Raw genomic sequence first — 113,659 nt, forward strand, 5'->3', positions numbered from 1 at the left:
TCCGGATGAACGCCAATAAATCCAAGCGAACACCATTAACTTCAGATGAACGCCAATAAACCGAAACGAAAGCCATTAACTCCGGATGAACACCAATAAATCCAAGCGCACGCCATTAACTTCAGATGAACGCCAATAAATCCAAGCGAACGCCATTAACTCCGGATGAACGCCAACAAACCGAAATGAACGCCATTAACTCCGGATGAACGCCAACAAACCGAAATGAACGCCATTAAACAAAACCTAAAAAAGCCGCATGCATGCTTCTCAGCATACATGCAGCCTGATATCTCAATAACCCGCAGGAACGACGACCGTCACTTTAAATAGATCACCGTCTAATTCAATTTTCATTGTTCCTTGATGCATGTCGACAATTGATTGGGCAATCGCCAGACCGAGGCCCGATCCATCCGTATGCCTTGCCGTATCCGCCCGCTTGAAACGCTCAAACAGCTCTTCAACATTTGCACCCAACTCATATTTTGTAATATTTTTCACCACGAACTCCGCAGTATCTCCCATTTTGCGAAGTGTGATGTACACTCGAGTGCCTGGCAATGAATACTTAATTGCATTGACGATTAAATTATCCAGCACTCGCCACCAACGCTGCCCATCCACATAGGAAATGAGCGGCTCCTCCGGCATATCTGTTCTGAAATCGAGTCCCGATTTCGCGATGTCCTCCGCATGTTCTGCAAGCGCCTGCTGCAATAGCTGGGTCAAATCGACACGTTGCTTGTGCAGCTCCAAATTGCCGCTCGCCATCTTGGACACTTCGAATAAATCCTCAATCAGCGTCTTCAGGCGCTGCGATTTTTTATCCAGAATATCGACGTACTGCGCCCTTTCTTCTGGAGTCAAACCTTCCTTCTTCAACAGATCGGTATACGTAATGATGGACGTCAATGGCGTACGAAGATCGTGACTTACGTTCGTAATCAATTCCGTCTTCAGCCGTTCACTTTTCGCCTGCTCGCTCATCGAATTGCGCACGCCTTCTCGTAGATTGTTGAGGTTACGCGCATGCTCGGCAAGTGGCGATTTTCCTTGTATTGCAATATCCTGTTGTAGCCGGCCAGCCGCCATTGCCTCGGTCGCCACGAAGATTTTATTCAGGTAAGCTACACGCCGTACGAAGAAGAATAGTACCGGGAAGCCTAAAAACAAAACACACATAAAATAGATAAGCATGAAATACGGATCCAAGAACATCCCCACAAATCCGATTCCAGCCAAGAAAAATCCGATCAAGAGGATAAAGGTTTGAACACCTATGGACGCCTTAGTGAACATCCCCTGGAGCGCCGCAAAAAAACGCACCGTATAGCTGTCCATTAAATCCTTTTCAAAGACCCCTTGCTGCTTCCAACGCTCGATTCCATTGAAAACTTGAAACACAAGAATTGCTACAGTCAGCACACCAAAGAGCATAAACGAGATGACTTCCATAACCCAACGCTCTAAGGACATAGATGAAAATACATTGATTACGTTATGCGCCATGTTTCTTGTATAAAACAGCAATATGATCGCTGCCAGAAAGAACACCGCAGCTTTCCCGTCTATTTTCAAGCGTTCATATACATCAACCAGCCTTGTCTCCATGACCCAGGCTTTTTTGAACTTCATTACAGTGAATAACAGGATAGCGGAGATAATGGCAATTGCCCAGAACATATAGGCTGCATACTTCGATGTATTGTATCTTGTATACTCGTAATTAAGCATTCCGCCTTCTGCAAAGACAGATTTGGGCACAATGACCGTTCCTTCGAATTGGCGAACGGGATTCTGCATGTTTACCAGGTCATAGTCGGATACTTCGACAGCACTATTTCCAGGACGTGAAAAAGTCAGCTCATTAACAGTAAACGGCAACGAACGCGCCTTCAAATATCCTAACGACGAGTCGAATGTTTTTTCATACCCGACGGGCACGTGGATGTCGCCTGAAGAGAATTCCTCTCCCGTTTCAACATCCTTCAGCTGATAGACGATAGGGAACGAAAAGCTGTAGTCATTTATCCTATCTTCCAGATAACTTTTCAAGTACTTGGCCTTTTCTTTACGGATCTTTTCTTCCACATGCGCATCACTCTCAAAGTTTTTCTGGATGTCTTCCATTTTGGCATTCCGTTCTTTCACCAGAGCCGTGAGCACTGTCTCATTTCCAGCTTCTTTCGCTTGAGTGATCCGATCTTCGTATTGTGCATGTATATTGGCGAGCTGCTCCGGAAGCGTTCCATAGCGGTTCCGATGCTCTTCAATCTCCTCGGACGAAACGGTAACATGCTTCACCGCCTCATCCGGATTGATTGGATTTAAAACAGCTGCCCCCAATGTGTCATATATTTCGTCCATTCGCCACTTAAAATCCTGTGAATCCGTAAAGTCCTTGCCAAACAACTGTGGGCTGTAGTTAAGAGCCGACGGGACGGCAATCAGGAGTACTGCTACAAGGAAAGACCAAACTATCCATAATCCCTTCTGCTTCATCAAACATTCCCCCCAGTAATGATTCTGGCAAAGAATGCCACGGTGCGTGTCGAGCGTTCCCAGCCATTGCCGATCATTTCAAGGATGGACGGAAAGCAGTAACCAATACTAATAAAAGCCAAAACGATGGAAAAAAGCGAGCCGATTAACCCCCACTTATTTTTCGATTTTGTAGCCAATGCCCCACACCACCTTCAAATACCTCGGATTTTTCGGATTTGCCTCGATTTTTTCGCGGATTTTCCGGATGTGGACAGCTACGATGTTTTCCGCATTGTACGCTTCTTCATTCCACACACGCTCATATATTTCATTAATGGAAAAGACCCGTCCCGCATTTTTCATAAGCAATTCCGTAATTTTGTACTCGATCGGCGTCAGTTTGACCGGGTTCCCATCCACCGTCAACTCCTTCGCCTCTTCATCCAATGACAAACCGTCCACTTCGATTTTCTTTTGCCCGTCATACGTTCCCAGCTGAACATAGCGCCGAAGTTGCGACTTCACCCGCGCCATCAGCTCCAGCGGATGGAATGGCTTCGTCACATAATCATCCGCCCCAACGGAAAGGCCATGGATCTTATCCGAGTCCTCCGCCTTTGCACTCAGCATAATAATCGGCACATTTTGTGCCTCCCGAATTTTAAACGTCGCCGCTATGCCGTCCATATTCGGCATCATAATATCGAGGATGAGCAGATGGACTTCATTGGATCGCAATAAATCAAGTGCCTCCTGCCCATCCGCCGCCTTTAAAACGTCATACCCTTCATTCTTCAAATAAATTTCAATCCCATCGCGGATCTCTTTATCGTCATCCGCCACGAGAACTTTAAATTTTGCCATCCGCCCCACCTGCCTTCTTCTTATGATACCAATTCTAATGCCTAAATCTTAACATTCCAGGAGGGGAATTATGAAGAAATTCTTAAGATGGTCTATAGATTGGGGTAAATAGATAGTAAGCCAGTATATACTCACTAAGATTTTCTGATGGTGAATCAATACTGCGAGTGCTAAACTAATGCCATTGGGTAAATTTTACATGTAATAATCTTAGGAAAGGAGTGATTTCAATAAAAAAGATATGCTTTTTCCCCATTCTGCTTTTTTGTTTTCTGTTAAGCGCTTGTACAGAAGATGATAGAGTTGAAACGCCAGATAAAGAGACACCCGGTATTTCTGAAACAATTCTCCTAAAACCGGAGATCTATCTGACGATTGGAGATGCAGCCTTAAACACGATTTATGATAAGCATTGTTGGGAGGACGCAGAAGCATCCTGTAATCTTACCCCAACACCTCCTCAGGAACTTTTGAAATATGAACCTGCAAACAAATTGGATGCCAATGACAGGTTCAGTTTTTCATTTATTCGTTCCCTCGAGCACAAGGACTTTCCACAGCCGAGTTCCTATGAAGTGGCTATCCATAAGGACGGAGAAATGATCCCGGTCGACATGAATTACGACACATTAAAAGAGACCCTGCCTACCGGAAGATATAATATGTCCGTTAAAGCAATATGGGAAGGTGAAGTCAACGGAGAAGCGATATATGCATTTCTTCTTTCCGTTAAATAGGCATGTGTGGAATTATGCTAGGTCTTCTTCCTGCATAATTCTTTTTTGTTTGATTTTTTGACACATTTTTTCGAATTCTCTTATAGGATTGAGATACCTGCCGGCGAATAGTATAGAAAGAGTAATGGTATGGGAGAGAATACAATGGAACGTAGTAAAAAAGAATGGACGGGCTGGCGGTTTCCCATACTTTTGTTAAGCGCCATGGGGTTATCAACGATAGGGGACTTCGTCTACCTCGTAGCTATCAATTTGCTTGTCTACAATATGACCGATTCTGCTGCGGCAGTGGCGGGTCTTTGGGTCGTAGGACCAGCAGCAGCTATTCTTACCCGTTTTTGGGCCGGCAGCGTGATCGACCGTGCGAATAAACGCCGCATGATGATTTGGACGGATATCATTCGAGGCATCCTGGTCGCGCTCGTCCCTTTCATGACTTCGGTATGGGGCGTATACATATTACTCTGGTTCATCAGTATGGCGAAATCTTTCTTCGCTCCGGCATCTCTTACCTATACAACGACACTCGTCCCAGAAGCAAAACGAAAACGATTCAATGCATTCTATTCATTGACGACATCAGGCGCGTTCATTATCGGACCTGCCATCGCTGGAGCACTCGTTATCATTGGGTCTGTGGACATCGCCATTTGGATCAACGCCGCCTCCTTCTTCGTCTCCGCCCTCATTTTAGGCTGGCTGCCGAATGTGGATGCAGAGAAAACGGCAGGGCTAAATCCGTTGTCTGTCAGAGCCATTGCAGAAGATTTCAAGATTGTCATGGATTTCGGCAAATCGAGAATATTGTTTATCGTCATCCTGGGAATCTACCTGGTGTTCACATTAATGACCTTTGCGATGGATGCCCAAGAGGTCGTCTTTACCCAGAGGGTTGTCGGATTGAGCGAAGTGGAATACAGCTTGCTCATTAGCATTACGGGCATCGGGGCGCTTCTCGGAGCCGGAGCTGTCGCGTTGCTTGCTGAGAAGCTCTCCATCCGCATGTTATTCGGCGGCGGGCTTTTGCTTGTATCGATCGGATATTTAATGTACGCGTTTAGTCAGTCGTTTGCCATGATATCTGCAGGCTTTATGATCCTCGGCTTCTTTAATGCGTTTGCCAATACTGGTTACACAACATGGTATCAATACCAGGTGCCACTCGAATTGATGGGCCGCGTGACAAGCTTATACGGAGTCGTTCTAAGTGTATTCCAAATCTTATTTGTCCTCGGCATGGGCTGGATGGCGGATATCGTGTCCTTGCGGCTCACCATCATTATCCTGGCCGCGCTCAGTCTGCTCAGCGTATTATGGTTGATCGCCTTCATGTGGATGCCTAAGCAACGAAATATTTTTCTGGAAGCGGACACTAAAAAAGTGTAATTCCCTTGCATAACCTTTCCGTACTGGAACACCCTTCCGAAGAGGAGGTGATTCCATTGGCGAAAGAAAAAAAGATAAAAAAGGGCAACACCTTGGACCGCGAAGAGTTCGGCTATGGATTTGACATTAGCCCCGACGATATGGACGTAATCGGGAAAAATGATCAGGCAAAGAAGCAGAAGAAGCAACAAAAAGAGAACACTGATCCACAACGTCCTCCAGTAAATGGTTGACGGGATTATATAGTGAAACCGTATACTCCGGATTGTCATTTTGGCAATTCCGGGGTTTTTTATTTCAAATATTATCCAAATAAGTTACAATGAATCTGCAAGGAGAGGAGGAGTTTTCCATCGCTAAATTTTTGATGGCCATTACGCTGCTCTGCGTCAGTATTGTATGTGTGTTCGATTTCATCCCCTGGCTATTAAGCCTCATCGGTTACCACGATTTCTATAATTCACAAGGAAGGGACATCTACAACCGCTCCAACTTGTATATCCTCGCCCCCATCGTTGGCACACTCACGTTACTTCCTTTCTTAATTCGCCAGCCAAAAAGGTGGTATCTTTGGCTGCTGCTTGGTTTGCTATGGTCCATGTTTTTAATGATTCTCCTGTCTTCCCTATTCATCATACTGCGGCTGACTCCCGGCGCTCCGTGACATCCATAGGATTGACGAAATCAAGCAAATGATTTACAATCATCAAAATTATATTTTTTATAGGCTGTGAGAGGGAAAAGTAAAAAGAGGATGTCGCCTAGAGAGCTTCTGATGGTGGGAATGAAGCGGACGAATCTTTTGAACATGATCCTGGAGCCGCGCACTGAACATCTTTGGATTAGTAGGATGCGACGAGGGTTGGCGCTCGTTATCCACGTCAGCGTATACGCTTTTTTCGGCATGTACGTCTTGAGGTGGTAGGCGCGAGCCGGCTGCAAACTAAGGTGGTACCACGGGCATTCAACCCCGTCCTTATCGTTTTTTAACGATAGGGGCGGGGTTTTTTATTTTGCAGGCAAATGAAGGGAGGTATTTTGGGCAGAGATATTCTATTATGGTCGGATCTGTTTCGTCGGGCGGCTATCACCGGGTAAATCCGTTCTATCACCGGCTAATTTGATTTGATCACCACTTGACTACAATTCAAGGTAAACAATCATGCAAACAAGGAGATTTTATCAAATCTATTATCCATAGGAGGAAGACAAATGAGTATTTTTATCGGAGGGGCTTGGCCGTATGCGAATGGGTCGTTGCATTTGGGACATATCGCGGCGCTTTTGCCGGGGGATATTTTGGCGAGGTATTACCGTTTGAAGGGAGAAAAGGTTTTGTATGTGTCGGGCAGCGATTGCAATGGCACGCCCATTTCCATACGTGCGAATGCAGAAGGGGTGCCGGTGCAGGACATTGCGGACCGGTATCACACCGAGTTTGTTGACTGCTTTTCAAAGCTTGGATTTACCTATGACCTCTACACTCGGACGGACGGGGCATTTCATCATCGAGTTGTGCAAGACGTATTTCTTTCGTTGCTGGAGAATGGCTATATTTTTAAACAAGAAGTCGAGCAAGCCTATTGCGAGACGGATGAGCGATTCCTCCCCGATCGTTTTGTGGAAGGCACTTGTCCGAATTGTGGCAGCCGGGCTCGCGGGGATCAGTGCGATGCTTGCGGAACGATTTTGGATCCGCTCGACTTGATCAATCCGACTTGCAAGCTTTGCGGCAATAAACCCGTTGTTCGCAAGACGGAGCATTTTTATTTTAAATTAAGTGCTTTTCAGGAGCTTCTTTCTTCCTATGTAGCGGAAGCAAAAGAATCCAAGAGTTGGCGAGAAAACGCCATTCACCAATCCGAGCGCTATTTGCAGGAAGGTCTGCACGACCGGGCGGCTTCTCGTGATTTGCCGAACGGGGTAAGCATCCCTGTAGCCGGCTATGAAGAAAAGAAAGTGTACGTCTGGATCGAGGCGGTAACGGGTTATTTGTCGGCGAGTCATGAGTGGGCGGAGCGATACGGCTTGTCCGACGGCGATTTTTGGAGCAGTGAGACGATTTCCTATTACGTGCACGGCAAAGACAATATCCCCTTTCATACGATCATCTGGCCTGCCATCTTAGCCGGGATCGGAAAAGAAGACGCCCTGCCGACGCATATCATCTCCAATGAGTATCTGACACTGGAGAAACAGAAATTGTCGACGAGCCGGAACTGGGCCGTTTGGGTGCCTGATGTACTGGAGCGATATCATCCTGATTCGCTTCGCTATTTCTTGACGGCCAATGCGCCTGAAAACAGAGACGCCGATTTTTCTTGGCGGGAATTTATTTACAGCCATAATTCAGAGTTGCTTGGTGCGTATGGGAATTTTGTAAATCGGACGTTAAAGTTTATTGAGAAGTCGTATGCAAGCATTGTTCCCACCGCTGAAATAAATCCAACAATCCAACAGGCTGTAACCGATCTCTACCCAATTGTCGGCTCACTCATTGAAAAAGGGAGCTGCAAGGAAGCGCTCGAGGCCATCTTCCGTTTAGTGCGCCAGGCGAATAAATACTTTGATGACGAACAGCCTTGGAAACAAATAAAGGAAACACCAGAAGCATGTGATCGCACTATGGCTACTTGTGTCTATATCATTGCGAACTTATCTCAGTTGCTCTCTCCATTCCTGCCGTTCTCAAGCGAATTAGTGAAACAAATGCTGAATCTGCCATCATTAACTTGGCATGTCATGAATCCGCAGATTGAAAAATTGCAACCCATCTCACCGCTTTTTGAACGGATTGCCATTGAGAGAATAGATGAAGAAGTGTCCCAGCTACGTCAAAATGCACTTTAATTCGAGCCAAAAGAACCCGTGCAATTCCTTCCATTCTTTGAGACAATTAGTTACAAGGAAATGTTTGGGAAAGGATAGTGCGAATGAAAGAGCGAGTCTTTTGGATCTTCCTCGGCATCATCGGGATAAGTTGGATTGCAAATTATTTATATGCTGATGCCAAGCGGCTGAAGGAGCCTGTTTTCCTCGATCATTTTGTTGAAATGACCATGAACGACGAAAATTATTTAACGTTCTATTATCTGACCAATAAAGATGATTTGGCCCAAGTGAATTATGTGCATATAAACAAGGTGATGGGATATGTGGAGAGAGATATGGGTTTTTCCCCGGGAGTCCCAACTGATATCCAGTCATTCCGCCATTACGTATTGCGTAAGATAACTGTGCTGGTGAATGAAGCAGCACTTGAATACCATGCAGGCGACGGGGATTTCAAATTCAACGAGATGGAAGTCTTTTTTTCGGATTACAGAGATGTGAAAGCGGATATCGGGGAAGTCATTCTACAGCAGCCGTCCTCTTCGGAAAGCGACGATCCATTACATCCTGTTTCTTGGGGTGGAAGCACTGAAGGAGATAGCTTTACCGGCTTTAATGTGTATGAACCGTTGCAAGTTGAAGCGATTGCGCTGGCGATTCCTCAGTTGAATGACCGGCTCACTTTCAAATTGTCCGGCGGGAATCCTGCCCGGCAGACAAAGGACGGTAAAGGGCTGCCGCTTAAGGAACTTCAATTTCCGATCCGGCTGCAACGAGGCCAGCAGTTCAACGTCACTACCTATTTCGGCGACTTTTCGGACTACTTGGAAAGCAGCTATACTGTGTCTGGAAGAACCGATAGCGGAGAAACCTTTCAAAGTACTGGAACTTTATCGAGTCAACCCTATTTGAAGCAGGAGGATGTACAGGAAATCATCAAGAGGAAAAGGAGAGATGGACAATGAGCCAGGCCGTCAAATGGATTTTCATCGGTTATTTCTTCGTCTGGTTCCGTATCGATATCGCCATCGATTGGCTGCCCGACCCTGTTGGCTATTTCCTGATCTACCTCGGGGCATCGAAGCTAAGTACCGAGTATTCCGTTTCTCCAAAAGCAAGCAGGTTCGCTGCAGCTGGTGTTATCCTATCGCTTCCCTCCGTCTTCATTAGCTATCTGCCGTCTGGCGTTTTGACGGGCAATTATTATATTTTGCTGCTTCTCGTCAAATTAGTGGTCGCCTTCTATTTGTTCAGCCTATTGAAAGTGATTACGGCCAAGTTCAACCAAAGCGAATGGACCCGCCGGACTGAGTTGCGGAGCCGATACTATGTTTTCATTCACCTCGCGGCCCTTTTCATCATGACGCTAACGCCTAACTTGCTCAGCAATGAAGTGGCTTGGCTAACGGGAACAACCAGTCTTGCGTTGTTAGTGATGGATCTCAGCTTCCTTCTCCTGCTGAATCAAATCCGGAATTTGAAGCCAATGCCGACGACGGATATCACCGTATAAAGGAGGATGTATTTTGTTTAAGAATGACAAGGGGCAAGTTCGCGCCGGGTGGCTTATTGTACCCGCATTTATTGCCATGGTAGTGGCACAACAAGTTTTCGCCCTGCCAGGACTGTTCTTGCTATTAACTAGTGAGATGCCCCAATTTGGAAGTTCATATGAAGTAAATGTAATGGAGATGCTCGACAGCCATCCATGGTTTTTCCTAGCGATGCAGGGTGGCGGTGTTCTAGGGAGTATCTTGATCACCTACATTTTTTGGCGTTTTATTAATAAAGGCACGTTACGAACACTAGGTTTCAAGTTTTCGATCGCCGATTTTCTCTATGGCCTTTTTCTCGGGGCGATTTCGATCAGTATTATTTTCATTCTCTTACTGTCAACTGGCAACGTCACCTTGTTGAATTCATTTGGAAGCCCGGAATTTTCAACCTATACGATAGCGTTTCTCCTACTTTTCATTCTCGTCGGCTTGTCCGAAGAAATGTTTTTCCGCGGTTATGTCATGTCTACGATGGCCACCCGAAATAACCCTAAGTGGGCCATTTACGTTGTTTCTGCTGTCATCTTCAGCATTGCACACGGCATGAACCCAAATGTCAGTCTGCTCGGACTGCTCAATATTCTGTTGGTCGGCTTGCTTTTCGCCTACATGTTCGACGTGACGAAAAGTTTGTGGCTGCCGATCGGCTATCATATGACATGGAACTATTTTCAAGGAAATGTCTTTGGGTTTGCGGTGAGCGGTACAACCCCGCACGGTCTCTATAATGTGTCCGTGGCTACCGGAAATGACTGGTTGACCGGCGGTGCATTTGGACTGGAGGGCGGATTGCTTGCGACATTGCTGATCATCCTCGGCTTTTTCGCCACACGCCTTTACGTCCAATGGAAAAATTAAAAACGGCGCAGCTTTTCACAGCTGCGCCTTTCTTATGTCATACTTTCTACAACCTTCTCTTTACTCCTGCCACTGACCGTCAAGACAAGAATGCCTCCGACCAACAAAACAATCCCGCCCCACGAAATGATATCCAGTCGTTCGCCCACGACTACCACACTCAAAATAGCAGCAGTCAGCGGTTCTCCTAAAGAAAGCGTAACGGCAGACGATGAAGGGATGTGGCGTAATCCGGCAGAAAATAAAATATACGCTATACTCGTTGTCGCCAGTCCTAAATAGAGAACCGTTGAAATGCCTGATGCCGTTAGCAGCCCTTCCGTTTCAAACAGAAATAAAAACGGCATAAGCATGACCGCGCTCACCGAGAAAATGACAGCCACCGAAGGAACCGCGTCCGCTCGCTCCAACACGCTTTTATTAAATAAGGTGTAGAAAGCAAAAAGCAATCCGGCGCATAGAGACAGCGAAACACCAATCGGATTGACGACCACTCCTTCTTTATTTGAAAATAAAAGGACGCAACCGACAATCGCCAGAGACGTGGCCGTCAGCCAGACCTTCGTCGGACGCCGCTTCAGAAAAAGCCATTCGACAATTCCCGAAAACATCGGCGCACTACCGATCGCAACCACCGTTCCGATGGCGATGCCCGTCAACCGGATGGACGTAAAAAAGCAATATTGGAAAATGGCCATGGCGAGTGCAGCGAGCAATGTCGCCTTCCAAGGCCATGTACGGAAATTGATTTTCCCCATAACAACCATGACAATAAGCAATGAAAAACCGCCGACCGCAAGCCGCGAAGCACCCACCGCCAATGGATGGACCGTCTGGGGCATGAAGGTCTGCGCTGTGCCGGTCGTGCCCCATAACATAGCACCCAGCAAAACGATGATAAATGCGATCCGTTGTGACATCCCGAACCCTCCCTCTCTATTGAATATATCACGAGGGAAGGAATTGGTATAGAACACAAAACAGAATCGCCAGAAAAATCACTCGCCCGCTTCTGCCACTTGCTTCAACTTCTGGACAAGGCCCGTCCAGCCCCCATCCATTCTCGGCTGCACGACGTCATGCGGCTCGCCAAACTCCGTCGCCATGCCTTCCTGCCAACCGCCGTGAATGAAAGTCAGGTGGGTTTGCCCTCCCCGCTCCTCCAATTCAAATGAAAGATGCCAATCCTTTCCCCAATCAAAAGCAAACGCAGAAGGCGCCTGCACACGAGTCACACGGCAAACCGAAGTACCCCACGGTCCAGCCTGCAGCTCAAACGGCTCACCCTCCACCGGTTTCATATCATTCGGCATGAACCAAGCAGCCAGCCCCTCCGCTGTTCCGACAAACTTCCATACCTTCTCAATCGGCGCCTCAATGACAACCTCTTTTCGAATATCATTCATTATTTTGCATCTCCTTCCTATTGCTATCATTACCCAACAGTGCGGGGTTTCTTCAAGTGATTTTCACCCCAACAACCCGCTAAAACTACTTGGTAAGTATACAACATTGTACAGTTAAAGAATTGAATATACTCATGGGCAGATCGCTAATTATTCCGGGTGAACGCCAATAAATCAAAACGAACGCCAATAACTCCGGGTGAACGCCAGAATGCCGATGCTGTCTGTCAGAAAAGTTGGAAGCCTATTACATATTTACGGACGAATTCTACTATGTTAGACTGGAAGATAGGCTTTTTGCCTCGTGGTTCGTAACCATCCCACGCAAAAAAACTAAGGAGAAATGAATATGAAAGTCAAAACTATGGCAACGAGCGGGATTATCGCTGCGTTGTATGTGGCTGTGACGTTTTTGATTGCCCCGTTCGGCTTCACAAATATCCAGTTCCGCTTGTCTGAGATGTTTAATCATCTTGTTATTTTCAACAAAAAGTACATGATCGGGGTTGTGCTTGGGGTTTTTGTCTCCAACTTACTCTTCTCCGAACTGGGTCCGATTGATTTAGTGTTCGGCGTCGGGCAATCGATTCTTGCCTTATCAATCACCATTTTCTCGGCTAAATTCATTCGAGGATTATACAAGCGGATGTTGTTCAATACCCTTGTATTTACCTTCACCATGTTCCTCATTGCATGGGAATTGAATATCGTCCTCGGCCTGCCTTTCCTCATCACGTGGGGGTTTGTCGCTGTTGGCGAGTTCGTTGTCATGCTGGTAGGTATACCTGTCATGGACGCTTTGAATAAGCGATTGAAATTGGACCGGCTTATTTAATATAAGATCCCTTTTAGGGAGCGCCTCATCTTCGAACGGGATGAGGCGCTCTTTTGTATTCTGAAAAATGTAAGTATTTTACTATTGTTACTGGAGGGGACTTGTTCGTAACCACTGTAAAGCTGATAAATAATCATCTCTTTTCTCCCGCTGTCTTGCCTACATAAAAGCATGTATTTTATTCCACCACACTTTTCGCTAATCATGTTCCATTCATTCAAAGCACGTTTTTGGTACAATAATAGTCTAGCTTCCTCCTCTAGCAGTGAGGATGATCTCCATAGCTACACTTCGAAGGAGCAGTCCTTATGTATATGACAATTGAACAAACTGCCGATTATATCGGCATGCCGGTGGAGCAAGTGCGGCAATATGTCCTAACCGGAAGAATTCGGGCCGTCCATGACGGAGAACAGTTTTTGGTGAATCAAGATCAATTCTCGCTCTATTTTTCTCAACTGGAAACAGCAAAACGGCTAATTGAGGACTATTGGAATGAACCCCTTCCGCCTGATCGAGATATTAAAGATGAAGACTAAAGGGTAATAGGTAGATGGACTCAATTTATTTATTTCGCACTACTTAATTTCAGCAAAACGAACTTAACGAAATACGTTCCTCAAGCCAGAAGGCGGTTGCCTTTTGCTCGTTTTATAAAAAAATAAAATTTAATTTCTTCTAATTTCATCCACCTGCTCCTCTTTTGCATTCCTCCTCTAGGGTTGGTATATTTGATAGTCGTTGTAAAAATACCAAACTTCATAGGGGGCAACATGAAAAAAATATCAAACGTCTTTTATATAACGATCGGATTGATCGTCTTAGCTGTCGGATACGGCGTTTTCGCTTCCGATAGCTTCGAAACCGTCACTACTAACATCAAGAGCTTTGTCTCTTCATCATTTGGCTGGTATTACATGATGCTGCTGTCTGTACTGCTCGTCCTCAGCATCTTCTTCATCTTCAGTCCATTTGGCAAAATTAGATTGGGTAAGGATGAAGATCGGCCGCAGTTTTCAACCATCACCTGGATTGCCATGCTGTTCTCCGCAGGAATGGGAATCGGATTGGTTTTCTATGGGGCTGCTGAGCCACTGTCACATTACGCTATTAGCCCGGCGACCGCTGAACCAAACACGGATGCCGCTTTTAAGGAATCGTTGCGTCAATCGTTCTTCCATTGGGGTCTCCATGTATGGGCGATGTACGGAGTTGTCGCGCTGTCGTTAGCCTTCTTCCAGTTCCGTAAAAACGAACCGGGATTAATTTCAGCAACATTGAAGCCGATTTTCGGCAAGAAGATGGAAGGCCCTTGGGGAATTCTCGTCGATGTCCTCGCCGTCTTCGCAACCGCATTTGGGGTAGCCACCTCGCTCGGCTTCGGCGCTGTTCAAATTAATGCAGGGCTAAACTATCTATTCGGCGTAACCATCGGCATTGAAGTGCAATTTATCATCATTGCCATTGTCACCGTCCTTTTCATCATGTCGGCTTGGACCGGACTCAGCAAAGGGATTAAATATCTTTCGAACACCAACCTGGTCTTGGCACTGGCACTTTTAGCATTCGTCGTCATACTGGGGCCGACACTGCTCATCTTAAATATGTTCACCGATTCAATCGGCGGCTATTTGGCGAATTTAGTGCAAATGAGCTTCCGGACCGCACCGCTTAACGCAGAAAATAGGGAGTGGCTGGATGGCTGGACAATCTTCTACTGGGCTTGGTGGATTTCCTGGGCACCATTCGTCAGCATGTTTATCGCGCGTGTTTCCAAAGGAAGAACCATCCGGGAATTTATGGTCGGCGTACTATTGGCGCCAACACTCTTAAGCGCCTTTTGGTTCTCGGCGTTCGGCACGACTGCAATCAATATCCAGCGGGAAGGTGTAGCCGATTTGGCAAAGGAATCAACGGAACTCGTCATCTTTGAAATGTTCCACAACATGCCTTGGTCCTTCGTCATCTCCATCATCGCCGTATTGCTGATCGCATCCTTCTTCATTACATCTGCCGATTCGGCTACGTTTGTTCTTGGGATGCAATCAACATACGGTTCCCTGACACCGCCAAATAACATTAAAATCATATGGGGCGTCATCCAATCGGCCATCGCGCTCATCTTGCTGTCCGTCAATGGCCTGACTGCCCTGCAAAACACGATAATTATCGCGGCATTGCCGTTCTCCTTTATCATGCTCCTGATGATCATCTCGTTGATTAAGGCGCTGAATAAAGAATTGAAGAGCATGCAGCGGAAGAAGAATAGTCGATAAATAATCAAAAAAGCAGTATTCCCTCTAATCATGGGATACTGCTTTTTATTATTAGGTGGAGACTACTGTTTCCGCCTCATAGATTGCGTCAATTAATTCCTCAATGGTTCCCGTACATTTTTCAACTCCCGGCAGATGATAAAAAGTACTGGTCGTTTCAAAGTGATCCACTTCGCCGTTGGGTGAATGAAGATAAATCGTTTTATTCTGACCTAATGCAATTCCAAACTCAATATGACTCCCTTTTCCGGCAGGCAATAAGACAACGATGAAATCAGCTTCCATGATGGCATCTTTCTCTTTTTGGCCGATCTCTCGTAACTGATCAATCGTTGCACCCCTTTCATTTTGCGTCCAATCATAGGTATGGTGGAATCCCAAATTTTTGAGCCTTCCGCTCACAATTCGAACCGTTTCGATATTCGAGAAGCTGGATGCAATATAGAAATTCATTTTTTCACGTCCTTTTAAAAAGCGCAACAGGTTAATCAGCAGATGTTTCAACAGTGAAATAGCCATATAAAAACAAGTAAAAGCTCAGAAATCTGAGCGCTTTTTAGTGTAATATTCTACAATCCTTATTGAACTAAAGCACCTGTTCGTTGAACCAAAATAATTATTAAAAATAAATACTTGTGAGAAATACACAAACAATAATTGAAATTGGAATAGATATTCCTAATACTAATGTTTTCTTACCATTGGATATTTCTTTAAATCTCAAGTAAGTATCAATAATAAGTAGTCCACTTACTAATTTAATTATGTTTATCAAAACCATTCTTGAAATATCCATACTATCTAAGGTATTGAACGGCTTTTGAAAATTTTCACTAGAATAAATACTAGTCATCAAGAATATGGCTACCATCATAAAGAAATACATAAAAATTTTCATATAGGTTTTCATACATTCTCCCACTCTTAATAAAAATTAGAAATAACACATCCGTCATCCCACTTTAATTGTTTTTACATCGAATACGCTATATGAAAATATCTCCATTTCCATATTAGCAAATACCCTGAATTTAAGTACCCTTGTTAATCCCTGCGCTAATTGCATTTCCAGTTCGTCTAAATAAATCATCTAAACGTTGATGTACCAACAAAAACGGGGACACAATTCATATACGAATTGTGTCCCCAAATGTTATGTTCTTTCTTTTTTCTCCTCATCAACCGAACCCGTGAGGAAATAAAGCAATTCTTTTTTATTACTATTTATTAAACTGTTTTTATTGATTCACTAACACTTTGCTCGGCTGACCTAGAATATGAAGCAAATCGCTGACCATAGCACTGCCGGTCGGATACATGCCTGCGCCCGGCCCGACAAGCGTAAGCTGGCCGAGGTATTCCGTGTCGACGATGACAGCGTTATCCACTCCGTCGATGCTGTGTAGAGGATGATCAGATCCGACTAGCACCGGGCCGACTGTTGCCTGCAAACCGCCTTTTTCATCGAGCCAAACATCGGCCACATGCCGATAGCGAAGATTGTTATTTGAGGCCTCTTGCACGTGGGAAAGCTCGATATGATCCACTCCAACAACAGGAACGTGATCCCAATCCGGCTGCCGGTCAAACGCCAAGGAGCTAAGAATCATTAATTTCCGGAAGGCATCACCGCCGCTTACGTCATCGGTTGGATCCGCTTCGGCGTAACCAAGAGCTTGCGCTTGCTGCAAGACCTGTTGGAATGGAAGATGGTCCTCCCTCATCTTCGTTAAGATGTAGTTCGAAGTCCCATTTAATATCCCTTGCACGCGCCGTACCCGATCGGCTTTAATTAGATTGCTCACCGTCCGGATGATGGGAACGCCCCCTGCCGTCGTCGCTTCAAAACCGACTTGGACGCCACGAAACTCGGCATGCTTTACCAAAGCCGGACCATGCTTAGCAAACATCTTCTTATTCGCTGTAATAATATGAGTTCCCTTTTCAATCGCCTCAGACAGATAAGTATAGGCTGGCTCCTCACCGACAATCGCTTCAAAGACAACATCAATTGCAGGACCTGACCAAATATCGCGAATGTCATCCGTTATCACAACACCTGGTGTCGCCAGACGCTTTTTCGTCGCGTCCTTTACCAAAATGGCGACAATGTCGATTGTATAACCCGTCTGCTCCTGAATCTGTTCCCTTTTCTCCTTCAATATACGATAGATGCCTTCCCCTACCGTTCCAAAGCCAAGAATGGCCGCTTTAATGGATGGCACAAGACCACTTCCTTTCACACGACTCTACAAAATGAAAAATTCGCACCAAATGAGGTGCCAATTTCTCCAAAAATATTGATGGCCGTCAAATGAGACAACCTTTACTCCCATTCATGCGACTGGGCGTCGAATGGGACGCTCCGTTACGCAACTTTTTTTATGGCGAGTGCCAAATGAGACACTCCTTACGCCAAATTCATTCCGGTTGGTGCCAAATAATCCAGGCTTTGCGCCAAATCCACGCCGGTTGGCCCAAATAACACACCCCACACGCCAAATTCAAACCGGCGGGCGCCAAATAACACACTCCTTACGCCAAATCTACACCGGCGAGTGCCAAATGAGACACTCCTTACGCCAAATCCTCACCGGCCAGTGCCAAATGAGACACTCCTTACGCCAAATCCTCACCGGCCAGTGCCAAATGAGACACTTCCTGTGTTAACTTCAAATCGGCAGCCACCAAATGAGGTCGCCTCTTTGCCAATTCCATTCAAAACTCTATCTTTCAATTACTTCATTTCATTTTTCAGCTGCAACAGGAACTGCTTTTTCAATCGCCTGCGCAAGGTCTGCGATAATATCTTCCGCGGATTCCAAGCCGACTGACAAACGGATCAATTCTTCGGTAACGCCAGAGTTCTTTAGATCTTCAGCTGACAATTGCTGATGTGTTGTCGATGCCGGATGGATGATCAATGATTTGGCATCCCCGACATTAGCGACGTGCGACCAGATCTTTACACCATCAATCACCTTCCGTCCTGCTTCGCGTCCGCCTTTGATACCGAATACTAGGATAGAGCCGAATCCATTTTTTAAGTACACTTTCGCGTTGGCATGCGATGGATGGTCTTCCGATCCTGCATAAGTTACCCACTCAACAGAAGGATGATTTTTCAAGAATTCCGCTACTTTGCGTGCATTTTCGTTATGGCGTGTCACGCGAAGATGAAGCGTTTCTAAACCTTGCAAGAAGTTGAAGGCACTGTCTGGATCCAGGCATGGTCCGAAGTCACGGAGCAATTGGACACGTAGTTTCGTAGCAAATGCCGCACCCGCTGTGTCAATGCCGTAGCGTAAGCCGTGGTATGTTTCATCCGGCTCAGTGAAACCTGGGAACTTCCCTTTCGTCCAGTCGAATTTACCGCCATCGACGACGACTCCGCCGATTGTTGTGCCGTGACCACCAATCCATTTTGTTGCGGAATGAATGACCACGTCTGCTCCATGTTCGATCGGGTTTGCGCCATATGGAGAAGCAAATGTGCTATCGATCAATAATGGAATATCATTCTCATGAGCTACCTTCGCCACTGCCGCGATATCTAGAACGTGCAAGCTTGGATTGCCGATCGTTTCAGCAAACAGCGCTTTCGTCTTGTCAGTGATTGCTGCACGGAAATTCTCTGGATCCGTCGCATCGACGAATTTCACTGTAATTCCGTAGCGTGGAAGTGTCGTTGCGAATAGATTGTACGTACCTCCGTATAAATTGCTCGCTGCCACGATTTCATCACCGGCGCCTGCAATGTTCAATATGGAGAAAGCAATTGCTGCCATACCGGAAGAAAGGGCTACTGCAGCAGTTCCGCCTTCCAACAATGCAATTCTTTCTTCAAAAACTGCAACAGTCGGGTTCGTAATGCGTGTATAAATATTCCCTGCCTCTTGAAGGGCAAATAGGTTTTGGGCATGTTCTGTATCACGGAAAACAAAAGAAGTGGTGCGATGGATCGGCACTGCGCGGGACCCTGTAACAGGATCAGGCTTTTGGCCACCATGCAAAAGTAGAGTTTCGGGTTGAAGTTGGTTGTTTGTCATTAGAATTACCTCCAGTGGTTGTAGTGTAAGATGAAAATGCAACAGAGTGATGCAGTGCGGAGGCGTTGGGGGTTTTTAGGAATAAAAAAATAACCCCTTTCGCTAAGAAGAGGGTTACGCTTTCGCTTATTCCTCCCCTTATCTTTCAGACCGTTCGCACGTTCTGTAGGAAGTAGCACCTTTGCAAGTTCGTCACTTGCCGGTTGCCGGGCATCGCAGGGCCTAGTCCCTCCGCCGCTCTTGATAAGAGTATGGGTGATTCAGTTTTTCATCTTGTTGAACAGTATAGAGACTCCTATTTTCAAAGTCAAGGGGTAAGTGAAAAATTGTTCTGAACGTTTTGTATCGTCGGGGTTTTTTCTTTATTGTCCATATAAATTATTTTTACATTACATTTTACAATAAGTTTGCTAAATCGACCCTATACCCTACCATTCGGCTATCTTTGAGAAATTCATTGAACGGTCCATTCAGACATCGTATGATAAAACCATAACTAATGTGGGGGAATTTTATGATCTTTTGGATCATCGGTATTGCCATAATTGGATATGCCATCGGTTGTTTGCACGGTTCTGTCGTGGCACAATGGATTTCCGGGGTGAACTTGAAAGAGACCGGGGTAAAAAATGCGGGGGCTTCAAACGCGCTCATCGTTCTCGGAAAACGATATGGTGCGCTCGTTGCCATTATTGATATCGGGAAAGGGATTCTGGCTGTCATAGCAGTCCGCCTGCTTTCCAACCAGTTTGATCTGGATCCAGAGTATAGTACATTGCTTCTTTTCACAGTGGGAGCAGCTGTCATTTTCGGGCATAACTTTCCGTTTTACATGAAATTTAACGGTGGAAAAGGGACAGCAACGGTCATCGGGGTTTTATTTGCCATCGATTGGCGATTCGGTTTGGCAGGTCTTGTCCTTTTCATTGCGGTCGCACTATTGACGGACATTCTCGTCATTGGTGTCTTCATGTTATATGTCACCCTAATGGCGATGGCCATTTGGCTAGATGGCTACTGGCCAATCCTGATTGCCGCCTTGCTTTTCATCATGGCTGTTTGGAAACATACTGAAAATATTAAACGAATTCGTGCGGGAACTGAAACCCGCATCCGGGCATCATTTAGTAAGAAAAAGGAAAAGTCCTCTTGAACGAACGAGCTCAGTTGCAGGGAAAGCAAATTAACAACGTAAATTACAGGATAATCAGCATATATTCCAACAGTGAAATAGCCGTATAAAACAAGTAATAGCGCTCAGAAATTTGAGCGCTTTTTTGAATAATATTCTACAATCCTAATTGAACTAAAGCACTCGTAGAAGAACAATCGCACCCCATTGCAGAAGAAAACCTAGTTAATTATTTCGAGACTGCATCTACCCTTTCTATTCCGCGTTGTGGAGGGTCCGAATCTAATTGGTTGCCGTTCCAATATACAATTACATAGGTTCCTACTTCTAATTCTTTGTACTTACCAGTTTCATAACCATAATATGCTCCATCATTTTCTTGAGCTATCTTTATTAACTCCTCCTCTTCCTTATTAGAAATATCTTCTTTACTGATATTTGGTACAACCAATATTTGACTCCGCCCATTTTGATTCTCTTTTATATCCACAATAATGCCTTCTTGTTGTTCCAAAGAACTGTTAGTTGCTTGTTCTTGTCCACAACCAGCTACTAGGAAACTCCATGCGATGGATAAAGCAAGTATTTTTTTCAGTAATCTCCCCTCCTATCGCATTGACTACAACATTTATTCAACATAACATATCTCAGACAGATTTTTCTGGTATGTACAGCCGCATATAAATATAACCATCTTCTATATCGTTTGATAATTCAAAGCCTAAGTTGCTCCAAAATTTTTGTGCGGGTATATTTCCTAGATTAACTGGCAAGGAAATCCTACTTGCATTGTGTTCTTTGCACAAATATTCAATACAAAGTTTAGCCGCCGCTGTTCCATAACCTCTTTTTTGAAAGCGGCTATCGATCATAAAATTTACGATTTGAGGGTTATTTTCGACAATAAGCATTGAAACATAACCCACCATCTCATTATCGGTATAGATTGCAAAGGGGCGTGCATCATCACCAAATACCCACGCTTCGGCTAATGACCACGCTACAGGGTCTATAAAGTCCACATTAGCATCAGTTATATTCAAGCTTAAACATTCTTGATAATTGTCCTCATTAATTGTTCTTAACTCCACCAAAAAATATCACCTTTCAAATATAGTAAAGGATGTTTAATGTAAATAATTCAACTTTTGAAGAGTGGAATTAACAAATAAATCTTAATACATCCTCGAAATCCTAAAACTTAATGCTCAAATTAATTTTGAATCAGTTCTCCTTGAATACTTTCACGTCATAACCCGTTTCTTCTTTAACTTCTCTAACACAGCACTCCTCAGGACTTTCGCCCTCCTCAATACCACCCGACGGTACTGCCCAACTTTCCGACTCGAAACTTTTGACCATTAAAATTTCCATTTGTTCATTTATACAAATACCGGCTGAACCTACCCATCTGTCCATATTGATATTCCCCCTACTCTTCAATAAAAATAATTTTTTAAATAAATCTTCTATCTATAAATTATTCATATTAAGTAAAGATAACTAGATCTCGTACGAGAGAGAAAGTGCTTTCGGAAAAATCAAACCCATCATAAATCAAGGGATTCGTTTTTATCTAAAAGTTTCTTTAGTTCATCATCCATAGAAAAAGTTGTACTATGTTTTATTACACGCATAAAAAGTTCTTTCAACTTACAAGCCGATTCCCTTATATTTTCAGCAGTAACTTCTGTTGGAACTGTCGCTAAGTAGTCTTGGAGAAAATGAGGATCTAACGTTTCATATGCTTTAAATTGATGAAGTTTTTTATCTTCAATCATTGCTTGGACTAGTAAGGTAAAGCCCCTCATATCCTCCAGCATTTTAAGTGCATAAATCATGTTATTTCGCTTCAATTCTTTCTCTAAAGCCAAAGAACAATAAACAAATTCAAATGGTACATCCATACCGACATTATATTTTACAGGACGATTTAAAAAGTGCTCATTTTCAGCATCCATCTTCTCTTTCACTAAACCTGTTTTATCAATAATTACCTTCCATAAAGGAGATTGCACGGATAGAAGAACTCTTGGAACAATAGAGACATTGAACTCCAGTCCATTCTCCAAAATCGCAATAATTAGGAAAATGTCTTTACTAAACTGCTTTTCTTTGAAATAGAGAGGATTGAAAACCTCTAATGTATCTCTAATAAAATCTTTCGTTCTTTCTGCATCCTCTATATTAGAAACAGCAATCATTAAGTCAATATCAGAGAATTCATCTTTATACCCAATGACCCCTGAACCCAATTGGACAACCCCTTCCACTAATTCGGAAGAGGCGAGTGCTCTACTAACATTATCAAAATATGTCTTTCTTTCTTCAAAAGTATACATTCGTCTCTCACCCCAATTTGCCAATGACTTCCCCATCTATTAAGCCCTTGAAACTTAAGTTCAGATCGTCATCTAATTTTCTCTCACCATGCAATCTTAATCACTTTCATCAAAAACTTCGCAGATAAATAAGACAGCGGAATTACACCAAAGATCAAAATAAAAATGCTAATTGAATCGTTATACCCGTTCCAAAAATATTGGTTAAAGACGTACGCAAGTATCCTGAAGTACACAACAAAAAATCCGATGGCTATGGCAACAAAGCCAATCTCGCCGAATATAGATTGCGGCGAATCAGCCTTTTTCTTTCTGTTCAAATAGTCCTGTTTGTTCAGATGGTCCTGGTCCTCCATGAACTGCCCCCCAGTCTGAGAAGATAGGAGTCAATTCATATTTGAATTGACTCCTCGTTTTAATCAAAAATAGTACTGTTCACTTAATCATTCGCCGGCTGACAGCACAAATTTCCTTCCCCTTTTTCAAGAGCCGCCTTTAAACTGGAAAGAACGCCGCTCCACGCCCTTTGATGCCACTCGGTCGCTTCCTTCCAATCACTCTCGTCCTGGAAACCGATATGCTCAACCGTCACTTTTGTTGTTTCTTCGTCCATTGATTCAAAACGTACAAAGACTGTTGTCAGTTCATCTTCTTTGTTCATGATCGCTTGGAATTGATCGGGACCTTTCCAAGTGAACGCCAATTCCTTCTGCGGCACAAGAGATACAATTTTGCACCCCATCGTATTCATGCCCTCTCGGTTGCCAGGAATGAAATATAATTCATATGCCCCGCCGACTTCCACTTCTACTACCGCCTCCGGTGCGAACCACTGCGATACGCGATCTGAAATAGTCCAAGCCAGCCATACCAACTCCAAAGGTGATTTGATGGCGACTTCATTGATAACCCCTTTGCTTGTCACTGCCATTTCTCTATCCCCTTACTGTCCAGTTATTGTTTTCTTTCTAGAAAATCGAACGAAATAAAAAATCGCGCTTGCCATAAAAACAATCGAAATCATGATGAATAAGGTCACGGACATCGGGTCGCCGGATGCATTATATCGATCAGCCAAAATTCCTTCTTGTAATAGCATTTGCGAGAAAATGAACAACAGAAATAAGGAGCTGAACAATAGATACAGCACCGTTTTCATTCTCTCTTTTAAAAAAAAGATGAAGACTGAATTGATTAAAATAAGTACAAACAATTAGTAATAGATGTTCCCGAATATACTACTCGCCTCCAAATCAGCAACCGCCTTTCAACTTTTTTACATAGATCTTGCAATCTCGACGATTTCTTCCTCCGTTAAGTTGCCCTCAATGCTGAAGTAATGGGTTTCTGTCATCCAGATTAATTGGCGGAGATTGTTTTTGTACGTGATTAAGCTCCCTTTATGTGTACCGATGATCCATTCTTCCACTTTGGAATCATCTCGGTCTGCCACGATGCCAAAGCTGAAGGATTCTGTGCTGCTAAGTTGTGCAATTGTGAACTCCCGATCCCCACCGATATAATTTAGATAGATTTCCTTGCTCTTCTCATTCTGTTTTCGTATCACGTCCACATGTGATAATTCGAAGTCAACAGGAACCTCCGGGAGGACGATTGGGAAGTCCGTTACCGACTGGGCTTCCTCTACACTCAGCTGATCGGTTTCATATTCGGAGGTCTCAATAACTTGATAAGCAGTTGCATCCGGCATGTCCGTAACCATAGTTTCTGCCTTCTCCGTGTTACCGCCCATCAGTTGAATGACCGAACCTTGAATCTGCTGAAACCATACAACTAAGTTTCCGTAAGCAAATCCGTTTCCAGGCGACCAAATGAAGAATAACAACATACAAGCGGCCGCTAAGGACAAAAGCATGCCCCAGCCTTTCATTTTCCGGCGGGGAGGGCTTGTATTTCTTCCAGCTTCAAGCCGCTTCCAAGCCTCCTCGATGGTCACCTCGGAAAGGGGCTGTCGATGGATTTGCTCTTGCAGTGCTTCCCGAACGAGGTCATCGAAATCCCGATCTTCATTTTCCGACATCCAGAATCGCCTCCATCAATTCTTCTTTCTTTTCAATCGCCGCTCTCAGTTTCAGTTTCGCACGGTGCACCCTTGTCTTAACAGTTGCAATGTTGACATCCAAAGCTTCCGAAATCTCTTCATATGTCAAGTCATCGAAGTAATAAAGAAAAAGGACAATTCGGTGATTCGCTTTCAATTTATCGATCTCTTCCTGCAAAAGGGAACGAATTAGTTTTCGCTCCGCCGCCGTCTCAACAGATGAAATCGGATTCTGCTCTACTTGCAGGAGCTCTTTGTTAATAAAGACGTCGTCTGCAGCAAAATCATTCCATCTTTTCATTTTCCGCAAATAATCGATCGCCGTCCGGGTTGTTATCGTCGTCAGCCAGGCACCGATTTTCTCAATTTCATGTATGAGATGGATATTGCGGAAAGCCTTCAAATAGCTCTCCTGTAGAATGTCCTGTGCCAATTCAGGATCTTTTACAATAAAATAAGCTGTATGATAAACACGGTCATAATACTTTTCGAAAATAATTTTCTCTACTTCAGGCGTCGTTTTTTCCTCTTCGGCGAACACCTTTTTCAACAAGTCGACCACCTCTCACCTCGTCAGAATGTAGTAAGAACTATTCCTTATATTTCCTTCACTATACCGCAAAATCTTGGTATAGAGTAGAGTATTTGGAATGATTTACAAGGTGAGGAGCCAGAAAAAACCCATCCTTTTTTAAAAAAAGAATGGGTTCAAGTGGCCGATCATTTAAAATTCTAACCAAACTTTAATCGCAGTTGCCAGTATCAATACCGCAAGAATGGCTTGGAGCGCTTTTGTATTCATTTTTTGCCCAGCTTTTGCTCCTATAGGCGCTGCGATAATACTTGCCACAATCATGATAGCGGCAGGTCCGTATAGTACTTGGTCCGTCATCACTTTTCCTATTGTGGATCCGATGGAAGAGATAAACGTGATGGCAAGCGATGTTGCAATCGTCATGCGTGTAGGAATTTTCAAGACCACGAGCATGATCGGCACGAGAATAAATGCTCCCGCCGCTCCTACTATGCCGGCTGCAACCCCAACAATGAAAGCCAAAACGGCAGCCAACCATTTATTGAAAGTGACTTGGTCTGCTGGTATATCATCCAAGCCTTTTTTCGGGACAAACATCATAACGGCAGCTATCGATGCCAAAACTCCGTATACAACATTAATGGCGCCTTCTGATATTAAATTCGACCCATAACCGCCGATAAAGCTACCGATCAGAATGGCGGTGCCCATATAGATAATTAGCGTTTTATTCAACAATCCACTCTTTCGGTATGCCCATACACCTGAAATGGTCGCAAAAAATACTTGAACTGCACTTATTCCCGACACCTCGTGAGCCGTTAAAGCGGCAAAGCCGAGAAGGGGTGGTATATATAGCAACATCGGGTATTTAATAATGGATCCTCCAATCCCAACCATGCCCGATAGGAATGACCCCACGAACCCGATTAGGAAAAGAGTGATGATAAATCCAATATCCACGATAATTCCTCCTTTTATCTAAAGAAAGGGCATCTTTTATAAAGATACCCTTTCGGTTTGATTAGCCTTTTTTAATCCAGAAAGTGAAGACGCCTGCCTCTTCTTTCTGATCAATCATTTCATGGCCGCCGGACTTTGCCCATGCGGACAAATCAGCCACTGATCCTTTATCAGTCGTTTGGATTTCCAGAATTTCACCTGTTTCCAATTCTTTAATCGTCTTTCTTGCACGTACAACTGGCATAGGGCATGCAAATCCTTTAGCATCCAATACTTTTGCAATGTTCATTTGTCTATCTCCTATCTATTTTTTATTTTGATTAACGTACCGCACAGCGGTTCGGTCCAATTTCCATTTCACGTTGCGCATCGATGTCCGGGGTGATTTTCCCCATGTTCGTTTGTCGGATCTCTTGGTAGGCATTCGGTTGTGGCGGAAGATTATCCGTCACCAGTTTTCTGAATTCCTTCTCATCTGCAATGTTCAATCCATGGTTTTTCGCAAACAATGTGCCTAGTTTTTCAGACACGCTGCCGTCCGCGTTTAATTCCTCAATAATCATGAAGTGAGCTGGCAGAACGATCAATTCTTCAGTAAGTGCCCGATATCTTTCATAAAGTGTTACCCGCAGGTCACCGACCCAGTCCTCCGCGAGACCCGCCAAATCCGGTCTTCCGATGGAATCAATGAAAAGAATATCTCCGGATAACAGATAAGCGCCGTCCACGATGAATGAAGTCGATCCGATCGTATGTCCAGGCGAGTAGATTGGCTGGATATCAATTTTCGATTTACCGACCGTAATGACGTGTCCTTCTTCAAGCGGCTCGTATGCAAACGTCACTTCCGCTGCATCCTTTGGCGGCAACCAATATGTGCCTCCTGTCTGCTGTGCAATTTGGCGGCCACCGGAAATATGATCCGCGTGCAGATGCGTATCCAAGACGTTGGTAATCTTCACGCCCAGTTCGTCTGCGAATGAAGTAAAGACATCGGTCATACGCGTTGCATCGACGATGGCAGCTTCTCCTTCCGAGACGATCATATAGGACAAGCATCCTTTGCCGATCCGGACGAATTGATAGATAGCGCCGCCTTCTTTCAAATCACCTACCTTTACAGGCTCAAGATGCTCACTCCAAGCCTTCATGCCGCCTTTCAAATAATGCACCTCACGGCCTTCTTCTGAAAGCATATCCGCGACCATGATTGAAGAACCTTCCTTTGCACAAACGACAACAACCGGACGGTCTGTCGGCAATTGCGCGAGAATATGTTCCACACCATCTAATAGATCAAAGTAAGGAATATTCAAATGTTGTACCGATTCCCCTTCAATCTTCCAATCTTTAAATGCATCTTCATTTCTGACATCCAGAATGAAGAGCGGTTCTTTTCTAATCACCTTTTTAGCGATATCGCCTGCTGTCAATGGAGTTACTGCCATTTCTTTTCTACCTCCTAATTTAGTTCATAGATTTTTGACTAGATCCATTCCATCCGCTCATACCTGGAACAACATTTTTTACATTGCGGAAACCCGCATCGGCCAGTTTTTGTGCGGCCATGTCACTGCGGTTCCCTGTGCGGCAAATGACATAGAGGCTCATTTCCTTATCTAAGCTGTTCATGATTGCTTCCAACTCACCGAACGGAGCGGATATAGCGCCGGGGATATGGCCAAATGCGTATTCTGCACTTTCACGGACGTCAATGATTTGAACATCTTCGTCGGCCGCCAAAGCTTCCTGCAGTTCCTCGTTTGATACAACATGCGGGAAACGCTTCTCCTCCGCTTCTTCACCAGTTGTTTTTCGCAAATAGTGCGTAATGACACCATCTTCTTCGTGAACGCCGATATATTGATGCCCTACACTCTCTGCCCAAGCCTTAATATCTGCTATCGACCCTTTATCCGTCGCTTCCACTTCCAGCACTTTCCCCGGAGCCAGCTCCTGCATGATCTTTTTTGTCTTCACGACAGGCATCGGGCAAGCGAGTCCTTTTGCATCCAATTTCATATCTGTTTGTATCATTTCATCTCTCCTTTATGCCTATGGGGGTATAATTATCTATAAAAATTTTTATTCAACCGGACCATCCCACGCAAGCATACCCCCGGCCATATTCACTACTTTGTATCCATGGCTCTCCAATAGCTGCGCCGCTCTTCCGCTGCGCCCGCCAGAACGGCAAACCATCGTGTATTCTTTGTTCTTATCTAACTCATGCATCCGGAATTCCAACAAGCCGAGCGGAATATGAATCGCTCCTGGAATTTTGCCTTCTGCCACTTCATCTACTTCCCGCACGTCAATAATATGTTTTGTCTGCAATGTTTCTTTTACTTCTGCCGCCGTGATTTCCTTCATTCCACTCTCTCCTTCTCTTAAATAAATAGATTGACGTTTCCTTCCTGTGCATCTGCCAAGTAGGCCGCAACGCCCGCATATTCGATGCCATCCAGCAGTTCTTGCTGGCTCAGTCCAAGCAAATCCATCGTCATCGTACAGGCGACAAGTTTAATATCCTGTTCTTGAGCCAATTCAATTAATTGGGGCAATGTCATCGCATTATGCTTCGACATTACTTGTTTAATCATCTTTGGGCCCATGCCGGCAAAGTTCATTTTGGAAAGGCCCATTTTATCCGCGCCGCGCGGCATCATTTTGGAGAACATGCCTTCAAGAAAACCTTTTTTGACAGGAACCTGCTCCTCTTTCCGAAGTGCGTTCAAGCCCCAAAACGTATGGAATATCGTCACTTCGTGGTCATAAGCGGCCGCTCCATTCGCGATAATATAGGCGGCCATCGCTTTATCGTAATCGCCACTGAATAACACAATGGTCGTCTTTTTTGTTTCTGACAAATTCATCTTCCTTTCTCTAATTGTTATTACCCCTACCCTATGGGGTATTATATATTGTAAAAAGAAAAGAGTCCATTTTACCGACTCTTCACTAGCAAATCGACTGCTTCTTTCACAATCTCTTCTTGTGTCCGGTGATCTTTTTCATCTTTATTTTGTATACACTCGATGAGATTGGAACTGACAATGACACCGATTGTCCGATCGATAGCCGTCCGGGAAGCCGACAATTGGGTAATGACATCTTTACAGTTCTTCTCTTCTTCCATCATCCGCAGAATGCCTTTGATCTGGCCTTCAATCCGACGTAATCTGTTTTTGATTTTATCATCATACTCCACGTCGCAACCTCCTTTCTGTTCAGCTATACGCTTATATTATACCCCGCACGGTATTTTGTCAACACATCAATTTTAATAAAATCTTCGCTTCTGCAAACTTCGACAAATTATGGTATACTAGTACTAGACAACTCGAAATAGATCGACTTCGACTAGTTGTTTTTCCATCTTCTACTGCCCAGTCTGCTAAAGACAAGCTGGCCTGCTAGAAAGATGAAAATCACAATGGGAGGGTTTCGATTGGCATTTCCACGCAAGGAAAAAGACATTTCAGATTTTGTCGCAGCTCGTCATATTGACGAAGAGATTTCATTTGTCCGTAATGATTACGAGGTGAACGGAACGATCCACAAGATTCTCGAGAACTCTGTCATCGTGAAGATTTCCGAAGAGGATGCAGAACGGATTGGCGCAGCCTCCGATCTTACGGTTGTTTCACATAAGAACTACTCTGTCTGCTAAGGCAGGCGATTGAAAAGGACTGTCCCGTCAGCCGAATTGGCAACGGAGGCAGTCCTTCTTTTTTCTTTAAATAATGAAATACGCCACAATGGATAGCGCAATAGACGCAATTGTCATAGCAAGGAGAGGTTTCATTGCACGTTCGCGGAGATCCCGCAAGCTGACATTGAGACCGAGACCAACCATAGCAGCCGTCAATAACCATGTGGTAATCGTGCTGATACCCGACATCACATTGTCCGATACCGGAATGGAATGGCCGAGCACATAACTTCCGAACAAGCTGAGCACGATGAAACCGACCAAGAACCATGGGAACTCGATTTTGCTTTGTTCTTCCTCGGGATTGCCTTTGCTTTTACGCTTCATGAAATAAATGAAAATGAAGCAGAGAGGAACGAGCAGGAATACCCTGCCGAGTTTCGCCAGCAATGCAATAGCCAGCGCATCTTCTCCTGCGGGTGCCGCTGCAATTGCTACATGGGCAAGCTCGTGCAGGCTCATGCCAGACCAAATTCCATAGTCTGTCGGAATGAGTGGCAATATCGGTCGTAAAATCGTATACCCGATGGCAAATACAGTTCCCATCATGGCGATGATTCCTACGCCAATAGCCGTATCCTCATCTTTGGTCTTCAAAATTGGCGCCACCGCGGCAATTGCAGCTGCCCCGCATACCCCGGTACCTACCCCTAATAGAAGAGAAATGTTTTTATCCGCTTTTAACCACTTGGCCAGAAGCACCGTCATTCCGATGGCAAATGCAATGATAAACGCATCACGCACGAGCAAGCCGAGCCCGTCGCGGAACACAACATCAATGTTTAATTTCAACCCGTACAAAATGATCGCGAGCCGCAACAGCTTTTTTGAAGAAAAAGTAATGCCCGGCCGCAAAATATCCGGGTAACCGAAAAACTGCCGGTAGGCAACAGCGATAATAATGGCGCTCGCCAATTGGCCAATATGGTCGAATCCAGGTACCTTTGCTAATAAAAATCCTAAAAATGCAATAAAGAAAGTAAAAGCGATTCCTGCAATCCAAAGACCCGCTTTGTTTTTTGATTGTCCGTCCATGGTACACCTCCTAGTCTTAGGATAATACCTGTATTTATATAAGTAAAATAAATTATAATAATGATTATGATAAGTAAAAGGTTATGATAGATTATCGGAGGGATTGGAATGGATACACAATTACAGATTTTCATTACGGTTGCCGAGAAACAGAGCTTCTCGCGCGCCGCGGAAATTCACCATATGACACAGCCTGCCGTGAGCCAATATATCCGCTCACTAGAAGAGGAAATCGGCGTCCGGCTGCTTGAACGGACAAATAAATATGTACGTCTTAATACAGCGGGAGACATCGTCTATCATCATGCAAAGGAAATCATGGCGCTTTACGGAAAAATGCAGCACCTCGTCGACGACCTCACGAATAAAGCGAGTGGTGCGTTGTCAATTGGTGCGAGCTACACATTCGGTGAGTATGTACTGCCCCATATTCTTGCGGATTTAAAGGCACGCTACCCTGCTATCATACCCACCGTCACAATCGGCAATACATCCACCATCGCCCAGCTTGTCGCAAGACATAAACTTGACGTCGGCATCGTGGAAGGTCAGTTTCAGGAATCCAAATTGATTGCAGAAGAGTTGGCAGAAGATACGATGGTCGTTGTCTGTTCCCCTTCAAGTCCGCTTGCCGAATTGCGTAAGGAGACGGAACCGATCGACTTAAAACGCTTGGAGAATGAAACGTGGATCATCCGGGAAGCCGGCTCCGGAACACGCGAAGCGATAGATACCTTATTTGCGAAGCACGGATTGAGCCCCGCTTCCGTCATGCACTTCAGCAGCACCCAGCCAATCAAAGAATCCGTTGAGGCCGGGCTCGGTATCAGCCTGCTTTCCTATTGGTCCATTCAGAAGGAATTAAAGCACGGGGAATTATGCGTCCTTCATGTAAAGGGGCTGCCGTACGTTAGAACTTTCTCTGCCGTAACGGGCACCCCCTTTCAAACAAAAGCGCTTGAAGTATTTATCGATTTGCTGCGGGAGAGTAAGCTGTTGGCTCCGTTTGGCGGGGAGCATTATGGTTGTATCAATTACGATAAAAACCAGATTTAAGTATCTAAAAGCACCCTATCTAAGATCCAGCCAGCTTAGATAAGGTGCTTTCTGATCATAAAACAGCATTACTTCCTGATATCAGGCTTTAATTCATAAAAAGAAACGATATCTTCCTGCGGAGACATGAAATAAATTCTTTGTTTGTCCACGCGGATAGGATGTTCTGCGAAGTAAATGGATTGTTCGTAAGGAACCTGGACACTGCCTATTTCCTTCCCCTTCGTATCTGTTACGTAGATGCGCGAAACTGTGGAGATTGGGCTTTCATCCTTTACTTCCAGCTTTTCATAGATGATTTGATTCGCCTTTAAATCGTGGATGGTAAGTGCCCCGTAAGTTTCTTCAAATGGAATGGGGATCACCGTCTCTGTTCCCTTCTCTGTTACAATTAGCTTCCCATTCTTTTCATCCACTCGCCTTGGGGCAACTGTCAAATCACCAAAGGACTTTACGTATGGTTCGATTTGGTTGTCTACTACAGAAAGAGTTCGACTTCCCCCTTGGTGAACGAAGATGTCTCCCTTCGAATTCACCGTAAGGCTTGTGGGGATGAAGTTGTCATGCTGCAATGGAAGCTTATTTACTAATACGCCTTCGTTGTCATAGGTTAAGACACCTTGTCTTTCATCCAATACATAGATTGTTCCTGCGTCATCGACAAAAATATCTTTTAACCAGGCATCGTGAAGCTTTAAATCTAGAATCGTTTCAGTTCCATCAGTAACAACCACTTTCTTAGCGGCATTATCCAAAATATAAAAGACATTTTCTTTCACGAAGAAACTCATAGGCGCTAGGTCAGTTCCTTCGAGTTTCCGCTGGGGCTTCCCGATTTGCCCATCTTCCGTGCCGTACTCAATCGAAAAAAGCTTCTCTATCTGCTCGGCCGCTCCGAAATTAGACTCACTCTCTTGCCTTGCTTCCGGGTGAATTTTTGATTTGCTAAAAACGATCGTAATCAGCACACCCGCCATGAGCACACCGAGCACAACCATCCACTGCCATTTTTTCATTACAAACCGCCTCCGCTTACTGTGAATTCGTCATTCCATTCCACAAGGTTTGCAGCTAGTTACATAGAAGTAATGAATAACAGAAGAAGCATAAATGCCGCCATAAACATACTGATTAAAATAAGTAGCATGGCTGCAAGCACATTGTTTCGAAACTCCCTGATTCCAGAAATAAAACCAAAGATCACAATGCTCCACCAGAGAATATCTAAGATGAGATCCGAACTATTGGCGAAACTTCCCATGACAAAGGCAATGAACATACCGACTTGAAGCAAAAAGGCGATCCATGCTGTTATTGAAGGCTTTCTTTGTGCCTCACGATGCCGGAAAAATAAACTTATGCCCAAGCCAACAGTAACCAGGAAGAGGGTTAGCATAACGAGCATGAATAAAATTGAGAATGACATCATATAATCTTGCTTCCTCCCTATCTGCCAGCAATCGTATCAAACAGCTCCACATCAACGTTTTCACGATCTGCCCAGCTATGAAACTTCTCCAAATGCCAAGCATCCAGACGTCTCGAATACTGGTTCTCTTCCATCCAAGCATGCAACTCGGAATAGGCTTCCCTGATTTTGTCGTTTGGACCGTTGTATCTTACGACGGCGTATCGTTGCGGAGGAACCGTCAGCTGGACCAGATCATCTGGCAAATCCCCGAATTCCCTCACTTCCATACAAATCCAGTAGCCGTCATTTTCCGGCACGCCATCCACAACAAATGCCCCGATCTGCTGTGACGGATTGACGACATGCGGGATATCTTCCTGCTTACCCTGCAAACGAAGGGATGCTTTCGGTATTTCGGTTATGTATTGATCCCCTTCGCATAAAATCCTATAGCCGACCAATTTCAGCTCTCCCCAATCCCTTACTTGCTTCTCGTTACCCATACACCCTGCCCCTTCCATGTTTGCGTTCTAATCAAGACGATACCATTATGCTAGAGTTCCCTATATTTCACAATATTCCGTAAGCCTCATGAAAAAATGTCCGTTGAATATAAAAAAGAGAAGGAATTCCCTCCCTTTCTATTGAAGGGTATGGGAATGGAAGGAGCTGGACATCAATGCGGAAATTTTTGCTTGCCTCTATCATATTAACCGGACTTATCTATCTCTTTTTTGGCCCTGACGAACTCGTGGACGTGAAGATTGCCATGAAACTTCTGCCCATGGCTCTCATCCTTCTTTATGGATTTGCCACACCTTCGCTCGTATCCACTTCATACAAGCGGATTATCTTGGCGGGTTTATTTGTCTGCATGGTCGCGGATGGAGTCATTTATTGGTTTATGGCTGGGCTTGTGACCTTTTTCTTCGGACATCTTTTTTACATCGCGGCATTCCGCCAAGCTAGCCGGAAGCCGGTGCCTCTTTGGGCAGCCATCCCCCTTGTCGCTTACGGACTGTTTATGGCTGCTTGGATTGCGGGTTCTCAATATTCAGCAGGTCAAACCATATTAGGCACGGCCATCATCGCTTATATCGCCGTCATATTAGTGATGGGCTGGATGGCCATACGGACACGGTTGCCCTTTGCCATCTTTGGCGCGCTTCTCTTCATCTGTTCGGATTCCTTTTTGGCAATTGACCGTTTTGTAACAGCGCTCCCGTATCGCGATGCATTGGTCATGGTCACCTATTATGCTGCACAGGTCCTTATTGTCTCGAGCATCGGGAACCGCTTCGTGAAGTATTCCGTAAATCCAAACAATCTGATAAGATGAAAGAATCGTACCACTATTTTGAGGAGGGCTTTGGAATGAAAGAAAAATTGATCGAACGGTTAACCCGTTATGCGAAAATAGATACACAATCGGATGCAGAAAGCGCTACGACGCCTTCCACGCCAGGGCAATGGGACCTGCTCCATGAGCTCGAAAAAGAGTTGGCTGCCATCGGGATGGAAGATATCACACTGGACGACAATGGCTATTTATTCGCCACACTTCCCGCTAATACCGACAAAGACATTCCGGTCATCGGATTTTTGGCGCACGTCGACACAGCGACTGATTACACGGGGAAAAACGTCAATCCACAGCTTGTCCATGATTATGATGGCAACGATATTCAACTGAACAGCAATACTGTAATGCGAGTTGAAACGTTCCCTGAATTGAAAAATTACGTAGGACACACGCTCATGACAACAGACGGAACGACGTTGCTCGGGGCTGACAATAAAGCCGGGATTGCGGAAATCATGACGGCTATGGAATATTTGATTGCCACTCCAGAGATTAAACACGGCAAGCTCCGCGTCGCGTTCACACCGGACGAAGAAATCGGACGCGGGCCACATAAATTTGACGTGGAAGCATTTGGAGCGAAATACGCCTATACGATGGACGGCGGCCCAATCGGTGAACTTCAATATGAAAGCTTCAACGCAGCAGGAGCAAAAGTGACGTTCCATGGAACGAACGTCCATCCGGGTTCCGCAAAGGATAAAATGGTCAATTCCATTTTGATTGCGAATGAATTCCAAGCAGCGATGCCGGCAGATGAAATCCCTCAAAAAACGGACGGCTATGAAGGGTTCATTCATTTGATGGATGTCGAAGGGGCAGTCGAAAAGACGACGTTAAGCTATATCATCCGGTATTTCGACCGTGAGCAATTCGAAGCGCGGAAGCAATTGATGGTCGATACAGTTGCGAAGTTGAAAGAGAAGCATGGCGAAGAAGCGGTCGTGTTGGAACTGGAAGATCAATACTACAACATGCGTGAAAAGATCGAACCGGTCATGGAAATCGTCGATATTATTGGCGATGCATTCAAAGCGCTTGATATTGAGCCAAACATAGTTCCGGTACGTGGCGGAACGGATGGCTCACAGTTATCTTACATGGGCATGCCAACTCCAAACATCTTCACAGGCGGCGAAAACTACCACGGCAAGTATGAGTATATCTCTGTCGACAACATGGTGAAAGCAACGGAAGTCATTGTCGAGGCTGTGAAACTTTACGAACAACGGGCATAAGGAGGCGGTTAGATGAAAGCGATTTGGCTTGGAATCCTCTCATCCCTCTTTTTTGCGGTGACGTTCGTATTAAATCGATCAATGGAAATGTCAGGGGGAAGTTGGCTATGGAGCGCTTCCCTCCGTTATTTTTTCATGGTGCCGTTTTTAATCGCAATCGTCGCTTGGCGCGGCGGGCTTCGTGATATGAAAGACGCCATGACAGCGCGTCCTGCGCCTTTTTTTATATGGAGCGTCGTGGCGTTCGTCCTATTTTATGCCCCGCTCACTTTCTCTGCAGCGTACAGTCCGGGCTGGCTGCTGGCCGGTACGTGGCAATTGACGATTGTGGCAGGTGTACTGCTCGCTCCATTCTTTGTAATTGTTGTGAAAACGTCGACTGGCGATAAAAAGGTGAGACAGCAAATTCCTTTGATTTCACTCGGCATCTCGTTAATCATCTTTGCGGGAGTCGTCTTGATTCAAATTCCGAATGCGAAAAGTGTAGGGCTGCAAACTCTGCTGCTCGGCATTTTACCGGTCATCGTCGCGGCATTCGCCTACCCGCTCGGCAATCGGAAGATGATGGATTTATTGCAAGGCCGGCTGGATACATTTCAACGGGTTCTCGCCATGACACTCATGACACTTCCCATCTGGGCATTGTTTGCCGTCTATGCGATCATGACCGTTGGACTACCATCGATGAGTCAAGTCGTTCAGTCATTGATTGTCGCCGTCAGCTCGGGTGTTATTGCCACTTCCCTGTTCTTCATGGCGACGGACTTGGTGCAAGGCGACCAGGGAAAACTGGCAGCCGTCGAAGCTACGCAATCGACGGAACTGATCTTTGCGATGATCGGAGAAATCATTATTTTACATATCGCCTTGCCTGGCGCCCTTTCGCTTGCCGGGATAGGGGTCATAATAATAGGAATGGCGCTTCATAGCTATCAGACGGCCGTTGCGGGGAAGAAGCGCTTGAAGGCGAGTAATGCATAATTTTTATACATCCAGACTTGCATATCAGCTAAAAAGTAGATGGTGAGGAGGATTTTTATGAGTTCTGATTTTTATTGTGATGATGTGTTGAGTGGCAAAACAGAAGTAACTAGGGTGTTAGAAACCGAAAACGCCCTGGCGTTTTATCATACAAAACCGTCTTATCCTGTCCACATTGTGGCGATTCCCAAAAAGCACATTCCTTCACTTCTGTCTTTGGAGGAAGGCGATAATGAACTCTTGCTTGAGCTGATGCATGTAGTGAAAACAGTGGCAGCAAAGGTGACAGAAGAACATGGAGCCTGCCGGGTGATTACTAACCTCGGCAAATATCAAGATTCCAAACATCTTCATTGGCATATCATCTCTGGAAAACTGCTGGATTCTTAAATTTTTTTTGAGATATGGGATCAAAAGGGAGAGAGAAACATGTTGCAAATACCGGGGAAATTAACAAACGGCGATGAAATACGGATTGTTGCGCCGAGCCGCAGTGCATGCATTTTATCCGAAGAAGGTATAAAAATGGCGAAGGAAAGGCTCGAGCAGCTAGGGTTTACCGTCTCTTTCGGCCGCCACATCTTTGAAAAGGACCTTCAGAATTCCACAAGCATTGAGCAAAGAGTGGAAGACTTGCATGATGCGTTTAGCGATGAGCAGGTAAAAGGGATTCTATCCGTCATCGGCGGCTTTAATTCCAATGAACTTCTGCCTTATATTGATTTTGAATTAATTAAAAAGAACCCGAAAATATTTTGTGGCTTCAGCGATATTACGGCCATCGCAAATGCCATTACGGCAAAAACGGGAATGGTTACGTACTCGGGACCTCATTTCTCCAGTTTTCAAATGGTGAAAGGACAGGAATACCAAACCCATTTCTTTACGCAATGCCTTATGCATGATGCTCCGTTTGAAATGAAACCGTCTAGCGAATGGAGCGACGATGCTTGGTATTTAGATCAAGAGAATCGGAACTTTGAAGAAACTGTTTGGAAAACATATCAGGCAGGGACGGCTGGCGGCACATTATGGGGCGGCAATCTATGTACACTTAACTTGCTGCAAGGTACTGACTACATGCCAACTCTTGAGAATGCCGTACTCTTTGTCGAGGATGATGAGATGACCATTCCCGAGACCTTTGCACGGGATTTAACGTCTTTATTGCAAACTGTAAAATCCCTCAAAGCCCTTGTAATCGGGAGATTTCAACGAGCTTCGAATATGTCGGAGGAGCAACTGCTGTTCATTCTTGATAAACATCCGATGTTAAAGGAAATTCCTGTTTTATATGATGTGGATTTCGGACATACCCAACCCATGTTCACCTTCCCGATTGGCGGAGAAGTGCTGGTGGATGCTTCCGCAGGGGTATTGAAGCTTGTGAGGTTTTAAGTTTACTCAAATATGTAATGCGCGCGGAAGCAGAGGCTTTCCGTGCGTTTTTTCTTTTGTTGTGTTCTTGTGTTGACTGTGGGAGTTGTTTTGTAAGGATTTTTTCTGCGTTTGTGCGAGTGTCAGACACCATCCCTATTCGGGATGGTGTAATGCGTTTTAATCTTAATAAGATTCTCTGACAAATCTATATTCAAAATCCTTGATTGAATATTTAAATGCTATGTCACCGGTATCAATTGATCAAATTCTTCCATCCGCTCATCGAACAGTATCCTATTTTTTGTTCGCTATGCGCAATTTGAAAAAACTTCCTGACAGCTTTGCGTAGCAATACTCTACCATTTACAACTAGCTTACAGAAATCCAATAGTTTGTGATGCATAATTAATACCGGTTCTTACGAATCATCTCCATCTGCGAAAATATGTAACGGTACTTCTTGAATCACTTCTTCAATTGAATAATCGTTGCTGCAGATAAATCCTGCATTCAGTAGATAGGCAGACGCTAAAGAAGCTATTTCACCTGTACCGGCACTACCTGCTTTAGTAATTATCAAAGCGTTTAATACCAAAGCAACACGTATTCCTTAACAACAGGGGAGTTTGCTTTTGATGAAGGGGTAGTGTAGGCGACCAATTTGCAATAACCTCTTTAACTATTATTTTAATTGCTATTATACTTATTTGGATGTATAATCAATACAAGTAGACAAATCTAAGTTTTTTTCTAACAAAATACATATAAAGAGGTGCATTTTCTATTGATCAATCTAGATGATGACATTTTGAAAGATTTTGTCAATACTCTCATACATGATGACCCTGAATTAAAGCCTTTATTAAGAGAAGCTATTAACAATGTTGACGGTGATGGAGTAGAAAACAGTTCTGCAACCGCCCAATGGGATCATCGCTATAACTCTTTAGTAAAAGTAGCAAAAAAGTATGATTTGAGATTCGGTATTATAAAACGAGGAAACCTATGGAAGGCCATTTTTATTGTTGGAAAAGATAATTCTATATACGTTTTCTTTAGCCATAAAAACTTAAAAAGCATAATAAAACAAGGGAAAAGTAATCACTATTTAAAATTACTTAATTTCTTTAATAGACATTTGGATGATCATAAACCAATTAATGAACAACTAAAATTGGATATAGAAGAAGTGGAGGAACCATTTTCAGATGATGCCTTAGAAAGCCAAGCCCGTGACATCATAAAAATGTTAGAACAAGACCCTTCAGGCGTTGTAGTGTTTGCGTTCGATAAATCTTTTACTAGTACAGTTAATGCATACATTTTTAACAGTAAACATGAAGCAATTTGGCATCAAGATTTCACGGCCCTAATCGAAAGAAATTATACATTCGCCTTAAAATCAGATGAGATTAAAACGGAAAAGAAAGAAAGCACTACTACTGTAAATAAAAAGAAACAGATCGTTCAATTAAAAAAGATTAAATAGTTTGGAGATTTTATTATGAATAAGATATTTAATGGACAACGGCTAAAGGAAGCGAGACTTTATAATAAGTTAACGATTACCGAATTAGGAGCCGAATTAAATGTCACGAAGCAAATGATTTCAAAGTACGAAAATCAAAATATAGAACCTAGTTTTGAAAAGTCACTACAAATAGCAACAATTTTGGGCTACCCTAGAGAATTTTTTTATACAAACGACAAATTTAATATCCAAAATGAAGGGACCTTTTTCCGTTCAAGACTTACAGCTACCCAAAAAGCAAAAAATCCTGCTTCAATCGCTTTAAAATACTCGGTAATTGTCCGGGATTTTTTAGAACAGTATATTGATTTTCCCCAATTAGAGGAAAGAGAAAGCTATGAACATCTTGAGGATTATAATGCAATTGCAAAAAGAATGCGCAATTTTGTCGGACTAGATAGCAGACCAATACCAGATATTATTGAGGTAGCCGAACTAATGGGTTTTACCGTAATTAGTATGGATTATAACGAAAGTAAAGTGGATGCTTTTAGTAGTATGAATACTATAGAAAATAGTCTCGGAGAGGTCACCCCTTATTTCGTAATTGTCACGGGGACAGGGGAATCAAGTTCGTTTTACAGGCAGCAATTCAGCATTGCGCATGAAATGGCACATTGGGTTTTGCATCAAAATATAAACCCGCAGGAATTGGATAAAGAGGAGTATAAAATCATGGAAGATGAAGCTAATCGGTTAGCATCTATTTTTCTATTACCAGAAGATACATTCGGTGCCGAATTAGCCACCAGGATTACAGATGAAATTGACACGTACTACAGCTTAAAGAGAAGATGGAATGTATCGATGGCTGCTATGATTAAACGGGCAAGAGATCTTTCCTTAATTAACGGTGAACAAGAAGTAAAACTTTATAAACAAATGCATTATCGCAAATGGAAAAATCCAGAGCCATTTGACTTAGAAACTAAAACGACTGTTCCAGTGGCTTTTAAACAATCTTTGGAGTTATTGATAGATGAGGATATATTAAAAGGCCATGAAATCCCTATTAAAATTGCAGAGCAGTACAACCTATACTTAACTCCCAAAATGCTTGCAATGATTTGTGGCGTTGATCCTGCTCTATTTATTAATAATAGCGAATCCAGAGTTGTATTGAAATTAAAGGATTTTAAACAAAAACATAGTGGATAAATAGCAGATTAAAATTTAAAGGAGATGAATTGAATGGGAAATCAACATGTAACACCAAAAAATGGTTTATGGCAAGTTAAAGGCTCAGGAAATTCAAGAGCTACTAGTATTCATCAAACACAACAGCAGGCAATAGATGTTGCAAAAGGAATCGCAAAAAATCAAAAGAGTGAGCTTTTCATTCACAATCGTAAAGGACAAATTCGAGATCGAAATAGTTATGGTAACGATCCATACCCTCCAAGAGGATAAAAAGTAATGAACATTACAGAACTTTCATTAACAGTAATATTTTTATTTTTACCTGGAATACTAGGAGTTTTATTAATCGGATCCTTGACAACGGTAAAAATATCTGAGTTTAAAGTTTTTGTTATTTACGTATATTTACTCTCCTTAGTTTCATATTTAGTTAGTGGATGTTTCAGTGGATACACTTTCTTAAACTTCCTCTTAAAAGGAGATTTAAATATTTCAGCTAATGAGATTTTATTCGCGACTTCTATAAGCCTTTTATTATCTATCGCTTGCATCTATACAATTAATTTCAAACTAATGTATAAATTAGCTGGAAAAATGCATCTCAGTGCAAAATACGGAAGCAATGATGTTTGGCTAACCTTATTCAATGATCGTTCTACAGTATGGGTTACCTTACGACCATCGAGTTGCGAAGAATACTTTATGGGTGAAGTTGAACATTTTTCTGATGAAAATAATTTACGGGAACTCACTCTACTGAATGTCGCTATTTATTAAAAAGAAACCAGTAAATATTTATATAGCCAGGATAAAATGTATTTCAGCTTTCCTTATGACCAGGAAATGTCAATAGAAATAGGTTCATACTTTATAGATGAATCCAGAAGAGGAGATAATTATGAACAAATCACAAAAAAAATCTTGAAGTTCGCCACGGAAGTCGGATTACCAACGGCTCTAGAAAAACTGAAACTGGTAAAATAACACCACCACCACCTCCTCCTCCTCGAAAAACCAAATAGTGCTTTATTTAATTACTAATTCGAAATTAATATTGTTCCAAAACTTCAATAAGCCTTTCTAAATTGAAAGGCTTAGACTGTAGACAAAAGGGGTTGGAAATCAAATGGATTTCCAACCCCTTTCCTGCTTTTTGTGAGAATGAGCCCTACCTCTTCTTTATTTTTCTTCTGGTTACACCACGGTTGGCGATTTCGATGTCCATCTGGCCAACACAACGGGGTCGATACTAGGTCTTCCACCAATGGATGGATAAACGAGAAATCAATGACCGATCCAATTTACGGACCAGATGAACAGGAGGCACCAACTGTTCACCTGGTCCGTATTTCCAACTTTCACCGTTGATTCATCTGATTCTTCGTCATCATATCAATTACCTAATCCTTATTATGGAGACACTGTTGATTGGAGCGCAGGCTGGCGACTCCTGCGGGAACAGCGCGAGCTGAAGACCCTGGACGAAGCGCAGCGCAGGAAGCGGCTGAAGCCGTGCCCGCGGAAAGCGTCCAACCGAAGCGGAAATCAACATTTTTTAGTATTACTTCCCTAGTAAAAGAAAAGACTGTAGGCAAACTTCGTTATTATTCGAGTTTGATCTACAGACAAAAGCCCGCGACAACTCGCGGGCTTTGACTCATTCATATTCACCTAGTATTTCCACTGCTTTATCCGCGAGTGATGTATCAATGGCGATATTGAAGTCGATGTCACCTAGGATGGCGCCGTTTGCTTTGTAGGAATCAAATTGTTTTTTGATGTCCTCAACGTACATGTCGCCGTTCGGGTTAAGTCCGGTGACATGTACTTTATCCCACAGTGCAGGATCTTTCAGTGCTGTATGTTTCACCATGATGTCGATGACTTCCGCTTTGCCGATGTCCTTGAAGAAGGCATCATTGTAATCATGCAATCCTTTCAGGTAGGCAAGCATGAATCGGAGTGACAGTTCATCATCCGCCATGAATTTCGGTGAGGCGAGTACCATGGCAATTTGTGATTCTGGTGCGTAATCGGTTGCGTCGCCAAATCGTACATGGAACCCTTTTTCGACGCCTTGGGTAATGAGCGGCTCGATGTTCAGCGCTGCGTCGATTGTTCCAGAATCAATGGCGCCTAGCATCGCACCGAAATCAGCGATGTGGACATACTCGACATCGTCTTCGGTTAAGCCGGCATGCTTCAGCATCTCTTCATAAATATAGCCATCAATCGAATTGCGGGATGAAACCCCAATCTTCTTCCCTTTAAAGTCGCTGTATTCCTTGATTTCATCGACCATATGATTGCCGATGACGAAGGTGAAATAGGAATTGCCTGGTACGTTATGTCCCTTATCCGCAATAATTCGTACATCTATGCCTTGTGCAATAGCGTTGAAGAACGATGCTGTCGATACACCACCTGCTATATCCACTTCACCTGCTGCGAGGGCTGGCAGCATATCATCGCTGTTTGCAAAATCAGCGAATTCCACTTCGATGTTATAGTCCTCAAAGTATCCTTTTTCTTTGGCGATATAAAAACCTGCACCTGACGCCGCACCATCTTCGGCAATCAATACTTTCGTCCGTTTTTCAAGTGGTGCCAAGTCGCCAGACGGCGCTTCTGCGGCAGCTTCACCCGGTGGTTTCGTTTCGGATGCCGGCGGGGCGGCCGGCTCTGTCTTGCCGCATGCCCCAAGTACCCAAATACAACTTAACAGGAGTATCCATCCTGCTTTCAGCCGCTTCTTCATATGTTCTCCCCTTTTCATGCTTTTTGTTCTCTCGATTGCTGAACTTCCCTTTGAAGATGCTTCCATACCTCAATGAATTGCTGTGCCATGTCCGGATCTTTTCTGATATCCTCGATGGTTCTCGGACGCGGAGTCGTCACTTTTATTTCTTTGATGATTTTGCCCGGCTGCGAGCTCATCAAAAGGATCCGGTCGCTTAGCAGCAATGCTTCGTCGATGCTGTGGGTAATGAATATCACTGTTTTTTTCGTCTCCGACCAGATGGACAATAATTCTTCCTGCAAGATGAATTTATTCTGCTCATCCAACGCTGCAAAAGGTTCATCCATTAGCAAGATTTCCGGATCGTTCGCAAATGCCCGCGCGATGCTGACCCTCTGTTTCATTCCGCCCGATAATTCCCTTGGATATAACTTCGAAAATTTTGCAAGCCCTGTCTTCTCCAAGTAATATTTCGTCCGTTCCTCGATCAATTTCTTCGGTAGCCGCCTCATTTTCAAACCGAAAGCGACATTTTCTTCAACTGTCAGCCATGGGATGACGCCCCGTTCTTGAAAGACCATTGATTGGAGCGGACGGTCCTCATGATCGGTCGCGATATGGAATTCACCGACACTTGGCTGCTCCAAGCCCGCCAGGATCCGGAGCAGCGTTGTTTTTCCACAACCGCTCGGACCGACAATGCACACAAACTCTCCTTCTTCGATTGTCATAGAGATATCGTCAAGAGCGGTGACACTGCCTTGTTTTTTATAAAATGCCTTCGTCAAATGTTGAATCGTAATTTTTTCTTTCATCCGATCACCTCCATGGCAGCAGTTTTTTCTGGAATCCTCGCAGCAGTACAGAGAACAAATAGCCGAAGAAAGAAATGAGAATGAGCCCGACATACATTTCTTGCAGCAGGAATGCCTTATACGACGTCCAAATTAAGTAGCCGATCCCCGAGGTCGCACCCATCATTTCGGCAGCCACAATCGTTAATAGTGCAATTGCCTGCCCCATTTGGATCCCTTCCAGCATAACGGGCAAAGCTCCGGGCAGAGCAATCTTATAAAAGAACTGCAGCTTTCCGGCTCCGTAGTTATTCGCAACGTCCAAATAGATCTGATCGATGTTCATTACCCCGGCTGCCGTATTGATAACGACCGGAAAGAACACACTGCCTGCAATTGTAACTACTTTGGATAAATCACCGATTCCGAACAAAATAATTATCATTGGGAGTAACGCGAGCGTCGGGATCGGCATCAGCGCCATAACAATCGGCTGCATGAGATGCCGGATGGGCGAATAAAGACCCATTAAAAGGCCGATGATGACGCCCGGGATGACTCCTGCCAGAAATCCTACAAAAATCCGATACAATGAAACCCCTACATGTTTTGCGAGTGATCCATTTGCCACCATATCAAAGAGAGTCCCTATGATCGCTGAAGGCGGAGGAAAGAAACGGGTATCGATCATCCCTGTTCTCGACAACACTTCCCACAGCAACAATAGGAAGATGGGCGATACAATGGTCAACAGTTGCTTAAACCGTTCCTTCGACTGTCTCCGCTTCCACTCTTGCTGTTCGATTTCAAACGGATCATGTTTTTCAATGGTTCCTCTTCTATCCAATGTCCACCACCTCTTCATCTAAATGATATGTTTATGCCTATGGGTCGACATAGGCAAACGTCGAGATATCGGGAATTATGCGGATGTGCCATTGCCCTGCGAATGATCTGTACACAAAAAAGCATCGTTTAGCCGATTTCGACTGTAACGATGCTTTTTTTGATCCCGAAATGAAATCAATTGTAATACGCACTCAACTTAACTGCTGCTCAGCGCCAGGCACTCATTCCGCCTCTGACATTCACTACGTTGGCAAAACCCGCTTTCTTCAGCAAGGCTGCCGCCTTTGAACTGCGCATGCCGCTTTGGCAAATGACGACGACTTCTTTCGTTTTATCCAATTGATCCATTTTCGCATGTAACCCTTGAAGAGGAATGTTCTTGAACTCCTTAATATGCCGGGCCTTGTATTCTCCAGGCGTCCGGACATCCACAAATTGTTTCGTTTTGTCCTGGAGCATCCCTTTCAGCTCTTCTGTGGAGATCGAGCGCACTCCTTTGGCAGGCATCATTCGCCATACGAGGAAAGCAACAACTATGAAAAATAGTATCCATCCCATCTATATCATCCTTTGTTTTCGTATTTATTACCCCTGTAGGTATTAATATACCATAAGGGGTATTAAGAAAACAATATAAAAGAGAGAGGCGCGATTGCTTCTCTCAATACAGGATGCCGAATTGTTTTGCTTCAAATGTGAGTTCTTCCCGGAAGGAAGGATGCGCAATTTGAATTAATGCTTTTGCCCGTTGCGACAATGATTTGCCGTGAAGGCGCGCGATTCCGTATTCCGTCACGATATTATCGACATCATTTTTAGAAGTCGTCACGACGGATCCCGGTGTCAAATGAAGTTTAATTCGTGAGATCGTATCGTCTTTCGCAGTGGAATGCATGCAGACATATCCTTTTCCATGCTTCGCCAAGCGAACTCCTCGGGCAAAATCCGCTTGTCCGCCTGTCGATGAATAATAGCTGCCACCGACCGTTTCCGAAGCGCACTGTCCATATAAATCCACTTCCGTTGTGGCATTAATGGAAACAATATGAGGTTCTTTCGCAATTTCATATGGATCATTTACAATACGGACCGGTAAAAATTCCACAGATGGATTGTCATGCAGAAAATCATAGAGACGCTGCGACCCGAAGGCGAACGTCGTAATAATTTTGCCTTGATGGGTTGATTTCCGCATGCCATCCACCGCACCCGCCTCAACGAGATCCACAATGCCATCCGTCAGCATTTCGGTATGAATTCCGAGATGACGGCGGTCTTTCAGCATTTTCATAACAGCGTTCGGAATGGCGCCAATTCCTATCTGCAAGGTGTCGCCGTCCTTTATATCTTCCGTAATGTACTGGGCGATTTTGACGTCTTTATCCGTAACAACAGGAATTCGCTCTTCCGTTAACGGCCGATTATTTTCGATATATCCTGCCACTTGGCTGACGTGAATTTGGTTTCCTCCGAATGTGCGGGGCATGTATTGATTCACTTCCAGCACGAAGGGCACTTTCCCGATGAAATCAGCGACGTAATCCGCTTGTGTGCCGAGGGAGAAATAGCCATGCCGGTCCATCGGGGAGGCGGTCGCCAACACCATCGGACGCTTGGCGGTCTTCTCCAGCAAGCGGGACACTTCCTGAAAAACGTTTGGAATCAGCTCGACATGCCCTTCCCTGAATGCTTTGCGTGTCGCACCGCTAAGAAAATAGGAAATATGCGATACATGCCCTTTCATTTCTCCATCGATGTACGCCCGCTCCTGCAAGGCGAGCATCTGATGCACGTTCACCTGGTCCAATGATTTGTTATTCTCTTCCACTATATCTAAAAGCCGATGCGGCTCGCCATTCGCTAAAGGCAAGATCAGGTCGGTATGTGGTTCAATTAAACGAATAAATTCTTCATCCTGTAAAATACGGGTCATCGTGTACACTTCCTGGCCTGTTTTTCCCCTAGTATAACGTAGCCTGAGCGCCCGCTCAACTTGTTGTAAAGTTCCTCGGAATCTATAATGGACATATGAGAAATTTATCAACGGAACAAATCATCCAATTGAATCAATATAGTGTGTATGCTGAGAAGCCAGACCATCCTGTATTTACATTAGAGGAAATCATGGATGCAGCTAAAACGGCGGACTGTTTGAAAACTGTAGAAGTGATCAGTGGAAGTCCCAATAGCGTGGTCGCCGCCTCCTTCTTTATGCGACGATATGGCATGTTTGCGGCGATGCAGCTAACAAACCTGACGAAGTATGAGGAGATGTGGCAAGGGACGCCGCGCCGTCTAACATTTGGCGCAAAAGTGGAATACGGGAACCGAACGGTCAGCACATATACAGATGAGGCAGATTGGAAGCTGGTGGATCACCGGGAAGAGGCCATCCGTTCTCTTCTTATTCAAGCCAACTCCTTAATTCAGCAAATCCGTGAAGCCGCGGCCGTTTCGCCACTCACCTTATGGGAGAACATCTTCGGTTTTCTTCTGTGGCAATACCACGTCATGTTGAATCATCCTGCAACAGCATCGGAGGCCCGCGATGACTTAAACATCTTAAAAGACGATCAAACCTGGGCAGGCATCGCACCCTACTCGCGCTTTGCGAAATACTTAAACGGCAGCGAGCCGTCCGCCCTGTTGAATACAACTGTCCGTACGACCTGTTGCTTTTCCAAAGATGTCCCCGGGCTTATACAATGCGGTTTTTGTCCTTTGAAGTAGAAAGCGGAGACTTTCCTATTAAGGAAGAGCCTCCGCCTAGATTATGTTTGCCGAAACGCCAAATAACTATGTTTGAATGAATAAAGAAGGCCGAGAGTAGCAGCGCTGTAAAAGAGCCCCATAAAAATACCTGCAGGGAGATTACCGGGATGGCTCACAAATATGGACAAAATTAAAGCAGACACCGTAGCAACTGTCGATAACCAAGAAGAAGGCACTTTAAAAAACCACTTGGCCGCCAGTACAACGAGTAATATAACCGGTACTGCCCATATGGCATCCCAAATATTCGTATGGATGATCGGATATTCGTTCATCAATTGTCATCAGTCCTTTTTTATCCATAGGATAGCCGAGTGGACTGACTTTATGCATGAAGGAGGAAATAAAATGATGTGCCACGGACATGTTGTAAAAGGAAATGTAATCGATGCGGAAACACGCTGTTCCCATTATCATTCCCCGCTCGATATCATCGCCATAAAATTTTATTGCTGCGACACGTATTACCCTTGTTTTGATTGCCATGAAGAATCAGGTTGCGGCAACCCGGCTGTATGGCCAGCTGACCAGTTCAGTAAGAAGGCTGTTCTTTGCGGTTCTTGCGGGTATGAATTGACAGTGAATGAATACAAATCCTGTCAATCGGTATGTCCAAACTGCGCAGCAAAGTTCAACCCGGGATGCGGACTGCATTGGGAACTGTATTTTGAATAGAACGCGCGGAGGAGCAGCAGTTTATTCACTGATCCTCCTCATGCACTTTTACAAATACCGTGCCAAATAGCTGTTCTTCAATGTACGCATCCAACTTCCACATGCCACTTTTCGGCAGTGACATATTCGATGGAGCATGCCGGTCCGCTCCATTGTTCGGTCCACCAAGACCTGTTTCCAATACAACGATGGCGTCTTGATCCTTTTCATGCGTACCGATTACTTTCAAATCTCCATCCAGTTCATCATCCGCACCCCAAAAATGCCACATATACTTTTGAACTTTATCCGGATAAAAACGTAATAATTCAGAGTCGTCATATATGAAACCTATGCGTCCTTCTTCACCGATCAGGGTATAATTATCGCTCGTAAACAAAGCACTCTCTTCCCAAGCATCTTCACTTTTCTCTGCCTCTTCGGTCACCCCATCACCTTTGGTTTCACCAGATGATTTCGTGCAGCCGGCTATGATAGAGGCAAGGAGAAGAGAAATCAATAGAAGAGTGGTTTTATTATTCATACTAAATACCTCCGTTTCATTTGAACCTCTATTTTCAAGTCAATGAATCAGTTCTTCTGTTTCCCTTGTTATCATCCATCTTTCGTTAATAAGCTCCCAATTTTCTATGGTAAAAAGCCTCGCTGCGACTTCTTCATCTTTAACAAGTAGCAGTTCATAGAAGACGACGGTATGCTCAGCATCCCTCAGTCGGATGACCCGGTTTTCAAACTTCTTTGCCGCGCCGATAAAGTGGCTAACGGACTGCTTCATGCCATCAATGGACTGTTGTTTAGAAAATATCATTGGTTGACTCGTGCCGGGTTGAAAGAAAGCCACATAATAATCATCGGTCATTCTATCAAGCTGGGAGGTGTCACCCGTTTTCATTGCGTAATTCCAAGAAACAATGAAGTCATCATGCATTTTCGTAAATTCAATCAATCGTTTTTGTAATTGATCCATTTCCCATTCCCCTTTATTTTGCCGATACAAGCCTCTTATATTTCACTTATTCGCCACTCTCTCTTGAAAACCTTTTTAACTAGGCACGTGCTTGGAAAGAGTGCCGGTTTTGCTTCCGCTCATAAAAGCGTTGAACACTTATGGAGACAAGTAACAAGCTGATCAAAGCAGAATCGATGATTCGTACAACAATAATGCCAAAGGACTTAATTGAAACAGAATCAATGAGATACCAGAAACCAAACAAAAGTGTTGTTGCCAAAGCTATTTGGCCCCAATAAAGCCATTTTTGCTTTGGTTCTGCATCACAGTCATCGTCCCTCCCATACTTCGCTGTCCGAAGGTACATATAGCTGATAATCGCAAGGATGCCAACTAGAGTGCCCCCATGCTGAAGGAACTTAAAAACCGGAATCGCAAAATCAAAAACAGGAACCTGATACGTGAGTATGGAAAAGTTCCTCACCATAAAGCCACCTGCATGAGTGAAAGAATCCCACACCCCATGAGTGAGCATTCCAAATAAGGCTGAATAGAAAAAGACGCACATCTTTAAGAAACGGGTCGAACTAGTTTTCGGAGAATAGGTGTCTTGCAAAGCGGATGGCAGATGTCTAAATAATGTTTCATGTATACATGCCTGGTAAATCAAATAAACGATTATCACAATAGGAAGATTAAAAACTAGAAATCCCCATAAAGTATGGCCAATCTCACCATACGGCCTGCCACGCAAAAAATACTCAAAATCCGGCGACATACTCCCCAAAACCATCGCTAAGAAATTCACGTATTGACTCTTTCTCGAAAAAGGCAAGATGACTGCAGGATGAGCGAAGGTCAGCGGCATTTATTTTCACTCCTGATTGTTCATAATAAGAAACAATTTCTTACTTTTATTGTAGCATAATCCTTCGATGCTTCTCTGCTGATCACTAGTAGTAGTGAATACTCGTTGAAAACATAGCATTTACAGCAGCTCTCAACGAGTAGCCAATCTCTCTCTTACCTACGTACAAAAACAAGCCGCCATAAAATCAGCAATACTGATGTTATGACGGCTCTTACATGTAATTAATATTTAGCTATGTTTGCAAAGATCGTTCTATTTTCGAGACAGTATCCGTTCCAATGGATGGAAGTCCCCACACAACTCTTGTCTAAACATTTTTCGTAGCAGCCCGCCGGATTTCCTTCCGCCGTTCGTAGATGTTCAGTACGATGACTTTGATGACGGCGTAAACCGGAATGGCAACGATAATGCCGACAAAACCTGCGATGTTTCCAGCCGCCAAGATGATAGTGATAACAGTGAGCGGATGGATGTCGAGTGTTTTACCCATGACATTCGGCGTGATAAGATTGCTGTCGATCTGCTGGGCGATGAGTGTAACGAGCCCCACCCAGATCACCATTTTAGGATCATCTAAGTAGCCGATCACAAGAGCCGGTGCGACGGCAATCCATGGGCCAATAAATGGAATCAAATTCATGAAGAGCGCAAACATGGCCAGCAAGAGTGCATACTCCAATCCAATCAGCTTATAGCCAATAAAGATAAGCGTCGCCAAGATAGCGCTGATTAAGAATTGGCCTTGGATATATGAACGTAATACGTTGTCAATATCGCTCAATGTCTTTTTAATCCACTCACGGCGCTCACCGGAGAACAAATTGTAAATCCGCGGCGCAAATTTCTCATGGTCCTTCAGCATGAAAATGAAGAAGAATGGTACTAGGATTAACAGGAAGACCGCTTGGAAGAAGGACTGCAGGAATTGGACAATCCATTTTCCGAACTTCACAGCAATTAATTGCAAGGAATTGACTGCACTTTCAATCGATGTTTGCAATTGAGGCGGTAATTCATCTCGTTGATCCCAAATCGTTTCCCCAATCTCATTGATTTCTTTCGTTAGTGCCGGAGCATTTTCAACCAGCGTATTCACCTGTTTCGTCACAACCGGCCCGACAATGGAGACGAATGCCCAAAGTATCAATACCAATCCGACAATGATAATAAGGATACTTCCCCACCGGGGCACCTTTCGTTCCTCCAGCTTGCGCTGAATCGGTTCCGTCATGTAATAGAGGACGCCGCCGAGCAGCAGGGGCAGGATGATCGCTTTAATAATAATGACGATCGGTGCAAAGATAAAGCTGATTTCCATGAAGTATTTGATGATCAGTATGGCGAGCAGCGTGCCGACGCCTACTTGGAACCATAATTTTTTCGTCAATGTCTCACTTCCTTTACCGTCTACGTCTTTTGTTTAAGTATACGGTTTAATACGGCTACTGTCGAAAAGAAGTTTCATTTCCCATCAAAAACGGGAACAAAGCATCTCCTTGAGATCGCTCTGCTCCCGTTTACTATATTACCTGTTTAGTTCCACGACAATCTCTTCAAGCGTGAACTCTTCCCGGCCTTTTCCTTCCTTCGTCGGAATACTGATGGCCTTTTCTCCGTGTTCTGTAATTTCAACGCCACCATGATTTTCAGGCGTGTATTCCCATAGACTGACGGTTGGTGTGATGTATAGCTTCGTTGCCTTCGGATCTAATTTTTTGAATGTTTTACTCCAGCTCATATTGCCTTCTCCATCTCCAGAGCCGCCATTTCCGTCGCCTGGATACACATTGCCCAAATCATCCTTGATTTCAATTTCAGCATCGATGCCATGCCATTTTTCACTAACTTCTTTCGATACTAATTGATCATAGTAGACGATGAAGGACATTGGTGTCACAGTGATCTTCTCAATTTCCACCTCGACACCATCCTGCTGTACGCTTTGATTTACTACCTGCACATTGTTGTCTGATGCCTGAAGATTGAGTGCAAAATTCCAATGCCCTTTTATTTTCTCATCCGACTGTTCCGTTGTAATTCCGTCCACTTTCCATTTCACCTTGACGGTATCAAGTTCCTTCGTTCCGAGGTTGCTGCCCGTTATTAAACCGACATACTGGCGATCTCCCACTTTCGCCAGGTGATTGGAACCCGCCATCCCTTCGGATCCCTTTATATCCAGAAAGTCATTAATCCACGGATCGTCCCCTAAGTCTTTTTCCGATTCAATCGTGTATGTTAACGAGACCGTTTTCCCATCGTAAATTGCATCATTCAATGTGATCTTTACGCCATTGCTTTCCCTCGTCATGTTGATCGCACTGGAATAGGCTTGATAGTCATCATATAAACCGGTTTTCCCGTTGTCCAAAAACCTGAAAATATCGCCGATAACCGGTATATTCCCTGCATAGGCCGGAAATGCCAAGCCCAGCGTCGCAACGGAAAGCCCGCATACCGCAACCGCTGCCGCCGCTTTCATCTTCCAGCTTTTCCTCTTCCTTTTTCCAATCAATCGATTCACCTCTTTTTTTACTTTCGCCCTGTCGAATTCCGTAACTTCCACCTCTTCAAATTCGGTATCATCCAAATCGAGTTCATTTATCAACTCATAAATCGATTTATCTTTCACAGTGCATGACCTCCTGGATTCAATTTCATCGCTTTTTCCGATAGCTTCTTTTTGCCGCGGTATACCCGGTTGTCGATGGCGGTCCTGCTTAACCCAAGCTTTTCGGAAATCGCATCTGTCTTGTATCCTAAAAAGAACTTCATAATGAAAATCTGTCGGTCGATCGGCTCGAGCTGATTGATGAGCCGGATCAAATCCTTCTCGTCTTCCTTGTCCATCAGTTGCTCCTCAACAGACCGCTCTGCGTTCATCTCCATCTGATCCGAAGAAATTTCCTTTTGGTTCGTTGCTTTCCGATAATAGTCAATCGCCCTGAACTTTGCGACTGCGCAAATCCATTTCCTGAAATCAATCCCGTCCCCTTCAAACTTTTTTGCGTTATGCCAGACAGAAAGAAAAATATCATTCACGCATTCATCGATCATGCCCTGGTTCCCCACAGGGCCAAGCACCTTATGTGCAACCCCTTTTACCAATGGCAAATACTGATCAATGACAAATTCCAGCGCATCCTCTTTCCCTTTTTTCAGCCGCCTAATAAAATTGTCATTTGTCGATTTCATATGCAATCTCCTTCAACGTCGTAAAAGCTTTTACACTCTATACAACGTACCAGAAAATTTTTTCTCGCGCGCATTTTGATTTTAGGGCAAAATAAAAATACCCCGACTTATGAAAAGTCGGGGGCCCTAGTACTTATAGATACGATAATGACACTTTCAAATTAGCATTCCGCTCGCGAATCGCATCGAGCAGCACTTGATCTCGCGTATCCACCTTGCTGCGAATGGAAAATGTATAAAGGATCATCGTGCCAAGATTCGTCGTTTCCACTTGGCGAAGCTGATGGAACTCTGTCATGTCGTTCAAAATATCCTCAAACAGGTCCTCGTGATTCAGATTCTCCGGAACCGTCACTTTCAAGATTTGCGTGTCCTTCCCTTTTCCATAGTCAAACTTGAACAGCAAGTAAAAGACGAGGCTGGCGAAGAAAGTAAGGACAATTGCCAGTTCAAATTGGTAGAGACCCGCTGTCATGCCGACGCATAGACCAAAAAATATGTACGCGATGTCTTTGGCATTCGTGACAGCACTACGGAAACGAATCAAGGAAAAGATGGCGAACAACCCGAAGGCAACCCCTGCATTATTACTGACAACGTTCATGACGACTGAGACGACAACGCTCATCATGACAATCGTATGGACGAACGACTGGGAATAGCGTTCTCCGTTAAATGTTACCTTATATACCTTTGTAATGACCAAGCTGAGAATCGTAGCCAATACCATGGCGACGAGGCTCATCCAGATGGAATGCTCGCCCGCCACTCCGTTAAATGAAAACAAGTTGTTGATCTGATGCATCTTCCATTCCTCCTATAAATGTCTGTTCTTTTGTCGTTTGTGGAACCGTTACATCATCGTGAAGCAACTCAGTGCTCGTGCAAAATTTCGAAGCGCTCCGCTGCTCACACTCCAATCTCTGCAAAATACGCGCCAACCAAAGCGGCACACTATGCTCCACCTTCACTTCAAGCACCACAAGATCCGGATCAATAAAATGATCGCCGTACGGTCCATGTTCCAGTGCTAAATCCTCTTTCCGGCAACGCAAATTAAAATCGAATGTCATCCTCAAATCTGCGTTGTCCACGCCATGCAGCGCATGCCGATCGTAACTGACGACCATGTCAGGCTCTAAGTGATAGAAACGCCGGAAATAATCGATTTCCTTCAGCACCTGGCCATTCGTCGTTTGAAAATCCGCCGGATTCGGATCCGTCTCGCCCAAATATCGGTACGCTTCCTGAAGCGGCATGAGCAAGCGCCTTTTATTCACAACCTTGTTGTGCTTTTGTTTCACTTCAAAAAACGCCGTGCTCGACAGCGTCGCGTCGTCATACACCCGCAGCCGAAGCTTCTGCCTATATTTCAGCTTGTTCTTCGTCTCGTAATAAATGGAATGATCCCGGTTGTCGAAATACAAGCTCGTCACCGTATATCGCCCGTCCGTTCCATTCTTATCGTTCCGCATACGAGGACCCATCTCCTCAATAAGCTGCTCATACTGCTTGCGGGTAATCAAATACTTCTGTTCCTTGCGGCAGAAAATCTCGATTGCCATGGAACCTCCTCCTTCTGTCAACAACCTCTCTTTACTAAGTGCTTTAATCCTAAACCTTTCAAATTGGATCTTGCTGTGAACTAGATTAGAGATTGGTGAGAAAGGCTGCGAACAAGAAAAAACGATTGCCTGAGAGCAATCGCCTTTTCCTTTCTTTATTTCACTCGAAGAACCAGACCGTTTCCAGATGGATCCACTATCACATAATAATCGTCCACCTGCTCTACTCTCCTATTCAACCCGCGGACTTGATTCACCGCGTCTTTCAAAGTTTGGTCGTCCGGATAGATGAGCGCAAAAGAATGCAAACCCGCACTATTTTTTGAAGGCTGCGGCGCCCCTTTACCGTTCCATGTATTTAGAGCAATATGATGATGGTAATTGCCCGTCGACATGAACACGGCATTCGGGTAATGGCTGACAGTCACAAAGCCGAGCGCCCGATAGAACGCTTCCGCCTCCTCTACGTCCGCAACATGCAGGTGAATATGCCCCATGACCGTTCCGGCAGGAAGCCCTTCCCAAGGACCGTCCACTTCCGCCACAATGCTTTGAGCGTCGAGTGGATCTGTCGTCATGGAGACGATTCCGTTGCTCCAATCCCATTCAGCCGGATCCCGGTCACTATAGATTTCTATGCCATTGCCGTCCGGGTCGGATAAATAAAGGGCTTCACTCACTTTATGGTCTGATGCCCCAAGCGGGATGCCACAGTTAGATAAATGAATCAGTACTTTGCCAAGATCTGCACGCGTCGGGAGCAGGAGTGCGAAATGATACAAGCCCGATTTGCGGGATTCCCTCGGCGTTACACCTTCAGGCTGCTCAATGATCAACAGCGGCGTCGTTCCATCTGCCGTCAGGACAATACGCGATGGCCCCTGTTCCAGAATGCTGAACCCAATGACCTCCGTATAAAATTTGAGAGGGCGTTCCAAATCCGTTACGTATAAATGCACTTCGCCTGTATATGTGAATGGGGATGTATGAAAGTTCATTGTTAATTCCTCCAGGTAAGTTACTTACTTTATGTAACTAACTTTATATGATATACTTATGATTGTCAACAACATAAGATCTCTTGGAAAGGAACAGACCCATGAATGAATTTGAATTATGCCCCCGATTTGAAAAAGCAGTCGGGGTGTTAAGCCAACGGTGGACAGCCTTGATCTTATACCAGCTGATGTCCGGGCCCCAGCGTTTCTGTACGATGACCGAAAAACTCGGCGTAAACGGCAAAACATTAACCGAGCGATTAAAAGAATTGGAGCAGCAAGGGTTTGTCATCCGTTCGGTTTATCCAGAGACTCCGGTACGGATCGAATATTCATTAACGGAAAAAGGGATGGCTTTGACGCCGATTATGAAGGCGATTGAAGAATGGTCGCAGCAGTGGATTTAAATGAGCTTTATATAAAACAGCACGCATTGCTAACTAATTTCAAGTACCCGGAAATGGACCAGATGGTTTGTTTCGGGTACTTGCCCACTTAGTTAACATTTTGATTGCAAATTGAAGCTGCTCTTAGTCTGCTCATTAATGAAATAAAAAGACTCCACTAGTGAAGTCTCGTAAGCGTAAAACAATTAAAGAAATTGTAGTTCCTTTCGAATATATGCGGATCGAGCTTCGATAAAATTTAGAATATAGTCCGGCTCTTGATCAAAGCGATTCAAACCTCCTTTTTTATAGGGGTCGAGCTGAACATACGGCCGAATCTGCTCATGCATCGTTTGTATTTTAGGTTTTAAATAATCTATTGTAAATTGATTCCGTAAGATATTCTCCATTAAGTCCTTATATTGGGCACGAAAAGTTTTACAATCGAGGATGCGAGCTGTCAATGTATTAAACCCTTCAATACGTAAATAATCACTTGCCATCTCTTCCCCATTCACATCCCTTCCCCACGTTGCATCGTAATCCCAAGGAATGATTTCAAATTGACCCGTCTGTCTCCGTTGATACAGCGCATAATTATGAACGAAACCATCAAAGTTTTGTGTACATACAACACCCGCAAGCCAGCGTAAATAAGCATCTATATTTACATACTTAATGATAGTCTCTTCAAACTCATCCCGGGATATTGTATTGATATTAATAATCGTTTCTCGTAAACAATCCTCATCTTCCTTTGTCCCGTGTATTTGTTCATATCCTTTTAACAGCGATTTCTTTACTTGTTTATCCAAATCGCTCATTAACGAAAAATTCGCATCCCCATCCACCGCATAAAATATTGGCCCTTCCGGCAACTTTCGATTAGCGAGAAAGTTTTCGTCTACTGATTCCAATTCCAAATAGACACCTGCGTTTTTCCCATTTAGTTTCAAGGAAATAAACCGAGCTTGAGGCGCCAAGCAGTCGATGTCATGAAAGAAGTCAAAAGATAGTTTATTTCTTAACAACGAAGGATCCTTAAATTCCGCATTCAAATGGATGACTTTTGCGTTTCGAAACTTTGAAGGGTTATAGAAGGATACTTGATAAGATTTCTTAGGAAAATCACGGATGTGGGAGCCGCGATACGCAATATCCACTTCATATTTTTTTCCATTGATCGTAAGTTTGGCAGGGACAGAATCATCTAACCAAATTTCTCTCCTCAATTCCATAATGTCTATAGGGTGAATAAACAGCTGATATTCCCGTAACTTCTCGATCTACACCACTCCTTTGCTCGTTATCTCATTTCTATGCTGAATTGATGATAAGGTGTGCACTTCACTCTGTTCCCTCAAAAAAACGAGCGTATTGTAGATAGGAGGGCGGAATTCGTTGAGAAGCCATGATTCTTACGTGTTTCAGCTCTACCAAGCGGGAAGGGGGTGTTGATATATGTCACTCTTTTTTGAAGAAGAAATTCGAAGAGCCATGGGAAGAGCGAAACAACTGGGATTGAATAACTTTATGTTTCAGGATCCTACGAGTAACCGGCACCGTACAAGCAGACGACGTCGCACGTCTCGAAAAAATCGCAGAACAAGCAGAGTTGGACGCACATCACGATTCGGATGCTGCGGGCAGAGAGTAAGAGCTACGTCCCGGAATCAACGGCGTACAAGCAGAATGCGGGTGACTTCTCGGAACCGTCGCCACACTAGCAGAATGCGCGTCACTTCTCGGAACCGCCGCCGCACAAGCAGGATGCGTGTGACTTCACGGGACCGTCACCGCACGAGCAGGATGAATGTCACTTCACAGAACCGTCACCGTACGGGCAGGATGAATGTCACTTCACGAGCAGGATGTTGTGGACAAAGGAGAAGAGTTAGAGTTACATCAAGAAGGCGTGTAACCTCTAGTAATCATCAACTTACAAGCAGAAGTAATGAGAAGTTCAACATACGACCTAATTGCAGAAACCGAGCCACTTGTCGCAATCGATGGTTTTAATCATTATATAGTTTTAAACAGCAATACTAAGTTGCTTAGACCTTCATACCGGGATATTGGACAAATAAGTGAAATATTGTCCTTTCCGGTTTTTTTGTGTTTAATCAATCCAAAGACAATATGGAAAATATAGTATATAATAATATGTAAGTTATAGGGACGAATGAATACGAAGAATGCAACTATATGGAGTGAGTAAATTGAATATCAAGCCATTCTTTATTGGTTTAATTCTCGCTTATGTATCGCTCAGCCTTCCATCGATGTTAGGCATAATCATTTGCTGGGCTCCAGAAGTTACGTTTTTACAGAAAGTCAAAGGGTATGTGGTTACGATACTCCTCGATAATTTTGTGATTAAATTTGCTTTTTCTATCCTCTGGGGTATGATTTGCAGTTTTATCTTTACACGCTACAGGGGCAGTCAGTTGAGTTATTAGAAAAAGACCGATTATGCCATCGGTCTTTTTCATTTACGATTTTACTTGGAAATACCCTCTGCAAAAAATGGAGTTCTTCGGTTTTATTGCAATCAAAACGGAATTATAAATATCAGCAGCGGAAATGATAGCGTTGATCCAGCTAACAAATAATAGGATAGATTTCAGATTCCCCGATATATAGAACGACAACACGGCAGGCACGATCGTCAATCCAATAAAAGGCAAGGTCATAAATAGCCAAAATCTCGGCTTGGATAGAACGGCATTGGTATGCAGCCAAAAGAATACGCCTCTGAACGTTAAGCTAATGTCCCCTTCTTTGTACACGACAAAAATGTGAAAACATTCGTGGATGATAAAGACGAGGATGCTTATGGCTATGAGAAAAAAGATGTTTTGATGAGTAAAATGTGCTCCAAAGAAATTCGGCAACAGAAATAGGATGACCTGAAGCAGATAGACAAACTTCATATAATGTTTTCGATACCAATCGTTTTGAATGAAGGGAGTCCATTCTGACAGATTCATATGTATGTGTGGTAAGTGGCGGAACCAAATGATGAAAGCCATCTTCCCCTTTCTCTATTGTGCAGTTACACGTTTTTCAAGTATTCCTCGATTTGCTTGGAGGAATGCAGGTAATAGACTGTTTTCCCCTCGGCTGCATAGCGTGCCAGCCGCTCGTTCATTTTCTTTTTCCGCCTTCTGTAGGTCGTTAGGATAAAGCGGAGAAAAGGCCAGTCAATTTTTTCTGGACAGCCTTCCGTCAAATCGTCGCGTGTCTTGCCGTGAAATTGAATACGGCGCTTGAGGACTCTATACAGGCATATATATAGCGGAAGTTCTAAATAGATGACCGTATCTGCATGCGGCTCGCGAATGGGAAATGTAGATGTGTAGTTTCCTTCCATGATCCACCGTTCCCTTTGGACAACCCGCTCTTGCGCTTGTGAAAACTCCGCAGCCGGAGCTTCCTTCCATCCTGGCTTCCAATAAAGGCGATCCAAATGCGTCACTTCGATCCCGAGCTTTTCGCCGAGCCTTCTGGCAAAAGTAGATTTTCCGACTCCCGCTGACACACCAATCACCATGACGCGCTTCATTTTAATTCCCCTTCCATTCGGGAGATCCATTCATGGCCAGGCGTATGGGTTTGCAAAGCAGCGTACAGCCACTGTTTATCCTGCTCCTCCAGTAAAGGGTAGGCGTTTTGAAAATCCATCGTATCTTTTGGCCTTGTCCCTTTTGCTTTATAGAGAAGCACTATTGCCGGATGTAAATACGGCAGACCTTCTTTCGTCTTTAGAAACAGGGAAGACGCCGGAAAGGTAATCGTCGAATCTCTGCGGAACACCCATTTAGCAGCGCTCACTTCATTTAGAAGCACTTCCAATGGATCTCCGGTTTGATGTTGGATCGCATGTACTTCATGGACGGGAAGCTCGAGGTGCTCTTCATTCCATTCATGAAACTCTCCCTTTACCACTTTTCGGAACGACCAATCGGCAAAGACCGTCTTCAGATAATGTTGATCTGAACGCAGTACAGCGACTTCGAGATCCGAATGCTCTCTTGTGTTCCTACCGATAAACAGGTCAATTGCCCACCCTCCCGCAATTCCCCACGGCCGGTCGTATTCCGTAAACCATTCTTTCGTTTTTTCATACGGTTGCATGTATGATCCTCCTTTCCTCCAGCCAAAAAGGAGTGACACCTGTCACCCCTGATCACTGTATGAATTATAGTTATTCAAAAAACGTCATATGCGGTTTGGCCTCTTTATAATAGGCGATCCGGTCTTCCAACGTACCGCAGTGGAATTCGAATTGATGGCCATCGGGGTCTTCGAAATAGATCGAACGCCGATCTCGTGTATCCCGTTCTCTGCCCGGATGGATGTGTACGTTTAGTGTTTGCAGCCGGATTTTCAATGCTTCCATTTCTTCTTCAGCTACTGTAAAAGCGATATGCGTATATGATTGCCTGATTTCATTCCGTGGAATATCTGTTTCTACATTCAATGCGAACCACATTCCGTTTACATCCAAATAAGCAGTGGTCTTCCCTTTCACGAGCAGTCTTCCACGGAATACTTTTTCATAGAATGCGATCGCTCGTTCCAAGTTCGAGACGGAAAAGAGGAAGTGATTTACTCCTTGTATCATTCGCTTCTTCCTTTCTTTATTGCTTCTCTACCAATGCTATTCGATGGATGGCAATCAAAACCCTTTTTTCAAATGGAATGTTCAGTTGGCCCGAATGATGACGACTGTTCCTATCGGCACTTTCGATGCCAGTTCAAGGACATCTTTGTTATACATCCGGATGCAGCCATGCGATACAAACTTGCCGATTGAATCGGGATTATTCGTTCCATGAATTCCGTAATGCGGCTTCGACAATCCCATCCAAAATGCTCCAAACGGCCCCCCGGGATTCGGTTGTTTGTTAATGATCCTGTATGTCCCTGTCGGCGTAGCTGTCACCATTTTCCCGACAGCCACCGGATACGTTTTCACGAGCTGATCATTGTATAACCGCAGTTGCCGATTCGCTACAGAAATTTCGATCCACATCAATGTCACCCCTCCATTCCACGATTGTTCTACTAGTATATGAACGTGGATCGGAAGCGCGAGAGGGTTTACTAGTTTAGCTGTGCGTAAAGCGGGAAAACAAGTATCACGAAATTCATTTCGAGAAGGAGGAGCTTTTCATGAAAAAGAAAATGGCACTCGCTGCACTCGGACTAGGGGCTGCATATCTCATGCGAAACAAAGAAGCCCGGGAAAAACTTTCAAACCAATTTGATTCATTCGGTTCCACGCCAATGCGAGGTGAGAAATCGAGCACAGCAACAAAAACACAAAATACCGGTCGCCGCAAAGGATTGCTCGGCAATCTGCTTGGCTGACCGCGGTAAGTGATACAGGGTTGGTCCTAGAGACTGACCCTTTTTTATTTTTATGTATGCTCTGTTGCTTCCGGACATAGTATGGAATAATTAAAGACTTCAATCTGGCAAAAGACCGGACTGGCAATCACGTTACTTCCGTCCCAGTTGTTGCCTGCCGCGTGCCAAATTATGTGCATGGCGCGCCAAATAAATCGATAATATGCCAAATCCCATGCGTGAAGCGCCAAATTACTCCTGTTTTGCGCCAAATCGTATGCGAGACGCGCCAAATAAATCGATAATACGCCAAATTCCATGCGTGAAGTGCCAAATTATTACTGATTTACGCCAAATAATTACGGATGAGCGCTAGTAGCCTGTTTGCCAGAAGTTTGAACCCCTGACCAGGAGGAACGCCAGTATAACGTTCTGAACGCCAGATTATCCGAACGAACGACAGAATAACAATTTGAACGCCAGATTATTCGAACGAACGACAGAATAACGACCTGAACGCCAGATTATCCGAACGAACGACAGTATATCGATCTGAACGCCAGATTATCCAAACGAACGCCAGTATAATCATTTGAACGCCAGATTATCCGAACGAACGCCAGTATAACGATCTGAACGCCAGATTATCCGAAACGAACGCCAGTATATCGATCTGAACGCCAGATTATCCGAACGAACGCCAGTATATCGATCTGAACGCCATTAAATCTCTACGAACGCCAATATAACGATCTGAACGCCATTAAATCCGTACGAACGCCAATATAACGATCTGAACGCCATTAAATCCGTACGAACGCCAATATAACGATCTGAACGCCATTAAATCTCTACGAACGCCAATATAACGATCTGAACGCCATTAAATCTCTACGAACGCCAATATATCGATCTGAACGCCAGATTATCCGAACGAACGCCAGTATATCGATCTGAACGCCAGATTATCCAAACGAACGCCAGTATAATCATTTGAACGCCAGATTATCCGATCGAACGCCAGTATAACGATCTGAACGCCAGATTATCCAAACGAACGCCAATATAACGATCTTAACGCCATTAAATCTCTTCGAACCCACAAATAATCTCAATAAGTGTCCAAATACTGCAGGACTGGCTCCAAAAGCACCTCGCCACACGCGAAATCCCTACTCTCCTTCTGTCAGTCACCTCTAGTCGAAACAACCTAACGAGTTCAAATCATAATGTATCGAGCACTCTATATGAAACGACAATTTTCCACAGATTCCCCTATCTAACTTGTCTAATTATTCGTTTATTAGTATACTCATAGAAATCATCAAGGCTCCATTTATTTGGAAAGGAGCCATTACTTTTTGAAGGAGGAGAACATGATGTTTTCGACTGCTTGGCAGCGCATGTGGGATATGCACGATCAGGTGAAAGATCTTTTCCGATTCTTCTTTCATCCGAACAGCTCGGAAATGGCTTCGGGTGGCGGCGGTGGACAGCCGATCGGAGTTAATAATGAGGGTGGAGGACGTGAGCCTCGGAGTTATTCACCCGCTCAGTTGATTGGACTTATTTTAGGACCGCTTTTATTTTTCCTGACGCTTCTCTTTTTCCATCCGGCCGACCTTTCTCCAGAAGGCGTCGCTATTTTAGCGAGTACCCTTTGGATTGCGACATGGTGGATTACGGAAGCGATTCCGATTCCGGTTACTTCTTTATTGCCGCTTGTGCTCTTTCCTTTATCAGGCGGGCTGGAAGTGAAGTCGACTGCTTCAGCATATGGGGATGAAACCATCTTCCTTTTCATGGGCGGTTTCATGATTGCATTGGCGATGGAGAAATGGAATTTGCATCGCCGGATTGCCTTGACGATCATTTCTCTAATCGGTACAAATATGGACCGGATCGTACTCGGGTTCATGGTGGCGACGGGCTTTTTATCCATGTGGATCTCCAATACGGCGACCGCCATGATGATGGTGCCGATAGGGCTGGCGATTATTTATCAAGTTTCTGATGCGTTGAAGGATGACCCTTCCATTGATACATCGAAGGAAAATTTCGGGTTCGGGAAGGCGCTTATGCTCGGCATTGCCTATTCCGCTTCGCTTGGCGGTATCGCCACTTTAATTGGAACACCGCCGAATACGTTGCTTGCAGGGGCGATTGATAAAATGTACGGCATTGAGCTCTCATTCGCGAAATGGATGTTGTTCGGCGTTCCCCTGGCTTGGACTTTCATTTTCATTGCCTGGTTTTATCTCGTCAAATTTGCGTATCCTTCCAAACTGAAGACATTGCCTGGAGGCAGGGCTGTCATCAATTCAGAAAGAAGCAAACTTGGAAGCGCTTCCGTCGAGGAAATTCTGGTCTTTATTATTTTTGTTTTAGCGGCTTTGTCATGGATCACTCGGACCTTCCTGATTGCAAAAGTAATTCCTGGCGTTTCAGACGGCGTCATCGCTATGACCTTTGCCATCCTCTTATTCATCATCCCCTCCGTCAAGAAAAAAGGGGATCACCTGCTGGACTGGAATACGGCTGTGAAATTACCGTGGGGGATCCTCCTTCTATTCGGAGGTGGGCTGGCCATTGCGGCGGGCTTCGTCAGTTCCGAACTGTCTGTATGGATCGGTTCGCAGTTGTCCGGGTTGCAAGGTGTTAATATACTCGTTGTCATTATTATTGTTACAACGCTTGTTATTTTCTTGACGGAGATTACGTCAAATACCGCGACCGCCTCCATGATGTATCCGATCATGGCTTCGCTTGCAGTCGCTCTCGGGTTCCATCCTTACGCATTAATGATTGCCGCAGGTGTTGCCGCCTCTTGCGCCTTCATGCTTCCGGTTGCCACACCGCCGAACGCTGTTGTTTTCGGCTCGGGCTATTTACGGATTCCGGATATGGCGAAGGCAGGATTTGCGCTCAATATCATCGGCGTCATTCTCGTGACGGTCGCCATTTATGTTCTGTTGCCGCTCGTCTGGGGAATTGACCTGACGTCCATTCCGGATTCATTCAAATAATAGAAGGAAGTGCGGTCATTGGACTGCGCTTCCTTTTTTCTGTTTGCCTTGGCGGCTTTGAACAAAAACTACATAGAGTACGGGCAACATCGCGGTCAGGACGACGAGGCCACTCCAGCCAAACGCGCCCCACCACGGACTGAGCAAAGTGCTTCCGAGTGTCACGCCAATATAATAAGAGACTAAGTACAGACTCGAAGCACTGCCTTTATGATGGGTTGCTTCCTTGCTGACCGAGGCGGCCGTCAAGGAATGGGCCGTGAAAAACCCGAGACAGATGAGACAGAAACCGACGACTAGCAGCCAAATGGCCGATGCCAGCGTCAACAAAATCCCAATCGAAAATAAGAGAATCGCGACTAGGCGGACACTCCGCAAACCGAACCTTCCAGAAAGCCAGCCGCCGATCGGACCGCCCACCACTCCGAAACTATAGACCAGATACAAATAAGAAATCGTTTCAAGAGACAGTGAAAACGGGGGCACCAATAAATGAAACGGCACATACGTCCATATACCGGTAAACGATAATTGCAACACCACGCCTAATCCGAAAACAAGAAGCAACGAAGGATTTTTCAAATGAAAGAAGAATCCTTCCAAGTCTTCGGCAAAACGGACGGTACTCGATGTAAAGTTTTTCGATTTCGGCAACAAGAAACAGATGAAGCCAAAAAGCACTGCTCCGAAAGCGGCCAAAATATATAAAGAAAACTGCCAGGAAACCTGTTCCGCCATATAGCCCGTAAGGAAGCGGCCAATCATTCCGCCGAGGCTGTTACAAGATATATATAAAGCGGTCGCCAAATTGGCATATCGCCTGTCCACCTCTTCGCTAATGTAAGCGAGAGCCGCTGCCGGTACGCCTGCCAATGCGAACCCTTGGATAAACCGCAACAAGACGATCAGCCAGAATGCGTCTACCGATGGGATAATCAAAAACGGCAGAACGGAACATAATAAGGATAACTTAACAAACATACTCCGGCCCCTCCGGTCTGACATGAAACCTAATACGACCAGGCCGAGAATTAAACCGATTGTCGTGGCGGACATCGCCATACTTGCATAGGAAACGGAAATAGAAAATTCCTCTGTAAAAACGGGGAGAAGAGGTTGCATGGCATACATCGCCGCGAAGATGAAGACAGAAGACATTCCAGTGCCCAATATGATTCTCCAAAACGCAGCATCGCGTGCCGTATACCCTTTCAGTTTTTCCATAAAAAAACACCCCCTCATGCACCTATTATAATAGGTGATGAGAGGATGATGTCTATTTTTGTTTATAACCGAAACGCACGTACTGATTCTTGGAGTTCTTCTGCCATCCTCGCCAGTGTATCCGAAGCAGCTGCGATTTCCTCCATGGAAGCTGTCTGCTCTTCTGCCGCGGCGGCAATATTTTGTGTGTGGGCCGCCGAGTCGACTGAAATCTTAGAAGCTTCCTTTATTGAAATTGACACATGCTCAAATTCTTGGACATTCGCATGCAATGACTTGGATACGTCCTCCATTTGCATAAGCACCTCTTCCACACCTGTGGAAATGTTGCGGAAAGCATCTCCCGCTCCGTTGACCAAGTCAATTCCTTCATTGACAGACGAATGGCCTCGGTTAATCGCGATGACAGATTGGTCGATGTCCTGTTGAATCGCTTCAATGAGATGGCCGACTTGGCTCGCTGAATTTGCGGACTGCTCCGCCAATTTTTTCACTTCATCCGCCACAACTGCAAAGCCTCTGCCGTGTTCTCCTGCCCGTGCCGCTTCGATCGCTGCATTCAGAGCGAGTAAGTTTGTCTGTTCGGCAACATCGGTAATCATGGAGAGAATCTTTGTAATTTCCAAGGATTTATTGCCAAGCTCGTTAATCAAATCAGCAGTGGATGCAGTTTCCTGCTGAATGGTCTGCATATGGTTAATGGTTCGGGAGATGACTTCCCCGCCATTACCCGCTATATCCGCTGTCTTCTTGGACGTTTCATTCGCTTGACCCATGGCATCCGACAGCTTTTTCATTTCGTCGGTCATTTGATGGATGGCCTCGTTGGATTGTTCCATTTTTTCCATCTGGGCATCCGTGCCGTAGGCCAAATCCTGAATGGCTCCCGACACCTGTTCGACAGAGCGGCTTGTCTGCTCACTGCTGGCGGATAGTTCCTCTGATGTTGCCGCCACTTGCATGGATGCCGTTGATACTTGTTCGATCATCTGCTTCAGATTTCCTGACATCCGATTCACATAGCGAGCCAGTTCACCAATTTCATCTTTATTTTTAATCACCATTTGCTCAGACGACAAGTCGCCATCCGCTACCTTGCCAACCTGCTCCGTCACCATCCGAATTGGCTTCGATAAATGGCCGGAGAACCAAATAATAAGAACGGCTCCCAAAATGATCGAAACGGCCAGTACAATGGCCAGCGTAATCAGCAAATCATTCGCCCCGTTGTTGAAGTCACTCAAGTATGTACCGGAAATGACAATCCATCCCCATGCAGGATCCGTTTCGGTATAAACGATTTTCGGTGCTACCCTTTCTTCACCGGGCACTTTGAAATCGAATGTGACAAAACCGCCTCCATCCTCTGCGGCTTTCAGCATTTCACGCGTTGTATAACGCCCGTCGTTCGATTGGGAATCATATAAGTTTTTCCCTTCCATCGTCGGGTGGACAAGTGCGTTTCCTTCCTTATCTAAAACGAAGTAGTACCCATACTTACCCATATCCACCTTATTCTCAATCGCGCGCGTGCCATCAGCCTGAAGAGGACCAATCAATGTCTCTTTCGCCTTGTTTTGCGCTTCCTCAAGTGTCATGGAACCGTTTTCTACTTGTTCATTCAGCATGGCAATCAAATCCAGAGCCGACATGACATTATTTTTAAGTCCCGTGGATCCTAGATCATCCAAGTTGGTTTTGGCCGTCCAGTATCCTGATATGCCTATTGTCACACTCGGTAAGATCAAAAGAGCCAACGTAATGACTATTAGTTTTATTCGAATTGAAGCTTTCATTATAATCCCTCCTGACTATTTATATCGGAGGTAATTTACATTACATAAGACTATTTGATTAATTTTATTACTGAACATGTATAATTTATATAAATCCGGTGAAGATAAGTCGATTCAAAAAATCATGAAGCGAAAGGGTGTATGTCCCATGAACAAAATGGCCATAGCCGCTATAGGATTGGGTGCTGCGTATTTAATGCGGAATAAAGAAGCCCGTGACAAGCTGATGAAACAATTTGGATCGCTTACGGGCGCAATGGGCATGATGAAAAGCAGCTAACGCCCGTAAAATGAAAAATCGGGGTCCTCAACCAGGACTCCGATTTTTTCGTTTTGTTAATCCACACTCACTTCTTCCATTTTCTTCGCACGGCGCTCGCCTTGCATGACAATGAAGATGCTCGCCTCGTACAATAAAATCATCGGAATGAGGACGATCAATTGACTTACAAAATCAGGCGGCGTGATAAGAGCGGAGATAACCGCCAGGACCACATACGACCATTTCCGGGTTTTTTTCATCGTATCTGAAGTCAACAATCCAATCGCCGACAGAAACATCGCAACAATGGGCAGTTCGAATAGAAGCCCGACCGGCATCGTTGTCATGAGAAGGAATCTTACGTATTCCTGTGCAGAAATTAATACAGAAAAATTAACTTTACCGATGGAGACTAAAAAATCGTAGCTTAACGGATTGACGATAAAATAGCCGAAGGAAAGACCACCGATGAACAAAAGAAACATAATGGGCGAATAGAGACTGAGAAATTGGCTCTCCCTCTCAAGCAATCCTGGTTTAACAAATTGCCAGAGAAAATGGCAAAGGAAGGGCAACGACAAACCAAATGCCAATGCCGTCGAAATGGACATATAAAACGTCACCACTTCAAGAGGCCCAAGGACAATCAATTCATGCCCTCTTGTAATGAACGGAAACCATAGGTTGATTGTGCAAAACACAACGATAAAGAAGAAGAGGAAAACAAACGCACTTTTGATGAGCTGTTTCCTTAAATCCGTCAGATGCTCGACAAGCGTCGGGTCATTCTCCGCTTTATCATTAGATGTCGCATGCTTCTCACTCGAATCCAAGGGACTGACATTTTTGCGATTATGGTTCTCAACAGGATCCATACCATTCACCCACTTAGGAAGGATCTTTTTTCGCAGGTATTTCAGGCTTTTCCTCTTCGTCTAAAACTTCCCTCGCCGATTTCTTGAATTCAGCCAATGTTTTTCCGATTGCAGAGCCGACTTCCGGCAATTTTCGCGGACCGAACAAAATCAAAATGATGACCAAAATAATGATGAGACCCGGAACCCCTATGCTTGCTAAACTCATACTGCATTCTCCTTTCGTTCCTCTGAATAAATTCCTCCATGGCTCCGGCTTCCACTCTAAGAGATTGAAACGCCTGATATTCATTCTGCTCCCTTAGACAGCTGCAGGAATCCCATAGGCGATGCTGCTTGCCAAAATACGCAGATTTGGAATCTGTCCATTTCTTTATTGCCCAAGCCCAATGGAGATACTACCTTACAGCATGTCCGTTTTTCTTCCCGTTTCATACCGGCAAGTAAAAATTAATGACAGGTCTTGGCTGCCCGCTGCCTAAACGGATGATTGTATATTTATTTTCAATTTGGATAAAATCAACTGGAAAACGGTTCATAATTTTTCCAACAGGCCGATAGAAGGATTAACAGCACAAAAAGGGGTGGATAAGCTTGCTCGGTAAATGGAATGCCACCGGGTTGAACATCATCCGCAACATGACGATGCATAATAATCAAGTGATGTTATCCATGGAACGGCTTTCAACAGGAAAACGGATTAACCGGGCTGCAGATGATCCTGCCGGTCTCGCCATTTCAGAAAAAATGCGAGCTCAGATACGGGGTCTTCAAGTTGCACAACGGAATATCCAGGACGGCATTTCCATGGTGCAAACCGCGGAAGGCGTATTAAATGAAACGCATGCCATTTTACAGAGAATGCGTGAATTAAGTGTGCAGGCTTCAAACGGAACATTGTCCGACAAAGACCGTGAGTTGCTTGATCAGGAGTTCCAGCAGTTGAAAGATGAAATTACACGACAGGCCAAGCAATCTGAGTTTAATACGAAGCCTTTATTGGATGGCAGCCAAACCTCCATTAAAATTCAGGCTGGGGCGAATGCGGGGCAAACAATTGATCTGAACATTGGGGATCTACGTAACTTGGGCTTGGACGATGTCTCCATTGCTACCCAAGAAGGAGCAAATGAGGCCATCTCCAAGCTGGATAATGCCATCGACAAGGTCTCTTCGGAACGTTCCAAACTGGGAGCCTACGCCAATCGGCTGGAGCATGCATACAACAACGCCATGACCATGGAAGAGAATTTGACAGCAGCAGAATCACGCATACGGGACGTGGATATCGCAAAAGAAATGATGGCCCTCACTAAAGCGAATATCCTGCTCCAAGCGGGACAATATGTATTATCGCTGCATATGCAGCAAGCCCAATCGGTCCTTCAACTATTAAAGACATAAGAAAAAAGATCAACAGGTTGTCCTTTTACGACATCACGTTGATCTTTTATATGTTTACGCGTTACATTCCGTAAAGCGGAAAACGCTCTTCTAGAAAGTCCACTTGATCGACCGGCAACTCGATAATGTACTCCAGGCTGCCGTATGGCTGAACGTCGACTTTTCCTTTTACAAATGGATTATTTGTCACGAGCGCGACCTTTCCATTCGACTGGTTAATTCCTTCTACTGCGAAACGATACCCTTCGAGCATTGTATACGGAACTATCTCATAGGCCTCTTGCAACTCTTTCAACGAAACAGAACGAATTAATACATGCTCTTTTCCGCTCATCCGTTCAAATCCATTACGTTCCTCACAAACTTCCTCCGTCTGCAAATAATACTGTCGTTGATAGGATACGAGTGCATATTCTTTTCCATTCCACATGGCAAAGCGTCCTTTCCGAATCATTCCGTCACCCCCGAATTATTGATTACCTTCATTATACGAATGTACCGATAATTTAGATAGATGATTTAGATGCATTTTACCAAAGTTAACCAGTTAATTGTACCTACAAAAATGATAGTAATTATAAACTTTACCCTTTTTTCATTCCGTTTAAACATAATTCGCAAAGGGTATATAGTAATAACCACAAAAAATGGAGGGATTGCTTATGAAAGACAATGGATTTTCAGACAAGATGAAAGGCGCTGTGAGCAAAGCGAAAGGCGAAGTGAAGGACCAGGTCGGCAATGCTTCCGACGATCCAATGCTTCAAGCAGAAGGAAAATTGGATAAGATGAAAGGCGAAGTTCAAAAGCAGGTCGGCAATATGAAAGACCGCGCAAACGATGACGATAAATGGTAACAACCGGTTGCCGCAAGGCGCCTCTTACTAAACAATACACAGGGGCTCTGGCCACTTTTTCAGAGATCAGCCGCCAAGTCTTCCCACGGCATGATTGCCGTTCGAAGCCTAGGCGGCTGTATTTCCGTAGGAGAGGTTCCGGGCCCTTGTTATTTACAAGATACCTGCTCGACAATTAGGACTTTTTTATAACCCATCTGTGTTAAGCCTGGGCACGGTTGCTTCATTATTGTTTCTTGGCTGATAATCCGCATCATTTTGCAACGACTCGCCGCTCTCAGACAATGCTGCCTGACTGTCGTGTTCGATCTGACCCTCCATCGTACGATCGCCGTCTACGAATAGGACAATGCCGCCATTTCGGATGTCCTCCTCCACTCGTGCACCCACTGTTTTCGCATCTTCTATCCCAGAGTTACTTATCAATTGATTATTTTCCCGGCTGATCACCTTCACATAGGACTGATTGCGCAACTGGTCCAGTTCATCATCCCTTTGGGCGACCGCATGAATAGCAGACTCCTCATAGCCTTCCGACTTAAGCTGGGTGATCTTATTTAAAGCGACATCAACCGAATGAAACGTCCCGACATATTTCATTTCCATCGTGACACTCTCCTTTTCCTTTTTATTCACTGTACCCCAGTAAAATGGAATTCACACACCGGCATTTCATCCGGTTGGAATGAGTTTTTATAATCGGACTGCTCATAAGAACAATGGCATTGCTTTTAATTCCGGTGAACGCTTGCTTTCGCTTTCGAACCACTCGTATATCCAGGCAACCGCTCGTTTCCACTTTCGTACCTCTCGTATATCCTGGTAACCGCTCGTTTCTGCTTTCGTACCTCTCGTATATCCCGGTAACCGCTCGTTTTCGATCCCGTACCACTCGTATATCCTGCTAACCGCTCGTTTCTGCCTTCGTACCACTCGTATATCCCGGTAACCGCTCGTTTCCACTTTCGTACCTCGCGTATTTCCCCGGTAACCGCTCGTTTCTGCTTTCGTACCTCGCGTATTTCCCGGCAAACGCTCGTTTCCTCTCCCGTACCTCTCGTATATCTCGCCAACCGCTCGTTTCCACTTTCGTACCACTCGTATATCCTGGCAAACGCTCGTTTCCGTTTTCGTACCACTCGTATATCCCGGTAACCGCTCGTTTCCGCTTTCGTACCTCTCGTATATCCTGGCAACCGCTCGTTTCCACTTTTGTACCTCTCGTATTTCCCGGCAACCGCTACTTTTCACACCTATACCAATCCAACTGCTCACATCGCAGCGAGTAATTTCGAGCCAGCCACTCGCTTCCAATATCCATCATTCAAATTCCATTTTTCATTCTTCAGCATATATGGCTTTTGGCGAATCAAGTCGAAATTGGATGTTTAGACATGATGCGAAAGGTCAATACTTGGAGTATCACCTAAGAGGAGTGTGGATAGATGGACGCGAAAGATCGTGTGGCTAAGGAATTGAATCAAATGGACGCGGAAAAGAAAGAAGATATTTTGGAAAACTTCAATCGCTTTAAAATGTATCTGTCGGATAAGGTAAGCAAAGGCGAGAGCTTAGGCTTGAGCGAGGAGCAACTTGCCAAGACGACAGAATTTGTGGCCAACTATTTATCCAAGCACGAAGAACCGCGTAACCGTGAGCAGTATCTTTTGCAGGAATTATGGAATGCCGGCGATAAGGAAGAGCAACATGCGCTTGCGCATATGCTGCTCAAATTAGTTCGCCAAGCATAACATCGAAAGGATGTGGTTTTCATGAATCGAAAGAGAGTTTTTACGGAGCACGACCGAAAAGATGCGGAAGGGCCGTACATGGACAATCCGGAAAACATGAAGACGGACAAGGAAAGTATTTACGATATGCATGAAGATATGCAGACAGTCGACACAGTCCCCCTCGAAGATGCCAAGATGGAATGGAACGAAGAAAAGCAGGAGAATCACCATAAAACGAAAAGTGATTCCTCTTCTGAAGAAAAATATCCAGAGTAATACCCATAGCCTAGAATCCCTCAAAAAAAGAGCGGCGGACAACCAAGTCCGCTGCTCTTTTCTATTCGTTATACTGTTGTCTTTGCCGCATTCCGCCCAGACATGTAGGAGCCAAAGAGGACGAGCAAAATAATCAAGAACACTGTCATCCCCGCCGCTTTCCAAAATGTTGAGTAATCCATGCTTCCCATCAAAATGTAGGCAGCATACGTGGGAATCTTCCAAGGCGTCACCGTCCAGTAGGCACCGATGACGGAGTCTAATATCGCCATGATCAGCGTCAGGAACAAGCCAAGCGCCGCTACTCCGCCCGTCGGCAGCCATGCGCTGAGGGCTAACACGATCGACACGACAAAGATGATCCATAAGCTGTACGCTGCAAGAAAGGCAAACACGTCCGCTGCCGGAATGGAACCGAATAATTGGGACGTATAGTACCATCCTGCTAAAAAGCCGACCCAAACACTGGCCAACACGAGGATATTGATCATCGTCCATTTGCTTAGAAAATAGCTTGCATATGAAATAGGCCGTACATATAACAACGTCGCTGTTCCGTTTTTCCGTTCACTCGAAATCGCCCCCATGAATGCCAACACGATGATCAACAATCCGATTGACTGATATTGTCCCATGAGCGAGACGAGGATCTCTTTTGGCGCGAATTCCGGCCATGGAAAATCCATTCCGTCCGGCATATTCCCAACACTTTTCATGATTTGAGGCAAGAAATGATTGGTCACCGGCTCTATAATTCCGAAGATGATGAAGACGAGAGGAATCCAAAGCAACTTGAAGTTGCGCACCTGTTCGCGCCATTCTTTATGAAGCAACACACTAAATCCCTTCATTATTGCACCACCTTCATAAAGATTTCTTCCAGGCTCGCGGACTGTTTCTCCACTTTGCGGACGCCAAAACGCCCGCTGCTCAGTAGCGCCAGCACGTCTGGCATCGAGACTTGCTCATCAGTCAGGTCAATCCAGCCAATCGCACCTGCCAGCTCCACTTTCCACGGAGCTGCCTGCTCAAAGCGCTGCGTCTCCTCCGCCCCTTCAAATTCAATCCGAATTTTCGGTTCCGCATAACGCTGCCTGAACTCATTGAGAGATCCTTGCTCAATCAACTTACCATGCTGCATGAACAAGAGCTGATCCGTCATTTCTTCCGCATCATTCAGAATATGAGTGGAATAAAGGATCGTCGTCTGATGCTGCAATTCCTTCAATAAATTCATGATTTGCCGCCTTCCCACTGGGTCAAGGGCGGAAACCGGCTCATCCAGCAACAGAAGTTTTGGTTTGTGAACGATGGCTTGCGCCAAGCCAAGCCGCTGTTTCATTCCCCCCGAGAAGGTGCCCGTCCGTTTATTTAGCGCATTCCCAAGACCAACGAACTCAAGCGTTTTTTGTGCTTCCGCCCGGGCTTCTCGTGCCCCCAAGCCACTGAGCTTCGCGGCCATTTCAGTAAATTCAATAGCCGTCAACCATGGAAAGAACTTTGGATATTGTGGCAGAAAACCAATGTGGGAACGAATTTCCTGATCCGCTGATCCTTCGAATGAAATACTTCCTTCTGTTTGCGTGACTAAGCCCGCCAGCATCGACAGAGTTGTCGTCTTGCCTGCACCATTCGGTCCAATCAACGCTGTCGCCGTATAGGCATCCAATGTAAAACTGACAGCATCGACCGCCTTTTGCTCGCCATACCGTTTAGATAAACCCGTTGCTTCTAGTAGAACATTCATGCTTGCCGCCTCCCAAATATGAAATAAAGAATGGGACCGACAAGATTCAGCAGGAGGATAATGAAAATCCACATGATAAACGGCCCGTTCGTCCGTTGATTCCGGATGAGGTCAATTAACGCAACAATCATTAGAATCAACTGCAAGCCAAGTATCGGCAAGATGAGATTCCACGGGATATTAGCCAATTCAGCCATTCCCTCACAACCTTTCCTTTATTCTGTATTGTCTTAAGTATAATACGACTGTTCTATTCTGTATATAACAAAATGAAAAAATAAAAAAGAGAGCGACGACCATCCGCTTCTCTCCTGCTTCTTATAGTTCATGTAATCTCGGCAAAGCTGTCAATGCGCCTTGCTTTGTCGTTGCCAACGCTCCGATTTGATTGGCGAAGCGAATGAATCCGATCCATCCCTTTCGATCCTCCGGCATCCCTTTTTCAAAGAGTTCCCGCAGGATACCTGCCATAAATGCATCTCCCGCGCCTGTCGTATCCACCACTTCCACAGGTTCCACACCGACGTGATGCTGTTCCCCGCCGATGACCGCGGTCGTGCCCCGTTCGCCTGCTGTGACGAGAATAACAGGGATTTCATAATCGGCAAGCCGCCGGATTCCTTCCTCCACTGTATTGAAACCTGTTAAGAAGGACAATTCCTCCTCTGTCACTTTCAATACATCCACATCCGAGAGGAAAGAAGTAATTGTCTCCCGGCACTCCGTCTCGCTTTTCCAGCGCTTCAGCCGGATATTAGCATCAAAGGAAAGGAAAATCCCTCTTTGCTTTGCCATCTTGACGGCTTCCCGAGTTGTTCGGAGTGCTGTAGGATGAAACATGGTGCCCGATGCAAAATGAAAAATGGACGCCTGGTCAAATGCCTCTTCCTGCAAGTCATCAGGCTCCACTTGAATATCAGGCGTTTCATCGATATACGAATGGAAAATCCGTTCAAATCCCTCTGTTAAATGGACGACCACGCCACTTACCCGTTTTTCCGGAACACGTTTTGCAAAAGACAAATCCACGCCTTCTTCTTCAATCTTCTTCCTGACATCAGATGAAGTATCATCATCCCCTGTCACCGTTATATAAGACGCCGGAACGCCGAGCCTTGAGAGTCCGACCGCCACGTTGACAGTGGTTCCACCCACATGCGTTGTAAAAGTCCGATTTGTTGTATCATCTGCTACATAATCGACGAATGCATCACCATACACGACTACTTGTTTCATGCTGACTATAACTCCCTTTCTTTTCATTTTTATTATACAAAATAAGAACCGGGCTCATCACCTGAAATCCATGCCAGTGCTGTGACATTCTTCTCGCCTTTGAATAAACTAAAATAACTATTTTATTGAGTCTATGCATACTTACAAGTCAGTTAGGGTATAGATTGATATGTATTCTGCAATTTGCCCGCCGAATAAGCGGCAGAAACTACATCCAGACAAGGAGGTACTAACGATGGATATCATCCTCACGGCTTTCGATACGCTCATTATCCTGTTGTACATCACATTGATTGCTTTTATCACACCCATCCTAATGAAAGTCTTGCAAAAAAAGAACTACGATATATTTTTTCAATTGATTCCTGTCTTTATTCTCACGTTCATTACGAGTCTTGCCATCTTTCTTGGAACAGGCGGATTCGAAGAGTCGCTCCTGTTTTTCCAGATGACGACCATCATCTCACTTGTCCTGATCGGCATTCTTTTATTCGTAACGCTCGCCATGAAAAAATTATGGCATCAGCAATATGAAAAAATGCTGGATTGGATTGTTACATTTAAGACCGAACGAAGCTTCTCGCTAAAATAAGCGAGGAGTTTTTTTGTTTGAATCCATCCTCTGCCGCGTTACAATATTTGTATTACATAACGGAAAGAAGCGTGGTCAGATGGCACTTCATGAACGGTTTTATTACCAAGACGCATATCAGAAGGAATTTACAGCGGAAGTTTTGCGGCAAGCGGAGGACGAGAATGGCCGGCCTTATGTCGTTCTTTCCAATACCGCCTTCTATCCGACCGGCGGCGGGCAGCCTCATGATACAGGCGCGCTCCAGGGCATTGCGGTTGTAGACGTAGAGGAAGTCGACGGCGAAATACATCATTACCTGGCCGAATCGCTCCAAGAGTCCGGTCAGGTGGAAGGCGCCATCGATTGGGAGCGTCGCTTCGATCATATGCAACAGCATGCGGGCCAGCATATTTTAACTGCCTCATTTGTAGAATTGTTCGGATTCCCTACTGTCAGTTTCCATCTTGGAAAAGAGCTCGTCAGCATCGATCTGGAAGTTGAAGAGGTGACCGAGGAACAATTGCGTGCAGCGGAACGGCTGGCCAACGACATCCTGTTGGACAACCGGCCGATCGAAACGAAATGGGTAACGGAGGAAGAACTGGACCAATACGCTTTGCGCAAACAGCTCGCTGTCACCGATGAGATCCGTCTCGTTATCATCCCTGATTTCGATTATAACGGTTGCGGGGGGACTCATCCGAAATCGACGGGAGAAGTCGGTCTCATTTCCATCCTCGGCACAGAAAAACAAAAACGGAAAACCCGGGTTCACTTCGTATGCGGCGGACGGGTGCTTAAACAGCTTCAGAAGAAAAATGTGGAGCTACGGGAGGCATCCCAGTTATTGAGCGCACCTGAGGATGGCGTCAGCGAAGCCATTGCAAAACTGCAAGCTTCCCATCACGTCCTCGAAAAGTCATTGGAAGATGCGAAAGAGACGTTATTAGCTGTCGAAGCAAAAGAGCTGGCATCTTCCAAAGAGGAGACAGCTGTCATTAAGGCGGCTTTCACTAACCGGACCATTCAGGAATTGCAAAAACTGGCGCGGCTCATCGCCCAGGAAGACGAATGTGCTATTGTTTTCCTCGTCGCCAAAAATGATACGAAGCTTCAATTTGTTGCGGCACGAGGCTCAGCTGTTTCGATTAGCATGAAACAAGTCGCGGCGGACGTACTTCCTCTCCTAAATGGAAAAGGTGGCGGTAGCGATGCATTCGTCCAAGGCGGCGGAGATCGCACAATGCTGGCCGATGAACTGCTGGAAGCTATGGAGAGGTCTTGCAATAAATCATCAACGAATTAACCATAAAACAGGCACCCTGGATATCCAGGACGCCTGTTTTTCACTCTTTCCCTAACACTTCGTTCCAGTCAATTGTGCCGTCTTTAATCTGATCGCGTCGTTCTTTATTCATAATATCAGTCGGCCGGTCGCCTTTTGGCCAATCTTTGTCATGATTCTTCCATTCCGGACGATCCTTTGACAGAATGAAAGCTGCCAAGTCACTCGCCTCTTGGTCTGTCAATGTGTCTGCCTGGCCTACAGGCATGTTGTTTTGAATATAACCGGCCATTTTGGACATACGCGCGATGCCCGCTCCATCATTGAATGAACCGTCTCCCCAAAGGGCAGGACCTGTATTCGAACCTGTACCTGCGCCATCCCCTGCATGGCAGGCGATACAAGACTGTTGATACAATTGTTCTCCATCCTCAATATTTGGGACTGGCACTTCCTTCATATCGCTCTTACCCCGCCAAGGAAGTTCCGCTCCAACCGGAATCCCCTCAGAAATATAATTTAAGTAGGCTACCATTGCATCCAAGTCTTCATCGTCATCGGCGAATTTCTGGCCATTCATGCTTCGTACCATACAACCGTTAATCCGTTCCTCTAATGTGACAATTTGTCCTGAACGACCGATATACATTGGGTATACCGAAGTCATCCCGACTAAGGAAGATGTTTGTTCATCTGTTCCGGCTCCTGCGTGACAGCTCGTACACGACAGCTCATTCACACGGGCCTCCCCTTCTTCAACAGATGATGCTTCGCTTCGAAGCACTTCAGACGTATTATCGACTAGTGCATGCCCCCGTAAAATGGCTTCGCCCAGCGGCCCTTCCGGCACATTTTCCAATGACGGCGGATTGTGGACAATGCCTTTTTCTTCTCCGTCAGCAGCTTCTACGTCAGGACCTTTTTCCGCGTCCTCTTTGACGTGCTGCAGTTGGTTCGCCATTAACGCAATGATAAGCAGTGCGCCTGCGAAGAGGATGCCTAGTACTAGAGATGTTGTACGCTTCAATTCCATCGCCTCCTATTGTCCTATTGCTATCTTTATTTTACCCCCTTCTTTTCTCCTAGCTCCAGCACACTAGCATGATTTCTCAAATTCGAAACAACATTATGTTATTTTTCTAACATTTTCATTATTCTTCTTCATTTTTCCTATTCACTTGATACCACTTAGCTCTTTTCTATCTTCATCAAGACGTAATGTTACTGTCACAATCAATAGGGTATAGATATAGTGATAGACGTTCACTAGAATCCAAACTGGAAAGGGGAAATTTCATGCGGAAAAAGCTATTATTTATTTCCGATCATGGCGATCCGCTGGCAGCCCTTGGCGGTGAACAAGCAGGCGGACAAAACAACTATGTGAAACAACTGGCCTTGGCACTCGATCAAAAAGGACATCAAGTGGATGTGATTACACATTGGGCAGATGTATCAAAACCGCAAGCTGAATCATTTGGCAATCGATGCCGGGTGATCCGGATCTCTGGCGGCAAGAAAGGATACGTGCCAAAAAGCGATTTATATGACATACTTCCTGCCTTTTACGCAGAGATGTGTGAGACGATCGATCCGTCGTCATATGACGCCATGCATACGCATTATTGGCTTTCCGGCCTGCTCGGCTTAAACATCGCCAAAGATTTCGGGCTACCGTGGATCCATACGTCCCACTCCCTCGGAATTGCGAAAGCCCAAGCGACAGGACAGCGCGAGCAAGAGCGCCTTCAGGCGGAACGGGTCATCTTGGAGCACGCAGACAAAATTGTCGCCACTACTAAAACGGAACGGAATCTAATCCAAGGATTTGTGACGGACCCTGCACCGATCCATGTGATTCCGATCGGGGTTGACAAAAGCTTTGAATCCAAAACGCTTACTACCCAAAGCGACTCCCCCTATTTCGCTTTTGCCGGCCGCTTGGAATCGACAAAAGGGATCTTCACACTTATCCGCGCTTTTCGTTTATTAAAAGAAAAAAACGAACTTCCTACATCTACAAAGCTCGTGATTGCGGGAGGCGACACGAACCAAGTGGATCCACAGACCAAAACACCTATCTGCCCTAAGTTAAAAAAAGCAGTCAATGGAGTGGAAGACCATATCCTATTCATAGGCGCACGCACCCAGTCCCAATTGGCTCGATTGTTTAATGGAGCCACGGCTGTTGTCGTTCCTTCCACATACGAATCCTTCGGCATGGTTGCTGCAGAAGCACAGGCGTCCGGCTGTCCTGTCATCGCTTCAGCTGTTGGCGGATTAAAAGACGTCGTGCAACATCGTGAAACGGGTCTCCACGTAGAAGGGGAAAACACCTTGCAACTGGCTCGTGCCATGAAGTTCTTAGCGGCCAATCAAGAGTTTGCCCGCCTGCTTGGACGAAAAGCCGCTTCTTTTGCTAGACGGGAGTTTAATTGGCCAACCGTTGCCAAGAAGATGGACAACATTTATGAGGTGGTCATACGTGAAACAGAAAAAATTTATGCTGGCGACTGATTTGGATGGAACGCTTGTCGGAAACGAGGAGGGGCTTGCAGATCTGCTTGCTTATTACGAGGGAGCGCCTTATGAGGTGGCCCTTGTGTATGTAACGGGGCGACATCTCGATTCTGCCAGGTCGTTGATCAAAGAAGTGTCCTTGCCTAATCCGGACCTGCTCATTACAGATGTCGGGACTACCATCTACCATCAAGATGGCGAAGATTTCAGATGGAAGCAGAAAATGAATGAACATTGGCTGCCTGATCGGATTGCTGAAATCGGAGCTGACTTTCCGGGGTTAAAGCGACAACAACTTCCGAATAATCGCCGAGTTTCATTTACGGTGCATGACAATTCGTGCGAAGTAGAGAAATTTCGGGAGAGGCTTGAGCAAGAAGGTGTCCCCCACACGTTCATCTTCAGCTCCAATCGTGATATTGATGTATTGCCGCCCACTGCTGGGAAAGGCATGGCACTGGAGCATGTCATCGAGCACTATGCGGCGCCAGATGTCCAGCTGCTCATCGCAGGCGATTCAGGAAATGACATTGACATGTTATCACTCGGGCATCCTGCCGTCATTGTCGGAAACGCCCAGCCGGAATTATTGGATATGGACGATCATCCCAATCTATTCCGTGCCAAAATGCATTGCGCTGCCGGCATCCACGAGGCATGGCTGCATTTCTATAATAAAAAAGACAAGCAAGCATAGGGCAACCTATACATGCTTGTCTCTTTTGATTAATATGCTCTTGCAAACCAAACCGTATGCTTCGCTTCTTTACCACAGTTAATGCATACATGTTTTTCTGCAGGCGGGTTGAATGGAATATTGCGCGTCGTGAATTTCGTTTCTTCTTTCACATGCTCTTCACACGCATCGTCTCCACACCAGCCGGCAAGGATCCATCCAGGGATTTCCCCTTTTTCTTGGGAGCTGGCAATATGCTCTTTCAGCTCCGACAATTTATCGATATGCGTATGGGAGTGCTCTTCCCGGAATTTCCGTGCTTTTTCAAGCAGGCGCGTTTGCATCGTTTCCAGTTCCTGTTCGATGCGTTCCACGACATTCGCAAGATCGACTGCCACTTTATCCGCTTCATCACGAGCCTTTAACAATGCCTGGTTGTTCTCCAGGTCACGTGGTCCAAGCTCTAGACGGACCGGTACTCCTTTTAATTCCCACTCATTGAACTTGAAGCCAGGAGATTGATCGGAATCATCCAAACGGACGCGGATGCCTTTCGCTTTCAGTGCCGCGTATACTTCATCCAGCTTCTCCATGATCGCCGGGTTCTTCTTCCACGGACCGACAGGAATCAAAATGACCTGTGTTGGTGCAATGCGCGGCGGCAAGACTAATCCTTGCTCATCCCCATGTACCATGATGACAGATCCGATGAGGCGAGTGGACGTTCCCCATGATGTCGTATGGACGTATTCATGACGGTTTTCCTTCGTCAAATACTTAATATCAAACGCTTCCGCGAATTTTGTGCCTAAGTAATGGGAAGTCCCGGCTTGAACTGCCTTGCCGTCCTTCATCATCGCTTCGATGGAATACGTATCGACTGCTCCCGCGAACCGCTCGGATGGCGTCTTCTGGCCATCGTATACAGGAATCGCAAGAAGTCCTTCAACTACTTCCTTATAGATGTTCAGCATTTGCATCGTCTCGTGACGTGCTTCTTCTTCATCCGCATGTGCGGTATGCCCTTCCTGCCATAGGAATTCAGACGTCCGGATGAACGGCAGCGTCTTTTTCTCCCAACGGAATACGTTCGCCCACTGGTTGATCAAAACCGGAAGATCGCGGTAGCTCTTGATCCAATCGGAATACAAATGACCGATCATCGTCTCGGACGTCGGACGGAGTGCTAGCCGCTCCTCCAATTTCTCACCCGCTGCCTCAGTCACCCAAGGAAGCTCTGGCGAGAAGCCTTCAATATGGTCCTTCTCTTTTTGGAAAAACGATTCAGGAATCAACATCGGGAAATACGCATTGCGATGGCCCGTCTCCTTGAAACGGCGGTTCATCTCTTCCTGGATATGCTCCCAAATTTCAAAGCCATCCGGTTTGAATGCGATACATCCGCGAACTGGCGTATAGTCCATCAAATCCGCCTTCTGGATCGTATCAATGTACCATTTTGAAAAATCATTTTGTTGATTGCTCATACGTAAAACCTCCTTCTGCATAATAAAAAGCGCAAAGCTGTCCTTACTAAAAAGGACGTCTTTGCGCTGGGTCGACGTGGTACCACCTTTGTTCAGCCTATGGTTACCATAAGCCCTCAAACGTTTCGTAACGGAACGACCCGGTCATGTTTGCATGACATCTCCGTGGTAGGTTTCAATGAAAAGCGGTGGCATAACTCTCAGCAATCGCTATGCTTTCTGTATCACAATTTCCATCTACTCGGCCACTTCATGGATTTCATATTGACTCTACTATACCAAATAGGATTGTCATATACAATCGCGTTTATACAGTTGTGCAAATATCGTCAAAATAGGCAGACAGTGATTGATTGCGCCCGGTCTCATGCCACTCGTGATAAAGGCGGAATACCTGCTGGACATCCCCATGATGGAACTCAACGATGTCTTTCACCTTCAAAAAGCTGCGCCAGTAATCAAACATGATGCTCGGTATCGAACCTTCATATGTACCTGATCCGAAATCATCCAATGAATGGCCGCCATACTTTACTTGATGAGCCTTAACTAGATCATCTTCCACTTTCGTCACTTCATTGAAATATTCTTCGCCAAGGAAGCGTCGCGGCAAATAAAAACACATGCCTTCTTCAAACCAGATGGAATCCTCGCGGTCGTCATCAAATTCATCCACAAACAGCGCACTATGATGAGTCAACTCATGCGCCAGAATTTCAAAAAGATGATCCTCGCCAAACTTCTCATAATAAGCTTGGATCTCAGGCAACTCCTTCCCATCCAATTGAAGCAACATCAAGTCCCGCCATTGCTCGAGCTCCGGCGATAGGTAAATGAACTCCTCATTCGTATATGCCGGAATCGGAATAGTGGAAAACACAGTCGTCGCGAGTTCAGTCGATGTCCAAATAACAGCTTTCGGCATTTCCTCCAATCGATAGGAGGAGCGCAGTACTTCCTCGTATTTCCCCAGCCTTTCCATTTGGCGTTTGATCAAAGCTTCGTGTTTTTCGCTCTCCTCTGTCGTTTCAAAGCACAAGATAGATTTCATGAAACAGTCCCCCTCTTTATACAAACCATTCTAGCAGACGGATTCGCATTAATTCATACAGTTGCTTTTCCGATGCCGCTCTTCTATACTTTTTACACAAAATGTTTTTTCGTTACTTATCAATGGGAGGTTTTATATATGTTGAAGACTACAGTATTTGAACAGTTGAAAACGGCTATGAGAGAGAAAGATACGTTATCCAAAGGCGTGCTCACTTTATTGAAATCGGCGCTTGACCTGGCTGAGAAGGAAAAAGGGGCTCCACTTACAGAGGAAGAAGAGACAGCGATCGTCAACCGGGAAATCAAGCAGACCAACCAGGCGCTCGAAGGGGCACAAAGTGCACAGCGGGATGATTTGATCGAACAGGAGAAAGCGAAATTGACCCTGTTGAAATCATTTTTGCCAAAACAATTAACTGAGGAAGAAGTCGCGGCTGTATTGACAGAAGCGGGTGTTTCCCAAGGAATGAATATGGGCGATGCGATGAAAATCGCCAAACCATTGCTCGCGGGCAAGACAGATGGCGCCACGATGTCAAAAGTAGTGAAAAGCTTAATTCAATAAGAAGTTGAAGTCCCCTGCCTCTGAGCAGGGGATTTTTTGTATAAAAAAAGGGAGCTGGATCTGCTCCCTTTTCATCGCCAGCTTTCCATCCTGATTCCGGCGACCGAGCAGCAGGACGAGGAAATTGTCCCCATGTCAGTCAGCTGCAGAAACAGGTGTCCTCCTTCTCTTACCAAACAACGTAGCAAGAAATAAAACACCAAGGAACAAAGCGTACAAGAAGAGATAACTTACTTCCGTATCCAGCTCCAAGAAAAAGCCGCCTAATATTGGGCCTGATAAACTACCAATGCTAAAGAATATGCCACACAGCAAGTTGCCTGTAGGTAGCAGCGATTTCGGCGTCAAATCGGACATATAGGAAACGCCAAGCGAAAAGACAGAACCTGCGAACAAGCCTGCCATGAAAAACATAACCATGACAAGGACTGCATGATCTCCTACCAAGCCGGCTCCAAGAAAAGATAAACTGCCGCCGCCAAATGCCACTAATAAAACGGGCTTCCGTCCAATTTTATCCGACAACATACCAAGTGGAATCTGCGTCAGTATGCCGCCAAGCGCAAAAGCGGGAATGATCAGGGATACCATCGAAAGAGGAATTCCATTGCGCAGAGCGTAGACCGGATACATCGCATTGAGCGATGATTCCAAAAAGCCGAAGCCGAACGGCCCAAGAAAAGCAATGCCCGAGATCAGGATCGTCGCCTTAAATTGCGAACCCGGCCGCCCCTTCGCAACGTCCCGAGGGAGCACATCCGGAAAATCATTTCGCAACAGGAAAACAGACGACCACGCTAGAACGCTCAGACCGGCCGAAACAATAAACGGCAAACCTTCAAAAATATCAACAAGCGGTACAAACATAGGTCCAATCGCAAAACCAAGCCCGACCGACAGGCCATAAATGGAAATGCTCCGGCCTAATTTATGCTGGGGAACGGTGCTCGTCAACCACGTCTGCGTCGCAAAATGGAGAGAATGGTCCCCAATCCCGACAAGCATGCGGAGGACAAACCAAAAAACAACATTCTTCCATAACGGAAACGCCAGCAAAGACGCCAGCAAGCAAAGACCACCAAAAATGATAATCGGCTTATACCCATATTTCCTTAGCGGTGCCTCCATGAACGGCGAGACGAGCAGCGTCCCGATGTACAATCCGGTCGCATTCAACCCGTTTAACGTACTCGAGACCCCTTCCCTTTCAAAGATGGTCGAAATCAGCGGAAGCAGCATGCCCTGCGAAAACCCCGCGACCGACACAATTAACACGAGCACCCAAAAGCGATGCTGTTCAACCATTTGACGAATATGTATGACAGACTCCCCCCTGCTACTGAAACGCTATACCATATCGTACCATAAGTCAGGTACGTCAAAAATATTGCACTGGGTGACGAATCTGTGAATCGGTTGGCTTATTCTATCTTTTTTTAAAATGAAACATGGGATTCGCCAAATACATTCGGGTAGGCGCCAAATTAACCGGCAAACGCGCCAAATCCGGCCACCCGTGTGCCAAATAACACAGCAAATCTGCCAAATTCGGCGACCCATGCGCCAAATAACACACCAACCTCGCCAAATCCATACGACAAATCCATAAAATGAACAGTGGTGAGCACCCCTTTTCGCGCTCACCACTGTCTCACTCATCTATTCTGGTTTACTATCATTTCTACGACAGATGGAAGAATGCCGCCGTTCAAGTAGCATTCCTTCTCCACTTCATTATCGATTCGCAAGATGACCGGGAAATGGAGTTCCGTACCGTCTTTTCGAACTGCTTTCATGTCGGTAATTTGCCCGGCAATGAAGGATTGATCGTCCACGCCGCAAATGGAGTATGTTTCGCTGCCGTCCAGGCCGAGGGCTTCCGCGGATAGGCCTTCTCCGAATTGGACAGGAAGGACACCCATTCCGACGAGATTGCTGCGGTGGATTCGTTCGAAGCTTTCAGCTAAGACGACTTTCACTCCAAGGAGTGAGGTGCCCTTTGCCGCCCAGTCGCGCGAGCTGCCCGTCCCGTATTCCTTCCCGGCGATGATGATCAAATTGCGGCCTTCTTCTTTGTAGCTCCGTGCCGCTTCGTACATGCTGACTACTTCACCTGTCGGACGGTGTGTCGTAAAACCGCCTTCCTTCCCGCCGGCCATCCGGTTCCGCAATCGAATGTTGGCGAACGTTCCACGTTCCATAACAAGATGGTTGCCCCGTCTTGCTCCATAGTTGTTGAACGAGCGCGCCTCGATTCCCTTCTCACTCAGAAATCTTCCCGCTTCGCTATGAACGGGAATTTGTCCAGCCGGCGATATATGGTCAGTTGTAATCGAGTCGCCCAGCACCGCAAGCGGGACCAATTCCCTTGTGTTCTGCTCGATAGATGTCTTTACATGGCCTTTGTCAAAATAAGGAGCCTTCTGAATATAAGTCGACTCTTCATTCCATTCATACTGCAAGCCATCCGGCGCGTCGATCGACTCCCATGTTTCGTTGGAATCAACCCGGCTGTATTCGTCCCTGAACAAGGAAGCGTCAATTGTATTTGAAATAATGGATTGCACTTCATCAACGGTCGGCCAAATGTCACGCAGATAAACAGGAGATCCCATGGCGTCCATGCCAAGCGGCTCTGTCTCCATATCGAGATCCACTCGGCCCGCCAGAGCAAACGCAATTACCAGTGGCGGCGATGCAAGATAATTCGCCTTAATGAACGGATGGATACGTCCTTCAAAATTCCGGTTTCCGCTCAGCACGGAGGCTACGATCAGTTCCTTGTCCTGTATCGCCTGTTCCACTTCTGGCGCCAGCGCCCCGCTATTTCCGCAACATGTGGCGCAGCCATATCCGTCAATATGGAAGCCAAGTTGTTCAAGCGATGCTAAGAGACCGGCTTTCTCCAAATACTTCGTCACGACCCGCGACCCCGGCGTCAGTGTCGTCTTGACGTAGCCAGGTGGCCGCAGCCCTTTGTCCGCTGCTTTTTGAGCGAGCAAACCAGCAGCAATCATAACGGAAGGATTTGATGTATTCGTGCAGCTGGTGATAGAGGCCAAAACTACAGCACCCGTTCCGATCCGGTTACCATCTGGCTCCGCGGAAGGCACTTGGTCTGTCCCATAGCCGCCTTCTGACACTGGTTTCCTAAGTACATCGATGAACGCGTTTTTCATTGAGGCTAGCGGATTTGTATCCTGTGGACGTTTCGGCCCGCTTACTGTCGGCACGATGCTTCTCAGATCAATTTCCATCGTTTCCGTATACTCCGGTGCTTCCTCTTGTCCTGAAACAAATAGGCCTTGCGCCTTCCAGTACGCTTCAGCTAGCGGAACAGCTTCACCTCGTCCTGTATTTCGGAAATAATCGAGTGTCCGCTCGTCCACCGGGAAGAAACTCATGGTTGCGCCGTACTCCGGGGCCATATTGGAGATGGTCGCCCGGTCTGGCACCGAAATATCCTGCACGCCCTCCCCAAAGAACTCGACGTACTTGCCAACGACCCCTTTTTTACGAAGCATGCTTGTTACCGTCAACGCGAGATCCGTCGCCGTTACACCTTCACGCAGCTGCCCTTTCAACTGGATGCCGATCACTTCCGGCATGACAAAATACAGAGGCTGTCCAAGCATGGCAGCTTCCGCCTCTATACCGCCGACGCCCCATGCGACGGTGCCAATACCGTTTACCATCGGCGTGTGGGAATCCGTACCGACAAGCGAATCCGGATAAACCCATGGTCCGTCACTGCGTGTCTCGGTTCTGACGCTAGTTGCCAAATACTCCAGATTCACCTGATGGACGATGCCATTGGACGGCGGAACGACTCCAAAGTTTTTGAAGCTTTTCTGCGCCCATCTCACGAACGAATACCGTTCCGCATTCCGCTCGTATTCCAGTGCGAGGTTGCGGCCGAATGCTTTCCGGTCGCCCGCATGTTCAATGATAACCGAATGGTCTATGACGAGATCTACTGGAATCATCGGGTTGACGGATGCAGGATCCCCGCCCCTGGAAGCGACGGCATCCCGCATGGATGCAAGATCCACAATCGCCGGAACGCCCGTAAAGTCCTGCAGGACGATGCGCGCCGGCTTGAACGGAACTTCCGCAGCCGGGCCGCATCCCCAATTTGCCAGCGATTGCACATGCTCCTTAGTAATATAGGTTCCATCGTAGTTCCGAAGCGCCGATTCCAATAAAATCTTGATTGAATATGGCAAAGAGCCGACCGTGCTGCACCCGAGCTCCTCAAAGCGCCGCAATGATATGTATCGATATTTTTTTCCGTCCACTGACAGTTCATCCATCAGTTCCGTTATCTTTAACTCCATTAGTTGTTGCATCTTCCTCACACCTTTCCAGAAGCGTTCTTCATTCCGGTATATAACAATAGCCGGTCATCATTCGGCGAGCCGTCCGATCCAGACCGACCGTTGCAACGTCTTGCCCGTCCTCCGTCAAGGAGACGGCTACCTCGGCTATCCCGTCCGGGTGGCCGATGCGGACAACTTGCCGGCCATCTCTTGAAGAGCCCCGGAAGGCATCTCCCGGAATCGTGCCGGAAATTAATAGAACCGCCGCTAAGTTATAAAGCCCGCTTCCTGCGAATGTCCGGTGAAACTTTCCCATGGATATCATTCGTGCGATGACATCTACTTCATTTGCCTTGATTTGCCGCCCGGAAGTTGAAACATAATCAGCCGGGGGCGAAACGAGTGCGATTTTCGGAATCGAAGGAATCGCTTTTGCTGCTTCAACGGTTGGGGAAAGCCCGGCTTTCACTGCCCCTGTCAGCCGGATCGCTTCCAACTTCTCCAGCAGCCCTTCATTCGCAGCAAGCACTGTGTTCGGCTCCGTGCCGTCCAATCCAAAATCCGAAGTGGATACGAACACGAAGGGATTGACAATATCCGCAATCGTCACAGTATATCGTCCACTCGCGGTTTCCACTTCTGCCCTATGGCCGCAAGGGAATGTAGCGCCTGTCTTGCCACCGCCCGGTGAAAGGATGGACACCTCAATTCGTGCCCCTGGACGATTCAGCCCCGGCATGAGGAAATCTCCTGTCGCTGCAGCGCACCCCTCTGCAGTAACCGGAACTTCCATACGGACATTCCGGTCGATATTTGCATTGTGTACAATTACAGATACTGAGGTGCTTCCTTCCGGCACCTTCACATATCCCTCGTCAATCGCGAATGCCCCGATGGCCGCCATCAGATTGCCGCACGTTCCCTCCGCATCCACGACAGGCGTGCCGATGCCGACTTGGTAAAATGTATAAGAAAGGCAGGCATCCTTAGCAGCGGATTCCCCTATCACCATCACCTTGCTCGTATGTGAGGTTCCTCCGCCCAGGCCATCCACCTGGGACGGATTGTATGCGTCGATCGCCTCCATGAAAATCCGATTCCATTCTGACCGGGACGCGGGCAAATCCTCTTCTTTGAAGAAAATCCCCCGGCTCGTCCCACCTCGGTACACTGCACATTTAATCGGTCTTTGTTCCATGCGAATCAACTCCTGTTCATTCCGGCAAAATGGTTTTGGCAATTTTTCCGTCGAGCGACTCATATTCCTCGAGACCGATCGTTTCGTACAAATCTTTCCGTGTCTGCATGCGGTCAAGCTTGCCCTTTTGCGAGCCCATTTCGAAAATCTCGGTGAACACCTCTTCGTATGCTTTGGCTGCCGCCCGCAAGGACGTTACCGGATAAATGACCATAGAGTAGCCAAAAGACTCGAATTCATCGGCTGTATAATAATCTGTCTTTCCGAACTCGGTCATATTAGCAAGCAGTGGTACATCGAACAGGCTTCCGATCTTCCGGAATTCCTCCTCCGTCGTGAGCGCTTCCGGGAATAATCCGTCCGCTCCTGCTTCCACGTAAAGCTTCATCCGCTTCACCGCAGCGTCCATCCCTTCTACAGCGAGTGCATCCGTGCGCGCAATGACGACGAGAGAAGGGGCCACCTCTTTAATTGCTTTAATCTTCTGTGCCATTTCCTCTGCTGGGATCAATTTCTTGCCGTTCAAATGGCCACATTTCTTCGGCAGATCCTGGTCCTCAATCTGCACGGCCGCCACATTCGCTTCCACCATTTCTTTCGCAGTCCGGGCGACATTCAAAACGCCGCCAAACCCTGTGTCGATATCGGCCAGCACCGGCAACCCCGCTGCCCGTGTCAGTTCCCTAGCGCGTTCCGCTACTTCCTGCGAATGCAAAATACCGAGATCCGGCAAGCCGCGGCTAGCTGTAAAAGCGGCGCCTGACAAATAGAGCGCCTCAAACCCGACCCGCTTTCCAATGAGTGCTGACATTCCATCATGAGCACCAATAATTTTTAAAATGGGCTTTTGTTTAATTCGCGCTAAAAACTGCTCCGCCAGTTCCTTTTGCGTCTTCTGTTCTGTAATAAGCCATGTCATATGTATCCCTCTTTCTTTTTTTCAATAAAAAATCGACCAATACCCGTACATTGTCGCTATCAAGATGGCAAACCATGTTCCCATCGATAGCGAACCGATTTTCAATAAATCCTTCTTCGAAAAATGACCGTATTCATAACTGATCAAATGGATAGGCGACTGCGTCACAAGCAGAAATCCCGGTATTCCCATTAAAAACACACCCATCGCCAGGAAAAGCGGGTTTTGATCCGGGAATGCTTGCCCGACGGTAACCGCAATCGGTAAAATGATCGTCAAAAAGCCGAGAACGTTCACGAACACCAAGCGCAACAATGCCGTTACAGCAAGCAGCAAAAGAACAATCCAAACATAGGAATCGGTCGCAAAAAGTGTAACGAGCATGTTTGCGAATGCATTTACCGCGCCGGTCGCAATCAGCATATTCGACAGCATTAAAGTTGCCGCAAAAAACAAGATGAGATCCCATCCTATTTTTTTACTCGCCTGTTCCCATTTCCAGACACCCGAATACGGCAGCATCGTCAACGCAGCTCCAAGCAATGCAACAAGCGAAACGGAATACCCGTGAATGCTTTCGGTCATCCAAAGCAACACCACTAATACAATAATCCACAGCACTTTGATTTCCGGCACGCTCATCTTGCCAAGCTTCTCAATCCTGTCATCCATCAGTCCCTTTAGGAGTTGCTTATCGATCGGCTCAGGTGGAAAGATGAAAATGAAAAGAACATACAGCAACAGGATGAATAGCAGGATCGGCGGTCCCATGAAGACAAGCCATTTTACATAATCAAGCCCTCCCGTCAACCCGCCAAGCAGTCCATATGCATAGATCGTCGAACTGGCTCCCGTGGCCACGAAGGCTCCAGAAATGGGGACCATGAATGTCAGGCCGATGAACAGCGACTTTGCCACGTTTTCTACTTTGCACATAGCCCGTAGATTCTCAACGATTTCATCCAAAACGGATGCGACCAGGCTCGCTTTCCCCACATTGGATGGAATAAAGAGAGATAGGACAAACATTAGGATGAAGGAGAAAAATATGAGTAGCCGGCTGGACCCTCGCGATAAGGCAAGCAGCTTTAAGGACAACCTGCTCGCGAGTCCCGATTCGATGAATGCGCCGGCTATAATGAAAGTCGAAAAAAGCAGCCAGACAATTTCTGAAGCAAAGAATGACAATGTCTCCTCGTAAGAAAAAAAGTGGAAGGATAACATGAGCATGAGCAACACGGAACTGAATGCCAATGGAAAGACCCCACCAATCCAAAGAGCTTGGATAATGATGAGGCACATGAACGCTTTTATGACTAGCGGCACTTGGAAAACCGGGAGGAAGGTGAACACGTAAGCAAGCAGACAACTAAAGAACAATAGCGTTTTCCTGCTTTTCATTGCCAACACTTCCTCTAGAATTAGTTTTCGCTCAAGTTTCTTTCCATCTTGCGCTTCCTAAGCCATGACGATAGGAACGGGAACCCGAGAGAAATGATTGTCATGATGACTAGCGCGATCGTAATTGGCGATGCGGTGAGCATTCCGAATACATTCGGGTACGAAACCAAACTCATCCGGAAATTTTGCTCCATGTCCGAGCCGACAATAGCAGCTAAAATCAAAGGCGCAACAGGGAATTTCAACATTTTCATAACGAGTCCGATTATGCCGAAGATAATAAGGATCACGAAGTCCACCGTCGTGTAACCAAGGGTATATGTACCGATAAAGGCAAGGAGCATAATAATCGGATACAAAATACGAGGCGGCGTATCCAAAATCTTTACAAGCAAACCGACAAGCGCAATGTTTAAAATAACAAGGAAAATATTACCTACAAACATACTGTTGATGAACGTCCAAACCATATCCGGGTTGTTCTCAAATAACAATGGCCCCGGCTTCATGCCAAGCATGACGATTGCGCCAAGGATGACCGCGGTCGTGCCGGATCCTGGAATTCCCATCGTCATCATCGGGATAAAGGCACCGACGGCAGCAGCGTTATTGGAAGACTCTGGCGCAGCGAGACCTTCGACTGCCCCTTCTCCGAATTCCTCCGGCTTTTTAGAAATCTGCTTTTCCATGGAATAGCTCAGCATGGACGCGATTGCGCCGCCAGCTCCAGGAAGAACCCCGACTACAAAGCCAAGCGGACCGTTCCGGATAATCGGCCATTTAGATCGTTTCCACTGTTCTTTCGTAATCCAAATCTTCCCGACCTTTTTCTTTTCGCCGACCGGCTTATCAATCGACAAGAAGTTATAGAGCACTTCACCAACTGCATAAATTCCGATGATAACGACGAGGAAGTCAATACCTTCACTAAGATGTGGATTGCCCATCGTAAAACGGTAAACACCTGTCTGCAAATCGATTCCAACTGTACTGATCATGAGACCGATCCCCATGGAAATAAAACCTTTTACCATTGCACCCTTCGCAAGGGATACAATCGCCGACAACGTAAATACCATTAAGAGGAAATACTCAGCCGGACCAAATTTCAACGCAAACCCTGCGAGAGGCTGCGCAAGTACGATGAACCCAACAACCGCGATCATACCGCCAATAAGAGAAGCAATTGCGGATATCGCAAGCGCCTGTCCCGCCTGTCCCTTCTTCGCCATCGGGTACCCATCGAACGTCGCAGCGATCGCCGAGCCATCCCCTGGTGTATTGAGCAAAATTGAACTGCGCGATCCGCCATACATCGCTCCGTAATAAATCGCAGCCATTAGAATAAGCGCACTGGTCGGATCCATTCCGAACGTGATTGGAATCAGCAACGCGATTGCTGTTGCAGGTCCAAGGCCGGGCAGCATGCCGACGACTGTTCCTAAAAATCCACCGAGCGCAATCCAAAACAAGTTGGCTGGCTGTATGGCGGTTAAAAATCCATCCACTATCACTTGCATATCTTGACCCATCTTTTATCCTCCTTTCTTACGGTAAACTCACTTGCAGCAACGTGCCGAATGCATACCACGTCACAAATGAAAAGATAACGGCAACCAATACATTGGTAATCCACTTTTTCCGTCCGTTCAGCAAGAACAATAGTCCGCCGAGGAATAAAATGGTTGAAATCAAAAAGCCAATACGCTCAAATACCAACGTATATAAAACCATGAGTACGAGCGATACGCCCAGGTAGAGCGGCGCTTTGCCTTCTCGAAGCCCTGCAAAATCCTTAAATGCCACACCTCTCGCCTTAAACTCCTGGAACAAATAGACGAGGCCGCCACCAATTAGAATAATGGCGATCAATACCGGAAAATACATTGGCCCATTCGGATTTCCGAGGTTCGATTTCGGCAGGTTCAAGGAAGCAATTAAAAATATGATACCGAGTACAACAGTGAACAAAGGGGTAATGAACCGTACCATTTTCGCTTTCCTCCTTTGGAAGATGAATTAAAAAAGGGAGCCCGCAAAAGCGGGACTCAACCTCATGCAAGCTTACTTTTTCAAGCCAGATTCTTCGATCAAATTCTGGTACATCGTTGTTTGCTCCGCAAGGAAAGCTTTTGTATCGGCGCTGTCCTTATAGAAATCTTCCCAACCGTTATTTTCAAGCAATTCTTTCCAAGCATCTGTCTTCACCATTTCAGAAAGGGCTTCATCCCAATAAGCAATTTGCTCTTCCGTCATGTCTGGCGGTCCAAGAATTCCTCGCCAGTGAGGGAATACCATATCGACACCCTGCTCTTTCCATGTAGGAACGTCAGGAAGCTCTTCCAACCGCTCATCAGAAGTGACTGCCAACACTTTAAATTTCTTTGCAATATGCTGCTCCGAAGATTCCGATACAGCCATTGTCGCTGCATCGACATGTCCGCCTAGCAAACTCGTAACGACGTCACCGCCGCTCTCATATACGAGGAAGTTCAACTTCGTCACATCAACGCCATACGTCTTTGCAGCTTGCACAAACGATAAGTGGTCATTGTTTCCAAGACCCGGTGCAATACCGATTTTCACAGATGAAGGATCTTTCTTGAGTTGCTCCATAAGCGCCTTGGCATCCTGATAAGGCGAATCATTCGGCACCGCAACTGAAATCCATTCAGTCGTCAACGTCGCAATCGGAGTGAAATTTTCATAAGTCAAATCACTTTGGCCTAATAGATTATTCGTAACCAACAAACTAGAGTCGATCGCAAGTGTATGAGCATCTTTTTTCGATAGATATTGCCAGCCCACTTCACCGCTTCCGCCCGGCTTATTGACGACCGTCATGCTTTGGTCAACAATTTTCTCTTCCTTTAAGATCTTTTGGATTGCACGAGCAGTGGCATCCCATCCGCCACCTGGTGTTGCAGGAGCTACAAATTCAATATTCTTCTTTGGAAACTTATCGCCATCACTGTTGGCGGATGAACAAGCACCCAACACCAAAAGTAAGGACATTCCTAAAAACAAAAGCGTTTTCTTCATGAAATCCTCTCCCAACTTAAAAGTCTCTTTGTTCATAATACATTTTCATTTTTGTCTTGTAACCGTTTACAAATTTAAGTCTATTAAATTTTTTTAATTAATTTTGTTCATTTTGTTCACGCAAAAAAAGCATCTTCTCAGATGCTTCCAGACAGTAGAGAAAGATGGGTAGACGTGCTGACAAATTGGCAGGTAGCGCAACTATGCTTTCCAAGTAATTGGCTCCCACTCTGCAAAGTCAGCTTAAAATGGCATTCAACTTTGCAAGAGCTCTTCTATGTGTTAAATAAAACCGCAAAGTACTGACTTCTCATATTTATTCCAAGCTCGAAGCCATCTTCTTTTATCCTCATAAAGAAAAATACTTTCTCTCCGGCCTACCAACAATGCCATACTCCAATTCGGCGCGTAGCTCCCCTTTGGAAACTAGATATTCCAAGTAACGCCTGGCGGTTGTCCTAGAAGCACCGAGCTGTTCCCCGACTTCTTCTGCTGTCATCCCTTCCGGCAAGTACGCACAAATTTGCTGGACTTTTTCTAACGTCAGAGGATTAACTCCTTTTGGCAAATCGATGCTCTCCGTTTTTTGAAAATCAGGCCGTCCAAATAGCAAATCAATGGACGACTGATCTTCAATCTCTCCATTTAGAATCATTTCACGTCTTTTCATATATTGTTCAATCACGGCCTTCAATTTGCACAACTCAATCGGTTTCACTAAATAATGAAAGGCTCCTGCCGCCATGCTACTTGCAACCAATTCTCGTTCCCTTGCAGCCGTGATCATAATAAAATCCGTGCTCGGATATTTATATTTCACCTCACGAATCAACTCCGTCCCGAGTTGGTCAGGCATATATATGTCGAGTACGATTAAATCGACAGGCATTTTCTCGAGAAATTCCCATGCCTCTTTCGCACGGAGTGCCTGGCCGACAACCGTGATACCTTCTATTCTTTCCAGCAGCTGCTGATGAATGCCGGCAATCCGATAATCATCTTCTACTATCAGTACATTAATCATTCTGTTCTTCCCCCACGTTTCCCCGTTTTGGTATATAGACGGTGAACACCGCCCCTTCCTCAGAACTCACTTGAATATCTCCCCCAAGATCCTTTACGATCCGTTTGACATTCCAAAGTCCGAATCCACGGTTCAACTCGTTCTTCGTTGAGTAACCTTGGTTAAAAAGCTCATCCTCCTTGTCCGGCGGGATCCCTCTACCGTTGTCGGACACTTCAAAGATAATGTAGTCGCCAAGGTCTATGGTAAAGAATGTAACACGGCCATCAGTCTGTCCGGCCGTCTCTTCTAAAGCATTGTCAATTAAGTTGCCAAGCACTGTCGTCAAAGCACCGGGACTAATAAATTCCGGAAGTGGTTCCAAACTGCTGTTTTCATCTATTTCGAAACTAACTTTCCACTCAGACGCCTTGCCCAGCTTCCCAAACAGAATCGCCTGCACATTCGTATCTATCAAGTTCTCTAATATAAATTGGCTCGTATGATCATTTATTTCCATTTCCTTCTGTATGGTGCAAATGGCTTCTTCATATTTCCCCAGCTGCATCAGCCCTGATATCAAATACAGTTTATTTGTAAATTCATGAGTCTGGGCACGCAAGTCATCGGAATACTTCCTTACCTCGTATAGCGTATTGACGACCTCCATGATCTCCGTCTTGTCCCGCACGGTGTAGACAGCTCCCCTGACATTCTCATGCAGCTGCATCGGACTCACTTGAACAATTAATTTATTATCGTTGTAATTCATTTCAAGTGTTCTGTTGACTGCCGTACCATCATGGTTCAATGGAGAGGGGAAATCAGGAAAGACTTCTGACACTTGCTTCCCCTTAATTTCATTCGATACACCAAGTATCCTCTTTGCAGCCGTATTGACAATGGTCATCTCGCCATTTCGATTTACCGCGATAATACCTTCATCAATAGAAGCCAAAATGGCTTTTCGTTCCATATAAAACTTTGCAATATCCTCCGGCTCCAAACCGAATGTATCTTTTCGGATGCTTCTTGCCAGCAGCAAGCTCAGCAAAATGCCGAGCGCTAAAATAAACAGGGAGAAATATAACAATTTGAACGATCGTTCATACACGATTTCACGCAGATCCGAAAGCAAATAACCTACAGTAACTACGCCGATGATCTGCTTTTGCTCATTATAAATCGGGGCTTTGCTTACGACAGACGGACCAATAATTTCACTGGACTCCATAGAATAATTCGCTCCGAATACAATCGCCTTGAACCCGTCATCAAACTCTTCCTCCCTCCCAATCTTCTCTAGCTGAGGAGAGGCCAGCACTTCGCCTGCCTTATTATGTATAACAATGAACGTTGCATCAATTTGTGCTTCGTAGTAGGTGATCAGCGCTTGCAGCTCTGACAATTTGTATTCACTATCACTGTGGATCACTCCGTCCTGTACAGCATCCATAAAGGAAAGCATCTTGGCCGACTGAAGACCGACCACTTTACTACGGTCCATTAAATTTAAGTAATCCAAGACCAGAAACAAAGAGAGCATGAGTAATATGATAAACGACAGCAGTGAAATGACAGCAAGCAGTATTTTTCTTTGTAATTTGCTTTTAAACACTCAATCACTTCCAGAATAGATTGACTTTAGTATAACGCTTTTCCTAGAGAGGTGATAGACGATTCTTCCTTCCTTGTTACCGCCCATAGGTTCGGCAGCTAATATTCAACGAGAACGGCAGTTTTATCTACTTTATTTTCCTTAATAGATTTATCATTCCGCCCCAATTGAACCGACATGAAATAAATGTGATAAGAAAAGCTCCAGGGGAAATCATCCCTGGAGCTTCGGTTTCGTTTTATGCACTTGCCTTCGCTTCGGTCGGCATCGCCTTTCTCTTCGACAGTAAGAAGACTGCGATCACAAGCAGAGCAACCGTCAGCAGCAATGTATAAACACTGCCCGTAATGCCCGCCACCAGGAAGCCGATAAACGCGACAGACGCATTTAGCAAAGCATAAGGAAATTGAGTTTTGACGTGATCGATATGATCAGCCCCCGCCCCAGTGGACGATAGGATCGTCGTGTCTGAAATAGGCGAGCAGTGATCGCCGAAAATACCGCCCGATAAAACAGCGCCTATGCAAACAAGCAGTTGGGCATCGAGCGACACCGCCATCGGGATCGCAATCGGCAGCATGATAGCGAAAGTTCCCCAAGACGTGCCCGAAGCGAGTGCCATGACCGCCCCGACAACAAACAGGATAGCCGGGATGATGAATGCCGGCACATTGCCTTTCATCACTTCAACGATGAAAGCCGCCGTTCCCATTTCCGCAATGACCTTGCCAAGAGACCATGCCAGAACAAGCGTCGCTGCGACATATACCATCTTCTGCATACCCGTTGTATAAATATCAAAAATCTCATTAAACTTTTTCACCTTATACACAATCATCAGAATGATAATGGTAATGGCTGCGAACAAATACGCTGTGCTGAGTGCCACACGGAAATCACCGCCCGGCACTGGAGTAACTGGAAAACCTTTAGAGATCAGCAGGCCGAATAAAGTGACGAAAAGCACAAGCAAAGGAAGCCAAATGAGGATGGCACGGCTGCCGTTCGTGTATTCCGTCATCTCCTCCGCTTTCCGCAACGGCTTTGATTCCGGCCAATAAAGCTGGCCAGTCTGGCGCACCCGATTTTCCGCTTTCGCCATTGGACCAAAATCCAGCTTCGTAAATGCGATCAATGGCACAAGAAGCACGGTCAAAATCGCATAGAATTGAAACGGAATGACGTGGATCAACGTGCTGAACTCCGAATCCGCAATGTTCAATTTATCGAATTCAGCACGGATCAGCCCCATTATATAGACGCCCCATCCGATGAAAGGAATGAGCACCGCAACTGGAGAAGCTGTCGAATCAATAATCCAGGCCAGCTTTTCCCTGGACACTTTCACCTTATCAAAAATCTTTTCAAACACCGGACCGACGATGAGCGGTGTGCCGAGATCCGAGAAAAAGATGAGGATCCCCCCGAACCAAGCCGATACTTGAGCGCTTGCGCGTGTTTTTATGTATTTTGCAGAGGATGCCGCCAATGCCGCGCCGCCTCCCGATTTTTCCATCAGGGCAACGAAACCGCCGATGAAAAATAATAGTACGAGTACAGCCGCATTATAGCCATCCGTCAGCTGTGGGAATAAATAATCCCCAATCATGCCTGTCGTAGCGGTCAACGGGTTCCCGCCTACAAGCAGAAGAATGCCGACAAACACACCAGAAAATAAAGAAATAATAACGTTTTTCGTTAGAATAGCCAAGATGACGGCTACAAGTGGCGGAATTAAGGAGAGTAAACCCATATGTTCCATGCCCTTCACTCCTTTCAATGTAATACTGAATAATTATACATATTATAATATAAAAATACAATATGCTTTCTTTCAGAAACTTTCACACAAAAAAGCCACCAGTTGGCGGCTTTTGACGAACGAATTATCTTCTTTGATATTCTATGTCATTCTTTGTCAGTTTCTCTCTAATCGCATTATGCAGTCGCCGGACGTGCTCGGTCTCCGGCAGCGACATCACATCTCCGTCTTTAAAATGGAAATCGAACTTTGGGAAACCTCCTTCTTTCGGGAATTCCCGGTATGTCACAACTTCCACCTCACTCCATGGATACCGTTTTTCAGACGCAAACAATCCACGCTTAAAGGATACATCATCCGTTGCCACACCCACATAATGCTGGGTCCCTTCGGCCATGAATAAAATGAATAATAACACACCGACCGCACTAATCCACTTTGAAGTTTTATTTAGGCGCAATAAAAATAGTATGAAACAAGCAATGAATAAGAACAGCAGGCCGATTCCGTAGAATAAATAGGATTTCGCAGGCGCAAGCACCACCCAAGAATCTGGTACTCCATGCATGGAAATGGCGATAAATATAGGGGCCGCTAGTAGAAATACGGGTGATAACAGAAAAACTCCGAACGTAATAGCCATCATTACATGGCGGGGCTCATTCTGATCCAACATATCCTCACCTCCCTGTAATTTACGGATGAGAAGTGAAATAGTTACAATTAATTTTAAATTTAATTAATTTCACAGGAAGATCGTATCTTCGAAAAATGGGCAGTTATTTTACATCGCAAGTCGTCAATTGACCAAGTACTACAGCCGTTTTTCGATTTCTTCCAAAGAGTCCCAAACCCTTGATTTCTATTGAATTAGGAATACAATAGAAAAGTAATTTACGGAAGGGACCCACAACATGAAAAAACATACTCTATTTATGCGCTACTGGAATCCTTACGTCGTCCTTGTGATTGCGGGAATCCTGAGCGCTTTCTATTTCGGTCTCACGTCAACTGTCTGGGCGGTGACCGGTGAATTTACCCGCCTTGGAGGCGACCTTCTAAAATTATTGGGAGTCGATATATCTGGCTGGGCCTATTATGAAAAGGTACATTTGCAAGGCACGACGTGGAGTCGCCCTGATGGCTGGATGGTATGGGGCATGTTTATCGGCGCCTTGATTATGGTGCTGCTGAGCAATAATTTTAAAATCCGCAAACCACAGCAAAAACGCCGTTATGTACAAGGGCTGATCGGCGGCATCATTGCAGGATTCGGCGCCCGCCTGGCACTCGGCTGTAATTTAGCGGCTTTCTTTACAGGCGTACCACAGTTTTCATTACACTCCTGGATTTTTATTGTGGCAACAGGTATCGGTACCTTCTTCGGAACCAAGTTGACCAAAACCAGCTGGTGGAAAGGACGCCCCACACTGACAAAAGGGGCTGCGAAGCCGTCGACGGTCAAAAAACGTGTAATCCAGCCTTATGTAGGCAGCGTCATTGCCGTTCTCTATATCGGATTGATCGTTTACTTCTTTGCAACCGGGCAAAAATTGCTTGGACTTGGTGCGTTATTCGGACTGGCCTTTGGCATCCTCATTGAACGCGGACAAATCTGCTTTACCTCCGCTTTCCGAGACTTATTTCTCGTCGGACGGAGCCTTATGGCAAAAGCGATCATCATCGGGATGGCCGTCAGCTCTGTGCTAACAATCATCATCATTTCCGTTTATAATTTGACGCCAATTACCCAGATTGCTGCGCCAAGCACGTTTATAGGCGGCCTCTTGTTCGGCCTCGGGATTGTGATGGCATCCGGCTGTGAAACTGGCATGATGTACCGACTGATGGAAGGACAGGTTCTATTCCTGCCTGTATTCGCAGGCAACATTATCGGCGCGACTTTCCTTGCCTATGCTTGGGATCATCTCGGCATTTATTCGACGCTTGTTCAAAGCGGAGCACCCATCAACCTATTGGATTCGCTCCACCCGGTCGGTGCCATCCTCGCCACCTTGGCCATGCTCGGCTTACTCTATGCCCTGACAATCTACCGAGAACAACGATACCATCGAAAACGGACAATGAAGAAAGGAGCGACAGACCATGCAGCCTGAATTGGAACCCGACTTCACACTCGACCTTCGGGGAGAATCCTGCCCCTACCCCGTTATCTACACATTGGAGGCACTCGAAGGCATGAACAAAGGCGAGCTGCTGCTCGTCATTACCGATTGTCCCGGCTCGTTCCGCAATGTGCCGGAGGAAGCCAAGGCACACGGTTATACATTTGCCCAGGAACCCGTGAAAAATGGCCAGGAATATTTGTTTTATATTTATGCGTAAAATAGCAAAAGCCAGACCCTCTGTAATGGGGTTCTGGCTTTTGTTTGTTTTGAATCTATGCATTTAGCAAGATTTTATATGATTAATTCAACAAAGCAAATGCTACCAATGTACCTTGATCGCAAGATTGGAAGCCATTCTTTTCATAAAAATGTCTGACATCTGGTGCTTCTTCTGTTAAAAGAACTTTTTGCCGAACGTCTTTATATTTATTCAAAGCTTGCTGCATGAGTTGAGTTGCAATTCCCTGATTTTGATAAGCATTCAGAACAAGGATGTCTTGGATATACATAATGGTTAACCCGTCACCAACAATTCGAATGAGTCCGACTAACTCATCTCCGTCCCAAGCCGAAATAACATCTAATGATTGGTATAGCGCTTGCTGCAGAACAGCTAAATCTTTAGTATAAGCATACCATTCCACATCATTATATAACTTCTCCAATTGATTCATATTTATGTCTTTACTGCTTTGTAAGCTGATTGCCATTTATTTTTCCTCCTCAAATTTTTAGTTTGAAGAGCTATTCCATAATTTATCCACTGTCTGATGCCACCTTTACTATCTGTTTACGTTCAAAATGGATTTATTCCATTCATCATACTGAATTTCGACAGTTTGCACAATGAGTTTTTTCAAACCAACCCTACTGCTCCTTTTTTTTATCGCCAAAATACTTCCAGAGATAATATAATGACCAAAACGCGGCTCCATAAAGGAGCCAGAATAACAGCACATTCAGGGTCTTTTCGAAAAATTCACTTGGCCCAAAGACAATAAAGCTCACTAAAAAGGTCATGAATATGATTAGCAGAATCCAATAACGCTTATCTTTATATGCTTTAAAACCGAACATGCAATCCCCCTCGCAATGCTTAAATTAGCTATCTCCCAATTCCAAATGACCTTACTTTTCCTCTTTCAATAAAATCTTTTTCAAAGTCGTGTTAATATTAATAAGCGCAATTAATATAAATCCAAGCATAATAAACGTAACTATTTCACCCGTAAAAAAAGCTACGACACCTAGAATCAAGGCATACAACGAATACATGTAGTTATTCAAAAAGACCTCCCCCTCCTCCAGTTTTTTATCCACTTTCACCATTTACCAATATTATACCAATTGCCAGCGGAATAATCTTCCTTTACGGCAGAAAAGTTTAATAAATTCTCATCTTCATAACAATTTTTTTACCAGGGAACTTTTCTCCACTGTCGTTACTCTAATTGGAAAAGGGCCACTCGGAAAGGAGAGAGCACCATTTGTGAAAACATCGAAGGCAGGGTCAATTTATTTAAAACGAATTAAAAAGCAAGACATGCACGCCCTATTGGATTGGTTTGAGGAGCGGCAGTCAAAGTTCTATAAGATCGGATGGAGCTACTTGAAAGATTATCACGACGTTGAAGATGTATTTCATAATACCGTTCTAAAAGTTCATGAAAATATCGGTCAATTGAAGCAAGATCACTACTTTGAAACATGGGTGACGTCCATTTTCATCAATGAATGTCGGGCGATTTATCGAAGAAAAAATAAGCAAGTGGTCGAAAGCCCGCCGGATATGGCAGATGAGCGCCCAATCGAGCATCGGCTGGAACTGATGGAAAGCCTGGACCAGCTCGATAGCCAGCATAAGGAAGTCATCCTTTTGAAATACATACAGGGCTATTCGCAGAAAGAAATTGCAGACATCATCAACGTGCCTGTTGGGACAGTAAAGTCGAGGCTATATAGAGGATTGACGATGCTTCGGAAACTATTTGAAGGCGGTGAAAAGCATGGAGTGTAAAAATGCACAGGACCAAATGATAGATTATCTTGAAGGCAACTTGAATGAATGGGAAAAAAAAGAGTTTGAACTTCATATGGAGGAATGCGCTGCGTGCAAAGAGGAATTGGTAAAGCTTAAACAGCTGATCACCTCCTTGGAGGAAGAGAGTGAGGCCATACATGTGCCGGAAAGTCTTATGAAGAACGTGCGGGCTTCTGTTGCAAGCACGCAATGGAGTAAACGAAAGACAGTTAAGCGCACTGCCTTACTCGGCGCCGCCGCAGCTCTCTTTCTAACCGTCTTCGTCGGCACAGCGATTGCGACGAATGGGTTTGCTACTTTTGCGGACTGGTGGAAAGACTTTGGCAACAAGCAGGAAGAGCAAGTAGAGAACTTTGTTCAGCAGGGCTTGGGTAACAAAGTCAATGCTGTAGCCGAGAGCACTGGCATCAAAATCACAATTACAAATGTCGTAGCAGATGATATGCAAACGCTTGTCTATTATGAAATAGAAGATCAGAAAAGAGAAAACGAATATTTGATTGATTTTTCGCAAGGACTCAAGGTCGACAATCAGGAGGAAATTTTCAACTCAAAAGACGAACCGAGTTATTCTCCTGTCAGTAACCACCTGCGATTGCATTCCGAGAATACCCAAATTTCCAAAGGCAGATTGGGGATGGGACCTTTATCGAAAGAGGAAGGAACCATTCGGCTATCTTTGAATAAAATCCAAAGTCTGGACGGAACTGATGGAGTAGATTCAAGCATAAGAGAACCTGAATATATTGAAGGGGACTGGCATTTTGAGATACCCGTCAAAAAACACCCTGCAATTATTCATGATCTTAACGTGGAGACAGAGTATGAGGGGAATCCGGTGATCATCGACAAACTGACAATCGCTCCAACCGTGACAGTCCTTTCCTATCGTTACCGTAACGAAAATGAAGAGCGTAAGCTAGATGGCTTATCCATCTCGATTGCCGGGATCGAAAGCAAAGAAAACTATGTAACCGGAAGCACATTTGATTTTGCGGGCGTCGGCGGGGCCACGTCTATTAGCAATGGATGGCAGGAGGAGAATGCAACATTTGAATCCCTTTATTTTGAGAATCCGTCCCATGTAAAAGTCCATTTTGGAAAGATGGAATTTAACGTCAAGGAGAAAGCCGATTTCCCAATCGATCCGTCTAAACCGTTCCCGCAAATATTTACTTATTTAGGTACGAAAATCTCCATCGATAAGGTAGAGATCGGACAACCAACTTTGATCACGATGAGTGAAGAGCTGAATGCGAATCGTGTGTACCAATCTATCGACTATCATTTCTCAGATGCAGAGGGACATAATAAATCCACTGTTATTAACGCGGACGGCTATATCATTGATAAAAACGGCAAACAATACAAAGCATATGAGAATTTCTATCGCCTCCATGAACTGGAAGAACCGATCCTCTATCCAACCGAGCATGAAATCCAGATTTCTAGGGAAGATGGAGAAGACTTCATTCCAGCCAAACTGTCGATCGACGGGTACCGGATGATCGAGTATAACGAAAAAGTTGTGGATATTCCTTTGGACTGAAGAAAACGAGAGCCTATTATGCGGCTCTCGTTTTTTACTTTCCCTTCAAAACTTAGGCATCTCGTCTTCGGTAAAGTATGATAGCTACTGTAATAAAGAGCAGTGTCCATAACAGTAAAATACCTGTCCCTTGCATCACTGTCAGAGCATTTATCTCGTCAGTGGAAAGTGGCATGTACATATAAGATCCTGCCGTATCGGGAGAATAATTTTTAATCCGTGGCAAATAATTTCTCATCAACGGACTGACAATGAAATAGTAACCAAGCAATACCACTAACGCAGGAGTGGTTCGTTTGAATAAAGCCCCTACAGCGGCACTGAGAAGTGTAGTTAATGTTAAGTAGCCTGTTGCACCAATTACCGTTCTTATAACGGTGCCTGTTTCAATCCCTGCTGCTGTGTTTTTCATCATAATAAAAGCATAGAGTACACCTGATGCAGCCATGAGAAACGCCATAGGCACCGTTATAACTGCCAAGGCCAAATGCTTTGTTGATAATTGAAATCCCCGCCAAGGTATCACAGTTAAAGTAGTTCGGATCTGTCCTCCCGTATACTCCGAACAAGTGGCCAAGATGCCAAGAATAATGAACCCTGCTTGAAGATAACCCATAGAAGCAAATCCTGTATCCAGTATACTTTGCGTACCTGTTGCCCCTTGGAGGTTGGCAGAAGTAAAAGCTGCGGTTAACACTACATTCACAATGAATGTAGCCATCAAAGTGCGCCATATCAATGGCAGTGTAACTAATTTATCCAGTTCCGCGCCAAGAATCGATGTTATTTTTCTACTAGAAGAGACCATCATGATGCAACGTCCCTCCTATGAAATACAACGGCTGCTACTATGAAAAGAACGGTTACCCAAGCAAACATGATGAACCCGCCTGTAATTGGGGTGTGATATCCGTCGCTCATAAACATATCCATCCCAGCTCGATCCGGTAAGTAAAACGCTAACTTTGTAACCTTCGTTAATAGATATGAGATTGTTACAACAGATGAATTAATAATGAGCACAGCAAGCGGAATAATACCATTCTTTGTAAGGACAGTCATTCCAAATGCTAGTAGAGCAGTAAATGTCCAGTAGCAACCAACTCCGACTAGTTTCGATGCTTCAAATACAGGGGCATATTCACCCAAAATAAGCTTTGTTGCTGACATAGTTGTTACAATAGCAACAACGAAAAGGAGTATGCTGATCACTGCCACAGCACCTGCTTTAGCGAGCAAAAATTGGAGTCGGGATGAAACAGCGGTTAAACTCGTTGTAATCTGGTTCCCTCCGCCAGATTCACTGCTCTCTGTCAAATACTCACTGCTGACAGCAAGCACTCCAAGAATAATAACCCCTTGCACACCAGCAGCTAATCCTATAAGACCTACTTCCGATAGCCGCATGCTGACTCCAGCTAGAATATCGTCTTTTTCTGCCATGCTGTCCAGTGCAGCAATGATTGCGGGGGCACAAGCGCCAATGAGAAAGGCAAGCCATATGCCCGGCAGGGAGAATAATTTTGATAGTTCCGCGTTAAGTGCTCTCATACAACAGCACCTGCATGTTCAGTAGTCAGGGCAAAAAAGGCTTCCTCCAGTGTGGAATGGCTACCGATTACTTCTTCCAAAGTTCCATTTGCCACGACTTTTCCACGATTAATAATCACCACATCATCCACAGTCTCTGCAAGCTCGCCCATTAAATGACTGGATAGCAAGACGGTTTTTCCAGATGCAGCACGTTCACGTAAAAATGTCCGAATCCAGCGAATTCCTTCTGGATCGAGCCCGTTTACGGGTTCATCCAAAATCAATATTTCAGGATCTCCAAGTAATGCAGCCGCCATTCCAAGTCTTCTTCCCATACCAAGGGAATAAGTGCCGACCCGTTTCCCCGCTGCATCTGTCAAACCTACTATTTCCAGAACTTCCTCGACACGCGAGCGAGGCAATCCTGCAGCTCGGGCAATCCATCGCAAGTGTGCACGTCCTGTTCGCATACGATGCGCTCCAAATCCATCAAGTGCAGCACCTACCGTTGAAAGTGGATTCTGCAATTCTGCAAATGGCTTTCCATCAATTAGTGCGCTTCCAGAGGTGGCACGATCCAATCCAAGCAATATGCGAAGTGTAGAACTTTTCCCTGCCCCGTTTGGACCTAAAAAACCAGTTACTCTGCCTGGCCTGGCTTTAAAACTGATACCTGATAAGATTTTATGATTTCCTCGCTGTTTGACTAAGTTATTAATTGTAAGCAACCATAACACGCCCTTTCTGTTATGGCTCTCATTATAAGGAAGCAAAGTTACATCTCGGTTATCATGTTGTTTACTTCTGGGTTAACTTTAGGTAAAGCCCTGCCAATCACGACTCTTGTGCCTTTTTCACTTGACATAAATTCCGCTTTCAGATCCATTTTCTTCAACATATAATTAGAAGCCGATAAACCAATTCCCGCCCCTTGCTCATAAGAAGAATGCTCCATACCTGGCCCTCTGTCTGCCACAATGATCTGTTCTTTTTCTACATTCACTGCAATATTTGCATATTTCCCATCGGCTGCATGGCGAAGAATGTTTTGAAATAAATTATCCAAAACCCTTGTGATCCATACAGGATCTGCCTCCCAATAAAATGTTTCTTCTGCTGGTAAATCAACATCCAGCTGAATTTCTTTTTCTTCAAAAACGGGATACCACGAAGCAACAGATGCTCGTACCAAACGCCCAATGTCTGTTGAATTAGGGTGAAATGGATGTTTCCCCGAAGTAAGCAATGTATAAGAAAGTAAATCATCCATGAGTTCTCCGACTCTTGAAATCGTATAGTTCATTTCTGTCAATGAATTATGACCTTCTAAACTCATTGATTCTTTATTTAATTTCGTGACATGCCCTCTCAAAATGGTAAGGGGCGTTCGCAAGTCGTGAGATAAATTAGCAATGAGCCGATGTCGTAATAATTCCTCTTCATATTCGCGTTTTTGACTGTCTTCAAGCTGCTGAATCATCCAATTAAATGAACTTCCTAACTGATCGATTTCATCCATCCGATCCGATTGAACAGATAGTGGTTTAGGAAATGAGTTAGTTGCAGCTGAAAATGACATGGCTTCCTGCAAGTAGGTAAGACGCTTGCGAAGTCTTAAAAAGAAAATCCAAGATATTAAAACAAACGCGATCATAATAAAACCAAACAAAATCAGGATAAAGTAAAACTGGATTATCGCATTCGGATCTTCTTCACTGATCCCCGAAAAACCGATGGGCATCAGAAGAAGAACAAGTATAATGGGAGGAAAAAATATGAACAGAAAATGACCCATTAGAAAACGGTGAAATAATGATCGAGTCTTTTTCATAGTTTCACCCGATAGCCTATTCCTTTTAGCGTTTCAATAATCTCCGAGGAATCGGGATACCGTTCCAGCTTTTGGCGCAACCGACTGATATGGACCAATACTGTTTTATCGCCAGTCATATAAGGTTCGTTCCAAATCGCTTCATAAATTTGTTCTTTCGGTAACACTTGATTCGGGTTGCTTAAGAAATACATTAAGATTTGATGTTGCTTCCCTGTTAGAATAATTTCTTCTCCAGTATGTTTGTCATAGACCATTTGAATCTCTGGATCTACTTCAATATGATTCCCTAGTGAAATACGTTCGGAATGGTTTCCACCACTTCGACGGATTAGCACTTCTATTCTGGCCACTAATTCATCAGTATGGAATGGTTTCGTTACGTAGTCATCGGCAAATTGTAAACCATCTACCTTATCATGTATCGATGTTCGAGCGGATAACAGCAAGATAGGAACAGCAGGAGCTGCCTTTTTTAGCCGTTTACCTACAGTAAATCCGTCCAAGCCTGGCAACATGATATCCAAAATAACAATTTCATGCTGTTTTACTTGCTCTTCGGCTCCTTCTCCAGTCAGCAGCCATTGAACGGAAAATCCTCGCTGTTCTAATTCTTCTTTCACCCAACTGCCTATCTTCTCATTATCTTCAATATATAATACGCTTTTTTTCAAGCAGCATCCCTCACTCCAAGTTTCGAAATTGTCTTATATTATAACATTAACATAGGAATCTAATTTCCAATCAGCTTAATTATGTAAATCTGTAACTATGCAGGAGGAACTCTTCCAATCTGCAAACGTCTAACCAATAGTATCCTTTTCAGTAAGGAGGTAACAGGATGCGGAGTATAGTTATAGTCGTAATCAGCTCAGTTGTATTCCTATTTTCAAGTTTCGTAACTTGGTACGAAGGTTCAGCTCTCTTAGCCAAACCTTGGGAATGGGATCATACAGCGATTTTCACAAGACTGCTGAAAGGTACCATCGAATCACCGGATACAATATTGCCAATTGATCACTTCTTCTATGCAGCTAAGTTTTCCCCTTTCTTCCCTTTGCTCATGCTAGTTTCAAGTTTTCTGCTATTGCAGCAGACCGTCAGCTGGTTGAGTAAAGGAAATCGGCGGACTTTAAGCATTTGTTATGGATTTTCCCTATTCGGTTCCCTTTTGATATTTTTCCTATTAAAGCAATCACCGACGTATGGACTCCAATCGCTCTCGTGGTTCTTTCTTGTACTGGCGGTTTTATCAGTTGGACTGATCGTTCATCTCACGTTGGGTAGGAATAAAATAATAGGTAAGAAATTATTATCTTGAATTCGAGGTAAAACTCTTGCAAAACTATCACTTGAGTAGTAAAGTGAAGCTAAGGAAAGGGAGTGATGAACCATATGCAAAGAAATACACGCGGGTCATTAATCTGGCTGCGGCTGACTCGATTCACCCATCAAAGCAATTTGCTATCGAATGAATTTTTAAAGCCATACGATTTAACAACCGCTCAGTTTGATGTACTCATGCAGATTTCGACGTACGAACCCTTAACACAAAGTGAGTTGGCTGAGAAGGTGACCGTGACACAAGGTGGTATTTCGCGTATGCTCGCTCGCCTGGAGAAAGAAGGACTCATTGAACGCAAGCAGGATTGGAAGACTAAAACGATTTCATTAACAAATAAAGGCCGAAACAAATTAGAAAATGCCTTTGATGCTCAGCTTGCATTCCAGTCTTCGTTTTTCGATGAATGTTTATCGGAGGAAGAGAAGAAAACGTTATTTACGCTCATGTCACGTGTCCATAAAAACAGTGAACAAAAGAAATTGCCGGATCGGTAATTTTTTTAACACATCACTTGATTAGTCAAATGAAAAAGGAGGAACATACCATGTATCCAATTCCAGGCCATCACCACATTTCAATGATTACGAAAAACGCCAAGCAAAATAATCGTTTTTACCGCGACATACTTGGGTTGCGCCGGGTGAAGCTGACGGTGAATCAAGATGATCCATCGATGTATCACTTATTTTACGGAGACAAAACAGGCAGTCCCGGCACGGAGTTATCCTTTTTTGAAATGCCGTTTGTAGGCAGCACGCACCGAGGAACGAATGCCATTACACAAATCGGTTTGCTTATTCCCTCTGAAGCGAGTTTAACTTTTTGGAAATCCCGTTTTGAAGAATTTGGTGTAAAACATAGCGACATCACAACATACGTCAACCGCCCTGCCCTGCACTTTGAAGATGCAGAGGGTTTGCGCATGGTGCTGATGCCATCAGATGGACAAAAAATCGACCACTGGGAAACATGGGAACAATCTTCCGTCCCTGCTGAACATCAAATCCAAGGCATGGGGCCGGTCGAAATCACAGTGCGCCGACTCGATAAGATAGGACGCACGCTTACGGACATATTTGGTTATACCGAAATATCGCGTTCGGAAGAAGAAGCTATTTATCAATCAATTAACGGTGAACTGTTCGGCGAAATCGTCGTAAAAGCTATGGATGGACCTGCCGAAAAACCGGGGCGTGGCAGCATTCATCATCTGGCGATTCGTGTACAAGATGAAGAAGCGCTCGCCTATTACGATGAGCTAGTGCGAGCAAGCGGCTTTCTTTCTTCTGGCATCGTGGATCGGTTTTATTTCAAAAGCTTATACTTCCGCGAATCAAACGGCATTTTATTTGAAATTGCTACGGATGGACCTGGGTTCACAATCGACGGGCGGATCGAAACACTCGGTGAAAAATTGGACTTGCCGCCATTTTTAGAGGGACGCCGCCACGAAATCGAACAAAAACTACAACCCATTGAGGAGGAATAGGCATGGAACAATATCGTATCAATCCATCAAACGGCATGGAATTTGGACTATATTCTCTAGGCGACCACATTCCTAACCCGCTAACGGGCGACCGGGTGTCCGCCCAGCAGCGAATTCATGAATTAATTGAAGCAGCCAAGCTAGCTGAACAAGCTGGAATCAATGTGTTCGGTGTTGGCGAAAGCCATCAAACGTACTTCACAACGCAAGCCCATACGGTCGTGCTTGGAGCTATCGCCCAAGCGACAACTGACATTAAAATTACGAGCTCCGCTACTGTATTAAGTGTGTCGGACCCAGTCCGTGTCTATGAGGATTTTGCCACCATTGACTTGATTTCAGGGGGACGTGCAGAAATCGTTGCCGGACGTGGCTCCCGGGTTGGAGCTTACCACTTGCTCGGAGTAGATTTACAGGATTACGAGGAGATTTTTGAAGAGAAATTAGAGCTTCTTAAGAAGATTAATGAAGAGGAACGGGTAACATGGCAAGGCGATTTCCGTCCTCCTCTTCAAAACGCACAGATCCTGCCGCAACCTGTAAACGGATCACTCCCCATCTGGCGCGCAGTCGGCGGACCGCCTGCCAGTGCCATTAAAGCCGGGTATATGGGGATTCCGATGATGCTGACGACTTTAGGGGGACCAGCCATCAATTTCAAACACTCTGTTGACGCTTACCGTGAGGCGGCAGAACAAAGCGGTTTTGATCCCGCAACATTGCCAATCGCCACAACGAGCTTGTTCTATGTCGCAGACACAACAAAAGAAGCGTTGCAAGGCATGTATCCTCATATTAATGGCGGTTTCCTTGCCATTCGTGGGGGAGGCTATCCAAAACAGCAATTTGCTCAAGCTCCTGATACACGTGATGCCTTAATGGTTGGCAGCAAGGAGCAAATCATTGAAAAGCTTCTGTATCAATATGAACTGTATGGCATGCAGCGCTTCATGGCACAAATTGATTTTGGCGGAGTGCCATTCGATAAGATCATGAAAAACATTGAAATCATTGGAACGGATATCATACCGGCGATTAAAAAATATACTGCCAAATAACGAGGGGGATTCAAATGAAAATTGTTGTTTTGGCCGGCTCTATTGTAGGCTCAAAAACAAGGACGGCTGCAGTAACTACAGTTGAGATGCTTCAAAATAAATACCCGCAGCATGAAGTTACCTTACTTGATTTAGCCGACTATACAGTCGAATTCAGTGACGGTCGCAATTACTTTGAATACGACGGAGATACCAAATTGGTTGCCGAGACAGTTATGGGGGCTGACGCCATTATACTTGGTACACCTACATTCCAAGCATCCATCCCCGCCACTCTAAAGAATATTTTTGACCTGCTGCCTGTCAATGCCTTCCGGGACAAAGTCGTAAGCATGATCGTCACAGCAGGCACTTCCAAGCATTACTTGATGGTCGAGCAACAATTAAAACCGATTTTAGCCTATATGAAGGCGCACATCGTACCCACGTATGTCTTTATTGAAGAAAAAGACTTTTTACGCAAAGAAATTGTCAATGACGATGTCCTGTTTCGTTTAGAACGTCTAG

General features: G+C 45.1%; 130 protein-coding genes, 1 pseudogene, 2 riboswitches and 2 other annotated features (1 of these 135 cut by a window edge). Of the genes and pseudogenes, 47 read left to right on the top strand and 84 right to left on the bottom strand.

Annotation, left to right across the window (positions count from 1 at the left end):
- Positions 1-294: 294 nt before the first annotated feature.
- The 3 genes from L7D49_RS00860 to L7D49_RS00870 are packed head-to-tail and all read right to left on the bottom strand — an operon-like array spanning position 295 to position 3,351.
- Positions 295-2,505: a histidine kinase dimerization/phospho-acceptor domain-containing protein gene (locus L7D49_RS00860; RefSeq protein WP_238078880.1), complete on the bottom strand. Its 2,211-nt coding sequence runs from the start codon at positions 2,503-2,505 to the stop codon at positions 295-297.
- The gene (locus tag L7D49_RS00865; protein ID WP_238078881.1) at positions 2,505-2,684 is read right to left on the bottom strand and encodes a hypothetical protein; all 180 of its coding nucleotides are present in this window, start codon (positions 2,682-2,684) and stop codon (positions 2,505-2,507) included. Before L7D49_RS00865 ends, L7D49_RS00860 begins: the two co-directional genes overlap by 1 nt.
- Complete coding sequence (locus L7D49_RS00870) at positions 2,662-3,351, bottom strand: response regulator transcription factor (RefSeq protein WP_238078882.1); 690 nt, start codon at positions 3,349-3,351, stop codon at positions 2,662-2,664. Before L7D49_RS00870 ends, L7D49_RS00865 begins: the two co-directional genes overlap by 23 nt.
- 221 nt (positions 3,352-3,572) lie before the next feature.
- On the opposite strand from L7D49_RS00870, the gene L7D49_RS00875 reads away from it, so the two are divergent.
- The 7 genes from L7D49_RS00875 to L7D49_RS00905 all read left to right on the top strand — a co-directional run bounded on the left by L7D49_RS00875 (position 3,573) and on the right by L7D49_RS00905 (position 10,720).
- Entirely contained in the window at positions 3,573-4,088 is a 516-nt protein-coding gene (locus tag L7D49_RS00875) for a hypothetical protein (RefSeq protein ID WP_238078883.1), read from the top strand.
- A gap of 144 nt (positions 4,089-4,232) precedes the next feature.
- The gene (locus L7D49_RS00880; protein WP_238078884.1) at positions 4,233-5,474 is read left to right on the top strand and encodes an MFS transporter; all 1,242 of its coding nucleotides are present in this window, start codon (positions 4,233-4,235) and stop codon (positions 5,472-5,474) included.
- 47 nt (positions 5,475-5,521) lie between these two features.
- Entirely contained in the window at positions 5,522-5,707 is a 186-nt protein-coding gene (locus L7D49_RS00885) for a hypothetical protein (RefSeq protein ID WP_238079089.1), read from the top strand.
- Between the two features lie 488 nt (positions 5,708-6,195).
- Positions 6,196-6,455, top strand: a binding site (T-box leader).
- Between the two features lie 231 nt (positions 6,456-6,686).
- Positions 6,687-8,324, top strand: a complete 1,638-nt coding sequence (metG, locus tag L7D49_RS00890) for a methionine--tRNA ligase (RefSeq protein ID WP_238078885.1) — start codon at positions 6,687-6,689, stop codon at positions 8,322-8,324.
- An 83-nt stretch (positions 8,325-8,407) separates the two neighbouring features.
- Entirely contained in the window at positions 8,408-9,271 is an 864-nt protein-coding gene (locus L7D49_RS00895; protein WP_238078886.1) for a hypothetical protein, read from the top strand.
- Complete coding sequence (locus L7D49_RS00900) at positions 9,268-9,819, top strand: hypothetical protein (protein WP_238078887.1); 552 nt, start codon at positions 9,268-9,270, stop codon at positions 9,817-9,819. Before L7D49_RS00895 ends, L7D49_RS00900 begins: the two co-directional genes overlap by 4 nt.
- Positions 9,820-9,832: 13 nt before the next feature.
- Positions 9,833-10,720 carry a CPBP family intramembrane glutamic endopeptidase gene (locus L7D49_RS00905; protein ID WP_238078888.1) on the top strand — a complete coding sequence of 296 codons (888 nt, stop codon included), beginning with the start codon at positions 9,833-9,835 and terminating at the stop codon, positions 10,718-10,720.
- 32 nt (positions 10,721-10,752) lie between these two features.
- On the opposite strand, the gene L7D49_RS00910 is transcribed toward L7D49_RS00905, so the two are convergent.
- Both L7D49_RS00910 and L7D49_RS00915 read right to left on the bottom strand, forming a co-directional pair.
- Entirely contained in the window at positions 10,753-11,640 is an 888-nt protein-coding gene (locus tag L7D49_RS00910; protein WP_238078889.1) for a DMT family transporter, read from the bottom strand.
- 78 nt (positions 11,641-11,718) lie between these two features.
- Positions 11,719-12,126, bottom strand: coding sequence for an SRPBCC family protein (locus L7D49_RS00915; RefSeq protein WP_238078890.1), 408 nt, complete (start codon positions 12,124-12,126; stop codon positions 11,719-11,721).
- Between the two features lie 298 nt (positions 12,127-12,424).
- A riboswitch (PreQ1 riboswitch) is annotated at positions 12,425-12,469 on the top strand.
- Between the two features lie 6 nt (positions 12,470-12,475).
- Here L7D49_RS00915 and L7D49_RS00920 point away from each other — a divergent pair.
- The 3 genes from L7D49_RS00920 to L7D49_RS00930 all read left to right on the top strand — a co-directional run bounded on the left by L7D49_RS00920 (position 12,476) and on the right by L7D49_RS00930 (position 15,237).
- Entirely contained in the window at positions 12,476-12,961 is a 486-nt protein-coding gene (locus L7D49_RS00920; RefSeq protein ID WP_238078891.1) for a QueT transporter family protein, read from the top strand.
- Between the two features lie 308 nt (positions 12,962-13,269).
- Positions 13,270-13,500, top strand: coding sequence for an excisionase family DNA-binding protein (locus L7D49_RS00925; protein ID WP_238078892.1), 231 nt, complete (start codon positions 13,270-13,272; stop codon positions 13,498-13,500).
- A 234-nt stretch (positions 13,501-13,734) separates the two neighbouring features.
- Positions 13,735-15,237 carry a glycine betaine uptake BCCT transporter gene (locus tag L7D49_RS00930; RefSeq protein WP_238078893.1) on the top strand — a complete coding sequence of 501 codons (1,503 nt, stop codon included), beginning with the start codon at positions 13,735-13,737 and terminating at the stop codon, positions 15,235-15,237.
- A gap of 51 nt (positions 15,238-15,288) precedes the next feature.
- Here the strand turns inward: L7D49_RS00930 and L7D49_RS00935 are convergent, their stop codons facing one another.
- From L7D49_RS00935 to L7D49_RS00945, 3 genes are all read right to left on the bottom strand, one after another.
- Positions 15,289-15,690 (bottom strand): group-specific protein, encoded by a 402-nt coding sequence (locus L7D49_RS00935; RefSeq protein WP_238078894.1) that lies wholly within the window; start codon positions 15,688-15,690, stop codon positions 15,289-15,291.
- A gap of 785 nt (positions 15,691-16,475) precedes the next feature.
- Positions 16,476-17,462: a homoserine dehydrogenase gene (locus L7D49_RS00940; RefSeq protein ID WP_238078895.1), complete on the bottom strand. Its 987-nt coding sequence runs from the start codon at positions 17,460-17,462 to the stop codon at positions 16,476-16,478.
- Between the two features lie 522 nt (positions 17,463-17,984).
- Entirely contained in the window at positions 17,985-19,286 is a 1,302-nt protein-coding gene (locus tag L7D49_RS00945) for an O-acetylhomoserine aminocarboxypropyltransferase/cysteine synthase family protein (protein ID WP_238078896.1), read from the bottom strand.
- Between the two features lie 135 nt (positions 19,287-19,421).
- Positions 19,422-19,536: riboswitch (SAM riboswitch) on the bottom strand.
- A gap of 264 nt (positions 19,537-19,800) precedes the next feature.
- Between L7D49_RS00945 and L7D49_RS00950 the strand changes: the two genes are divergently transcribed.
- The gene (locus L7D49_RS00950; RefSeq protein WP_238078897.1) at positions 19,801-20,439 is read left to right on the top strand and encodes a glycerol-3-phosphate acyltransferase; all 639 of its coding nucleotides are present in this window, start codon (positions 19,801-19,803) and stop codon (positions 20,437-20,439) included.
- A 208-nt stretch (positions 20,440-20,647) separates the two neighbouring features.
- Here L7D49_RS00950 and L7D49_RS00955 read toward each other — a convergent pair whose 3' ends face one another.
- The 16 genes and pseudogenes from L7D49_RS00955 to L7D49_RS01030 form a co-directional block, all read right to left on the bottom strand.
- Positions 20,648-20,908: a DUF3221 domain-containing protein gene (locus L7D49_RS00955; RefSeq protein ID WP_238078898.1), complete on the bottom strand. Its 261-nt coding sequence runs from the start codon at positions 20,906-20,908 to the stop codon at positions 20,648-20,650.
- Between the two features lie 157 nt (positions 20,909-21,065).
- The gene (locus tag L7D49_RS00960; RefSeq protein ID WP_238078899.1) at positions 21,066-21,509 is read right to left on the bottom strand and encodes a GNAT family N-acetyltransferase; all 444 of its coding nucleotides are present in this window, start codon (positions 21,507-21,509) and stop codon (positions 21,066-21,068) included.
- A gap of 148 nt (positions 21,510-21,657) precedes the next feature.
- Positions 21,658-21,837: pseudogene (locus L7D49_RS00965) on the bottom strand (NUDIX hydrolase); the annotation flags it as partial.
- 131 nt (positions 21,838-21,968) lie between these two features.
- Positions 21,969-22,796, bottom strand: a complete 828-nt coding sequence (locus L7D49_RS00970) for an aminoglycoside 6-adenylyltransferase (protein WP_238078900.1) — start codon at positions 22,794-22,796, stop codon at positions 21,969-21,971.
- Positions 22,797-22,843: 47 nt separating this feature from the next.
- Positions 22,844-23,116, bottom strand: a complete 273-nt coding sequence (locus L7D49_RS00975; RefSeq protein ID WP_238078901.1) for a hypothetical protein — start codon at positions 23,114-23,116, stop codon at positions 22,844-22,846.
- 83 nt (positions 23,117-23,199) lie between these two features.
- Complete coding sequence (locus L7D49_RS00980) at positions 23,200-23,691, bottom strand: SRPBCC family protein (protein WP_238078902.1); 492 nt, start codon at positions 23,689-23,691, stop codon at positions 23,200-23,202.
- 12 nt (positions 23,692-23,703) lie between these two features.
- The gene (locus L7D49_RS00985) at positions 23,704-23,919 is read right to left on the bottom strand and encodes a hypothetical protein (protein ID WP_238078903.1); all 216 of its coding nucleotides are present in this window, start codon (positions 23,917-23,919) and stop codon (positions 23,704-23,706) included.
- 117 nt (positions 23,920-24,036) lie between these two features.
- The gene (locus tag L7D49_RS00990; RefSeq protein WP_238078904.1) at positions 24,037-24,801 is read right to left on the bottom strand and encodes a DUF4367 domain-containing protein; all 765 of its coding nucleotides are present in this window, start codon (positions 24,799-24,801) and stop codon (positions 24,037-24,039) included.
- Entirely contained in the window at positions 24,788-25,363 is a 576-nt protein-coding gene (locus L7D49_RS00995; RefSeq protein ID WP_238079090.1) for an RNA polymerase sigma factor, read from the bottom strand. The genes L7D49_RS00990 and L7D49_RS00995 overlap by 14 nt, the downstream gene beginning before the upstream one ends.
- Before the next feature lie 183 nt (positions 25,364-25,546).
- A complete protein-coding gene (locus L7D49_RS01000; RefSeq protein WP_238078905.1) occupies positions 25,547-26,320 on the bottom strand; it encodes a sulfite exporter TauE/SafE family protein in 774 nt (257 codons plus the stop codon).
- A 61-nt stretch (positions 26,321-26,381) separates the two neighbouring features.
- On the bottom strand, positions 26,382-26,609 hold the full coding sequence (locus L7D49_RS01005) for a sulfurtransferase TusA family protein (protein ID WP_238078906.1): 228 nt from the start codon (positions 26,607-26,609) through the stop codon (positions 26,382-26,384).
- Positions 26,610-26,640: 31 nt separating this feature from the next.
- Positions 26,641-27,768 carry an MBL fold metallo-hydrolase gene (locus L7D49_RS01010; protein WP_238078907.1) on the bottom strand — a complete coding sequence of 376 codons (1,128 nt, stop codon included), beginning with the start codon at positions 27,766-27,768 and terminating at the stop codon, positions 26,641-26,643.
- 19 nt (positions 27,769-27,787) lie between these two features.
- Entirely contained in the window at positions 27,788-28,357 is a 570-nt protein-coding gene (locus L7D49_RS01015; RefSeq protein WP_238078908.1) for a sulfurtransferase TusA family protein, read from the bottom strand.
- Positions 28,358-28,405: 48 nt separating this feature from the next.
- Positions 28,406-28,693, bottom strand: coding sequence for a rhodanese-like domain-containing protein (locus tag L7D49_RS01020; protein WP_238078909.1), 288 nt, complete (start codon positions 28,691-28,693; stop codon positions 28,406-28,408).
- A gap of 17 nt (positions 28,694-28,710) precedes the next feature.
- A complete protein-coding gene (locus L7D49_RS01025; RefSeq protein WP_238078910.1) occupies positions 28,711-29,196 on the bottom strand; it encodes a DsrE/DsrF/DrsH-like family protein in 486 nt (161 codons plus the stop codon).
- Positions 29,197-29,267: 71 nt separating this feature from the next.
- Positions 29,268-29,531, bottom strand: coding sequence for a metal-sensitive transcriptional regulator (locus tag L7D49_RS01030; protein WP_238078911.1), 264 nt, complete (start codon positions 29,529-29,531; stop codon positions 29,268-29,270).
- A gap of 240 nt (positions 29,532-29,771) precedes the next feature.
- On the opposite strand from L7D49_RS01030, the gene L7D49_RS01035 reads away from it, so the two are divergent.
- Complete coding sequence (locus tag L7D49_RS01035; protein ID WP_238078912.1) at positions 29,772-29,993, top strand: DUF2187 family protein; 222 nt, start codon at positions 29,772-29,774, stop codon at positions 29,991-29,993.
- A gap of 66 nt (positions 29,994-30,059) precedes the next feature.
- Here the strand turns inward: L7D49_RS01035 and L7D49_RS01040 are convergent, their stop codons facing one another.
- Positions 30,060-31,070, bottom strand: coding sequence for a YeiH family protein (locus tag L7D49_RS01040; RefSeq protein WP_238078913.1), 1,011 nt, complete (start codon positions 31,068-31,070; stop codon positions 30,060-30,062).
- A 108-nt stretch (positions 31,071-31,178) separates the two neighbouring features.
- On the opposite strand from L7D49_RS01040, the gene L7D49_RS01045 reads away from it, so the two are divergent.
- Positions 31,179-32,126 (top strand): LysR family transcriptional regulator, encoded by a 948-nt coding sequence (locus L7D49_RS01045; RefSeq protein WP_238078914.1) that lies wholly within the window; start codon positions 31,179-31,181, stop codon positions 32,124-32,126.
- Positions 32,127-32,194: 68 nt separating this feature from the next.
- Here L7D49_RS01045 and L7D49_RS01050 read toward each other — a convergent pair whose 3' ends face one another.
- From L7D49_RS01050 to L7D49_RS01060, 3 genes are read right to left on the bottom strand one after another with little or no spacing between them, the layout of a single operon-like run.
- Positions 32,195-33,142 (bottom strand): NHL repeat-containing protein, encoded by a 948-nt coding sequence (locus L7D49_RS01050; RefSeq protein WP_238078915.1) that lies wholly within the window; start codon positions 33,140-33,142, stop codon positions 32,195-32,197.
- A 59-nt stretch (positions 33,143-33,201) separates the two neighbouring features.
- On the bottom strand, positions 33,202-33,555 hold the full coding sequence (locus tag L7D49_RS01055) for a hypothetical protein (protein ID WP_238078916.1): 354 nt from the start codon (positions 33,553-33,555) through the stop codon (positions 33,202-33,204).
- A 17-nt stretch (positions 33,556-33,572) separates the two neighbouring features.
- Positions 33,573-34,040 (bottom strand): GyrI-like domain-containing protein, encoded by a 468-nt coding sequence (locus L7D49_RS01060; protein WP_238078917.1) that lies wholly within the window; start codon positions 34,038-34,040, stop codon positions 33,573-33,575.
- 176 nt (positions 34,041-34,216) lie between these two features.
- Between L7D49_RS01060 and L7D49_RS01065 the strand changes: the two genes are divergently transcribed.
- From L7D49_RS01065 to L7D49_RS01110, 10 genes are all read left to right on the top strand, one after another.
- A complete protein-coding gene (locus L7D49_RS01065; protein WP_238078918.1) occupies positions 34,217-34,876 on the top strand; it encodes a lysoplasmalogenase in 660 nt (219 codons plus the stop codon).
- A 35-nt stretch (positions 34,877-34,911) separates the two neighbouring features.
- A complete protein-coding gene (gene pepT, locus L7D49_RS01070; RefSeq protein ID WP_238078919.1) occupies positions 34,912-36,138 on the top strand; it encodes a peptidase T in 1,227 nt (408 codons plus the stop codon).
- Positions 36,139-36,150: 12 nt separating this feature from the next.
- Entirely contained in the window at positions 36,151-37,119 is a 969-nt protein-coding gene (locus L7D49_RS01075; protein ID WP_238078920.1) for a DMT family transporter, read from the top strand.
- 57 nt (positions 37,120-37,176) lie between these two features.
- On the top strand, positions 37,177-37,509 hold the full coding sequence (locus L7D49_RS01080; protein ID WP_238078921.1) for an HIT domain-containing protein: 333 nt from the start codon (positions 37,177-37,179) through the stop codon (positions 37,507-37,509).
- A 42-nt stretch (positions 37,510-37,551) separates the two neighbouring features.
- Positions 37,552-38,517, top strand: coding sequence for a S66 family peptidase (locus L7D49_RS01085; RefSeq protein ID WP_418895841.1), 966 nt, complete (start codon positions 37,552-37,554; stop codon positions 38,515-38,517).
- A gap of 766 nt (positions 38,518-39,283) precedes the next feature.
- Positions 39,284-39,988, top strand: coding sequence for a DUF5986 family protein (locus L7D49_RS01090; RefSeq protein WP_238078923.1), 705 nt, complete (start codon positions 39,284-39,286; stop codon positions 39,986-39,988).
- 15 nt (positions 39,989-40,003) lie between these two features.
- Positions 40,004-41,188, top strand: coding sequence for an XRE family transcriptional regulator (locus L7D49_RS01095; protein ID WP_238078924.1), 1,185 nt, complete (start codon positions 40,004-40,006; stop codon positions 41,186-41,188).
- Positions 41,189-41,221: 33 nt separating this feature from the next.
- On the top strand, positions 41,222-41,440 hold the full coding sequence (locus tag L7D49_RS01100; RefSeq protein WP_238078925.1) for a DUF2188 domain-containing protein: 219 nt from the start codon (positions 41,222-41,224) through the stop codon (positions 41,438-41,440).
- A gap of 6 nt (positions 41,441-41,446) precedes the next feature.
- Entirely contained in the window at positions 41,447-41,947 is a 501-nt protein-coding gene (locus L7D49_RS01105) for a hypothetical protein (protein WP_238078926.1), read from the top strand.
- 651 nt (positions 41,948-42,598) lie between these two features.
- On the top strand, positions 42,599-42,826 hold the full coding sequence (locus L7D49_RS01110; protein WP_238078927.1) for a hypothetical protein: 228 nt from the start codon (positions 42,599-42,601) through the stop codon (positions 42,824-42,826).
- A gap of 1 nt (position 42,827) precedes the next feature.
- Here the strand turns inward: L7D49_RS01110 and L7D49_RS01115 are convergent, their stop codons facing one another.
- The 5 genes from L7D49_RS01115 to L7D49_RS01135 form a co-directional block, all read right to left on the bottom strand.
- Complete coding sequence (locus L7D49_RS01115; RefSeq protein ID WP_238078928.1) at positions 42,828-43,928, bottom strand: ABC transporter substrate-binding protein; 1,101 nt, start codon at positions 43,926-43,928, stop codon at positions 42,828-42,830.
- Between the two features lie 14 nt (positions 43,929-43,942).
- Positions 43,943-44,725 (bottom strand): ABC transporter ATP-binding protein, encoded by a 783-nt coding sequence (locus L7D49_RS01120; RefSeq protein ID WP_238078929.1) that lies wholly within the window; start codon positions 44,723-44,725, stop codon positions 43,943-43,945.
- A 4-nt stretch (positions 44,726-44,729) separates the two neighbouring features.
- Positions 44,730-45,551 (bottom strand): ABC transporter permease, encoded by an 822-nt coding sequence (locus L7D49_RS01125; protein ID WP_238078930.1) that lies wholly within the window; start codon positions 45,549-45,551, stop codon positions 44,730-44,732.
- A gap of 209 nt (positions 45,552-45,760) precedes the next feature.
- Positions 45,761-46,111 carry a rhodanese-like domain-containing protein gene (locus L7D49_RS01130; protein ID WP_238078931.1) on the bottom strand — a complete coding sequence of 117 codons (351 nt, stop codon included), beginning with the start codon at positions 46,109-46,111 and terminating at the stop codon, positions 45,761-45,763.
- Positions 46,112-46,214: 103 nt separating this feature from the next.
- Entirely contained in the window at positions 46,215-47,486 is a 1,272-nt protein-coding gene (locus L7D49_RS01135) for an acetyl-CoA hydrolase/transferase family protein (RefSeq protein WP_238078932.1), read from the bottom strand.
- A 95-nt stretch (positions 47,487-47,581) separates the two neighbouring features.
- Between L7D49_RS01135 and L7D49_RS01140 the strand changes: the two genes are divergently transcribed.
- Positions 47,582-48,283 carry a hypothetical protein gene (locus L7D49_RS01140; protein WP_238078933.1) on the top strand — a complete coding sequence of 234 codons (702 nt, stop codon included), beginning with the start codon at positions 47,582-47,584 and terminating at the stop codon, positions 48,281-48,283.
- Between the two features lie 41 nt (positions 48,284-48,324).
- On the opposite strand, the gene L7D49_RS01145 is transcribed toward L7D49_RS01140, so the two are convergent.
- Complete coding sequence (locus L7D49_RS01145; protein ID WP_238079091.1) at positions 48,325-48,600, bottom strand: hypothetical protein; 276 nt, start codon at positions 48,598-48,600, stop codon at positions 48,325-48,327.
- 73 nt (positions 48,601-48,673) lie between these two features.
- Here L7D49_RS01145 and L7D49_RS01150 point away from each other — a divergent pair, with 73 nt between their 5' ends.
- Positions 48,674-49,000 (top strand): CHY zinc finger protein, encoded by a 327-nt coding sequence (locus L7D49_RS01150; protein ID WP_238078934.1) that lies wholly within the window; start codon positions 48,674-48,676, stop codon positions 48,998-49,000.
- 25 nt (positions 49,001-49,025) lie between these two features.
- On the opposite strand, the gene L7D49_RS01155 is transcribed toward L7D49_RS01150, so the two are convergent.
- The 9 genes from L7D49_RS01155 to L7D49_RS01195 form a co-directional block, all read right to left on the bottom strand.
- Positions 49,026-49,523 carry a DUF4871 domain-containing protein gene (locus tag L7D49_RS01155; RefSeq protein WP_238078935.1) on the bottom strand — a complete coding sequence of 166 codons (498 nt, stop codon included), beginning with the start codon at positions 49,521-49,523 and terminating at the stop codon, positions 49,026-49,028.
- 39 nt (positions 49,524-49,562) lie between these two features.
- Positions 49,563-49,967 (bottom strand): hypothetical protein, encoded by a 405-nt coding sequence (locus L7D49_RS01160; protein ID WP_238078936.1) that lies wholly within the window; start codon positions 49,965-49,967, stop codon positions 49,563-49,565.
- Positions 49,968-50,046: 79 nt separating this feature from the next.
- Positions 50,047-50,817 carry a DUF4184 family protein gene (locus L7D49_RS01165; protein WP_238078937.1) on the bottom strand — a complete coding sequence of 257 codons (771 nt, stop codon included), beginning with the start codon at positions 50,815-50,817 and terminating at the stop codon, positions 50,047-50,049.
- A gap of 310 nt (positions 50,818-51,127) precedes the next feature.
- Positions 51,128-52,207, bottom strand: coding sequence for an AI-2E family transporter (locus L7D49_RS01170; RefSeq protein WP_238078938.1), 1,080 nt, complete (start codon positions 52,205-52,207; stop codon positions 51,128-51,130).
- A gap of 138 nt (positions 52,208-52,345) precedes the next feature.
- A complete protein-coding gene (locus L7D49_RS01175; protein WP_238078939.1) occupies positions 52,346-53,452 on the bottom strand; it encodes a DUF4179 domain-containing protein in 1,107 nt (368 codons plus the stop codon).
- A complete protein-coding gene (locus L7D49_RS01180; protein WP_238078940.1) occupies positions 53,449-54,015 on the bottom strand; it encodes a sigma-70 family RNA polymerase sigma factor in 567 nt (188 codons plus the stop codon). The genes L7D49_RS01175 and L7D49_RS01180 overlap by 4 nt, the downstream gene beginning before the upstream one ends.
- 133 nt (positions 54,016-54,148) lie before the next feature.
- Positions 54,149-54,820 carry a DUF4956 domain-containing protein gene (locus L7D49_RS01185; protein ID WP_238078941.1) on the bottom strand — a complete coding sequence of 224 codons (672 nt, stop codon included), beginning with the start codon at positions 54,818-54,820 and terminating at the stop codon, positions 54,149-54,151.
- Positions 54,789-55,580, bottom strand: coding sequence for a polyphosphate polymerase domain-containing protein (locus L7D49_RS01190; protein ID WP_238078942.1), 792 nt, complete (start codon positions 55,578-55,580; stop codon positions 54,789-54,791). The genes L7D49_RS01185 and L7D49_RS01190 overlap by 32 nt, the downstream gene beginning before the upstream one ends.
- 155 nt (positions 55,581-55,735) lie before the next feature.
- Entirely contained in the window at positions 55,736-56,578 is an 843-nt protein-coding gene (locus tag L7D49_RS01195) for a VOC family protein (protein ID WP_238078943.1), read from the bottom strand.
- Between the two features lie 101 nt (positions 56,579-56,679).
- On the opposite strand from L7D49_RS01195, the gene L7D49_RS01200 reads away from it, so the two are divergent.
- The gene (locus L7D49_RS01200) at positions 56,680-56,985 is read left to right on the top strand and encodes a winged helix-turn-helix transcriptional regulator (RefSeq protein ID WP_238078944.1); all 306 of its coding nucleotides are present in this window, start codon (positions 56,680-56,682) and stop codon (positions 56,983-56,985) included.
- 185 nt (positions 56,986-57,170) lie between these two features.
- Here the strand turns inward: L7D49_RS01200 and L7D49_RS01205 are convergent, their stop codons facing one another.
- The 6 genes from L7D49_RS01205 to L7D49_RS01230 all read right to left on the bottom strand — a co-directional run bounded on the left by L7D49_RS01205 (position 57,171) and on the right by L7D49_RS01230 (position 62,002).
- Positions 57,171-58,202, bottom strand: coding sequence for a CotH kinase family protein (locus L7D49_RS01205; protein WP_238078945.1), 1,032 nt, complete (start codon positions 58,200-58,202; stop codon positions 57,171-57,173).
- 1,254 nt (positions 58,203-59,456) lie between these two features.
- On the bottom strand, positions 59,457-59,996 hold the full coding sequence (locus L7D49_RS01210; RefSeq protein WP_238078946.1) for a DUF3267 domain-containing protein: 540 nt from the start codon (positions 59,994-59,996) through the stop codon (positions 59,457-59,459).
- 23 nt (positions 59,997-60,019) lie between these two features.
- Entirely contained in the window at positions 60,020-60,529 is a 510-nt protein-coding gene (locus tag L7D49_RS01215; protein WP_238078948.1) for a P-loop NTPase family protein, read from the bottom strand.
- Positions 60,526-61,101, bottom strand: a complete 576-nt coding sequence (locus L7D49_RS01220; RefSeq protein WP_238078949.1) for a nucleotidyltransferase domain-containing protein — start codon at positions 61,099-61,101, stop codon at positions 60,526-60,528. The genes L7D49_RS01215 and L7D49_RS01220 overlap by 4 nt, the downstream gene beginning before the upstream one ends.
- 70 nt (positions 61,102-61,171) lie before the next feature.
- Positions 61,172-61,591, bottom strand: coding sequence for a metallothiol transferase FosB (gene fosB / locus L7D49_RS01225; RefSeq protein ID WP_238078950.1), 420 nt, complete (start codon positions 61,589-61,591; stop codon positions 61,172-61,174).
- A gap of 81 nt (positions 61,592-61,672) precedes the next feature.
- Complete coding sequence (locus tag L7D49_RS01230) at positions 61,673-62,002, bottom strand: L,D-transpeptidase (protein ID WP_238079092.1); 330 nt, start codon at positions 62,000-62,002, stop codon at positions 61,673-61,675.
- 140 nt (positions 62,003-62,142) lie between these two features.
- Here L7D49_RS01230 and L7D49_RS01235 point away from each other — a divergent pair, with 140 nt between their 5' ends.
- Positions 62,143-62,340 carry a hypothetical protein gene (locus L7D49_RS01235; protein ID WP_238078951.1) on the top strand — a complete coding sequence of 66 codons (198 nt, stop codon included), beginning with the start codon at positions 62,143-62,145 and terminating at the stop codon, positions 62,338-62,340.
- A gap of 1,358 nt (positions 62,341-63,698) precedes the next feature.
- Positions 63,699-65,345, top strand: coding sequence for an SLC13 family permease (locus tag L7D49_RS01240; protein ID WP_238078952.1), 1,647 nt, complete (start codon positions 63,699-63,701; stop codon positions 65,343-65,345).
- A 15-nt stretch (positions 65,346-65,360) separates the two neighbouring features.
- Here the strand turns inward: L7D49_RS01240 and L7D49_RS01245 are convergent, their stop codons facing one another.
- Together L7D49_RS01245 and L7D49_RS01250 are read right to left on the bottom strand one after the other, a co-directional pair.
- A complete protein-coding gene (locus tag L7D49_RS01245) occupies positions 65,361-66,569 on the bottom strand; it encodes an MFS transporter (protein ID WP_336246355.1) in 1,209 nt (402 codons plus the stop codon).
- A gap of 62 nt (positions 66,570-66,631) precedes the next feature.
- Positions 66,632-68,365 (bottom strand): methyl-accepting chemotaxis protein, encoded by a 1,734-nt coding sequence (locus tag L7D49_RS01250; RefSeq protein WP_238078954.1) that lies wholly within the window; start codon positions 68,363-68,365, stop codon positions 66,632-66,634.
- A gap of 148 nt (positions 68,366-68,513) precedes the next feature.
- Between L7D49_RS01250 and L7D49_RS20145 the strand changes: the two genes are divergently transcribed.
- Positions 68,514-68,645 carry a hypothetical protein gene (locus L7D49_RS20145; RefSeq protein ID WP_269135807.1) on the top strand — a complete coding sequence of 44 codons (132 nt, stop codon included), beginning with the start codon at positions 68,514-68,516 and terminating at the stop codon, positions 68,643-68,645.
- A gap of 56 nt (positions 68,646-68,701) precedes the next feature.
- Here L7D49_RS20145 and tatC read toward each other — a convergent pair whose 3' ends face one another.
- Both tatC and tatA read right to left on the bottom strand, forming a co-directional pair.
- Positions 68,702-69,502, bottom strand: coding sequence for a twin-arginine translocase subunit TatC (gene tatC, locus L7D49_RS01255; RefSeq protein ID WP_238078955.1), 801 nt, complete (start codon positions 69,500-69,502; stop codon positions 68,702-68,704).
- Between the two features lie 13 nt (positions 69,503-69,515).
- Positions 69,516-69,710 (bottom strand): twin-arginine translocase TatA/TatE family subunit, encoded by a 195-nt coding sequence (gene tatA / locus L7D49_RS01260; RefSeq protein WP_238078956.1) that lies wholly within the window; start codon positions 69,708-69,710, stop codon positions 69,516-69,518.
- A gap of 386 nt (positions 69,711-70,096) precedes the next feature.
- Between tatA and L7D49_RS01265 the strand changes: the two genes are divergently transcribed.
- Entirely contained in the window at positions 70,097-70,906 is an 810-nt protein-coding gene (locus tag L7D49_RS01265; RefSeq protein WP_269135808.1) for a flagellin N-terminal helical domain-containing protein, read from the top strand.
- A 61-nt stretch (positions 70,907-70,967) separates the two neighbouring features.
- On the opposite strand, the gene L7D49_RS01270 is transcribed toward L7D49_RS01265, so the two are convergent.
- Positions 70,968-71,360: a hypothetical protein gene (locus L7D49_RS01270; RefSeq protein ID WP_238078958.1), complete on the bottom strand. Its 393-nt coding sequence runs from the start codon at positions 71,358-71,360 to the stop codon at positions 70,968-70,970.
- Positions 71,361-71,568: 208 nt separating this feature from the next.
- On the opposite strand from L7D49_RS01270, the gene L7D49_RS01275 reads away from it, so the two are divergent.
- Positions 71,569-71,763 (top strand): CsbD family protein, encoded by a 195-nt coding sequence (locus L7D49_RS01275; protein ID WP_238078960.1) that lies wholly within the window; start codon positions 71,569-71,571, stop codon positions 71,761-71,763.
- Positions 71,764-71,949: 186 nt separating this feature from the next.
- On the opposite strand, the gene L7D49_RS01280 is transcribed toward L7D49_RS01275, so the two are convergent.
- Positions 71,950-72,369: a general stress protein gene (locus L7D49_RS01280; RefSeq protein ID WP_238078962.1), complete on the bottom strand. Its 420-nt coding sequence runs from the start codon at positions 72,367-72,369 to the stop codon at positions 71,950-71,952.
- Positions 72,370-72,471: 102 nt separating this feature from the next.
- Positions 72,472-73,014 carry a hypothetical protein gene (locus tag L7D49_RS01285; RefSeq protein WP_238078964.1) on the bottom strand — a complete coding sequence of 181 codons (543 nt, stop codon included), beginning with the start codon at positions 73,012-73,014 and terminating at the stop codon, positions 72,472-72,474.
- A gap of 194 nt (positions 73,015-73,208) precedes the next feature.
- On the opposite strand from L7D49_RS01285, the gene L7D49_RS01290 reads away from it, so the two are divergent.
- Positions 73,209-73,514 carry a DUF3243 domain-containing protein gene (locus L7D49_RS01290; protein ID WP_238078967.1) on the top strand — a complete coding sequence of 102 codons (306 nt, stop codon included), beginning with the start codon at positions 73,209-73,211 and terminating at the stop codon, positions 73,512-73,514.
- 21 nt (positions 73,515-73,535) lie between these two features.
- Positions 73,536-73,772 carry a hypothetical protein gene (locus tag L7D49_RS01295; protein ID WP_238078969.1) on the top strand — a complete coding sequence of 79 codons (237 nt, stop codon included), beginning with the start codon at positions 73,536-73,538 and terminating at the stop codon, positions 73,770-73,772.
- 68 nt (positions 73,773-73,840) lie between these two features.
- Here L7D49_RS01295 and L7D49_RS01300 read toward each other — a convergent pair whose 3' ends face one another.
- From L7D49_RS01300 to L7D49_RS01315, 4 genes are all read right to left on the bottom strand, one after another.
- Positions 73,841-74,623, bottom strand: coding sequence for an ABC transporter permease (locus L7D49_RS01300; RefSeq protein WP_238078972.1), 783 nt, complete (start codon positions 74,621-74,623; stop codon positions 73,841-73,843).
- The gene (locus L7D49_RS01305) at positions 74,623-75,519 is read right to left on the bottom strand and encodes an ABC transporter ATP-binding protein (RefSeq protein WP_238078973.1); all 897 of its coding nucleotides are present in this window, start codon (positions 75,517-75,519) and stop codon (positions 74,623-74,625) included. Before L7D49_RS01305 ends, L7D49_RS01300 begins: the two co-directional genes overlap by 1 nt.
- A complete protein-coding gene (locus L7D49_RS01310; protein WP_238078975.1) occupies positions 75,516-75,716 on the bottom strand; it encodes a PLDc N-terminal domain-containing protein in 201 nt (66 codons plus the stop codon). Before L7D49_RS01310 ends, L7D49_RS01305 begins: the two co-directional genes overlap by 4 nt.
- 121 nt (positions 75,717-75,837) lie before the next feature.
- Positions 75,838-76,755, bottom strand: a complete 918-nt coding sequence (locus tag L7D49_RS01315; RefSeq protein ID WP_238078976.1) for a carbohydrate kinase family protein — start codon at positions 76,753-76,755, stop codon at positions 75,838-75,840.
- Positions 76,756-76,990: 235 nt separating this feature from the next.
- On the opposite strand from L7D49_RS01315, the gene L7D49_RS01320 reads away from it, so the two are divergent.
- Positions 76,991-77,347, top strand: coding sequence for a hypothetical protein (locus L7D49_RS01320; RefSeq protein ID WP_238078978.1), 357 nt, complete (start codon positions 76,991-76,993; stop codon positions 77,345-77,347).
- A 79-nt stretch (positions 77,348-77,426) separates the two neighbouring features.
- Complete coding sequence (locus L7D49_RS01325; protein WP_238078979.1) at positions 77,427-78,635, top strand: alanyl-tRNA editing protein; 1,209 nt, start codon at positions 77,427-77,429, stop codon at positions 78,633-78,635.
- Positions 78,636-78,675: 40 nt separating this feature from the next.
- Here the strand turns inward: L7D49_RS01325 and L7D49_RS01330 are convergent, their stop codons facing one another.
- Complete coding sequence (locus L7D49_RS01330; RefSeq protein ID WP_238078981.1) at positions 78,676-79,641, bottom strand: c-type cytochrome; 966 nt, start codon at positions 79,639-79,641, stop codon at positions 78,676-78,678.
- A 269-nt stretch (positions 79,642-79,910) separates the two neighbouring features.
- Between L7D49_RS01330 and L7D49_RS01335 the strand changes: the two genes are divergently transcribed.
- Both L7D49_RS01335 and L7D49_RS01340 read left to right on the top strand, forming a co-directional pair.
- On the top strand, positions 79,911-81,131 hold the full coding sequence (locus L7D49_RS01335; RefSeq protein WP_238078982.1) for a glycosyltransferase: 1,221 nt from the start codon (positions 79,911-79,913) through the stop codon (positions 81,129-81,131).
- Positions 81,100-81,831 carry an HAD-IIB family hydrolase gene (locus L7D49_RS01340; RefSeq protein ID WP_238078983.1) on the top strand — a complete coding sequence of 244 codons (732 nt, stop codon included), beginning with the start codon at positions 81,100-81,102 and terminating at the stop codon, positions 81,829-81,831. The genes L7D49_RS01335 and L7D49_RS01340 overlap by 32 nt, the downstream gene beginning before the upstream one ends.
- Before the next feature lie 29 nt (positions 81,832-81,860).
- On the opposite strand, the gene proS is transcribed toward L7D49_RS01340, so the two are convergent.
- Together proS and L7D49_RS01350 are read right to left on the bottom strand one after the other, a co-directional pair.
- Entirely contained in the window at positions 81,861-83,297 is a 1,437-nt protein-coding gene (gene proS, locus L7D49_RS01345; protein WP_238078988.1) for a proline--tRNA ligase, read from the bottom strand.
- Between the two features lie 48 nt (positions 83,298-83,345).
- Positions 83,346-83,560, bottom strand: a binding site (T-box leader).
- Between the two features lie 44 nt (positions 83,561-83,604).
- Complete coding sequence (locus L7D49_RS01350) at positions 83,605-84,348, bottom strand: hypothetical protein (RefSeq protein WP_238078989.1); 744 nt, start codon at positions 84,346-84,348, stop codon at positions 83,605-83,607.
- A gap of 138 nt (positions 84,349-84,486) precedes the next feature.
- On the opposite strand from L7D49_RS01350, the gene L7D49_RS01355 reads away from it, so the two are divergent.
- Complete coding sequence (locus tag L7D49_RS01355; protein ID WP_238078991.1) at positions 84,487-84,915, top strand: GatB/YqeY domain-containing protein; 429 nt, start codon at positions 84,487-84,489, stop codon at positions 84,913-84,915.
- A gap of 135 nt (positions 84,916-85,050) precedes the next feature.
- Here the strand turns inward: L7D49_RS01355 and L7D49_RS01360 are convergent, their stop codons facing one another.
- The 13 genes from L7D49_RS01360 to L7D49_RS01420 form a co-directional block, all read right to left on the bottom strand.
- Positions 85,051-86,220 carry an MFS transporter gene (locus tag L7D49_RS01360; protein ID WP_238078992.1) on the bottom strand — a complete coding sequence of 390 codons (1,170 nt, stop codon included), beginning with the start codon at positions 86,218-86,220 and terminating at the stop codon, positions 85,051-85,053.
- A gap of 179 nt (positions 86,221-86,399) precedes the next feature.
- Positions 86,400-86,543, bottom strand: coding sequence for a hypothetical protein (locus tag L7D49_RS01365; RefSeq protein WP_238078995.1), 144 nt, complete (start codon positions 86,541-86,543; stop codon positions 86,400-86,402).
- A gap of 27 nt (positions 86,544-86,570) precedes the next feature.
- A complete protein-coding gene (gene acnA, locus L7D49_RS01370) occupies positions 86,571-89,264 on the bottom strand; it encodes an aconitate hydratase AcnA (protein WP_238078997.1) in 2,694 nt (897 codons plus the stop codon).
- Positions 89,265-89,292: 28 nt separating this feature from the next.
- A complete protein-coding gene (locus L7D49_RS01375) occupies positions 89,293-90,432 on the bottom strand; it encodes a PrpF domain-containing protein (protein ID WP_238078998.1) in 1,140 nt (379 codons plus the stop codon).
- 16 nt (positions 90,433-90,448) lie between these two features.
- Positions 90,449-91,351, bottom strand: a complete 903-nt coding sequence (prpB, locus tag L7D49_RS01380) for a methylisocitrate lyase (RefSeq protein WP_238078999.1) — start codon at positions 91,349-91,351, stop codon at positions 90,449-90,451.
- 21 nt (positions 91,352-91,372) lie between these two features.
- Positions 91,373-92,752 carry an SLC13 family permease gene (locus L7D49_RS01385; protein ID WP_238079000.1) on the bottom strand — a complete coding sequence of 460 codons (1,380 nt, stop codon included), beginning with the start codon at positions 92,750-92,752 and terminating at the stop codon, positions 91,373-91,375.
- A 20-nt stretch (positions 92,753-92,772) separates the two neighbouring features.
- On the bottom strand, positions 92,773-94,284 hold the full coding sequence (locus L7D49_RS01390) for a tripartite tricarboxylate transporter permease (protein ID WP_238079001.1): 1,512 nt from the start codon (positions 94,282-94,284) through the stop codon (positions 92,773-92,775).
- 16 nt (positions 94,285-94,300) lie between these two features.
- A complete protein-coding gene (locus L7D49_RS01395; protein WP_238079003.1) occupies positions 94,301-94,744 on the bottom strand; it encodes a tripartite tricarboxylate transporter TctB family protein in 444 nt (147 codons plus the stop codon).
- A gap of 72 nt (positions 94,745-94,816) precedes the next feature.
- Entirely contained in the window at positions 94,817-95,794 is a 978-nt protein-coding gene (locus L7D49_RS01400; protein ID WP_238079005.1) for a tripartite tricarboxylate transporter substrate binding protein, read from the bottom strand.
- A 349-nt stretch (positions 95,795-96,143) separates the two neighbouring features.
- On the bottom strand, positions 96,144-96,818 hold the full coding sequence (locus L7D49_RS01405; RefSeq protein ID WP_238079007.1) for a response regulator: 675 nt from the start codon (positions 96,816-96,818) through the stop codon (positions 96,144-96,146).
- Positions 96,811-98,415: a sensor histidine kinase gene (locus L7D49_RS01410; protein WP_238079016.1), complete on the bottom strand. Its 1,605-nt coding sequence runs from the start codon at positions 98,413-98,415 to the stop codon at positions 96,811-96,813. Before L7D49_RS01410 ends, L7D49_RS01405 begins: the two co-directional genes overlap by 8 nt.
- Positions 98,416-98,653: 238 nt before the next feature.
- Positions 98,654-100,177 (bottom strand): Na+/H+ antiporter NhaC family protein, encoded by a 1,524-nt coding sequence (locus tag L7D49_RS01415; protein WP_238079017.1) that lies wholly within the window; start codon positions 100,175-100,177, stop codon positions 98,654-98,656.
- A 124-nt stretch (positions 100,178-100,301) separates the two neighbouring features.
- The gene (locus tag L7D49_RS01420; RefSeq protein WP_238079019.1) at positions 100,302-100,853 is read right to left on the bottom strand and encodes a hypothetical protein; all 552 of its coding nucleotides are present in this window, start codon (positions 100,851-100,853) and stop codon (positions 100,302-100,304) included.
- Between the two features lie 238 nt (positions 100,854-101,091).
- On the opposite strand from L7D49_RS01420, the gene yedE reads away from it, so the two are divergent.
- Positions 101,092-102,294 (top strand): selenium metabolism membrane protein YedE/FdhT, encoded by a 1,203-nt coding sequence (gene yedE / locus L7D49_RS01425; RefSeq protein WP_238079025.1) that lies wholly within the window; start codon positions 101,092-101,094, stop codon positions 102,292-102,294.
- Positions 102,284-102,523 (top strand): sulfurtransferase-like selenium metabolism protein YedF, encoded by a 240-nt coding sequence (gene yedF, locus L7D49_RS01430; RefSeq protein ID WP_238079026.1) that lies wholly within the window; start codon positions 102,284-102,286, stop codon positions 102,521-102,523. Before yedE ends, yedF begins: the two co-directional genes overlap by 11 nt.
- Positions 102,524-102,605: 82 nt before the next feature.
- Here yedF and L7D49_RS01435 read toward each other — a convergent pair whose 3' ends face one another.
- The 3 genes from L7D49_RS01435 to L7D49_RS01445 all read right to left on the bottom strand — a co-directional run bounded on the left by L7D49_RS01435 (position 102,606) and on the right by L7D49_RS01445 (position 103,593).
- Positions 102,606-103,016, bottom strand: coding sequence for a GNAT family N-acetyltransferase (locus L7D49_RS01435; RefSeq protein WP_238079028.1), 411 nt, complete (start codon positions 103,014-103,016; stop codon positions 102,606-102,608).
- 157 nt (positions 103,017-103,173) lie between these two features.
- Positions 103,174-103,383, bottom strand: a complete 210-nt coding sequence (locus L7D49_RS01440) for a permease (protein ID WP_238079029.1) — start codon at positions 103,381-103,383, stop codon at positions 103,174-103,176.
- Positions 103,384-103,434: 51 nt separating this feature from the next.
- Complete coding sequence (locus tag L7D49_RS01445) at positions 103,435-103,593, bottom strand: hypothetical protein (protein ID WP_238079030.1); 159 nt, start codon at positions 103,591-103,593, stop codon at positions 103,435-103,437.
- 202 nt (positions 103,594-103,795) lie between these two features.
- On the opposite strand from L7D49_RS01445, the gene L7D49_RS01450 reads away from it, so the two are divergent.
- Complete coding sequence (locus tag L7D49_RS01450; RefSeq protein ID WP_238079035.1) at positions 103,796-104,323, top strand: RNA polymerase sigma factor; 528 nt, start codon at positions 103,796-103,798, stop codon at positions 104,321-104,323.
- Entirely contained in the window at positions 104,313-105,896 is a 1,584-nt protein-coding gene (locus tag L7D49_RS01455; RefSeq protein ID WP_238079037.1) for a DUF4179 domain-containing protein, read from the top strand. Before L7D49_RS01450 ends, L7D49_RS01455 begins: the two co-directional genes overlap by 11 nt.
- 52 nt (positions 105,897-105,948) lie before the next feature.
- Here the strand turns inward: L7D49_RS01455 and L7D49_RS01460 are convergent, their stop codons facing one another.
- From L7D49_RS01460 to L7D49_RS01480, 5 genes are read right to left on the bottom strand one after another with little or no spacing between them, the layout of a single operon-like run.
- A complete protein-coding gene (locus L7D49_RS01460; RefSeq protein ID WP_238079038.1) occupies positions 105,949-106,707 on the bottom strand; it encodes an ABC transporter permease in 759 nt (252 codons plus the stop codon).
- On the bottom strand, positions 106,704-107,447 hold the full coding sequence (locus L7D49_RS01465) for an ABC transporter permease (RefSeq protein ID WP_238079039.1): 744 nt from the start codon (positions 107,445-107,447) through the stop codon (positions 106,704-106,706). Before L7D49_RS01465 ends, L7D49_RS01460 begins: the two co-directional genes overlap by 4 nt.
- Entirely contained in the window at positions 107,444-108,157 is a 714-nt protein-coding gene (locus L7D49_RS01470; RefSeq protein WP_238079041.1) for an ABC transporter ATP-binding protein, read from the bottom strand. Before L7D49_RS01470 ends, L7D49_RS01465 begins: the two co-directional genes overlap by 4 nt.
- Positions 108,158-108,204: 47 nt before the next feature.
- Positions 108,205-109,260, bottom strand: a complete 1,056-nt coding sequence (locus L7D49_RS01475) for a HAMP domain-containing sensor histidine kinase (RefSeq protein ID WP_238079042.1) — start codon at positions 109,258-109,260, stop codon at positions 108,205-108,207.
- Positions 109,257-109,934 (bottom strand): response regulator transcription factor, encoded by a 678-nt coding sequence (locus L7D49_RS01480; protein WP_238079043.1) that lies wholly within the window; start codon positions 109,932-109,934, stop codon positions 109,257-109,259. The genes L7D49_RS01475 and L7D49_RS01480 overlap by 4 nt, the downstream gene beginning before the upstream one ends.
- A gap of 167 nt (positions 109,935-110,101) precedes the next feature.
- Between L7D49_RS01480 and L7D49_RS01485 the strand changes: the two genes are divergently transcribed.
- From L7D49_RS01485 to L7D49_RS01505, 5 genes are all read left to right on the top strand, one after another.
- On the top strand, positions 110,102-110,581 hold the full coding sequence (locus tag L7D49_RS01485; protein ID WP_238079044.1) for a DUF4306 domain-containing protein: 480 nt from the start codon (positions 110,102-110,104) through the stop codon (positions 110,579-110,581).
- Positions 110,582-110,655: 74 nt separating this feature from the next.
- Positions 110,656-111,099 carry a MarR family winged helix-turn-helix transcriptional regulator gene (locus L7D49_RS01490; protein WP_238079045.1) on the top strand — a complete coding sequence of 148 codons (444 nt, stop codon included), beginning with the start codon at positions 110,656-110,658 and terminating at the stop codon, positions 111,097-111,099.
- Between the two features lie 50 nt (positions 111,100-111,149).
- A complete protein-coding gene (locus tag L7D49_RS01495; RefSeq protein ID WP_238079047.1) occupies positions 111,150-112,094 on the top strand; it encodes a ring-cleaving dioxygenase in 945 nt (314 codons plus the stop codon).
- Between the two features lie 2 nt (positions 112,095-112,096).
- Positions 112,097-113,152 carry an LLM class flavin-dependent oxidoreductase gene (locus tag L7D49_RS01500; protein ID WP_238079049.1) on the top strand — a complete coding sequence of 352 codons (1,056 nt, stop codon included), beginning with the start codon at positions 112,097-112,099 and terminating at the stop codon, positions 113,150-113,152.
- A gap of 14 nt (positions 113,153-113,166) precedes the next feature.
- Positions 113,167-113,659 carry the 5' portion of an NADPH-dependent FMN reductase gene (locus L7D49_RS01505; protein WP_238079050.1) on the top strand. The gene runs 74 nt beyond the window's last position, so only the first 493 of its 567 coding nucleotides appear in the window; it begins with the start codon at positions 113,167-113,169; the stop codon falls past the right edge of the window.

The sequence above is a fragment of the Sporosarcina cyprini genome (genome assembly GCF_022048975.1).
Lineage (GTDB): Bacteria > Bacillota > Bacilli > Bacillales_A > Planococcaceae > Sporosarcina > Sporosarcina cyprini.

Coding starts and splice junctions, on each gene's coding strand:
- L7D49_RS01490 (WP_238079045.1), top strand. CDS start 110,656: ATGCAAAGAAATACACGCGGGTCATTAATCTGGCTGCGGCTGACTCGA.
- L7D49_RS01270 (WP_238078958.1), bottom strand. CDS start 71,360: ATGATTCGGAAAGGACGCTTTGCCATGTGGAATGGAAAAGAATATGCA.
- L7D49_RS01230 (WP_238079092.1), bottom strand. CDS start 62,002: ATGTGGATCGAAATTTCTGTAGCGAATCGGCAACTGCGGTTATACAAT.
- L7D49_RS01475 (WP_238079042.1), bottom strand. CDS start 109,260: ATGAAAAAGACTCGATCATTATTTCACCGTTTTCTAATGGGTCATTTT.
- L7D49_RS01360 (WP_238078992.1), bottom strand. CDS start 86,220: ATGGTTGAACAGCATCGCTTTTGGGTGCTCGTGTTAATTGTGTCGGTC.
- L7D49_RS01395 (WP_238079003.1), bottom strand. CDS start 94,744: ATGGTACGGTTCATTACCCCTTTGTTCACTGTTGTACTCGGTATCATA.
- L7D49_RS01305 (WP_238078973.1), bottom strand. CDS start 75,519: ATGAATGTTCTACTAGAAGCAACGGGTTTATCTAAACGGTATGGCGAG.
- L7D49_RS01310 (WP_238078975.1), bottom strand. CDS start 75,716: ATGGCTGAATTGGCTAATATCCCGTGGAATCTCATCTTGCCGATACTT.
- L7D49_RS01465 (WP_238079039.1), bottom strand. CDS start 107,447: ATGAGAGCACTTAACGCGGAACTATCAAAATTATTCTCCCTGCCGGGC.
- L7D49_RS01005 (WP_238078906.1), bottom strand. CDS start 26,609: ATGAACATTGCAAAAGTATTGGATGCTAAAGGATTTGCATGCCCTATG.
- L7D49_RS01275 (WP_238078960.1), top strand. CDS start 71,569: ATGAAAGACAATGGATTTTCAGACAAGATGAAAGGCGCTGTGAGCAAA.
- L7D49_RS01105 (WP_238078926.1), top strand. CDS start 41,447: ATGAACATTACAGAACTTTCATTAACAGTAATATTTTTATTTTTACCT.
- L7D49_RS01335 (WP_238078982.1), top strand. CDS start 79,911: ATGCGGAAAAAGCTATTATTTATTTCCGATCATGGCGATCCGCTGGCA.
- L7D49_RS01235 (WP_238078951.1), top strand. CDS start 62,143: ATGAAAAAGAAAATGGCACTCGCTGCACTCGGACTAGGGGCTGCATAT.
- L7D49_RS00985 (WP_238078903.1), bottom strand. CDS start 23,919: ATGAAAACGGTGCTGTATCTATTGTTCAGCTCCTTATTTCTGTTGTTC.
- L7D49_RS00935 (WP_238078894.1), bottom strand. CDS start 15,690: ATGAATTTCTATATTGCATCCAGCTTCTCGAATATCGAAACGGTTCGA.
- L7D49_RS01215 (WP_238078948.1), bottom strand. CDS start 60,529: ATGAAGCGCGTCATGGTGATTGGTGTGTCAGCGGGAGTCGGAAAATCT.
- L7D49_RS01280 (WP_238078962.1), bottom strand. CDS start 72,369: ATGGAAATGAAATATGTCGGGACGTTTCATTCGGTTGATGTCGCTTTA.
- L7D49_RS01095 (WP_238078924.1), top strand. CDS start 40,004: ATGAATAAGATATTTAATGGACAACGGCTAAAGGAAGCGAGACTTTAT.
- L7D49_RS01165 (WP_238078937.1), bottom strand. CDS start 50,817: ATGCCGCTGACCTTCGCTCATCCTGCAGTCATCTTGCCTTTTTCGAGA.
- L7D49_RS01150 (WP_238078934.1), top strand. CDS start 48,674: ATGATGTGCCACGGACATGTTGTAAAAGGAAATGTAATCGATGCGGAA.
- L7D49_RS01500 (WP_238079049.1), top strand. CDS start 112,097: ATGGAACAATATCGTATCAATCCATCAAACGGCATGGAATTTGGACTA.
- L7D49_RS01115 (WP_238078928.1), bottom strand. CDS start 43,928: ATGAAGAAGCGGCTGAAAGCAGGATGGATACTCCTGTTAAGTTGTATT.
- tatA (WP_238078956.1), bottom strand. CDS start 69,710: ATGAGTTTAGCAAGCATAGGGGTTCCGGGTCTCATCATTATTTTGGTC.
- L7D49_RS01320 (WP_238078978.1), top strand. CDS start 76,991: ATGGATATCATCCTCACGGCTTTCGATACGCTCATTATCCTGTTGTAC.
- L7D49_RS00945 (WP_238078896.1), bottom strand. CDS start 19,286: ATGACAAACAACCAACTTCAACCCGAAACTCTACTTTTGCATGGTGGC.
- L7D49_RS01460 (WP_238079038.1), bottom strand. CDS start 106,707: ATGATGGTCTCTTCTAGTAGAAAAATAACATCGATTCTTGGCGCGGAA.
- L7D49_RS01020 (WP_238078909.1), bottom strand. CDS start 28,693: ATGAAGGAAATCACGGCGGCAGAAGTAAAAGAAACATTGCAGACAAAA.
- L7D49_RS00900 (WP_238078887.1), top strand. CDS start 9,268: ATGAGCCAGGCCGTCAAATGGATTTTCATCGGTTATTTCTTCGTCTGG.
- L7D49_RS01015 (WP_238078908.1), bottom strand. CDS start 28,357: ATGATACAAACAGATATGAAATTGGATGCAAAAGGACTCGCTTGCCCG.
- L7D49_RS01420 (WP_238079019.1), bottom strand. CDS start 100,853: ATGTTGGATCAGAATGAGCCCCGCCATGTAATGATGGCTATTACGTTC.
- acnA (WP_238078997.1), bottom strand. CDS start 89,264: ATGCAACAACTAATGGAGTTAAAGATAACGGAACTGATGGATGAACTG.
- L7D49_RS00880 (WP_238078884.1), top strand. CDS start 4,233: ATGGAACGTAGTAAAAAAGAATGGACGGGCTGGCGGTTTCCCATACTT.
- L7D49_RS01210 (WP_238078946.1), bottom strand. CDS start 59,996: ATGGCTTTCATCATTTGGTTCCGCCACTTACCACACATACATATGAAT.
- proS (WP_238078988.1), bottom strand. CDS start 83,297: ATGAGCAATCAACAAAATGATTTTTCAAAATGGTACATTGATACGATC.
- L7D49_RS00930 (WP_238078893.1), top strand. CDS start 13,735: ATGAAAAAAATATCAAACGTCTTTTATATAACGATCGGATTGATCGTC.
- L7D49_RS01240 (WP_238078952.1), top strand. CDS start 63,699: ATGTTTTCGACTGCTTGGCAGCGCATGTGGGATATGCACGATCAGGTG.
- L7D49_RS01455 (WP_238079037.1), top strand. CDS start 104,313: ATGGAGTGTAAAAATGCACAGGACCAAATGATAGATTATCTTGAAGGC.
- pepT (WP_238078919.1), top strand. CDS start 34,912: ATGAAAGAAAAATTGATCGAACGGTTAACCCGTTATGCGAAAATAGAT.
- L7D49_RS01315 (WP_238078976.1), bottom strand. CDS start 76,755: ATGAAACAAGTAGTCGTGTATGGTGATGCATTCGTCGATTATGTAGCA.
- L7D49_RS00860 (WP_238078880.1), bottom strand. CDS start 2,505: ATGAAGCAGAAGGGATTATGGATAGTTTGGTCTTTCCTTGTAGCAGTA.
- L7D49_RS01045 (WP_238078914.1), top strand. CDS start 31,179: ATGGATACACAATTACAGATTTTCATTACGGTTGCCGAGAAACAGAGC.
- L7D49_RS01190 (WP_238078942.1), bottom strand. CDS start 55,580: ATGGCAATCGAGATTTTCTGCCGCAAGGAACAGAAGTATTTGATTACC.
- L7D49_RS01140 (WP_238078933.1), top strand. CDS start 47,582: ATGAGAAATTTATCAACGGAACAAATCATCCAATTGAATCAATATAGT.
- L7D49_RS01185 (WP_238078941.1), bottom strand. CDS start 54,820: ATGCATCAGATCAACAACTTGTTTTCATTTAACGGAGTGGCGGGCGAG.
- L7D49_RS00925 (WP_238078892.1), top strand. CDS start 13,270: ATGTATATGACAATTGAACAAACTGCCGATTATATCGGCATGCCGGTG.
- L7D49_RS00895 (WP_238078886.1), top strand. CDS start 8,408: ATGAAAGAGCGAGTCTTTTGGATCTTCCTCGGCATCATCGGGATAAGT.
- L7D49_RS01180 (WP_238078940.1), bottom strand. CDS start 54,015: ATGAAATCGACAAATGACAATTTTATTAGGCGGCTGAAAAAAGGGAAA.
- L7D49_RS00950 (WP_238078897.1), top strand. CDS start 19,801: ATGATCTTTTGGATCATCGGTATTGCCATAATTGGATATGCCATCGGT.
- L7D49_RS01040 (WP_238078913.1), bottom strand. CDS start 31,070: ATGGACGGACAATCAAAAAACAAAGCGGGTCTTTGGATTGCAGGAATC.
- L7D49_RS01010 (WP_238078907.1), bottom strand. CDS start 27,768: ATGGCAGTAACTCCATTGACAGCAGGCGATATCGCTAAAAAGGTGATT.
- L7D49_RS01435 (WP_238079028.1), bottom strand. CDS start 103,016: ATGGCAATCAGCTTACAAAGCAGTAAAGACATAAATATGAATCAATTG.
- L7D49_RS01080 (WP_238078921.1), top strand. CDS start 37,177: ATGAGTTCTGATTTTTATTGTGATGATGTGTTGAGTGGCAAAACAGAA.
- yedF (WP_238079026.1), top strand. CDS start 102,284: ATGCAGCCTGAATTGGAACCCGACTTCACACTCGACCTTCGGGGAGAA.
- L7D49_RS01195 (WP_238078943.1), bottom strand. CDS start 56,578: ATGAACTTTCATACATCCCCATTCACATATACAGGCGAAGTGCATTTA.
- L7D49_RS01060 (WP_238078917.1), bottom strand. CDS start 34,040: ATGGGTAACGAGAAGCAAGTAAGGGATTGGGGAGAGCTGAAATTGGTC.
- L7D49_RS01250 (WP_238078954.1), bottom strand. CDS start 68,365: ATGAAAGCTTCAATTCGAATAAAACTAATAGTCATTACGTTGGCTCTT.
- L7D49_RS01325 (WP_238078979.1), top strand. CDS start 77,427: ATGGCACTTCATGAACGGTTTTATTACCAAGACGCATATCAGAAGGAA.
- L7D49_RS01350 (WP_238078989.1), bottom strand. CDS start 84,348: ATGAAATCTATCTTGTGCTTTGAAACGACAGAGGAGAGCGAAAAACAC.
- L7D49_RS01130 (WP_238078931.1), bottom strand. CDS start 46,111: ATGGGATGGATACTATTTTTCATAGTTGTTGCTTTCCTCGTATGGCGA.
- L7D49_RS01100 (WP_238078925.1), top strand. CDS start 41,222: ATGGGAAATCAACATGTAACACCAAAAAATGGTTTATGGCAAGTTAAA.
- metG (WP_238078885.1), top strand. CDS start 6,687: ATGAGTATTTTTATCGGAGGGGCTTGGCCGTATGCGAATGGGTCGTTG.
- L7D49_RS01200 (WP_238078944.1), top strand. CDS start 56,680: ATGAATGAATTTGAATTATGCCCCCGATTTGAAAAAGCAGTCGGGGTG.
- L7D49_RS01120 (WP_238078929.1), bottom strand. CDS start 44,725: ATGAAAGAAAAAATTACGATTCAACATTTGACGAAGGCATTTTATAAA.
- L7D49_RS01290 (WP_238078967.1), top strand. CDS start 73,209: ATGGACGCGAAAGATCGTGTGGCTAAGGAATTGAATCAAATGGACGCG.
- L7D49_RS01145 (WP_238079091.1), bottom strand. CDS start 48,600: ATGAACGAATATCCGATCATCCATACGAATATTTGGGATGCCATATGG.
- L7D49_RS01390 (WP_238079001.1), bottom strand. CDS start 94,284: ATGGGTCAAGATATGCAAGTGATAGTGGATGGATTTTTAACCGCCATA.
- L7D49_RS00910 (WP_238078889.1), bottom strand. CDS start 11,640: ATGTCACAACGGATCGCATTTATCATCGTTTTGCTGGGTGCTATGTTA.
- yedE (WP_238079025.1), top strand. CDS start 101,092: ATGAAAAAACATACTCTATTTATGCGCTACTGGAATCCTTACGTCGTC.
- L7D49_RS01355 (WP_238078991.1), top strand. CDS start 84,487: ATGTTGAAGACTACAGTATTTGAACAGTTGAAAACGGCTATGAGAGAG.
- L7D49_RS00990 (WP_238078904.1), bottom strand. CDS start 24,801: ATGTCGGAAAATGAAGATCGGGATTTCGATGACCTCGTTCGGGAAGCA.
- L7D49_RS01160 (WP_238078936.1), bottom strand. CDS start 49,967: ATGGATCAATTACAAAAACGATTGATTGAATTTACGAAAATGCATGAT.
- L7D49_RS01295 (WP_238078969.1), top strand. CDS start 73,536: ATGAATCGAAAGAGAGTTTTTACGGAGCACGACCGAAAAGATGCGGAA.
- L7D49_RS01055 (WP_238078916.1), bottom strand. CDS start 33,555: ATGATGTCATTCTCAATTTTATTCATGCTCGTTATGCTAACCCTCTTC.
- L7D49_RS00975 (WP_238078901.1), bottom strand. CDS start 23,116: ATGGAGGACCAGGACCATCTGAACAAACAGGACTATTTGAACAGAAAG.
- tatC (WP_238078955.1), bottom strand. CDS start 69,502: ATGGATCCTGTTGAGAACCATAATCGCAAAAATGTCAGTCCCTTGGAT.
- L7D49_RS01245 (WP_336246355.1), bottom strand. CDS start 66,569: ATGGAAAAACTGAAAGGGTATACGGCACGCGATGCTGCGTTTTGGAGA.
- L7D49_RS01300 (WP_238078972.1), bottom strand. CDS start 74,623: ATGAAGGGATTTAGTGTGTTGCTTCATAAAGAATGGCGCGAACAGGTG.
- L7D49_RS00920 (WP_238078891.1), top strand. CDS start 12,476: ATGAAAGTCAAAACTATGGCAACGAGCGGGATTATCGCTGCGTTGTAT.
- L7D49_RS00870 (WP_238078882.1), bottom strand. CDS start 3,351: ATGGCAAAATTTAAAGTTCTCGTGGCGGATGACGATAAAGAGATCCGC.
- L7D49_RS01485 (WP_238079044.1), top strand. CDS start 110,102: ATGCGGAGTATAGTTATAGTCGTAATCAGCTCAGTTGTATTCCTATTT.
- L7D49_RS01050 (WP_238078915.1), bottom strand. CDS start 33,142: ATGAAAAAATGGCAGTGGATGGTTGTGCTCGGTGTGCTCATGGCGGGT.
- fosB (WP_238078950.1), bottom strand. CDS start 61,591: ATGATACAAGGAGTAAATCACTTCCTCTTTTCCGTCTCGAACTTGGAA.
- L7D49_RS00915 (WP_238078890.1), bottom strand. CDS start 12,126: ATGAATGATATTCGAAAAGAGGTTGTCATTGAGGCGCCGATTGAGAAG.
- L7D49_RS01025 (WP_238078910.1), bottom strand. CDS start 29,196: ATGAATTTGTCAGAAACAAAAAAGACGACCATTGTGTTATTCAGTGGC.
- L7D49_RS20145 (WP_269135807.1), top strand. CDS start 68,514: ATGAACAAAATGGCCATAGCCGCTATAGGATTGGGTGCTGCGTATTTA.
- L7D49_RS01440 (WP_238079029.1), bottom strand. CDS start 103,383: ATGTTCGGTTTTAAAGCATATAAAGATAAGCGTTATTGGATTCTGCTA.
- L7D49_RS01155 (WP_238078935.1), bottom strand. CDS start 49,523: ATGAATAATAAAACCACTCTTCTATTGATTTCTCTTCTCCTTGCCTCT.
- L7D49_RS01415 (WP_238079017.1), bottom strand. CDS start 100,177: ATGGAACATATGGGTTTACTCTCCTTAATTCCGCCACTTGTAGCCGTC.
- L7D49_RS01400 (WP_238079005.1), bottom strand. CDS start 95,794: ATGAAGAAAACGCTTTTGTTTTTAGGAATGTCCTTACTTTTGGTGTTG.
- L7D49_RS00970 (WP_238078900.1), bottom strand. CDS start 22,796: ATGGGGAAGTCATTGGCAAATTGGGGTGAGAGACGAATGTATACTTTT.
- L7D49_RS01135 (WP_238078932.1), bottom strand. CDS start 47,486: ATGACCCGTATTTTACAGGATGAAGAATTTATTCGTTTAATTGAACCA.
- L7D49_RS01065 (WP_238078918.1), top strand. CDS start 34,217: ATGCGGAAATTTTTGCTTGCCTCTATCATATTAACCGGACTTATCTAT.
- prpB (WP_238078999.1), bottom strand. CDS start 91,351: ATGACATGGCTTATTACAGAACAGAAGACGCAAAAGGAACTGGCGGAG.
- L7D49_RS01405 (WP_238079007.1), bottom strand. CDS start 96,818: ATGATTAATGTACTGATAGTAGAAGATGATTATCGGATTGCCGGCATT.
- L7D49_RS01495 (WP_238079047.1), top strand. CDS start 111,150: ATGTATCCAATTCCAGGCCATCACCACATTTCAATGATTACGAAAAAC.
- L7D49_RS01375 (WP_238078998.1), bottom strand. CDS start 90,432: ATGGAACAAAGACCGATTAAATGTGCAGTGTACCGAGGTGGGACGAGC.
- L7D49_RS01385 (WP_238079000.1), bottom strand. CDS start 92,752: ATGAAAAGCAGGAAAACGCTATTGTTCTTTAGTTGTCTGCTTGCTTAC.
- L7D49_RS01205 (WP_238078945.1), bottom strand. CDS start 58,202: ATGGAATTGAGGAGAGAAATTTGGTTAGATGATTCTGTCCCTGCCAAA.
- L7D49_RS01220 (WP_238078949.1), bottom strand. CDS start 61,101: ATGCAACCGTATGAAAAAACGAAAGAATGGTTTACGGAATACGACCGG.
- L7D49_RS01075 (WP_238078920.1), top strand. CDS start 36,151: ATGAAAGCGATTTGGCTTGGAATCCTCTCATCCCTCTTTTTTGCGGTG.
- L7D49_RS00980 (WP_238078902.1), bottom strand. CDS start 23,691: ATGGCAGTGACAAGCAAAGGGGTTATCAATGAAGTCGCCATCAAATCA.